Origin of the sequence: Streptomyces pyxinicus (assembly GCF_024753135.1) — a bacterium.
Lineage (GTDB): Bacteria > Actinomycetota > Actinomycetes > Streptomycetales > Streptomycetaceae > Streptomyces > Streptomyces pyxinicus.
In genome coordinates this window covers 454,187-569,222 of sequence record NZ_JANUGP010000001.1, presented here as the reverse complement: position 1 = coordinate 569,222, position 115,036 = coordinate 454,187, and the positions used below count along the sequence as shown (strand labels likewise).

Below are 115,036 nucleotides of genomic sequence, written 5' to 3'. Positions count from 1 at the left end.
GTGGCCGCCGGCATGCCCGTACGGGACAGCAGGGCCCGTACCTCGTCGTCCGGCACGCCCGCCAGCAGCGCCTTGCCCACCCCGGTGGAGTGCGGCAGCACCCGGCGGCCCACCTCCGTGAACATCCGCATCGAGTGCTTGGACGGCACCTGCGCCACATAGACGATCTCGTCGCCGTCCAGCAGTGCCATGTTCGCCGTCTCGCCGGTCTCCTCCACCAGCCGGGCGAGATACGGCCGCGCCCAGGTGCCGAGCAGCCGGGCCGCGGACTCGCCGAGCCGGATCAGCCGGGGGCCGAGCGCGTAGCGCCGGTTCGGCTGCTGCCGTACGTACCCGCAGGCGACCAGCGTGCGCATCAGCCGGTGGATGGTGGGCAGCGGCAGCCCGCTGGTCGCGGACAGCTCGCTCAGGCCGACCTCGCCGCCCGCGTCCGCCATCCGTTCGAGCAGGTCGAAGGCGCGCTCCAGGGACTGGACCCCGCCGCCGGCGGAGGGTTTGGCGGAGTCGGTGGTGCTGGCGCTGGACGTCGGCACGGCACGTTCCTTTCGGGGCTGGCGGGAGAGCAGAAGCCTACCCGGCAGTCGGTTGACTCCCCGCTTGGACGTAGCTACGTTCTGCTTGCCGGAATAGTAATTCCGCCTTGTGGAAACGTCCAGAGTGCTCACTGTCGGGCCACCCCCTCGAAGTGTGCCTCTTGACGAGGGGAGGGTGGGAGTGAAGACTCCTTCAACAGAACGTTGAAATCCGTTACGTGACGGTAAATCCCGTTAAGTGGGCACAAAACGGCGGTACAGAGAGGGGTCCGGGTGTCCGACGCTGAACTGGTGCTGCGCTCGACGCGCGTCATCACTCCCGAGGGGACGCGGCCCGCCACGGTCACCGTGTCCGCCGGGAAGATCACGGCCGTACTGCCCCACGATGCGGAGGTCCCGGCCACCGCCCGCCTGGAGGACCTCGGCGATGACGTCCTGCTGCCCGGCCTCGTCGACACCCACGTACACGTGAACGACCCGGGCCGCACCGAGTGGGAGGGCTTCTGGACCGCCACCCGCGCCGCGGCGGCCGGCGGCATCACCACCCTGGTCGACATGCCGCTCAACTCCCTGCCGCCGACCACGACGGCCGAGCACCTGCGGACCAAGCGGGACGTGGCCCGGGACAAGGCGCACATCGACGTCGGCTTCTGGGGCGGCGCCCTGCCCGACAACGTCAAGGACCTGCGCCCGCTGCACGACGCCGGAGTCTTCGGCTTCAAGGCCTTCCTGTCCCCGTCCGGCGTGGACGAGTTCCCGCACCTCGACCAGGACCAACTGGCCCAGTCCCTCGCGGAGATCGCCGGGTTCGACGGGCTGCTCATCGTGCACGCCGAGGACCCGCACCACCTGGCCGCCGCCCCGCAGCACGGCGGCCCCCGGTACGCCGACTTCCTCGCCTCCCGCCCGCGCGACGCCGAGGACACGGCCATCGCCGGCCTCATCGCCCAGGCCCGCCGGCTCGACGCCCGCGTGCACGTCCTGCACCTGTCCTCCAGCGACGCGCTGCCGCTCATCCGGGCCGCCCGTGCCGAGGGCGTCCGCGTCACCGTGGAGACCTGCCCGCACTACCTCACCCTGACCGCCGAGGAAGTCCCGGACGGCGCCAGCGAGTTCAAGTGCTGCCCGCCCATCCGGGAGGCCGCCAACCAGGACCTGCTCTGGGAGGCGCTGGCCGACGGCACCATCGATTGCGTCGTCACCGACCACTCGCCTTCCACCGCCGACCTCAAGACCGACGACTTCGCGACCGCCTGGGGCGGCATATCCGGCCTCCAGCTGAGCCTCGCCGCGGTGTGGACCGAGGCCCGCCGGCGCGGCCACACCCTGGAGGACGTCGTCCGCTGGATGTCCGCCCGCACCGCCGAACTGGTCGGCCTGCACCAGAAGGGCGCCATCGCCCCCGGCCGCGACGCCGACTTCGCCGTCCTCGACCCCGAAGCGGCCTTCACCGTCGACCCGGCCGGCCTCCAGCACCGCAACCGCGTCACCGCCTACGCCGGCAGGACCCTGCACGGCGTCGTGAAGTCCACCTGGCTGCGTGGCCGACGCATCGTCGCCGACGGCGAGTTCACCGACCCGAAGGGCACGCTGCTCACCCGCCCCCACTGACCCACCCCCCGCACCCGGCCGACTCCAGGAAAGGAACCCCTGATCACCGTGACGGCGATACCGAGCTTCACCGGCGACGCGAACCCCTACGGAGGCGGCGACCCCTACGCGGACTACCGCACCGCCGACCTCCCCTTCACCCAGTACGCCAACCTCGCCGACCGGCAGCTCGGCGCCGGTGTCATCGCCGCCAACGACGAGTTCTTCGCCCAGCGGGAGAACCTGCTGCTGCCCGAGCCGGCCGAGTTCGACCCCGAGCACTTCGGCCACAAGGGCAAGGTCATGGACGGCTGGGAGACCCGCCGCCGACGCGGTGCCTCCGCCGAACACCCCTGGCCGACCGCCGAGGACCACGACTGGGCCCTGATCCGGCTCGGCGCGCCGGGCGTGATCCGCGGGATCGTCGTCGACACCGCCCACTTCCGCGGCAACTACCCGCAGGCCGTGTCGGTCGAGGCCACGTCCGTACCCGGCTCGCCCGCCCCCGAGGACCTGCTCGGCGACGACGTGAAGTGGACGACCCTCGTCCCGCGCACCCCCGTAGGCGGCCACGCGGCCAACGGCTTCGCCGTCCTGGCCGAGCAGCGCTTCACCCACCTGCGCCTGGTCCAGCACCCGGACGGTGGCATAGCCCGCCTGCGGGTCTACGGCGAGGTCGTCCCGGACCCGGCGTGGCTCGCGGTGCTCGGCGCCTTCGACGTCGTCGCCCTGGAGAACGGCGGCCAGGTCGAGGACGCCTCCAACCGCTTCTACTCGCCGGCCTCCAACACCATCCAGCCGGGCCGCTCCCGCAAGATGGACGACGGCTGGGAGACCCGCCGCCGGCGCGACCAGGGCAACGACTGGATCCGCTACCGCCTGGCCGCCCAGGCGCGGATCCGCGCGATCGAGATCGACACCGCCTACCTGAAGGGCAACAGCGCCGGCTGGGCCGCCGTCTCAGTCCGGGACGGCGAGGACGGCGACTGGACCGAGATCCTGCCGCGCACCCGCCTCCAGCCCGACACCAACCACCGCTTCGTGCTGCCCGAGCCGGCCGTCGGCAGCCACGCGCGCGTGGACATCTTCCCCGACGGAGGCATCTCCCGCCTGCGCCTGTTCGGCTCGCTCACGGACCAGGGCGCCGCCGCCCTGTCCGCCCGCCACCAGGAGCTGGGCGGCTGAACCACCGGGCAACCGGGCAGAGGGGGGCGGGCACCGCGCGCCGGTCGCGGTGCCCGCCCCCCTCTCCCTCCGCCAGGGCCGAACGGCCCCCCTGACCAGGGCCGGACGGCGCCGGCACGCCGGTGCCATACTGACGCGTCGTCAGACGAGCTGCCGGGCGGCACGGTTCACACCGCCGCCCGAAAGCCCCGCTGACGACCGCCGGGCACGGACGGACGGCAGGGAGTTGAGCCACGCCTTGGACACCAGCAGGAACGACGCACAGGACGAGTACCACGCACTCCTCGCCCGCCGGGACGCGATGCGGCTGCGCCGGCAACTCCTGTCCCCGGGACGGACATCCCCCCTCGGCCACACCGCCGTACCGGGCGGTGTACCGGGCGGATCACCAGGTGGCGTACCGGCCGGCGCCGGGCAGCCACCCCCGGACCCGGACGCGTACGACGGCGCCGCCGACCGGGAGACCATCACCCGGTACCTGCCGTTCGTCACGCCCTTCGACGCCCTCATCGAGCACCTCTACGCGGCGATGTTCGAACGGCACCCCTACCTGCGCGGGCTCTTCCCCGACTCGATGGACTTCCAACGGGCCCATCTGGAACAGGCCTTCTGGTACCTGATCGAGCACCTGGACCGGCCCCGCGAAGTGGCCGACTTCTGCGCCCGCTTGGGCCGCGACCACCGCAAACTCGGCGTACAGCCCGTGCATTACGAGGTCTTCGAGCAGGCGCTCACCGAGGCCCTGCGGCGCGCCGCGGGCCCGCACTGGGCCCCGGAACCGGAACGCGCCTGGCTGCGCATGCTCCGCTTCGCGGTCGCGTCCATGGTGGCCGGCGCCGCCGAGGCCCTCGCCGAACCGCCGTACTGGAACGGCACGGTGACCGCCCACGAACTGCGCCGTCCCGACCTCGCCGTGCTCCGCGTCCGCACCGCCGAACCGTTCCCCTACCGGGCCGGGCAGTACACCCGGCTCCAGTCCCCGCTGCTGCCGCTCACCTGGCGGCCGTACTCGATCGCCCGCGCGCCCCGGCCGGACGGGGAGCTGGAGTTCCACGTCCGCCGCACCGGTCCCGGGGGCGTGAGCGACGCGCTGGTGACCGGCACCCGGGCCGGCGACACCCTGCGGCTGGGCCCCGCGCAGGGGACGACGACACTGGACGACGACCCCGCGCGGGAGGTGCTGATCGTGGCCGGCGGCACCGGCTGGGCCACCGCTCGGGCCCTGCTGGAGGAGCTGGCCAAGCGCCCCCTCGGCCGCACCGCGCACGTGTTCGTCGGCGCCCGCGCCCTGGACGACCTCTACGACACCACCGCGCTGTCCAAGCTGGAGGACACCTGCCCCTGGCTGCGTGTCGTCCCGGTGCTCGGCGAGGGCCCCGGCGGGACGGCGGACGGATCGGTGGCCGACGCCGTGGCCCGGCACACCGACTGGTCCGGGCACCTGGCCTACGTCAGCGGTCCGCCCCGGATGATCACGGCGACGGTACGCGCCCTGACCGCCCGGCACCTGCCGCCCGACCGCGTCCGCCACGACCCGGTGGCCGACGCGGCGCCCGCCCCGCTGCCCCGGGCGCTCACGCGCGGCTGAGTAAGCAGTCGCGCAGGCACGCGCGCGTGCGGGCGAACGGGTGCCCGGCGGTGCCGAAGGAGGGTGAATTCGGGCGGAACCGGAACTCTCGCCCACGCCTCCCGCGTTCTCCCGGACGTGACCCTTCAGCATGAGATCGCCGGAAACGCCATGCAGATGGCGGTCGTCAGCCTGCGCCCCGGCCGGACCGTGTACTGCGAGGCCGGGAAGTTCCTGTTCAAGACCACGAACGTGACCATGGACACCCGCCTGTCCGGGCCCTCGGGCGGTGGGGGACAGCAGGCCGGGGCGGGCGGCGGCATGGGCGGCCTGCTGCGGCAGGCGATGGGCACGGCCATGCAAGCGGGCCAGCGCTCGCGGGCGAGTCCCTGGCCTTCCAGTACTTCACCGCCCAGGGCGGCGAGGGCACCGTCGGCTTCGCGGGCGTGCTCCTCGGCGAGATGCGCGCCCTGGAGCTGGACGGCACGCGCGCGTGGTTCGCGGAGAAGGACGCCTTCGTGGCCGCCGAGTCCACCGTCGACTTCGGCATCGCCTTCGCCGGCGGCCGGACCGGCATGAGCGGCGGCGAGGGCTTCGTCCTGGAGAAGTTCACCGGGCACGGCACCGTGATCATCGCCGGCGCGGGCAACTTCATCGACCTGGACCCGGCGGACTTCGGCGGCCGTATCGAGGTCGACACCGGCTGCGTGGTCGCCTTCGAGGAGGGCATCAGGTACGGCGTCCAGCGGGTCGGCGGCCTGAACCGGCAGGGTCTGATGAACACCGTGTTCGGCGGCGAAGGCCTGTCCCTGGCCACCTTGGAGGGCTCCGGCCGGGTGATCCTCCAGTCCCTCACCATCGAGAGCCTCGCCAACGCGCTGAAGAAGGCCCAGGGCGGCGACAGGCAGGGCCCGACGGGAGGGCTGTTCTCCACCCACGCGGGCTGAACCGATGAGTTCCGGGCGCGCGCGGGGTCCGAAGTGACGACACGAGACAACACGCGACGACCAGCGAAGACACAGCGGAACCCGCACCCGGAAGAAGGCACCCGACATGGGCACACTCGTCTCCACCCTCTTCGTCACGCTCGACGGCGTGTACCAGGCACCCGGCGGCCCCCAGGAGGACACCAGCGGCGGCTTCGACCAGGGCGGCTGGAGCTTCCCGTACGCCGACGACGCCTTCGGCGGGTTCGCCGTCGAGTCCTTCAGCCGTGCGGCCGGCTTCCTCCTCGGCCGCCGGACCTACGACATCTTCGCCGCGTACTGGCCGAAGGCGACCGACCCCGCCGACCCGATCGCCTCCCGGCTCAACGGACTTCCCAAGTACGTCGTCTCCGCCACCCTCCGAAACCCCGGCTGGTCCGGCACCACGGTCGTCTCGGGCGACCTCGCCGAGGAGGTGGCGGCGCTGAAGGACCGTACCGACGGCGAACTCCAGGTGCACGGCTCCGGCGCCCTGGTCCGCTCCCTGCTGGACCTGCGCCTGCTCGACACCCTGCACCTGGTGACCGTCCCGGTGGTTCTCGGCGCGGGCCGACGCCTGTTCACGGACGGCATGGTCCCCGCCCGCTTCACCCACCGGACCGGCCTGATCAGCGGTTCCGGCGTCTCGATCCAGACCTACGACCTGGCGGGCAGCCCTGAGTACGGCTCGTTCTGACCCCCGCCGCCACCCGGTTCGCGAAGAATCCGTGGGGAGGCCGGTCCGCAGGTTAACTTCCCGAAAACTCATCGGACTTCAACGGAAAATCCGCAACTTTGTCGTTGACATGCCAACGTCTACGCGCGTCATCATGGAGCCATGCGATTCCCCCCACACCTCACCCGTGTCGGCGCCGCCGCCGCCCTCCTGTCCGCGCTCCTCGTCGGCGGTGCCTCCGCCACCGCGGCGGACGCCGCCACCGCCTCGGTCGGCAACGTCTGCTACGGCGACCTGCCCTCCCAGGCCCACGACACCCTGGACCTCATCGACCAGGGCGGCCCCTTCCCGTACGACCAGGACGGCGTCGTCTTCCAGAACCGCGAGGGCGTCCTGCCCCAGCAGTCCAACGGCTACTACCACGAGTACACGGTCAAGACCCCCGGCTCCTCCACCCGCGGCGCGCGGCGCGTCGTCACCGGCGAGCGCAGCGAGGAGGACTACTACACCGGCGACCACTACGCCACGTTCGACCTGATCGACTTCGGCTGCTGACCCGACCTCACGAGCGCCCCGCACGACTCTCGCCCCGCGGCCTCCCCCCACATACCGGCCGCGGGGCGAGCCCGTGCCGCCCGAAGTCCACACCGGTGCGACTTTGGTCGGTGATCCCGGGCGGGGCGCGGCCCCGGGCACGGACCTTGCGTAGATTGGTCGGCCGTGAGTACTGACGACGCGGCACGGATACCCCTGGGGTTCGCCGGCCGCCGGTGGCTGTTCCCCTCCGCGCTGATCCACGAACTGGACCCGGACGCCCGCGCCGCCGGCCGCCGGCCCCGGCGCACCGCGCGCGACTGGGCCGTGGACGTCTCCTGCTTCCTGCTGGCCGTCGTCCTCTGGGCCATGGAGGCGGCCTCGCTGTCCGACGACCCGGGCCTGCCGCACTGGCTGTCCGTCCTCGACCAGGTGATCGGCGGGCTGTGCTGCCTCGCGGTCTGGCTGCGCCGCCGCCGGCCGGTGGCTCTCGCCGTCGTGATGTTCCCGCTCGGCCTGCTGTCCAGCAGCTCGGGCGGCGCGGCCATGGTCGTCCTGTTCACCCTCGCCGTGCACCGGCCGTTCCGCTTCGCCGGCTGGATCGGCGGCGCCTACCTCGCCTCGCTCCCGTTCTACTTCTGGCTGCGGCCCGACCCCGGCCTGTCCTGGGCCGGGAACGTCGTGTTCACCGCGCTGCTCACCGTGTCGATCATCGGCTGGGGCATGTTCGTGCGCTCCAAGCGCATCCTGATGCTGAGCCTCAGGGACCGCGCGCACCGGGCGGAGACCGAGGCGCGGCTGCGCGCCGAACAGGCCCAGCGGCTCGCCCGGGAGGCCATAGCCCGGGAGATGCACGACGTGCTCGCGCACCGGCTCACCCTGCTCAGCGTGCACGCCGGCGCCCTGGAGTTCCGGCCGGACGCGTCCCGCGAGGAGATCGCCCGGGCCGCCGGGGTCATCCGGGAGAGCGCCCACGAGGCACTCCAGGATCTCCGGGAGATCATCGGAGTGCTGCGGACCGGCGAGTCCGAGGACGCGGCGGGCGGCCGGCCGCAGCCGACGCTCGCCGCGCTGGACGCCCTGGTCGCCGAGTGCCGGGAAGCGGGCATGAAGGTCATCCTCGACCACCGCGTCACCGACCCGGCCGCCGTACCCGCCTCCGTCGGCCGCACCGCCTACCGCGTCGCCCAGGAAACCCTGACCAACGCCCGCAAACACGCCCCCGGCACCGAGGTCGCGGTCCGCCTCGCCGGCACCCCCGGCGACGGCCTCACCCTCACCGTCACCAACCCGGCGCCACCGGCCGACGTCCCCCCGGTGCCCGGCTCCGGACAGGGCCTGATCGGCCTCACCGAACGCGCGACCCTCACCGGCGGCCGCCTCACCCACGGCCCGACCCCCGACGGCGGCTTCGAGGTGCGGGCCTGGCTGCCCTGGAGCGAGCACTGAAGGCCACCGAGCGCTCTCTGTATCTCCCGACCCGTGATGACGTGACCCCATGACCGCGACCCCGATCAGACTCCTCCTCGTCGACGACGACCCTCTCGTCCGGGCCGGCCTCGCGCTGATGATCGGCGGGGCCGAGGGCATCGAGATCGTCGGAGAGGCCGCCGACGGCGCGGCGGCCGAGCTGCTCGTCCAGCGCACCCGCCCGGACGTCGTCCTGATGGACATCCGCATGCCGACGGTGGACGGGCTCACCGCCACCGAGCGGCTGCGCGCGCGGGCGGACGCACCGCAGGTCGTGGTGCTCACCACCTTCCACGCGGACGAACAGGTGCTGCGCGCCCTGCGCGCGGGCGCCGCCGGCTTCGTCCTCAAGGACACCCCGCCCGCCGAGATCGTGAACGCCGTACGCAGGGTCGCGGCCGGTGATCCCGTCCTGTCGCCCGCCGTCACCCGGCAGTTGATGCGGCACGCGGCCGGCAGCGCGGCCGACGCCCGGCAGGCCCGCGCCCGCGACCGGCTCACGGTCCTCAACGACCGGGAGCGCGAGGTCGCCGTGGCGGTTGGACGCGGACTCGCCAACGCGCGGATCGCCGCCGAACTCTTCATGAGCGTGCCCACCGTCAAGACCCACGTCTCCCGCATCCTCGCCAAGCTCGGCCTCGGCAACCGCGTGCAGATCGCCCTGCTCGCCTACGACGCGGGCCTGTTGGAGAACGACGTGGAGAACGACACGGAGGACGGGCACTAGCCGGGCACCTCGCGCGCTGTCCGGGCGTCCGGGTGGTGGTACCACGGGGGCGCGGCTCAGGTCGACGTGGTCCAACGGGGCGCGGTCCCGGCCCACTCGGCGTCCCAGGCAGCGAGGTTGCGGCGGCGCAGGAGCAGGGCGGCGGCGCCGTGGACGGCGGCACCGGCGAGGGCCACGGCCAGGAAGACGAGGATCGCCCAGCCCACACCGCGGCTGCGTACCTCCTCGTCCGTCATGGGCGGTTCGGTGACCGCCCCGTCCGCACCGACCCAGACACGGACGGCGCTGCCCGCCGTCAGCCCGGGCGGTACCTCCGCCGTCGCGGTACGGGTCCTCCCGTGCTGCGGGTCGGTGAGGCGCACGGTGACCGGATAGCGGGTCGCCAGGGCCTCCGCCGACCCGGGCTCGGGGTGCCGCGGCGCGTCGCCGACGAGTACGGCCGTGCTGGACTGCCGGGTCTGCCGCTGGTGTTCGGCGCTCGCCCGGTAGTGCCGGCGCGCGGTGTCCTCGACCGCGACCGCGGCGAGCGAACCCAGGAGCGGCACGAGCAGGAGCAGTACGACGGCGATCCGGCCCTGGACCCGGTCGGTGCGCCGGCACAGCGGGCTCCGTCGCCGCCGCCACAGGAGCAGAGCACCGCCGCCCGGGTACGGACGAGGGCGGCCGGGGGGTACCGGACCGGACACGGGGATTCTCCTTCCGGGGTGGCGGGTGACGGACGGGACTCAGCGGGCCCCGCGGTGCGGCCCGGCCGGTTCCGCGCCACCGGTCGAGGGGTGGGCGTGCGCGGCCCGCAGGATCTTGGCGGCGCCCCGGACCGCGGCGGTGTGCGGTGCGGGGACGGTGCGCAGCGGCGCTTGCAGGCCGCCGACGATCGGGCGGACGAGGCCGGGGTGCAGGGCGCCGCCACCGGCCAGCAGGATGCCCCGGGCAAGGGCGTCGGCGGTGCGCGGGCTCCGGTCCTCCCTGAGCATGGCGGCGACCATGGCGGTGACGCCCGCGCCGACCTCGGCCGAGGCGTCCGCACCGCCGCCGATGGACAGCTCGGCGGTGCCGAGGTCGCTGCGGCGGGCGTCGAGGACGGCGCCGTCCAGGAGCAGCACCACCTCGGTGCCGTGCGCGCCGATGTCCGCTGCCAGGGCTATCGCGCGGGCGGTGGGCACGGTCAGCACCGCACGCGGGCGCAGCACCGCCACGGCCGTACGAGCGCGCTCCCGGTAGGCGACGCCGTCCAGCACCGGCGCGGTGACCGCCACCAGGGGACGGAGCGGGCGGGGCATCCGGTGACCGAGCAGCCGGTCCAGCATCCGCGCCGTCCCCGGTGGCGGGCACTCCTTCCCGGCACCGGGGACGGCGACCGTGGGCACGTCGAGGAGAGTCCCGCGCCCGGCGATCCAGGCGCGGGTGCGGGCGCTGCCGAGGTCGAGGGCGAGGCCGTAGCACCGCCGGCACCGGGGCCAGGGCCGGTGCCGGCGGCCGGTGGTCATCGCCCCGCCTCCCGCACCTGCCGGCACCGTCCGCAGTAGCGGGCCTGCGGCACGATCAGCAGACGGTCCCGTTCGACGGGACGCCGGCACAGCCCGCAGCTGCCGTAGCGGCCCTCGGCCAGGCGCCACAGCGCCGCCTCCACGTCGGCGAGGACCATGCGGGCGGAAGCGGCGAGCTTGACCTGCACCTCGGTCCGGGCGGGGCTACGGCGCTGCCCCGGGGCCGCCTCCTCGTCGGGCGCCGCGGCGATCTGCCGTAGCTGCTCCCGGCGGAACAGGCGCTGCTCGTGCAGACTCTCCCGCAGCGCGGCCAGATCCTCGGGCGACAGGTGCGCGGCACGGTCGCCGGCGGTCTGCTGGTTCATCACTTCACCCCTTGGCGTCGTGAACGTCCGGTCAGACGGCGGCGCGGCGCTGGCACGCGACGCAGTACCGCGTGTACGGGAGGATCTCCAGGCGCTCCACCGGCACGGGCGTGGCGCAGTCCAGGCAGGTGCCGTAGGAGCCGTCCTCGACGCGGGCGAACGCCGCGTCGATCTCGGCGAGCACTCCCCGGATCGCCTCGGCCTGGACGGACATCAGCTGGTCGTCCGTGCTCCGGCCGGCCTCTTCGAGCGCCCGCAACTGGGCCAGGCGGCTGGTACGGGCGTGTTCGAGACGCTGACGAGCCTCATAGGCGGTTCCCGGACGGGAGCCGGTCCGGACGGTGTCGAGGTGCACGACGAGTTCCTTCCTCAGAGCGCGGCACGCGCGGCGGCGGCCACCCACCACGACCGGCCCCGGCGCCCCTCTCGACCCCGGCCACCGGCCGCCCCGGGCAGCTCGGTCACCCTCGACCCTGCCCGACCCGGCACCGGGATCCCATCGGGCACGAGACCCATTCGACGGGGGGCGGGGTGCCCATGCGGCGAGGGCTTCGGGCGCTCGTATGGGTACCGCGACCTGCCGCATATGGGCGCCGGACCCCATCGACCGCCGGCACGGGCGCCAGGCAGGCTGGGTCACAATCGATCAAGGCTGGTCGCCGCAGGGCACGACCGGTCGCCGTAGGAGATGGAGGAGACCCACCGGTGTCGCTGTTCTGGCGGATCTTCGGGCTGAACGCCCTGGTGCTCGGTGCCGCCACGGCGATGTTGCTGTGGGCGCCGGTGACCGTGTCGGTGCCGGTGCTGCTGACCGAGGCGGTGGTGCTGGTCGGCGGGCTCGCCGTCATGGTGGTCGCCAACGGCACGTTGCTGCGCTGGGGGCTGGCACCCCTGGGCCGGCTCGGCAGGCTGATGGCCACCGTCGACCTGCTGCGCCCCGGCCAGCGGCTGCCCGTGCCCGGCGCCGGCAGCGAGGTGTCCGAACTGGTCCGCGCCTTCAACGCCATGCTCGACCGGCTGGAGCACGAACGCGCCACCTCCAGCGCCCGCGCCCTGCTGGCCCAGGAGGCCGAACGCCGCCGGATCGCCCAGGAACTGCACGACGAGGTCGGGCAGAGCATGACCGCGATCCTGCTGGTCCTGGGGCGTGCCGCCGACGACGCCCCCGAGCCGTTGCGCGCGGACCTCCGGCAGGCCCAGGAGATCACCCGGGACAGCCTGGACGAGGTCCGCCGCCTGGTCCGCCGGCTGCGGCCCGGCGTTCTGGACGACCTGGGCCTGGTGAGCGCCCTGACCTCGCTCGCGCAGGACTTCGCCACGCACAGCGGGCTGCGCGTCGTACGCCGTCTCGAACCCGGCCTGCCCGCCCTCGACCGGGAGCGCGAGCTGGTCCTGTACCGGGTGGCCCAGGAGAGCCTGACCAACGCGGCCCGGCACGCGGACGCGCGGCGGGTCGAGGTGAGCCTGCGCCGTGCCGGTGACGCGGTGGTGCTGGAGGTCGCCGACGACGGCCGGGGCATCGAGGCCGCCTGCGAGGGCGCCGGCATCCGCGGTATGCGTGAACGGGCCCTGCTCGCCGGGGCCGCCCTGGACATCTCCTCGACACCCGGCACCGGCACCCGGGTCCGCCTCACCACCCCCCTCCCCATTTCCAGGAAGCAGCCCTGACCATGCCCGCCAGCCCGACGACGCCGATCCGCATCCTGCTCGCCGACGACCACGCGCTCGTACGGCGCGGTGTGCGGCTGATCCTCGACCGGGAGCCGGACCTCCGGGTCGTCGCCGAGGCCGGGGACGGCGCCGAGGCCGTGGCGGCGGTCCGCGAGCACGAGGTCGACCTCGCCGTCCTCGACATCGCCATGCCCCGGATGACCGGACTCCAGGCCGCCCGCGAACTCTCCGCGCTCCGGCCGGGCCTGCGCGTCCTGATGCTGACCATGCACGACAACGAGCAGTACCTGTTCCAGGCACTCAAGGCCGGGGCCTGCGGTTATGTGCTGAAGTCCGTCGCCGACCGCGACCTGGTCGCCGCCTGCCGGGCCGCCATGCGCGGCGAGCCGTTCCTCTACCCCGGCGCGGTCACCGCCCTGATCCGCAGCTACCTGGACCGGGTCCGCGACGGCGAGGAGGACGCCGAGCACCTGCTGACGCCCCGGGAGGAGGAGGTCCTCAAGCTCGTCGCCGAGGGGCACTCCTCCAAGGAGATCGCCGAGCTGCTGTTCATCAGCGTCAAGACCGTGCACCGGCACCGGGCCAACCTCCTCCAGAAGCTCGGCCTGCACGACCGCCTGGAGCTGACCCGGTACGCCATCCGCGCCGGCCTCGTCGAACCCTGACGCCCACCGGTCCCGAGCCATGCCACCGTCCCGAACCCGCCCGGCGGCAACGCTCGCCACGCTCCTCGCAATCCTGCTGGCACTGGCCCCCACGGCCATCGTCCCCACGGCGCCCACGGCCACCGCCCGTCCCCGAGCCGAGGCGATCCACCCCGCCGTCGTCACCCACGCCACGCCCCCACGGCCGGGAGACGCGTCGCCCGACCGCCACGCCATGGCCCCGCACCCGGCCACCGCCGCCGTCCCGTCCGCCGTCGGCCGTGCCGACGCACCACCCGCCGCCACACCCCTCCCGACCGGCCGCCCTGCGCAGCACCACCGTTGCCGGGCCCCTCCCACGCCTCCCGGAACCCGAGCACCCCTCACCCCTCCCGGAGGCCCTGTTGAAACGCCGGAAACACCCCATGCGCACGCGTGCGCTGCTCGCCCTCGCCATGATCGTCGGATCGCTGGCCATCGCCCTCACCGTGCCGGTCCGCCTCGGGCTCGACCTGCGCGGCGGCACCCAGATCACGCTGGAGACCCGCTCCACCCCCACCACCGAGGCCGACCGGAAGGCCACCGACCGCACCCTGGAGGTGCTGCGGGGCCGTGTCGACGCGCTCGGCGTCGCCGAACCGAGCCTCGTGCGCTCCGGGGAGAACCGCATCCTCGTGGAGCTGCCGGGCGTCAGGGACCCGGAGCAGGCGGCCGAGGTGCTGGGCCGTACCGCGCAGCTCACCGTGCACCCCGTCCTCGGCCCCGCCGACAACCGGGATGCCGCGCCGCCCGCCGACGCCCCCGAGGCCGCGCCGCCCGCCGACCCGGCGGCGGAGCGCGTCCTGCCGGACGAGGCCGGGCAACCCCTGCGGCTGAAGGCCGCCGCGCTGACCGGGCAGGACGTCAAGGGCGCCGAGGCCCGCTTCGACCCGCAGGGCGGCACCGGCTGGCACGTCACCGTCGATTTCACCGGCCCCGGGCGCGACCGCTGGGCGGGCCTCACCGCGCGGGCCGCCTGCCACCCCGACGGCGACGCGCGGCGCCGGGTCGCCATCGTCCTCGACGGCAAGGTCATCTCCTCGCCGCAGGTCGATCCCTCGGTGGCCTGCGGGACCGGCATCCCGGGCGGCAGCACCCAGATCACCGGGTCCTTCGACGACTCCGAGGCCCGTGAGCTCGCGCTGCTCGTCTCCGGAGGCGCCCTGCCCGTACCGGTCGAGACGGTCGAACAGCGCACCGTCGGCGCCACCCTCGGTGACGCGGCGATCGAGGCGGCGGCCCGGGCCGCCGTCATCGGCACCTGCCTGACCGCGCTGTTCGTCATCGCCGTCTACCGGCTGCTCGGCCTGCTCGCCACCCTGGCCCTCGCCTGCTACGGCCTCATCTCCTACGCCGCCCTGGCCGCCCTCGGCGCCACGCTGACCCTGCCCGGCCTCGCCGGATTCGTCCTCGCCATCGGCATGGCCGTGGACGCGAACGTGCTGGTCTTCGAACGTGCCCGGGAGGAGCACGCGGCCCGTGGCCGGCCGAGCCCCCGATCGGCGCTGACGGCCGGGTTCCGCGGCGCGTTCAGCGCGATCGCCGACTCCAACATCACCACGCTGATCGCCGCCGCCCTGCTGTTCGCCTTCGCCTCCGGTCCGGTCCGGGGTTTCGGGGTCACGCTCGGCATCGGCGTCTTCGCCTCCATGGTCAGCGCCCTGCTGATCGCCCGGGTGCTCGCCGAGTACGCGGCCGGCCGCCCCGCCGTGCTGCGCCGGCCCGGGATCACCGGCATCGCGCGCACCGGCTGGGTCCGCGACCGGCTGCTGCGCCGCGACCGGTACCTGATGCGCCGACCGCGCCGCTGGCTGGCCGTCTCCGCCGTCCTCCTCGTCACCGCCGGCGCCGGCATCCTGGTGCGCGGCCTGCACCTCGGCGTCGAGTTCACCGGCGGCCGGCTCGTCGAGTACGCCACCAGTTCCCCGGTCGACCCCGGCCGGGCCCGCGAGGCCCTCGCCGACGCCGGATTCCCGCGCGCGGTCGTCCAGTCCTCCGGCGACACCGGCCTCACCGTGCGCGCCCAGCACCTGAGCGCCGCCGAGGAGGCCAGGATCACCGAGACCGTCAGCGGCCTCGGCGGCGACACGGAGAAGGTCCGTGACGAACTGATCGGGCCCAGCATGGGCGGCGAACTGCGCCGGGGCGCCCTCCTCGCCCTCGGCCTCGCCCTCACCGCCCAACTCCTCTATCTCGCGGCCCGGTTCCGCTGGGTGTTCGGCACGGCGGCCGTCGGCGCGCTCGCCCACGACGTGGTCGTCCTCGTCGGGGTGTTCGCCTGGCTGGGCAAGCCCCTCGACGGCGTCTTCCTGGCCGCCCTGCTGACCGTCATCGGCTACTCGGTCAACGACTCCGTCGTCCTCTTCGACCGGGTCCGCGAACTCCTCGCCCGCGACCGCGCCACACCGCTGCCCCGCCTGGCCGACCGGGCGATCCTCCAGACCCTGCCGCGCACCCTGAACACCGGCATGGGCGCGGCGCTCATCCTCGGCGCGCTCGCCCTCCTCGCCGACGACGCCCTCACCGACTTCGCCCTCGCCCTGCTCATCGGCCTGGCGGTCGGCACGTACTCCTCCGTCTTCACCGCCGTACCCCTGGCCCTCGAAGCCTGCGGAACGCGCGAGCGCCGACGGATGCGTGCCGCGTGACGTCGTACGGCGGCTCTACGACGGCCGGGCGCGCCGCGTCACGTCGTACGGCGGCCCTACGACGGCCGCGCCCCGTCCGGGATTTCCGCCAGCGGCACCGGGCGCCGCTCCCGTCGGGAGATCTCGCAGGCCTCGGCGATGCGCAGGGACTGGAGCGCCTCGTGGCCGTCGCACGGGTTGGCCCGCTCGCCGCGGACCACCCCGACGAAGGCGGCCAGCTCGGCCTCGTAGGCGGGCCCGAACCGTTCCACGAAGCCCGGCCAGGGCTTGTCGGCGGGCGGTGGCCCGGTCGGCTCGGTGGACGCGACCGGCGTACGGTCGTCCAGGCCCACCACCACCGTGTCCCGCTCGCCGGCCAGCTCCATGCGCACGTCGTACCCGGCGCCGTTCAGCCGGGTCGCCGTCGCGACGGCGAGCGTGCCGTCGTCCAGGGTGAGCAGTGCCGCGCCGGTGCCGACGTCACCGGCCGCCGCGAACAGGGGCGGCCCGGCGTCGGAGCCGGTGGCGTACACGTCGGTCACCTCGCGGCCGGTCACCCAGCGCAGCACGTCGAAGTCGTGGATCAGCGTGTCCCGGAACAGCCCGCCGGACAGCGGCAGCCACGCGGCCGGGGGAGGGGACTGGTCGCAGGTCATGGCCCGTACGGTGTGCAGCCGGCCGAGCCGTCCCGAGCGGACCGCCTCCCGGGCACCGGCGTAGCCCGCGTCGAAGCGCCGCTGGAAGCCGAGCTGGAGGACGGTCCCGGCGGTCTCGACCTCGGCCAGCGCGGTCAGCGTGGCCGGCAGGTCCAGGGCGATCGGCTTCTCGCAGAACACCGGCAGACCCGAGCGGGCCGCCCGCCCGATCAGCTCCGCGTGGGCCGCCGTCGCCGCGGTGATCACGACCGCGTCCACGCCCCACCGGAAGACCTCGTCGACGCCGGGCGCCGCCGTCTCGCCCAGCCGGTGCGCCAGTTCCCGCGCCCGCGCCGGGTCCGCGTCCGTGAGGATCAGGGACCCGACCTCGCGGTGACGGCTGAGCGTCCGCGCGTGAAGGGCGCCGATCCGGCCCGTACCGATGACCCCGATGCGCATGGAAACAAAGTGAGGGGCGATCCCGCGCCCTGTCAATGCGTATGTCCGGACAATCGGACTACACGACTTCCCGTCAACCGATCACGGGACTACGCTCGGGCGCGTGCCGAAACCTGATGTGACCGCGCCGCTCGACCTCCACGTGGACCGCGGCTCGCCCGTGCCGCTGTACTTCCAGCTCTCTCAGCAGCTGGAGGCGGCCATCGAGCACGGCGGGCTCACCCCGGGCAGCCTGCTCGGCAACGAGATCGAGCTGGCCGCGCGGCTCGGCCTGTCCCGGCCGACCGTCCGCCAGGCCATCCAGTCGCTGGTCGACAAGGGTCTCCTGGTCCGCCGCCGGGGTGTCGGCACCCAGGTCGTGCACAGCCGCGTCAAGCGGCCCCTGGAGCTGAGCAGCCTCTACGACGATCTGGAGGCGGCCGGCCAGCGTCCCGCCACCAAGGTCCTGGTCAACACCGTGGTGCCGGCCTCCGCCGAGGTCGCCGCCGCGCTCGGGGTCACCGAGGGCGGCGACGTGCACCGGGTGGAGCGGCTGCGCCTCGCGCACGGCGAGCCGATGGCGTACCTGACCAACCATCTGCCGCCCGGCCTGCTCGACCTCGACACCGACCAGCTGGAGGCCACCGGCCTGTACCGGCTGATGCGCTCCGCCGGGATCACCCTGCACAGCGCCCGCCAGTCCATCGGCGCCCGGGGCGCCACACCCGCCGAGGCCGAGCGGCTCGCCGAGCCGGCCGGCGCCCCGCTGCTGACCATGCAGCGCACCACCTTCGACGACACCGGCCGCGCGGTCGAATACGGCGACCACACCTACCGCCCGACCCGCTACTCCTTCGAGTTCCAGCTCCTCGTGCGGCCCTGACCGCCGGGCCTCGCTCACCCCCGTACTTCGTCGCGATGTCCGGACAATCCGGCGGCGAGGCGGGCCCGGCCGCGTCACGAGCGTCGCGCGTGTTCGATACTGGAGTATTTGGGGCCGCCGAGCAGCACGCCGGGGCCCCTCTCGTACGCAGCGAACACGGCAAGAAGGGCACGGCCTCGTGGCACGGTTTCGGACCTGGGTAGGCATAGCGCTGGCAGGGACACTCTCCGTGTCCCTGGCGGCCTGCAGCAGCACCGGCGGCAAGCGGGCCGAGGACGCCCGTGACGCCGCCGCGGCCCAGGGCAGGTCGGCGGTGAACACGCCCCGCTGGACCATCGCGATGATCACGCACTCGGGAGACGGCGACACCTTCTGGGACATCGTGCAGAGCGGCGCCAAGCAGGCCGCCGTCAAGGACAACATCAACTTCCTGTACTCGCACGACGACGAGGCCCAGCAGCAGGCGCAGCTCGTCGACGCGGCCGTGGACAAGAAGGTCGACGGCATCATCGTCACGCTCGCCAAGCCGGACGCCATGAAGGCCGCCGTGGCCCGCGCCGAGAAGGCCGGCATCCCGGTGATCACCGTCAACTCCGGCTCCGCGGAGTCCAAGGCCTTCGGTGCCCTCACCCACATCGGCCAGGACGAGACCATCGCCGGCCAGGCCGTGGGCGAGGAGCTGAACAAGCGCGGCAAGAAGAAGGCCCTGTGCGTCCTGCACGAGCAGGGCAACGTCGGCCATGAGCAGCGCTGCGACGGCGTCGCCAAGTCCTTCCACGGGAGCCTGCGCAAGCTCTACGTCAACGGCACCAACATGCCGGACGTGCAGTCCGCGATCGAGGCCAAGCTCCAGGCCGACAAGTCCGTCGACTCGGTCGTCACCCTCGGCGCCCCCTACGCCGACACCGCCATCAAGGCCAGGGACGACGCGGGCAGCAAGGCCGAGATCGACACCTTCGACCTCAACGCCAAGGTGGCCGCCGAGCTGAAGGACGGCACCCTCGGCTTCGCCGTGGACCAGCAGCCGTACCTCCAGGGCTACCAGGCGGTCGACCTGCTGTGGCTGTACAAGTACAACGGCGACGTCCTCGGCGGCGGCCGGCCGGTGCTGACCGGCCCGCAGATCATCACCAAGGACCAGGCGTCCGCGCTGGCCGGGTACACCGAGCGGGGCACCCGATGAGCGCGGCCACGGACGAGGCGCGCACCCCCTCGGACCACGTGGATGAAAGGATTCTGCGGGGCTCGCCGCTGAGAAAGCTGCTCGCCCGGCCCGAACTCGGCTCGGTCGTCGGCGCCCTCGCGGTCCTCGTCTTCTTCGCCTTCGCCGCCGACGGTTTCCTGCGCGCCGCCAGCCTCAGCACGGTCCTGTACGCCTCCTCCACCATCGGGATCATGGCCGTACCGGTCGCCCTGCTGATGATCGGCGGTGAGTTCGACCTGTCGGCGGGCGTCATGGTGACGTCCTCGGCGCTGATCTCCTCGATGTTCAGCTACCAGATGACCGCGAACACCTGGGTCGGCGTGGGCGTGTCCCTGCTGGTCACGCTCGCCATCGGCGCCTTCAACGGCTTCATGCTGACCCGCACCAAGCTGCCCAGCTTCATCATCACGCTGGGCACCTTCCTGATGCTGACCGGCATGAACCTCGGCTTCACCAAGCTGATCGACGGCACCGTCTCCACCAAGACCATCGCCGACATGGAGGGCTTCCCGAGCGCCCACGCCGTCTTCGCCTCCACCCTCACCGTCGGCGGCGTCGACTTCAAGGTCACCATCCTGTGGTGGCTCGGCCTGGTCGCCCTCGCCTCCTGGATCCTGCTGCGCACCCGCGCCGGCAACTGGATCTTCGCCGTCGGCGGCAACCAGGACGCGGCCCGCGCGGTCGGCGTCCCGGTCGCCCGGACCAAGATCGGCCTCTATATGGGCGTCGCGTTCGGCGCCTGGATCTCCGGCCAGCACCTGCTGTTCTCTTTCGACGCCGTCCAGTCCGGCGAGGGCGTCGGCAACGAGCTGATCTACATCATCGCGGCCGTCATCGGCGGCTGCCTCATCACCGGCGGCTACGGCAGCGCCGTCGGCTCGGCGGTCGGCGCCCTGCTGTTCGGCATGACGAGCAAGGGCATCGTCTTCGCCGAGTGGAACCCCGACTGGTTCAAGTTCTTCCTCGGAGCGATGCTGCTCCTCGCGACCCTGCTCAACGCCTGGGTCCGCAAGCGCGCGGAGGCCACCCCATGACCGAGACCGAGACCCCCGCGCCCCTGGTCGAGCTGACCGGCGTCGGCAAGCGCTACGGCAACGTCCGCGCCCTGGAGGGCGTCTCCCTGGAGGTGCGCGCCGGGGACATCACCTGCGTCCTCGGCGACAACGGCGCGGGCAAGTCCACCCTGATCAAGATCATCGCGGGTCTGCACCAGCACGACGCCGGCACCCTGCGCGTCGAGGGCGCGGAGACCCGCCTCGGCTCCCCGCGCGAGGCCTTGGACCGCGGTATCGCCACCGTCTACCAGGACCTGGCCGTCGTCCCGCTCATGCCGGTCTGGCGCAACTTCTTCCTCGGCTCCGAGCCCCGCAAGGGCGCCGGCCCCTTCAAACGCCTCGACACCGACCTCATGCGCCGCACCACCCGCGAGGCGCTGCTGCGCATGGGCATCGACCTGCGCGACGTCGACCAGCCCATCGGCACCCTCTCGGGCGGCGAACGCCAGTGCGTGGCCATCGCCCGCGCCGTGCACTTCGGCGCCAAGGTCCTCGTCCTGGACGAGCCGACGGCCGCCCTCGGCGTCAAGCAGTCCGGCGTGGTCCTCAAGTACGTCGCCGCGGCCCGTGACGAGGGCCTCGGTGTCGTCCTGATCACGCACAACCCGCACCACGCCTACCTGGTCGGGGACCGTTTCGTCCTGCTGCGCCGGGGCACCATGGTGGGCCGTCACGCCCGCGACGAGATCACCCTCGACGAGCTGACCCGGCAGATGGCGGGCGGCTCCGACCTGGACGCCCTGCGCCACGAGCTGCGCCGCGGCTAGGAGACCGGGGGCGAGGGGCACCGTGAGCGGGGCCCCGCGCCCCCGGCCCGTACGGCACCCCCACCGGCGGTGAGGCACAATCGACCAACGATGAGCACCTACCGCGACCTCACCGCCCCCATCGGCTCCCGCCGGGCCCCCGTGCTCCGTACGGTCGGGACAAGGGAACGCCGATCCCACCTGACCGCACCCCGGGTGCCCACGGTCGGCATCGACATCGGCGGCACCAAGGTCATGGCGGGCGTCGTGGACGCGGACGGCAACATCCTGGAGAAGCTCCGCACCGAGACCCCGGACAAGTCCAAGAGCCCCAAGGTCGTCGAGGACACCATCGCCGAGCTGGTCCTGGACCTCTCCGACCGGCACGACGTGCACGCCGTCGGCATCGGCGCGGCCGGCTGGGTCGACGCCGACCGCAACCGCGTCCTGTTCGCCCCGCACCTGTCCTGGCGCAACGAACCCCTGCGCGACCGCCTCAGCGGCCGGCTCTCGGTGCCGGTCCTGGTGGACAACGACGCCAACACCGCCGCCTGGGCCGAGTGGCGCTTCGGCGCCGGCCGGGGCGAGGACCACCTGGTCATGATCACCCTCGGTACCGGCATCGGCGGCGCCATCCTGGAGGACGGCCAGGTCAAGCGCGGCAAGTTCGGCGTCGCCGGCGAGTTCGGCCATATGCAGGTCGTGCCCGGCGGACACCGCTGCCCGTGCGGCAACCGGGGCTGCTGGGAGCAGTACAGCTCCGGCAACGCCCTGGTCCGCGAGGCCCGCGAGCTGGCCGCCGCCGACTCCCCGGTGGCCTACGGCATCATCGAACGCGTCAAGGGCAGCGTCGGCGACATCACCGGGCCGCTGATCACCGAGCTGGCCCGCGAGGGCGACGCGATGTGCGTGGAACTGCTCCAGGACATCGGCCAGTGGCTCGGCGTCGGCATCGCCAACCTCGCCGCCGCCCTCGACCCGTCCTGCTTCGTCATCGGCGGGGGCGTCTCGGCCGCCGACGACCTGCTCATCGGACCCGCCCGGGACGCCTTCAAACGCCACCTCACCGGCCGCGGCTACCGCCCCGAGGCCCGCATCACCCGCGCCCAGCTCGGCCCCGAGGCCGGCATGGTGGGCGCCGCCGACCTGGCCCGCCTGGTCGCCCGCCGGTTCCGCCGCGCCAAGCGGCGCCGCGTGGAACGGCACGAGCGCTACGAGCGGTACGCCCAGGCCCGCCGCGACCAGGACACCGCATGACCCCCTCGGCCACCCCGTCCCTGCCCCACCAGGGCGGCCCCCCGGACGAACCGCGCCGGCCCGCGGAGAACCCGCGCCACAAGGCCAGGCGCCGCGCCCTCACCCTGCTGATCATCGGCCTGCTCATCGGCGTACCGGCCGGCTATCTGGTGATCTCCGCGAACCAGAGCCGCAACAGCGGCAAGGACAAGGAGTCCAAGTACTCCGCGACCGGTCTCACCCCCGGCTGGCCCTCGAAGGTGCAGCGCCGCCTCTACCAGGTGAGCGTCCCGCACCCCGCCGACCGGATCGCCTACTACGAGACGAACAACTGGAAGACCAGCCGCCTCTACGTGCAGTTCCGCACCAACGACGCCGGTCTGGACAGCTTCCTCGGCGCCATCGGCGCCCGCCGCGACCAGCTCAAGAAGGGCCGCATCACCATCGGGGAGCGCGACCGGGAGGTCTCCGGCTGGGAGTTCACCGGCCCCGGCCCCTGGTCGGGTCTCACGCACACGCAGAAGAACCCGGCACCCACCCAGGACGTGGTGGTGAACACGTCCGACCCGGAGTTCCCGATGGTGTACGTCGTCTCCCGCACGGTGCCGTAGCCTCCACCAGGTCTCCGGAGCCGATTGTCAGACCCCGCCCGTAGAGTCGAAGACATCTGATCCGGCACACGGGCGGGAGGTGGCAGAACGTATGAGCGGTTCCCCGGACACGGGCGAGGTCCCGGCGCGCCTGGCGTGCGTCTATCTGCCCGCGCCCCTTCCGCGCGAGGGCCGCGTCGCCTTCTGGGACCCCGAGGGCGCGCCCCTGCCCACCACGGGCGGCGACCCGGCCGAGCTGACGGTCGTACGACGGCACGGTGCCGGGGCCCGCCGCCGGCAGGTCCCCGCGCTGACCCTGCCGCTCGCCGACGCCCTGCCCCTGCTCGTCCGGGCCCGCCGCGACCCGGCCGCCCACCCCGCCACCGCCTGCTGGGGCGCCGCCGCCCTGCACGCCCTGCGCCTGACCGCCCGGGGCCGCCTGCTGCCCGGACTGACCCCGAGCGGGTACGACGCCTGGCGGGCCGGCCCGCTGGAACCCGCCGACATCGCCCACCTGCGCGCGATCGCCGCCGCCCTGCCCCCGGAGGGCCACGCCGTACCGCTCCCGGACCCCGGCCCGCTGCGCCTGCCCGAGCCGGAGGCGCTGGTCCGCTCCTTCCTCGACGCGGTCGCCGACACCCTGCCCCGCACCCCGGCCGCCGCCCACACCTGCGGCCGGCCCTTCGCCGCCCGCGAGCCCCAGGCGCTGCCCGCCGCCCACGAGTGGGCCGCCGAGGTCGCCGCCGGGATGGACGCGGGCGTGCGCGTCTCGCTGCGCCTCGACCTGTCCGCGTACGACGTCTTCGACGCCGGGGAGAGCGCCGGCGCCCGGGCCGCGGGCGCCGCGATCGTGCAGGTCCACAGCCTCGCCGATCCCACCCTGGTGGCCGACGCGGCGGCCCTGTGGGCGGGCGCGGCCGACCCGGCGTTCGGGCCCCGCGCGCGGGTCGACGCCGCCCTCGCCGTCCGGCGCGCGGCCCGCGTGTGGCCGCCCCTGGACCGGCTCGCCGAACAGGACGTGCCCGACGTCCTCGCCCTGTCCGAACCGGAGGTCACCGAACTGCTCGGCGTCGCCGCGAGCCGGCTCGCCGCCGCCGGGGTCGCCGTGCACTGGCCCCGCGACCTCGCCCGCGACCTCGCCGCCACCGCCGTGCTCCGCCCGGCACCCGGCTCCGCCACCGACGGCACCGGCTTCTTCGAGAGCGAGGACCTGCTCCAGTTCCGCTGGCAGCTCGCGCTCGGCGGCGATCCGCTCAGCGAGGCCGAGATGGACACCCTCGCCGAGGCCCACCGGCCCGTCGTACGGCTCCGGGACCGCTGGGTGCTGGTCGACCCGGCCCTCGTCCGCAAGGCCCGCAAACGCGAACTCGGCCTGCTCGACCCGGTCGACGCCCTGTCCGTGGCGCTCACCGGCACCGCCGAGGTCGACGGCGAGACCGTCCCGGCCGTCCCCGTCGGCGCCCTCGCCACCCTCCGGGACCGCCTCACGGCCGGCCTGCGCCCCGCCGACCCGCCCACCGGCCTCGACGCCACCCTCCGCGACTACCAACTGCGCGGCCTGGCCTGGCTCGACCTGATGACCTCCCTCGGGCTCGGCGGCTGCCTCGCCGACGACATGGGCCTCGGCAAGACCGTCACCCTGATCGCCCTGCACCTGAAGCGGGCCCACCCCGAGCCCACCCTCGTCGTCTGCCCCGCCTCCCTGCTCGGCAACTGGCAGCGGGAGATCACCCGGTTCGCACCCGGCGTCCCGGTCCGCCGCTTCCACGGCCCCGACCGTACGCTCGACCACCTGACCGGCGGCTTCGTCCTCACCACCTACGGCACCATGCGCTCCGCCGCCGCCCACCTCGCCGGCGAGCGCTGGGGCATGGTCGTCGCCGACGAGGCCCAGCACGTGAAGAACCCCTACTCCGCCACCGCCAAGGCCCTGCGCACCATCCCCGCCCCCACGCGCGTGGCCCTCACCGGCACCCCGGTCGAGAACAACCTCTCCGAGCTGTGGGCCCTGCTCGACTGGACCACCCCCGGCCTCCTCGGCCCCCTCAAGTCCTTCCGCGCCCGGCACGCCCGCGCGGTGGAGAACGGCGAGGACGCCGAGGCCGTGGACCGCCTGGCCCGGCTGGTACGGCCGTTCCTGCTGCGCCGCAAGAAGTCCGACCCCGGCATCGTCCCCGAACTGCCGCCCAAGACCGAGACCGACCACCCGGTGCCCCTCACCCGCGAACAGGCCGCGCTGTACGAGGCGGTGGTGCGCGAATCCATGCTGGCCATCGAGACGGCGCAGGGCATCGCCCGCAGGGGGCTGGTCCTGAAACTGCTGGGCGCCCTCAAGCAGATCTGCGACCACCCCGCGCTGTACCTCAAGGAGGAGACCCGCGCGGCCGGCGCTGTGCACCGCTCCGGAAAGCTCGCGCTGCTCGACGAACTGCTGGACACCCTGCTCGCCGAGGACGGCTCGGCGCTCGTCTTCACCCAGTACGTCGGCATGGCCCGCCTGATCACCGCCCACCTGTCCGCCCGCGCCGTCCCCGTGGATCTCCTGCACGGCGGCACCCCGGTCCCGGAGCGGGAGCGCATGGTGGACCGCTTCCAGTCCGGCGAGACCCCGGTCCTCGTCCTTTCCCTGAAGGCCGCCGGCACCGGCCTGAACCTCACCCGCGCCGGGCACGTCGTGCACTTCGACCGCTGGTGGAACCCGGCCGTCGAGGAACAGGCCACCGACCGCGCCTACCGCATCGGCCAGACCCAGCCCGTCCAGGTCCACCGCCTCGTCACCGAGGGCACGGTGGAGGACCGCATCGCCGAGATGCTCACCGCCAAGCGCGCCCTCGCCGACGCCGTCCTCGGCTCCGGCGAGTCCGCCCTCACCGAACTCACGGACCGCGAACTGTCCGACCTGGTCTCGCTCCGGAGAACCTCATGACGCCCCCCGACCACCACCCGGCCGACGCCGCCCGCAAAGCACTGCGGGAGGCCCGGGAGCGTCTGGCCGACCGCGGCGAGGAGGATCACGGGACCACCGGTTCCGAGCCTCTGGACTCCGGCGCGGCGGAGGGCGAGCCCGCGGTGCGTCCCGAGGAGGGCACCGCGGAGGGGCGAGGGGCGCCGCGCACGGGCGGCGGGGCTTCAGATGCCGAGGACGCCGGGGAAGCCGAGGAAGCCAGGGAATCCGACGCCGGTGACGGTGACGGTGACGGTGACGATTCCGGGTCCGGTGAGGGTCCCGGCAGCGCCTGGCCGAGGCCCGGCGACGTGGCGCGGGCGGCGCTTCGGGAGGCGAGGGCGACCCGCCGGGGTGGTGGCGAGGAGCCGCCGGCCGGCGTGGCGCCCCGGCCCGCCGAGAGTGCCGTACCGACGTCCTGTCCGGTCGTACCGACTGGCGACCCCGCCGTACCGACTCGCGACCCCGCCGTCCCGGTCCCCGCCCCCGCCCCGGTGTCCGAGACGCGGCCCGCACGGAAGGCCGTACCCGGTACCGCCCCGGACGGGCACCGCCCCGGTGATGCCGCTCGCGAGGCACTCCGGGAAGCCCGGCGCGAGGCGCTGCGTCCCGAGGCGGCGGACCCCCGGCCCCGGCGCCGGACTCCCGGTCAGCCGGCAGCCTCCGAGCCCGGCGAGGACCCTCATAGCCCCCGCCCCCAGGCCGTCCAGGACATGCGGCACTACCTGGCGTCCGCCTTCCGCATGCCCACCTGGACGGAGACCCCGGACGAGCAGTGGGAACCGGGCCCCGTTCCCGAGGACCCGGCACCGAACACCCCGGCACCGGCCGCCGGCGCCGACACCCCGCACACGGCGCCCGGCCAGCCCCCTCACCCCGCGCCCGCCACCATGGCCGCCCCCCACCGCGACAGCGAACTCCGCCGTACCTTCCCGGCGTTCGCGCCCCGGCAGGGTGAGTCGGATGGCGCGGCGTTCGCCGGGAGCTGGTGGGGCAACGCCTGGGTCGAGGCGCTGGAACAGGGGGCGCTCGACGCCAAGCGGCTGGTGCGGGGGCGGGCGTACGCCGAGCAGGGGCACGTGGACGCCATCACCGTGACGCCGGGCCTGGTACTGGCGTACGTGCGGGGGAGCCGCCCGCGCCCGTACCGCGTGCAGCTGCGGGTGCGCACGCTGGACGACGAGCAGTGGGCCCGGTTCCTGGACACCGCCGCCGACCGGCCCGCCGACATCGCCGCGCTGCTCGACAAGGAGTTGCCCCAGTCCCTGGCCGACCGGGGTGTCCCGCTGCTGCCCGGCCCCGACGACCTCGCCCCCCGGTGCAGCTGCCCCGACTCCGGGCATCCCTGCAAGCACGCCGCCGCCCTCTGCTACCGGACGGCACGCCTCCTCGACGCCGACCCGCTCGTGCTGCTCCTGCTGCGCGGCCGGGGCGAGAAGGACCTGCTGGACGCGCTGTCCCGCCGTAGCGCCGCCCGCGCGGCCCGCGCCGCTCAGGAACGGGGACCCGGGGCGCTCCCCGGCGTCCGGGCCACGGAGGCCCTCGCCGAGCGGCGACTCCCGCCGCTGCCGCCCCCGTTGCCCGTACCGCCGCACCCCGAGCAGCCCCCGGCGTACCCGGCGGCCCCCGGCGGGCCCGACCCCTTCGCGCTGGACCAGCTGGCCACCGACGCCGCCGCCCGCGCCCACGCGCTGCTCACCACCGGACGCGACCCGGTCGGCGGCCTGACCCTGTGGCAGGACGCGGTCCGCCTCGCCGCCGCCCGCCCCGGATCCGGCCTGACCGCCGCCACCCGCGCGCTCTACGCCACGCTCGCCACCGCCACCGGCCGGAGCCCCGCCGACCTCGCGCGGGCGGTCGCCGCCTGGCGGCAGGGCGGCGCGGAGGGCCTCGCCGTGCTGGAGGAGCCGTGGGACCCGCCGGCCGGCCGCTTCGACCGGGCCCGCCCGCTGCTGCTCGCCGCCGACCTGCCGGCGTTCCGCCCCTGGCGCAACCGCCTCACCCACCCGCGCGTCCACATCCAGCTCCGCCTCGGCCGCGACGGCCTGTGGTACGCCTACGAGTCGGAGCCGGACGCCGACGACTGGTGGCCCAGGGGCACCCCCGACCTGGACCCGGTGGGCGCCCTGACCGGCCTCGGCACCTTCGACGAGGCGTGAGCGGACCGCCCCGCCGCCCGCGTGCGAGCCATGGCTGCGCGACGGTCCGTGCGCTAGCTTGAGACGCAGGTCACAGGTGAACAGGTCACAGGTGAAGAGGCATCCGTGCCGAGCACAGGAGGTTCCGGTTGACCCCGGCACAGCTGCGGGCGTTCTCGGCGACCGTCCGACTCGGTTCCGTCAAGGCGGCGGCGGCCGATCTGGCCGTGTCCGAGGCGGCCGTCTCGATGCACATCGCCCACCTGCGCAGGGAACTGGGCGACAAGCTGTTCACACGCACCGCCCACGGGCTGGCGTTCACACCGGGCGGCCTGCGGCTCGCCAGCCGGGCGGCCGAGCTGCTGGGTCTCCAGGACCAGACCGTGCTTGAGGTGCGGCAGGCCGGCTCCGGGCGGCGGCTGCTGCGGGTCGCCGCGTCGAGCTTGTTCGCCGAGTACGCCGCGCCGGGCCTCATCGAGCTGTTCGCGGGCCGCGCCGACGACCTGGACGTCGAGCTGAGCGTCCACGACCCGCAGCGCTTCCCGTTGCTGCTGGCCGAGCGGGCCGTCGACGTGGCCCTCGGGCCCCGGCCCGCCACCGTGGACGACTCGATGACCTGCGCCCACTTCCTGAACTACCAGGTGACCGCGGTCGTCGGCCCCGACCACCCGCTCGCCGACCGGTCCGGCGCCCCCGGCCTCGCCGAGTTGCGGGAGCAGACCTGGCTGCTGGGCCCGTCCGCGGTGGGCCGGGTCGGCATCGTGCCGTCCGTGCTGCGCCGGCTCGGCGTGCCCGAGAACCACCAGCGGATCTTCCAGAGCCACACCGCCGCCGTGGACGAGGCCAAGCACGGGCAGGGTGTCGCGCTCGCGGTGGCGTTCGCGATCACCAAGGACCTCGCCGACGGGGACCTGCGCCAGCTCAGCGGCCCCCATCTGCCCGCCCGCGGCTCCTGGAACCTGCTCTCCCTCGGCGACCGCGAGGCCCCGCCCGCCGCCGCGGAACTGCGCCGTTTCGTCGCCACGCCCCGCGCCATCCAGGCGATGCTGCGCGGCGCCGGTGTCACGGCGGGCCGGTTCCGCCCGGCCATCCACGTGACGCTCTGGAGCTGACGGCCGTACCGCCGCGCGGCCCCCGCCCGCTCAGGCGCGCCACCTCGGGCGCCACCCGCAGCAGCGAGGCGAAGGTGTCGGCGGGCAGCAGCAGGTCGACGTGGGGGAGTGCGGCGGTCATGGTCGTGGTGCGCGGGGAGTAACCCGGGGCGCCCGCGCGGGGGTTGAGCCAGACCACGGTGTGCGCGCGGCGGCGCAGCCGGGCCATGGCCGCCGCCAGCCGTTCGGGCGGGTCGCCGTCCCAGCCGTCCGAGGCGATCAGCACGACCGCGCCGCGCAGCGCGCCCCCGTGGTGCGAGGCGAGCAGCGTCTCCAGACAGTGCGCGATCCGGGTGCCGCCGAACCGGTCCGCGACCCGCTCCGACGCCTCCTCGAACGCGGTCTCCGCCGAGCGGTGCGCGAGCACGTGGGTCAGCCGGGTCAGCGAGGTGGCGAAGGCGAACACCTCCGCGTGCGTGGTCAGCGCCAGCGCCCGCATCAGATGCAGGTACGCCACCGCCTGCGCCTGCATCGACCGGCTCACGTCGCACAGCACCACGACCCGCCGCGGCCGGTCCAGCGGGCCGGTGCGCACCAGCCGTACCGGTTCCCAGCCGGTGCGCCGGGAACGCGCGACCGTCTGCCGGATGGCCACCCGGTGCCCGCCCGGACGGACCGCGTACGTGCGTGAACGGCGCGTCGGCCACTGCCGCAGCCCGGTCTCCAGCCACCGGCCGAGCAACGCGGCCTCCTGTTCGCCGAGCCGCTCGAACGGCGTGTCCACGGCACCGGCCAGCTCGGTCGGCAGCCGCTGCGGCACGGTGAGGACGTGCTCCGCACTGCGCTCGGCGGCTCCGACGACCGCCGGCCGGGTCACCCAGGGCAGCCCCGCGTCCGGCACCGGGTCACCGGAGGCGCCGGCCGGTGGCGGGGCGTGCGTGTCGTCCTCGGCCGGGGGAGCCGCGCCGGGGCCGGTGCGGCGGGCGTGCGGGTCCATGGCGAGCACGGCGTCGCCGAACACCGCGTCGAAGACCTCGTCGAAACGGGCCAGATACGGCTGGTCGCGGACCAGGGTGACCCGTGCCGTCCAGTACAGCGCCGCCCGGCCGGCCGGCCGGGACACCGCCAGCGCGGACACGAAGTCCCGCGTGGCCGTCATGCCCACGGGCACGCCCCCGTGCCGCAGCCGGTCGGCGAGCGCCACGGCGAACGCGGCCCGGTCGACGGCGGGCAGGAAGGGGCCGGCGGCCGACGTCATCGCACCGGCTCCCGGATCAGCGCAGCCGCCAGTAGATCACCGCGCCGACGACGACCGCGACGGCGGCCACCGGGACCAGCCGCTTGTACACCGACGTGCCGGCGTACCGCATGAGGTCCAGCGGCTCGTCGTCCGGCGGGGGCGGCACCTGGCGGACGGGCGGCGGCGCCGGGACGGCCGGTGCGGCGGCCGGAGGGGGCTCCGGTACGGCGACCGGCACGGGCTCCGGAGCCTCGGCCGCCCCCGGCTCGTGCAGCAACTGCTCCTCCACGTTCGCCACGAACTGCGCGAACAGCTTCTCCGAGATCTCCTTGATCATGCCGCTGCCGAACTGGGCCAGCTTCCCGCTGATGTTGAGGTCGGTGCTGACGCTCACGGCCGTACCCGCACCGTCGGGGCGCAGCCGGGCCCGGACCGTCGCCGAGGCGTTGCCCTGGCCTCGGGTGTCCTTGCCGGCCGCGCTGATCACGGCACTGTGGTCCGCCGCGTCCCGCTCCACGAACCGGGCCGTGCCCTGGAACTGGCTGACCACCGGCCCCACCTTGACGCGCACCTTGCCCCGGTAGACGTCCCCCTCGACGCCGGTGAGCTGCGCGCCCGGCATGCACGGGGCGAGGTCCTCCAGATCGGTGAGCGCCTCCCACGCGCGCTCGACGGGTACGTCGACCCGGAACTCGTTGTCGATCTTCATGGCTTACGGTCTCCTCGCTTCTTCGGGGTAGCCGAGTTCTCCGAGGGCCCCGGTGACGGCCGTACGGTCGTCGGGGCTCTTCGCGACCGCGCTCAGGGTGCGCACGAGGTCCGGGCGGGTCAGCCGGGAGACGCGCAGCGCGGCCAGCGCGGAGACCCAGTCGATGGCCTCCGCCATGCCGGGCGCCTTGTCCAGGTCCAGGGCGCGGACCCGGCCGATGAACTCCGTGGCGGACGCGATCAGCGGCTCGCCGGCGGCCGGCACCGAACGGCGCAGGATCTCCGCCGCGCGTTCGGGGGTGGGGAAGTCGATCCAGTGGTACAGGCAGCGGCGGCGCAGCGCGTCGTGCAGCTCGCGGCTGCGGTTGGAGGTGAGGACCACGACCGGGGGCCGTACGGCGGCGAAGGTGCCCAGCTCCGGGATGGTGATCGTCCACTCGCCGAGGAACTCGAAGAGCAGCGCCTCGAACTCGTCGTCGGCCCGGTCGATCTCGTCGATCAGCAGCACCGGCGGCTGCGGCCCCGCGTACCGGACCGCCCGCAGCAGCGGCCGGTCCAGCAGGAACTCCTCGGTGAACAGGTCGGCGTCGGCCAGGTGCTCCCCGCGTGCCTCGGTGAGCCGGACGGCGAGCAGCTGGCGCTGGTAGTTCCACTCGTACAGCGCCTCGCCGGCCGTCAGGCCCTCGTAGCACTGCAACCGGATCAGCGGCGTGTCCAGGGCCTCGGCCAGCGCCTTGGCCGCGCTGGTCTTGCCGACGCCGGGCTCGCCCTCCAGCAGCAGCGGCCGGTCCAGGACGGAGGCCAGGTACAGGGCGGTGGCCGTGCCCTCGTCCACCAGGTGGCCGACCCCGGCGAGCCGTCGCCGTACGTCCTCGGCGTCCGCGAACAGCGCGCCCACGCCCTAGCCCACCAGTCCGGCCGCGTACCGGTCCCGGCAGCCGGTGCCGCAGAACCAGAACTCCTCGTCCCCGGCGGCCAGATGCGGGGTGCCGGCGGTCACGGTGACCGTCATCCCGCACACCGGGTCGACCCGCTCCGGCGGCCGCTCCGGGACGGGCGCCCTCTCCGGCATCGGGGCGGGCCGGGCGCGCACCGCCTCGACCACCTCGGCCAGGATCGACAGCGCGACCTCCGGTGCCGTCCGGGCGCCGATGTCGAGACCGGCCGGGGTGTGCACCCGGATCCGCTCCTCGTCGGTCAGGCCCAGTTCGTCGAGCAGGGCCGCGCCCCGGCGGCGGCTGGCCACCAGGGCGATGTGCCCGACCCCCGCGTCCAGTGCGGTCCGCAGCGCCTCCGCGTCACCGCGACCCTGCCCGGCCACGATCACCGCGCCGGTGTGTTCGGCGGGCGGCGCGTCCGGGAGCGAGCGGGTGGTGGCGTAGCCGAGCACGTCGGCGAGCGCGACGAACGCCTCCGCGATCGGAGTGGTGCCGACGACCTCGATGAGCGGCGGCGGCAGCACCGGTTCCAGGAAGATCTCCAACGCCCCGCCGGACAGGCAGGGGTTGACCACCACCCGGGCGCCCGGGGTGTCCGGGAAGACCGCCTCGCCTGCCGGGAGCACCCGCAGCAGGAGCGGTCCGCCGCCGTTCAGCGCGCCCAGCGCCGCCGTACGCACCGAACCCTCCGCGCACAGACCGCCGACGAACCCGTCGATCGTGCCGTCGCCGTACACGATTGCCTCGTCACCCGGCCGCGCGGACGCCGGCGCCTGCGCGCGCACCACCCGGGCGTGCACGAACGGCACGCGCCGCTGGGCCAGTTCGAGCGCTCGCGCGCTCACCGTCCTCGGCACCCCTGCCACCTCCTCGGCCCCCGTACGCGTTCACCCCGCTGCCGCCACCGGTCAGATCGGCGGGGTCGGCCGGCCCCGCATCGCCTCCCACACCCGCGAGGGCGTCAGCGGCATGTCCGCGTGCCGGATCCCGAACGGGGACAGCGCGTCCACCACCGCGTTGACGATCGCCGGCGGGGAGCCGACCGTCGCCGACTCGCCCACGCCCTTGGCGCCGATCGGGTGGTGCGGCGAGGGCGTGACCGTGAACCCGGTCTCCCAGTCCGGCACTTCGAGAGCGGTCGGGATGAGGTAGTCCATCAGCGAGCCGCTCAGGCAGTTGCCGTCCTCGTCGAAGGCGATCATCTCCATCAGCGCCATGCCGACGCCGTCGGTCAGCCCGCCGTGCACCTGCCCCTCGATGATCATCGGGTTGATCCGGGTGCCGCAGTCGTCCACGGCCACGAACCGCCGTACCGTCACCTTCGCGGTCCCCGGGTCGATGTCGACCACGCAGATGTAGGCGCCGTGCGGATAGGTCAGGTTCTCCGGGTTGTAGCAGATCTGCGCCTCCAGGCCGCCCTCGACGCCCTCGGGCAGGTCGCCGGCGCCGTGCGCCTTCATCGCGATGTCCTGGATGGTCACCGAGGCGTCCGGGTCGCCCGCCACCCGGAAGGCACCCTTCTCCCACTCCAGGTCGGCGACCGACACCTCCAGCATCCCGGAGGCGATCAGCCGCGCCTTGTCCCGCACCTTGCGCGCGACCAGCGCCGCCGCCGCGCCCGACACGGGGGTGGAGCGGCTGCCGTACGTGCCGAGGCCGAACGGCGTCTGGTCGGTGTCGCCGTGCACGACCTCGATGTCCTGCGGCGGGATGCCCAGTTCCTCGGCGACGATCTGCGCGAACGTCGTCTCGTGCCCCTGCCCCTGCGTCTGCACCGACAGCCGCACCACCGCCTTGCCGGTGGGATGCACCCGCAGTTCGCAGCCGTCGGCCATGCCGAGACCGAGGATGTCCATGTCCTTGCGGGGCCCGGCGCCGACCGCCTCCGTGAAGAAGGACACGCCCACCCCCATGATCTCGCCGCGCGCCCGCCGCTCCTTCTGCTCGGCGCGCAACGCGTCGTACCCGGCGATCTCCTTGGCCAGCTCCATCGTCGGCGCGTAGTTCCCGGAGTCGTACACCCAGCCGGTCCTGGTGCGGTACGGGAACTGCTCGGGCCGGATGAAGTTCCGCATCCGCAACTCCACCGGATCCATGTCGAGTTCCCGCGCCAGGCAGTCCACGATCCGCTCGACCAGGTACACCGCCTCGGTGATGCGGAAGGAGCAGGCGTACGCCACCCCGCCCGGCGCCTTGTTGGTGTAGACGGCCGTCATCTCGCAGTAGGCGGCTTCGAGGTCGTAGCTGCCGGTGAACACGCCGAAGAAACCGGCCGGGTACTTCACGGGCGCCGCGACGCCGTTGAACGCGCCGTGGTCGGCGAGGACATGGGTGCGGACGGCGAGGATCCGCCCGTCGCGGGTCGCCGCGATCTCCCCGCGCATGACGTAGTCGCGGGCGAAACCGGTGCTGATCAGGTTCTCGGCGCGGTCCTCCATCCACTTCACCGGCTTGCCGGTGAGCAGCGAGCCGACGATCGCGCACACGTAACCGGGGTAGATCGGCACCTTGTTGCCGAACCCGCCGCCGATGTCCGGGGAGACCACCCGGATCTTGTGCTCGGGCAGCCCGGCGACGATCGCGTACAGCGTGCGGTGCGCGTGCGGCGCCTGGGTGGTGGACCACAGGGTGAGCTTGCCGTCCACCGCGTCGAAGTCGGCCACCGCGCCGCACGTCTCCATCGGCGCCGGATGCACCCGCGGATAGACGATGTCCTGCGAGACCACCACGTCGGCCCGCGCGAACACCGCCTCGGTCGCCGCCGCGTCGCCGGTCTCCCAGTCGAAGACGTGGTTGTCGGCCTTGCCCTCCAGGTCGTCGCGGATGACCGGCGCGTCGGGGGAGAGGGCGGTGCGTACGTCGATCACCGGGTCCAGCGGCTCGTACTCGACGTCGATCAGCTCCAGCGCGTCCCGGGCCGCGTACCGGTCCTCGGCGACGACGAACGCCACCTCCTGGCCCTGGAAGCGGACCTTGTCGGTGGCGAGCACCGCCTGTACGTCGTTGGAGAGGGTCGGCATCCAGGCCAGGCCCTTCTCGGCGAGCATCGCGCCGGTCACCACCAGGCGGACCTTCGGGTGGGCCTCGGCCAGGGTGGTGTCCACCGAGACGACGCGGGCGTGCGCGAACGGGGAGCGCAGGATCGCCAGGTGCAGCATGCCCGGCAGCTGGAGGTCGTCCACGTAGCGGCCCCGGCCGCGGACGAAGCGCGGGTCCTCCTTGCGCAGCATCCGCCCGTGGCCGTTGGGCTTCGTGTCGTTGTCGACGAAGGCGGTGCGGTGGCCGCCCGCCGCGTACGTCGTCATGAGGCACTCCCCGAGGTCGACGCGACGGTCCGCCCGGGCTCCTCGGCCGTGGTGCGGGTGCCGGCCTGTTCGGCGGCGGCCCAGCGGATCGAGCGGACGATGGTCGCGTAGCCGGTGCAGCGGCAGATCTGGCCCGAGATCGCCTCCCGGATCTCCTCGTCGGAGGGGTCCGGGTTCGCGTCCAGCAGGGCGCGGGCGGTCATCATCATGCCGGGTGTGCAGAACCCGCACTGCAAGCCGTGGCACTCGATGAACCCGCGCTGCACCGGGTCCAGTTCGCCGTTCTGCTCCAGCCCCTCGACGGTGCGCACCTCGTGGCCGCCGGCCATCGCGGCCAGCACCGTACAGGACTTGACGGGCTCGCCGTCCAACCACACCACGCAGGTACCGCAGTTGCTGGTGTCACAGCCCCAGTGCGTGCCGGTCAGCTGGAGGTGGTCGCGCAGGAAGTGCACCAGCAGCAGCCGGCCCTCGATGTCCCGGGTGACCTCCTCGCCGTTCACGGTCATGGTGACCTGCATGGTCACACCTCCTGTCCGTCGATGTGTCCGCCGATGTGCGCGTCGATCCGGGCCACGGACCGGCGCAGGACGCGCATGGTCAGCTCGCGGGCCAGATGCCGCTTGTACGCGGCGCTGCCGCGCCGGTCGGTCACCGGGTCGCACGCCTCGGCCGCGATGTCCCCGGCCCGTGCCCACAGCTCCTCGGCGGGCCGCTGCCCGCGCAGCGCCTCCGCGATCCCGGGGATGCCGGCCGTGTGCGGGCCGACGGCGGCGAGGCCGACCCGGGCGTCCGCGATCAGCCCGGCCTCGTCCAGCCAGACCGCCGCGCCCGCCGAGACGACCGCCCAGTCCCCGGCGCGCCGCTCGACCGTCTCGTACGCGCTCGACCCGCGCGGGCGGACCGGGAAGCGGACCTCGGTGAGAATCTCCGCGTCGCCGACGGCCGTCTCGTACGGTCCCCGGTGGAAGTCCTCCATCGACACCACCCGCTCGCCGTCCATGCCGTGGATCACGCAGGAGGCGTCCAGTGTGGTGCACACCGCCGACAGATCCTCGGAGGGGTCTGCCTGGCACAGGGAGCCGCCCAGGGTGCCCCGGTTGCGGACGAGGGGGTCGGCGATGACGCGCTCGGCGTCCCCGAAGACCGGGAAGGCGGCGGCCAGCTCGGCGGACTCCCGCAGCTCGCGGTGCCGGGTCATGGCGCCGATGCGGATCAGACCGGGCTCGGCGCGGACGTAGCCCAGCTCGTCGTGCAGCTCGTTGATGTCGATCAGGTACTCGAAGTTGGCCAGCCGCAGCTTCATCATCGGCAGAAGGCTGTGCCCGCCGGCCACCAGACGGGCGGTGTCGCCGAGCCGGTACAGGAGCGCGACCGCCTCGTCCACCGTGCTCACCCGCCGGTATTCGAACGGAGCGGGAACCTGCATGTCGCACTCCCTGTCCCGCCCGGCGCGCGGAGCGCGCGGCCGGACGCCTCGGGCGCCGTTGTCCAGAGATCAGTGGGCCTCCGCCCGAGCGGGGGTGTCAACGCCTGCTTAACCGATCGCTTAAGTCACCCCGCGGCGCGTCGCGGCCAGACCTAAGCGAACCCTTAATCCGCCGTTGACACGCGACGGAGGCCATCCGCATGATCCGGGCGGCGGACGGGGTACAGGGGAAGGCGGGCCGACCGGGGACTGGGCGCCGCCGAAGGAGGCACACGCATGCGGGACATCGTGGAGGGCCTCACCTCCTGGGAGGCGGCGGGCCGGCGCTTCGCCGTGGCGACCGTCGTACGGACCTGGAAGTCGGCCCCGCGCCGCCCCGGCTCCTCGCTCGCGGTCGCCGAGGACGGCGAGGTGATCGGCAGCGTCTCGGGCGGCTGCGTCGAGGGCGCGGTGTACGAGCTGGCCCGCGAGGTCCTGGCGAGCGGCGAGAGCGCGCTCGTCACCTACGGCGTGAGCGACGACGACGCCCTCGCGGTGGGCCTGACCTGCGGCGGCATCATCGAGATCCTGGTACGGCCGGCGGGCGCGGGCCGCTTCCCCGGGCTCGCGGGGGTGCTGGACGCGATCCGCGCGGGCCGCCCGGTAGCCGTGGCCTCACTGCTGCCCGCCGAGGGCGGCGGCGCGGAACCGGAGCCGACGGCCGCGCCCTCCGGCCGGCTGATCGTCACCCCGTCCGGCACCGAGGGCACACTCGGCGACGCCGGCCTGGACACGGCCGTCACCGAGCGCGCCCAGGGACTGCTCGCGCAGGGCGGCACCGACGTGGTCCGGGTCGGCCGGGCGGGGGAGGAGCGGCGCGACGACGTCTCCGTGTTCGTGGAGTCCTTCGCGCCGCCGCCCCGGATGCTGGTGTTCGGGGCCATCGACTTCGCCGCCGCGGTCGCCCGGACCGGCAAGTTCCTCGGCTACCACGTCACCGTCTGCGACGCCCGCCCCGTCTTCGCCACCCGCCGCCGCTTCCCGGACGCCGACGAACTGGTCGTGGACTGGCCGCACCGCTACCTCGAAGGGACCGAGGTGGACGCCAACACCGTCATCTGCGTCCTCACCCACGACCCCAAGTTCGACGTGCCCCTCCTCCAGCGGGCCCTGCGCACCCCCGCCCGCTACATCGGCGCGATGGGCAGCCGCCGCACCCACGAGGACCGCCTGCGCCGCCTCCGCGAAGCCGGCCTCACCGCCCCCGAACTCTCCCGCCTCTCCTCCCCCATCGGCCTCGACCTCGGCGCCCGCACCCCCGAGGAGACGGCGGTCGCCATCATGGCGGAGATCATCGCGCTGCGGTGGGGCGGGACGGGGCGGCGGTTGACGGAGATGACGGCGTTGCCGATTCATCGGTGAGGGGGTCTACTGTCGAACGGCACGAGAGCCCCGCCGATTTCACATCGCGGGGCTCTCACGCTGACTTCAGCGAGCGCCCAGGAAGGTCCTACACTGAGAAAATCGAAAGCGAATTCTGTTCGCCACCAATCATTGTTCTGCATTCCCGTGCCGATCGCCTGCTTCCTGACTCCAGGATCGCTCTAGACTTGACTTTGCCGCCCGCGACGCCATTCGCACCTCTTCCCATGCAGCGGCCCCTTCGAGGGCGTCCTCGGTCCAGATGGCCTCAGGCCTCGCACTTACGGAATCGACACTCTCATTAACCGCCTGAAGCAGGAGGTAGTCCTCGTTATTCAGTGAACCGTCAGCTAGTCTGGCGCGAGCCGCGTGCAGCACATCGTCCAATTGAAGCAATACTTCATCTGGTCCCACGCCTGACGTCCGCAAGTACTCCACTTGCCTTCCGGGATCCGAGCCGAGCAGCCTCAGCACGGCGAGGGTCCACTGCCGGAAATCTGACAACTTCCGATTTTCGGTCATCGAATGGTTCCTCATAGGGTATCGAAGATGTCATCTGCCGAAGAATCTCAGAATGCGGCCGTGGTCGTCGTCTGCGACGACGGTGGAGGCGACGATGGCCATGCTTTCCGGCTTGGCGGCGTTCGGCTCCTCGTAGTACTCGGTGCGGGCCACGGCCAGCCTTCCTCTCGTATGGGCGTCGCGGTCGCCACCGAGCCCGACGGCGACCCGCCACTCTGTGCAGCACCCGTCCGCTGATATTACCGTCAACTGCTGCCGCCAAGACAAAAAGATGCCCCACCAGGAACCATCCGGCGGGGCATCATCACGCTGGCCGTCAACGGCCTGTTGGTGCTCACTGAGCGTTGAAGTTCCGCCCTGACTGTAATTCAGCCAAGGGAATCAATCAATGATCTTGAATTTCACGGTCGCCCCATCCGGGAGGTCTCGGAGCTGCACCGCCAAATCTCCCCGAAGGCGCATTGCCTTCATGGAATCGAGCGCGTAAAGATTTCTGGTGGAGAATTCTCCACCCAACACGAATGGGCGCTTCGGGATGAGTCGAGTCCCATCCTTGATCGCACCGTTCAGGCTTTGCCACTCATGCGCTACGGGAAATCCAGTCAGAAACTCGTAGTCGCCGAGAACTGCATCTGACCAACCCTCCAAGCTCTCCGCAACGGGCGAGCTCTCTCCAGTTTCCGGGTCGAATGAGTAAATCACTTCTTCCTTGATGGCGAACTGACCACCGAAGATATCTTCAGCGAAGAATAGGTACCCCTCCGCCATGTCGTCATAAGCGTCCCGCCAGAACCCCGAAGCGTTCCAGATCTGCAGGTCGGTGCTGTTTTCCGTCGAACTCGCAGGGAACACATGCAGTGCCGACTCAAAGGCGTAGAAGCCGTTAACGCGCCCCAGTAGAGAGTTGAGCTCGCTCCCGATGCGACCTTCAGCCTTGAATGGCTCGTTCGCGTCTTGAGCTGCGAGTGCTGGCCCCGCAAGCGAGATCAGCTTGTCCAATCGACTACCCATCAATCACACACCACTATTCGCACCTTGGTCCCGTCAGGGAGGCCACTGCACTGGTTTCCTATTGCGGAGCCTGCGCCTCGATTATCCCCAGGAGTGATGGGCCGCACGCTGGCGCCGTTTCCACCTTCTTGGAACATCGCTGGCGGGTACTCATCCCGGTCCTTGCCGGGCACCCGCGGGTTGCCGCGCATCGCGACTCACGTTGATATTGCAAACGGGCGACGTGTTGTGCACCAGGATCTGTGTGACACCTGCCAGCACATAATACGTGTGCAGTTTACGAACCGTCAGGTCGTGCACCGTCGCCGATGATGCCGTCCAGCGGTGGACCGCCGTGATCTGTACCCGGGTGCCGGCGCTGGTGCGCAGCCAGTTGCCCGGCTGGAGGTCTGTCGCCCGGAGCCAGGCGTGCAGGGCGGGGACCCAGAACGGGTGGCCGTCGGTCGCGGTGACCACCTGGCGGGCCACGGGTACCTGCACCGCGTGGAGACGCGAAGTGTCAGCACCGAACTGATCATGCGGGACCGCGACAGCGGCGTCGAACACCGTCTGCCGGTCACGCACACAGCCACCCCCGGCCTCGGTACCGACGACGATCAGGGACGCTTCTCGTACGAGCTGGCCGGGTTCGAGGCAGCCGTGGACATCGCCACCGCTGCCGACGGCCGCCCCCTCGGCGACGGGCTCTGGGACATCTCGCTCGCGATCGGCGCCCAGGGACTCTCGAAGGAGGTCCGGATCGGCAGCAGGCGGACGGACGACGTCTCGGGGAAGGCGAGCACCCGAGTCGTCGCCGAAGGACCGGCGCTCCGGGCAGTCACCCTCTACACCACCAAACCGCACGGCAACTTCACCCTCGACCTGGGTGAGGTCAAGCACGAGGTCCAGCCCCACCTGGGCCTCGACATCACCGCCCGATGGGCCGCGGACGCGCCGACCGAGCTGGAGGTCGCCGGCCGGTGCGCGCTGGCCGACCACCCTGACGGCGAGCTGAAGGTCGTCCTCACGGACGACGAGGGCACGGCCGTTGCCTTCCCCGCCCGCCAAGTGGCCGGTGACGCCGGGAGTTTCGCCGTACGCGTGCCCGTGACCGAGCTGGCGGCGGGGACGTGGCGTGGTGAACTCCGGCTCGGACACTGGCACCTGCCTCTCCCCGAGCTGCCCACGAGCCTGCCCCCGGCGAAGTGGCGCCGTCGTGCGCTGCCCTGGTACGCCGAACCGGCACCCCGCTCCGACCGGCACTTCGCGCTTCGGGTCGCGCGTCGCCGGCTGATGGAGGCGGCTGCCGGTCGCGTCAAGTGACGTCGTCGGCCACGCCGGGGGAACAGACACCGCCACGTTCCCCAGCGATGTCGGACCGCGCGAGGCACGGGGCCATCGCCGTTCTCATGGTCCACTGCTCAGCCATGGCGAAATGGGCAGGATGACGGACGCCGGCCGGCCCGGACCCGAGCGCGGACGTCGACGGGAGCAATCGGCCGAAGTCCGCTGTCAGAAGCCCTGCCGCAGGTACTGCGCCCCGCAACCGCGGCAGAAGGGCTCGGCTTCAGGGGTGCCCCACGCCTCGGCAGGCCGGGTCTCGGAGGCGGGGTCGAGCTCACGGCCGCACAGCGCCCGGGCTTCGCCCGCTCTCGTCATGTGCCAGGCCTCGACGCGCGTACGGTCCGGATGCGGTGAGGCATCCTCCGTGTACTCGGCACGCACTGCGTATTCCATGGCCGTCCCTTCACTCGCTTCAGCGACCGCGCACGGGGAGCGGTGTGGCCAGGCGACCGCGGACTCGGCCGGGCGCGGGCCGGCCTGCCCGACCCCTGCCCAGGCTACCCAGGACGCGTGCTTCCCTCCCGGCACGAGCACTCCTCGGCGGCCACCTACGACCCGCACGAGGCCGTACGCACGGTGACCGCGGCCGTTGCGGACCCGGGCGTACTATGAGCGCCGCGCTCAGGGACGGGGCCCGCCGGTCACCCGTTGCCGGGCCGCCGGTGAGAGATGAGAGGGTCTGACGGGTGAGCGAGACACCACCGAACACCCTGCAATACCGCTTTGACGGGCCGGAAGACGCCCCTGTCCTGATCCTGGGGCCGTCCCTCGGCACCACCTGGCACATGTGGGACCGCCAAGTCCCCGAGCTGGCCGAACAGTGGCGGGTCTTCCGGTTCGACTGGCCCGGGCACGGCGGCGCCCCCGCCCATCCGGCCGGTTCGGTCGCCGAGGTGACCGCCCGCCTGCTGGCCACCCTGGACGCGCTCGGCGTCCAGCGCTTCGGGTACGCGGGCTGCGCCCTGGGCGGCGCGGTCGGTATCGAGCTGGCGCTGCGCCACCCGGCCCGGCTCGCCTCCCTCGCGCTGGTCGCTGCCTCGCCCCGGTTCGGCACCGCCGACGAGTTCCGCCAGCGCGGGGTGATCGTCCGCAGCAACGGCCTGGAGCCGATCGCCCGCAGCGCGCCCGAACGCTGGTTCACCGGCGGGTTCGCCGCCTCGCAGCCGGCGATCACCGAGTGGGCCGTACAGATGGTGCGCACCACGGACCCCGGCTGCTACATCGCCTCCTGCGAGGCTCTCGCCGCCTTCGACGTCCGGCCCGAGCTGGGCCGGGTCGGGGTGCCGACCCTGGTGCTGGTCGGTTCCGACGACCAGATCACCGGCCCCGCCGAGGCCCGCACCCTGGTCGCGGGTATCCCGGACGCCCGGCTCGCCGTCGTCCCCGGCGCCTCCCACCTGGTGCCGGTCGAGCAGCCCGCCGCCGTCACCGACCTGCTCGTGCACCACTTCGCCACCGCCTGGCAGCCGTCCTACGACACCGGCCAGACCGTGCTGCCCGGCGCCCCGGCCGCCCCGGCCGCGCTCGTGCCGCCGGGGGCCGCGCCGCTCGCCGAGATCGACCCCGCCGCCGTACCCGAGGAGCGGGCGGCGCGGCCCGACCCGTACCAGACCGGGCTGAAGATCCGCCGGGAGGTGCTGGGGGACGCGCACGTCGACCAGGCGCTGGCCGGCGCGGACGAGTTCTCCGGCGACTTCCAGGAACTCGTCACCCGGTACGCCTGGGGCGAGGTCTGGGGCCGGCCGGGTCTGGACCGCCGTACCCGCAGCTGCGTCACCCTGACCGCGCTGGTCGCGGGCGGCCACCTGGAGGAACTGGCCTTCCACACCCGGGCGGCGCTGCGCAACGGCCTCACCCCCGAGGAGATCCGCGAGGTGCTGCTCCAGACGGCCGTGTACTGCGGGGTGCCGGCGGCGAACCGGGCGTTCCGGGTGGCCCAGCAGGTGATCCGCGCGGAGACCACGCCGGCCGAGTGATCCCCGTCGACCCCGGCGGGGCACCATGGGAGGCATGAAGCTCACCAAGAAGTCCCACGCCTGCGTCCGCCTGGAGAAGGACGGGCGCACACTCGTCATCGATCCCGGCGGCTTCAGCGAGCGGGACGCGGCCGTCGGCGCGGACGCGGTCCTCGTCACCCACGAGCACCCGGACCACTTCGACGAGGGCCGGCTGCGGACCGCCCTGGAGGCGAACCCGGCCGCCGAGCTGTGGACCCTGCGGTCGGTCGCCGAGCAGGTCTCGGCGGCCTTCCCGGGCCGGGTGCACACCGTCGGCCACGGCGACACCTTCACGGCGGCCGGCTTCGACGTACAGGTCCACGGCGAACTGCACGCGGTGATCCACCCGGACCTCCCGCGCGTCACCAACGTCGGCTACCTGCTCGACGGCGGCCGGGTCTTCCACCCCGGTGACGCCCTCACCCTCCCGGACCGGCCGGTGGAGACCCTGCTGCTGCCGGTGATGGCCCCGTGGAACAAGCTCGCCGAGGTGATCGAGTACGTGCGGGAGGTGCGGCCGCAGCGCGCCTACGACGTCCACGACGCCCTGCTCACCGACCTCGCCCGGCCGATCTACGACGGTCACGTCGGCCGGCTGGGCGGCACCGACCACCAGCGGCTCGACCCCGGCGCCTCCGCCGAGGTCTGAGGCCCGTCCCTCCCGGGAGGCAGGCGGTCCGCGGCCCGCTGTCACAGGCGCCGGGTAGGTTGTGAGGCATGCGCATCGCCACCTGGAACGTGAACTCGATCACCGCCCGCCTGCCCCGACTGCTGGCCTGGCTGGAGAGCAGCGGTACCGACGTGCTCTGTCTCCAGGAGGCCAAGGTCGCCGAGGAGCAGTTCCCCGTCGAGCCGCTGCGCGAGCTGGGCTACGAGGCCGCAGTCCACGCCACCGGCAGGTGGAACGGCGTGGCGGTACTCTCCCGGGTCGGCATCGAGGACGTGGTCAAGGGCCTGCCCGGCGACCCCGGCTACGACGGTCTGAGCGAGCCGCGCGCCCTCTCGGCGACCTGCGGCCCGGTCCGGGTCTGGTCGGTGTACGTGCCCAACGGCCGCGAGGTCGGCCACCCGCACTACGCCTACAAGCTCCAGTGGTTCGAGGCGCTGCGGGCGGCCGTGCTGGGGGACGCGCAGGGCAGCCGCCCCTTCGCCGTCCTCGGTGACTACAACGTGGCGCCGACCGACGACGACGTCTTCGACGCGGCCGCCTTCGAGGGCGCCACCCATGTCACCCCGGCCGAGCGCGCCGCCCTCGCCGCGCTGCGCGAGACCGGGCTGAGCGACGTGGTGCCCCGCCCCCTCAAGTACGAGCACCCCTACACCTACTGGGACTACCGCCAGCTGGCCTTCCCCAAGAACCGGGGCATGCGCATCGACCTGGTGTACGGCAACGCGCCGTTCGCCTCGTCCGTCAAGGACGCCTACGTGGACCGCGAGGAGCGCAAGGGCAAGGGCGCCTCCGATCACGCGCCGGTGGTGGTCGACCTCGACGTGTGATGCCACGCTGGGCCCATGAACATTCCGTTCCTGGGCCACCGGCAGAAGAAGACCGGCCGTCCGGCGCTTCCGGCCGACCCCGAGGGGGTCGCCGCGCTGCTGTCGGAGTGCGAACTGCTGCGCTCCCAGGCGGCCGGTGCGGGCGTCCGGCTCGACGACACCCCGGCCTCCCTGGAGGCCCTGGACCAGCTGGTGCCGCGCTGGCGCGACGACGCCGAGACGCTGCCCTGGCTGGGCAACGACGCGGGGCTCTACCTGGGCACGGTGGTGGTGCGCACGGTGCCCGGCGCCGCCTGGCGGATCCGTTCCGACGGCGAACCCGTCGTCCTGCTGGCCTCGGGCCGGGAGGTCGAGGTGGTGCCGTCCGGGCGGGAGTGGGCCGTCAGCGGAGTGCCCGAACTCTCCCAGCTGTACGCGGAGATCGCCGAGGACTGACCGCGCGGGATCACTCCTGCCCCGCGCTCGGTGTAAATACGGCTTATGCCCGGAAGGTGCGTGTCGCCCGTCAACTCCGCTGGTGTCTGGATAGGTTGCGGCGACCACGACACGGCTGAGAGCGAGTAGGGCTGCGGATGGCCGTCGATCCGTTGATCGAACTGCGCAACGTCAACAAGTACCACGGGGCACCGCACGTCCTCCGGGACGTCGACCTCACCGTCGGCAAGGGGGAGATGGTCGTGGTCATCGGGCCGTCCGGCCCGGGCACGTCGGCGCTGTGCGGGACGGTCAACCGGCTGGAGACCATCGACTCCGGCACCATCGCCCCCGACGGGCAGCCGCTGCCCCAGGAGGGCAGGGCGCTGCCCCAGGAAGGCAGGGCACCGGCCCAGGAGGGCAGGGCGCCGGCCCGCCTCCAGAACGTCTCCCTCGCCCAGATCAAGCTCCGCCGCCGGAGGACGGACGAGGCCGACCGCCGCTCCCGGGAACTCCTCGACCGCGTCGGCCTCGCGCCGCAGGCGGACAAGGACCCGGCTCGGCTCTCCGGCGGCCGGCAGCTGCGGGTACCTCCCAGGCCCTCAAGGCACTGGGGGAGGGCCGCCATCACCCGGGCCCTGGCCAGGGAACCCAAGGTGATGCTCTTCGACCATCCCCGCAGCGACCGCGCCAAGGACTCTCTCTCCAAGATCCTCCAGCACTGACGGGGGAGTGCGTCCCGTGTTCCGTACCACTCGTACGCCCGCGTCCTCGCGGTTCTGGCCGCCCTGCTCGCCGCCGCCTGCGGCCGGGAGGGCAGGCCGCCCACCAAGGGCCCGGCGGCCGACAGGCTGCCCGTCTACCAGGTCGCCCAGGACTACCGCCTGCCCGGCTCGCCGACCTGGGCCCGCGCGAAGCGACGCGGCCACCTCACGGCCGGCGTCAAGGAGGACCAGCCCTACCTCGGCGAACGCGACCCGGCCACCGGCACCTTCGCGGGCTTCGACATCGAGATCGCCCGGATGATGTCCGCCTCCCTCGGCTTCCCGCCGAAGACGATCCGCTTCCGCACCATCGCCTCCGCCACCCGCGAGACCGCCCTCGTGGAGTTCTTCCGCGCGATGCCGGTCCTGGTGATGATCTTCTTCGTCTTCGTGGCGCTGAAGGTGCAGCCGCTGCCCGCGCTGGTCGCCGGGCTCACCCTCTACAACGGCTCGGTGCTCGCCGTGGTCTTCCGCTCCGGCGTCGACGCCGTCGAACGCGGCCAGCGCGAGGCCGCGTTCGCGCTCGGCATGCGCAAGACGCAGGTCATGGCGCACGTCCTCGTCCCGCAGGCGGTGCGGGCCATGCTGCCCGCGATCATCAGCCAGTTGGTGGTCGCGCTGAAGGACACGTCCCTGGGCTTCCTCATCACCTATGAGGAGTTCCCGCACGCGGGGAAGCTCATCGCCTCCAACCTCGACTACGATTTGCCGTTCATCCCCGTGGTGATGGTGATCTCGCCGATCTACATCGGGATGTGCATGCTGCTCTCGTGGTTCGCCGGCCGGGTGTCCCGCCGTGAGCAGCGCAGTCCCAGGACCGAGGCCGTGGTCGTCGCCGCGGCCGGTCCCGGGGCGCTGCTGCCGGGTGGGGAGCCCCCCACGGCCCCGAGACCGTAGGGGGGCGGCAGTTCACACGGGCCAGGCTCGTCCGGCGGCAGCCGGAGATCACTGCTCGCGCACGGGGACCGACACGTACGACGGGTCGTCCGGGGGCGAGGAGAAGGTCAGCTGCGCGCCGGACGGGTTGTGCTCGGTGTACAACGGGTCGACCGTGTCGACCACCACCGCGAGGCGGTGCCCGGCGGGGACGTCGTAGGCCGTGGAGAACAGGTCCAGGTCGACGCCGAACGCCTCGCCGGGCGTCCGCCCGTGCCAGGTCAGCGGGGCGTGCGTGACCAGCTTGCCGATGCCGAGCGGCCCGACGTCGTACAGGTAGGCGATCAGGGTGCCGCTCTCGGCGGTCGGGGTGAGCGTGGTGTGCAGCCGGGCCGTGCCGCGCACCCGCTGGGCGGCGCCGTAGCGCTCGGACTGCCACACCGCAGCCCAGCGGCGCGGCAGCAGCGGGACGGCGGCCACCGGGGGCAGGTGGGCGACCTGGTCGAGGATGCTGGAGAGGAAGACGACCCCGCCGTCCGCCCCGGAGTCGACGTTGGCGTGGAGGGTGTCGGTGCCCGCGAGGGCGATCTCGCGGCGGGTGGCGCCGACCGACTTCCAGTCCGGGTAGCCCTCGTACTCCCCGGTGCCGCGGGACTTCAGCCGGACCGGCTGCTCGCGGTCCACGCCGTTGTCGGCGCCCCCGAGGTAGTGGTCGAACCAGCGCGCGGTGTCCGTCCAGACGTCGTTGGGCAGCCCGAACAGGCCGGTCAGCTCGGGCGTCGCGTGGTCGCCGGGGCGCAGCTCCAGGCGCTTGGGCACGGTCAGCTTCTGGTAGAAGTCGGCGTACTGGTTGGCCGGGAACACGGTGTCGCCCCAGGCGTTGGCCAGCATGACGGCGGCGCCGTTGCGGTTCAGCTGGTCGACATAGGTCGAGGCGGAACGTTTCCGCCCCCAGTCGATCATCTCCTGCTCCTTGGACAGGTCCGAGGTGTACAGGTTCTTGAAGATGGCCCGGAGTTCGGTGCTCTCGCGGCCGGTGAGGGTGGCCGCGCCGTCCAGCACGGCGGCGGCCTGGAGGTGCTGGGTGCGGCCCGAGTAGATCGAGTCGATGAGGTCCGCCCAGCCGCTGAGCGCGGCCACGGCCCGGACCCGCTTGTCGTGCGCGGCGGTGAGCAGGCTGATCCCCGCGCCGTACGACACCCCGGCCATGCCGATGTGCTCCGGGTCGGCCGGGGTGTGCGCGAGGGCCCAGTCGATGACCTTGGAGGCGTCCGCGGTGTCGGGCGGACCGGCCACTTCTATGTGACCGCCGGACTGCCAGAACCCGCGCACGTTGTAACCGACCACCACATAGCCGGAGTCGGCGAGCTTTCGCGCCTGCGCCAGGTACTCCACCTGGGGCAGGCCCCAGCTCGTGGGCAGCACGATCAGCGGGTAGCGGCGGTCGGCCGCGCCGGCGGGCGTGAGGACGTTGGCCTTCAGTACGGTGCCGCCGTCGCCGGTGATGTCGACGAAGCGGAGGGCCGGGGCCGCCGCGGCGGCCGGTGCCAGGCCGGTGACGGTGCCGGCGAGCAGCGCGGCGGTCAGGGCCGCTGCGGCGGAGGCGCGCGGGGCGGTGCGACCTCGTCCCATGGGTCACTCCTTCACGGGGATCCGAGCAAAGTGACCCGACGGTAACCGCGTCCGCTTACCGCAAGTAACCTGTCGGTAAGTTACGTGCGAGTAACGATTGTTGAGTGCCGTGACAGTTGAACCGTCAGTCGGCGGCCGCCGGTTCCGGCGACGGGGTCCGCGCCGGCCCCGTGACGTCCGCCACCAACTCGACCACATCGGGTCCGTACGCCTGCGAGTTGACCACCTTCAGCAGCAGCACGAAGGACCCGTCGCCGTACTTGCGGGCCAGCCGCTCGTGGTTGCGGGCGAGATAGCGGGTCGCCGCCTGGTTGGTGATGGCCCGCTGGCCGCAGAAGAGGAACACCGGGCGGCTGTCCCGCCGGGCGCCCGCGGTGAGCCGGGCCAGCAGTACGTACTCGCTGCGCCCGCCGTCCATCAAGTAGTCGTGGCCGTCGATGTGGAAGGCACCCTGGTGCGGCCCCGGTTCGGTGTCGACGTTCACCCGCACCCCGGGCAGCAGCGAGGAGAGGTGGGCGGCCATCCGGTAGTTGGAGTAGGGGCCGCCGAGACAGAACTCGGCGCGCTCGCCGAAGCCCTGGTGCGCCGCGTCGTGCGCCACCACCCGGGCGTGGGCGCGGCAGTCCTTGATGAGCGCGGCCAGCTCCAGCAGCGCGAACACGTCGTGCCGCATCACCGACAACTCGGGGCCGCCCGCATTGCGGTTGACCACGAGCAGCGACTCGGAGTTGTCCGGCAGCCCGAAGAACGCCTGCTTGCGGCGCATCCGACGGCGCCACAGGTAGGTGCGGGCCAGCCAGCCGAGCGCGGCGGAGACACCGGCCGCTATCACGCCCAGGACGATGTTGCGCACGTCGTCGTTCATGGCCGGGCATGCTAGCCGCCCGCGGGCCCGTACACGTACCCGTGTTCGATGTGTGACGGTCGTGTGGCGGGGGTGCCAGGCGTACTGTCGGTACGGAGGCGATCTGGTTACGCTGCGCGGATTGTCCCCACGGGAGGTACGGATGGGTCGCCCTGGTACGAGAAGACTGGCGGTGCTGACGGTGTCGGCCGCCCTGGTGTCGGTGGGGGCCGCTGCCCCGCCCGCCGCGGAGGCGAGCCCCGCGACCGCCAAGGTCCCGGTGGCCGTCGGCTACGGCGGCGCCGTCGCCAGCGTCGACGCGGACGCCTCGGCCGCCGGCATCGAGGTGCTGCGCAAGGGCGGCAACGCGGTCGACGCCGCCGTCGCCACCGCCGCCGCGCTCGGGGTCACCGAGCCCTACTCGGCCGGTGTCGGCGGAGGCGGCTACTTCGTCTACTACGACGCCCGCACCCGCAGTGTCCACACCATCGACGGCCGCGAGACCGCGCCGCTGTCCGCCGACGAGGACCTGTTCAAGGAGAACGGCAAGGCCCTCTCCTTCAACGACGCCGTCAGCAGCGGTCTGAGCGTCGGCACCCCGGGCACCCCCGCGACCTGGCAGAAGGCCCTGGACGAGTGGGGCAGCAGGCGGCTCGGCACCGTCCTGAAGCCCGCCGAGCGGCTCGCCCGCGACGGCTTCACCGTGGACGACACCTTCCGCTCGCAGACCGCGTCCAACGAGACCCGGTTCCGCTACTTCCCGGACACCGCGAAGCTGTTCCTGCCGCACGGGAAGCTCCCCGTCGTCGGCTCCCGCTTCAAGAACCCGGGACTGGCCCGCACCTACCGGGAGCTGGGCCGCGAGGGGGTCGGCGCGATCTACCGCGGTGACATCGGCGACGACATCGTCAAGACCGTCGAACGCCCGCCCGTGGACCCCGCCGCCGGCTGGAACGCCCGCCCGGGCAAGCTCGCCGAGAAGGACCTCGCGGTCTACCGCGCCAAGCTCCAGGCGCCCACCAGGACGTCGTACCGGGGCCTGAACGTGTACTCCATCGCGCCCTCCTCCTCGGGCGGCACGACGGTCGGCGAGGCCCTCAACATCCTGGAGCGGACCGACCTCTCCAAGGCGAGCCAGACGCAGTACCTGCACCACTACATCGAGGCCAGCCGCATCGCCTTCGCCGACCGGGGCCGCTGGGTCGGCGACCCCGCCGCCGAGAACGTCCCCACCAAGCAGCTGCTCTCGCAGCGGTTCGCCGACTCGCGCGCCTGCCTGATCAAGGACGACGCCGTCCTCACCAGCCCCCTCGCGCCCGGCGACCCGCGCCACCCCGCCGCCTGCGGCAAGGGCGGCACGGCGGCCCCGACCACCTACGAGGGCGAGAACACCACCCATCTGACCGTGGCCGACAAGTGGGGCAACGTCGTCTCCTACACGCTCACCATCGAGCAGACCGGCGGCAGCGGCATCACCGTGCCCGGCCGCGGCTTCCTGCTCAACAACGAGCTGACCGACTTCTCCTTCACCCCGGCCAACCCGGCCGTCCACGATCCGAACCTGCCCGGGCCCGGCAAGCGGCCCCGCTCGTCCATCTCGCCGACGATCGTCCTGGACCGCAACGACAAGCCGGTGGTGGCGCTCGGTTCACCCGGCGGCGCGACCATCATCACCACGGTGCTCCAGACCCTCACCGGCTTCCTGGACCGGCACCTGCCGCTCGTCGACGCCATCGCCGCACCCCGCGCCAGCCAGCGCAACGCGGCCAAGACCGAACTCGAACCCGGCCTGTACGACAGCGCCGTACGCTCCAGACTGGAAGCCCTCGGGCACTCCTTCACACGGAACCCGGAGATCGGCGCGGCGACCGGCGTCCAGCGCCTGCCGAACGGCAAGTGGCTCGCCGCGGCCGAGAAGGTACGGCGTGGAGGCGGCTCCGCGATGGTGGTCGACCCGGCGCCCTGACGTCCGCCGGTTACAACTCCGGTGCGGGCGGGCGCTCCTGTCCGTCCGCACCGGCCGGCTGCGCCTCCGTCTCCGCTTCCGCCTCGGCGGTGCGGAAGTCCAGCCGGCCGTCCCGTACGTCCACCGTGACCCGGCCGCCCTCGGAGACCGCGCCGTTCAGCAGCAGCCGGGACAACTGGTTGTCCACCTCCCGCTGGATGGTGCGGCGCAGCGGCCGGGCGCCGTACTCCGGCTGGTAGCCGCGCTCGGCGAGCCAGTCGACGGCCGCCGGTGTGAACGCGACGCCGATGCCCTGCCCGTCCAGCAGCCGCCGGGTGCCCTCCAGCAACAGGTCGGTGATCCGCCGCAGTTGGTCGCTCGTGAGCTGCCGGAAGACCACGATCTCGTCGATGCGGTTGAGGAACTCCGGCCGGAAGTGCTCGCGCAGCGGACGCAGGATCTGCTCGCGCCGCGCCTCCTCGTCGGCCTCCGCGCCGCCCGGCCCGAACCCGATCCCGGCACCGCGCCGGGTGATCGCCTCCGAGCCCAGGTTGCTGGTCATCACGATCACCGTGTTGGTGAAGTCCACGGTCCGGCCCTGCGAGTCGGTCAGCCGGCCGTCGTCCAGCACCTGGAGCAGGATGTTGAAGACGTCGGGGTGCGCCTTCTCCACCTCGTCCAGGAGCAGCAGCGAGTACGGGTGTCTGCGCACCACCTCGGTGAGCTGCCCGGCCTCCTCGTGCCCGACGTACCCGGGCGGGGCGCCGACCAGCCGGGAGACCGTGTGCCGCTCCTGGTACTCGCTCATGTCCAGGCGGACCATCCGGTCCTCGCTGCCGAACAGCGCCTCGGCCAGCGCCCGCGCCAGCTCCGTCTTGCCGACGCCGGTCGGACCGAGGAACAGGAAGCTGCCGATCGGCCGGTTCGGGCTCGCGAGCCCGGCACGCGAGCGCAGCACCGCCTCGGCGACCACGGCGACCGCCTCCTCCTGGCCCACCACCCGCTCGTGCAGATGCTCCTCCAGGCCGAGCAGCCGCTCCTTCTCCTCCTGGGTGAGCCGGCTGACCGGGATGCCGGTCTGCCGGGACACCACCTCGGCGATGGCCTCCGCGGTCACCTCCAGCTGTCCTTCGTCGGCCCGGCCGTCGTCGCTGACCTCGGTGATCCGCCGCTTCAGCTCGCCGATCCGGTCGCGCAGCTGCTTGGCCTTGTCGTAGTCCTCGTCCGCGACCGCCTGGTCCTTGTCCCGGACCAGCTGCTCGACCTCGCGCTCCATCGCGCGCACGTCCGTGCCCTTGGTGCGGGCACCGAGCCGTACCCGGGCGCCCGCCTGGTCGATCAGGTCGATCGCCTTGTCCGGCAGCCGCCGGTCGGTGAGATACCGGTCCGACAGCTCCACGGCGGCCACCAGCGCCTCGTCGGTGTAGCGGACCTGGTGGTGCGCCTCGTACCGGTCGCGCAGGCCGCGCAGGATCCCGATGGTGTCCTCGGCGGTCGGCTCCGGCACCAGGACCGGCTGGAACCGGCGGGCCAGCGCCGCGTCCTTCTCGATCCGGCGGAACTCCTCCAGCGTGGTGGCGCCCACGATGTGCAGCTCGCCCCGGGCCAGGGCGGGCTTGAGGATGTTCCCGGCGTCCAGCGCACCGCCCTCACCCCCGGAACCGGCGCCGACGACCGTGTGCAGCTCGTCGATGAACACGATCAACCGGTCGGAGTGGGCGCGGATCTCCTCCACGATGGTGTTCAGACGCTCCTCGAAGTCGCCCCGGTAGCGGGTGCCGGCCACCACCCCCGTGAGGTCCAGCGCGACGACCCGGCGCCCGGCCAGCACGTCCGGTACGTCGCCGTCGGCGATCCGCTGGGCCAGCCCCTCGACGATCGCCGTCTTGCCGACGCCCGCGTCCCCGATCAGCACCGGGTTGTTCTTGCCACGCCGGGACAGCACCTCGATGGTCTGCTCGATTTCCGTGTCCCGGCCGATCACCGGGTCGACCCGGCCCTGTCCGGCCAGGTCGGTCAGATCACGGCCGTACTTGTCCAGGGTGGGCGTGCCGGTGGCCGCCCGCTGCCGCTCCGGGCGGGTCTGCGCGCTCTCCGGGGCCTCCGGCGGCAGGCCGGACGCCGCGAACCGGGCCGCGTGCAGGATGTGCCCGGCCGCCGAGTCCGGGTTCGAGGCGAGCGCGCCCAGCACGTGCTCGGGGCCGATGTACCCGGCACCGCTCGCCCGCGCCATGTCGTGCGCGTCCAGCAGGGCGCGCTTGACGGCCGGGGTCAGCGACAGCGAGGTGGGCGGCGGGGTCTCACCCGGCGGGTGCTGGATGGGGCCCGCACGGTCGTCGATCTCCGTCGCGAGCGAGTCCGGGTCCGCGCCCGCCCGGCTCAGCAGGCTCCGGGTGGGCTCCTTGGACAGCGCCGCGCGCAGCAGGTGCTGGGTGTCCAGATCCCGGCTGCCGTGCTCGGCGGCGTACTGCGCGGCTCCCCTGACCAGCTCCCGGGCCGGCTGGCTGAGCAGCCGGCCGATGTCGATGTGGCGGGGGCCGGGGGCTCCGCCGTTTCCACCGGGTCCGCCGAAGAAGCGGCCGAGGAAATCACCGAAGGGGTCAGGAGGGTAGCCGTTGGTCATGGCACTGTTCCTTCGCCGACGACATGCGGGGCGGCCGGGTGACCGCGGGGCGGCCGGGTAACCAGGGGGAGGGGTGCCCATGCCCACCTTGTCACGATCCGTGGGGGTGGGCATGTCCGCGTCCCGGCACCTCGCGGGGGTCTCCCGGGCGGGTCGGGACGCACGGTCCGGGCACCGCCCCGGGGCGGTATAGAAATGGGGGAGGGGTACGGGCACAATGGACGCATGGTGCGTACCCCCCTCACCCCCGAAGAGCGCGAACGCGGCGAGCGGCTCGGCCGGCTGCTGCGCGAGGCGCGCGGCGCCCGGAGCATGACCGAGGTCGCCGCCGACGCCGGGGTCTCGGCCGAGACGCTGCGCAAGATCGAGACCGGGCGGGCGCCGACCCCGGCGTTCTTCACGGTGGCCGCGCTGGCCGGGGTGCTCGGGCTGTCCATGGACGAGCTGGCCGCCCTGTGCTCGCCGGTGCCGGTCTGAGGCCGTAGGGGCGGGATCGCGCCACACTGACCCCGCGTCCTGCCGGAAAACCCCGCGTAGCAGCGTCGTAACACGGTTGGTGTTGCCTACCGACCGGAGTGCTGGCGGTCGGGCGGGAGCTGGGCATGGCTGTGGATCAACTCCCCGGCAGAATGCGGGAGTTCGCGAGCTACCTGGACGGCCTGCTGGCGCGCCTGGAACAGGGTGCGGGCTGGTGCGGGGTCTTCTGGCGGCGCGACCCCGAGGGCATGCGGGCCTGCCTGGAGGGGCGCGAGGTGCCGCCGTGGGACGTCGTGGACTCCCTGCTGCGGGACTTCGCCGAGACGTACGGCCCCGCCGCCGCGGCCATCGAGCGCCGGCGCGCCCGCGCACTCCTCGCCGCCGCACTGTCGGCGTACGACACCCTCCCCGGCGCCCGCGACGCCCTGGCCGACCGCCTCGACGTCCTGCTCCGCGAGCAGCGCTACGCCGCCGACCGCCGCACAGAACTCACCCGCCTGTTGTCCGCGCCGGCCGGCCCCGAGGACACCGAAGCGCTCCGCCTCGACCTCGCCTGGGCGGAGGACGATCATGAGCGCGCTACGGCGCGGTGTGCTGAACTCCGTTCGCGGCTGGAGGAGTTGGAACTCCGGTCGGCGGCAGGGGCCCCTCGGGTGCCGGGCAGGGGCAGGAAGGGTGAGGCGAGGGAGGCTCGGCCCGGCGCCGGAGTCGCACCCGCGCGCCGCGGCGACGGGGGGCCGGACGCCGGTGCGGCGGGCGGCGACCTGTTCTCCGGGCGGCTTTCCGGCGAACGCGACGGTGCTCCAGGGGCCGGGCGGCTTCCCGACGAGCGCGACGGTGCTACAGGCGCCGGGTGGTCGGTCGGGTACGGCGATCCGTATCCGGGGCCCCACCTCGCTCCGTCCGGCGACCTCGGCGGCGGCCCGGCGGCCGAGGCCGCGTTCGCCGAACCCTCCCGCGCCGGGGTCGGCGGCCTCGACGGCGCACCGGAGACCCGGTCCGCGCCGCGTGGCGGCCCTGACGCGGGAACGACCACCCCGGGCACTGGTCCCGAGGCCGGCGCACCGGCCGATGCCGTCTTCCGCCATGACCTCCGGCATGACGAGCCCCGCGCCCCCGCCCGCGAAGGCGGCTCAGCTCCCGCCCGTGACGGCGACACCGTCCCTGCCCGTGATGGCAGTACCGCCCCCACCCGTGACGGCGGCAGCACTCCCGCCCGCCCCCCGGCACCGGCATCCGACCCCGTCACCACCGGCGACCCCGCACCTCACCCCACCTCCGCCAAGCCCCGTAAACGCCGCCGTGGCAGTGCCCGGTTCGCCGGGATGGCCGAGGGTGACGCTCCCTCGGCCGCGCCGCAGGCGACTGTGGCCGCAGCGGGCCGTACGCCGCGGGGAGCCCGGTTCGCCGGGGGTGCCGCGCTGGACGAACCCGTGGCCGTTCCCGACGAGGCCGTGGGCGCCGAGGTGCGGGCCGCGGTGGACGGTGCCGTGGCGCTGTTGGCGCGGCTGCGGGCCGAGGGGCGCAGCGGGGAGGCGCACGTGCTGCTGGTGGAGGCCGCCGGGTGGCCCGCCGCCCGGCTGCCGGTGCTGGCCGGCGCCCTGCACCGCGCCGGTCTCGGCGCCGACTGGGTCACGCTGCTCTGGGAGGCCGCGTCCCTGCCCGCCGGGCACCTGGTCGCCGCCGCCGACGCGCTGGCCGCGGCCGGGCGCGAGGCCGACGCCCGGCAACTGCTGCGGCAGGGGGTCGCCCGGCCCGCCGAGCAGATCGGCGCCGCCGTACTGCGGCTGGCGGGGGAGGGCCGCGACCGCGAGGCACGGGCCCTGCTCGACGCCTGTGTGCGCGTCCGCACCCCGGAGGAGGCCGCCCGGAGCGCCACCGCCGACCCCGAGCGCCTCGTACCCCTGCTGCTGGAGGCCGCCCACGCCGTCTCCGAGGAGCGGCACTGGGACCTCGTGCACGCGCTGCGGGTCGCCGGCCTTACCCGGTGAGCGGCACCCGGTCCGGCGTCCCGGTCCGCCCCGCGCGCTCACCCACCGGGGTGCGAAACGTGATCGACTCCGCGGGTTGGCGGCGATGGTCTTGGCAAGGGCCGCCCGGAGGCTTACCTTCGTGCCTCTACGGCCTGCTCTACGGGCGTAGAGGCTCTGAGATCGCGTCGAAGGGGCAGCTCATGGCCAACGTCGTCCGCGCCGCTCTGGTCCAGGCCGCCTGGACCGGCGACAGCGAGTCCATGGTGGCGAAGCACGAGGAGCACGCCCGCGAGGCGGCCCGCCGGGGCGCGAAGATCATCGGGTTCCAGGAAGTCTTCAACGCCCCCTACTTCTGCCAGGTGCAGGACTCCGAGCACTACCGCTGGGCGGAGCCGGTGCCGGACGGCCCGACCGTCCGCCGGATGCGGGACCTCGCGCGTGAGACCGGCATGGTGGTCGTCGTCCCGGTCTTCGAGGTCGAGCAGTCCGGCTTCTACTACAACACCGCCGCCGTGATCGACGCCGACGGCAGCTACCTCGGCAAGTACCGCAAGCACCACATCCCGCAGGTGAAGGGCTTCTGGGAGAAGTACTACTTCAAACCGGGCAACCTCGGCTGGCCCGTCTTCGACACGGCCGTCGGCAAGGTCGGCGTCTACATCTGCTACGACCGGCACTTCCCGGAGGGCTGGCGGCAACTGGGCCTCAACGGGGCCCAGTTGGTCTACAACCCTTCCGCCACCCACCGGGGTCTGTCCGCCCACCTCTGGCAGCTGGAGCAGCCCGCGGCGGCCATCGCCAACGAGTACTTCGTCGCCGCCATCAACCGCGTCGGCCAGGAGGAGTACGGCGACAACGACTTCTACGGCACCAGCTACTTCGTCGACCCGCGCGGGCAGTTCGTCGGCGAGGCCGCGAGCGACAAGGGTGAGGAACTCCTCGTCCGCGACCTCGACTTCGACCTCATCGAGCAGGTGCGGCAGCAGTGGGCCTTCTACCGCGACCGCCGCCCCGACGCCTACGAAGGGCTGGTACAGCCGTGAACGACCTCTTCTCCCGCCACCGCGCCGTCCTGCCCGACTGGCTCGCCCTCTACTACGACGAGCCGCTGGAGATCAGCCACGGCGAGGGCCGGTACGTCTGGGACTCCGCCGGCAACAGGTACCTGGACTTCTTCGGCGGCATCCTCACCACGATGACCGCGCACGCGCTGCCCGAGGTGACCAAGGCGGTCAGCGAGCAGGCCGGCCGCATCCTCCACTCCTCGACCCTCTACCTCAACCGCCCGATGGTCGAACTGGCCGAGCGTATCGCCCAGTTGAGCGGCATCCCGGACGCCCGGGTGTTCTTCACCACCTCCGGCACCGAGGCCAACGACACCGCCCTGCTGCTCGCCACCACGTACCGGCGCGGCAACACCGTCCTGGCCATGCGCAACAGCTACCACGGCCGCTCCTTCAGCACGGTCGGCATCACCGGCAACCGCGGCTGGTCCCCGACCTCGCTCTCCCCGCTCCAGACGCTGTACGTCCACGGCGGCGTCCGCACCCGGGGGCCGTACGCCGGCCTGGACGACCGCGCGTTCACCGCCGCCTGCGTCGCCGACCTCCGCGACATCCTCGGCCACACCCGCCCGCCCGCCGCGCTGATCGCCGAACCCGTCCAGGGCGTCGGCGGGTTCACCTCCCCGCCCGACGGCCTCTACGCCGCCTTCCGCGAAGTCCTCGACGAGCACGGCGTGCTGTGGATCGCCGACGAGGTGCAGACCGGCTGGGGCCGCACCGGCGACCACTTCTGGGGCTGGCAGGCGCACGCCGAGAACGGCCCGCCCGACCTCGTCACCTTCGCCAAGGGCATCGGCAACGGCATGTCCGTCGGCGGGGTGATCGCCCGCGCCGAGATCATGAACTGCCTGGACGCCAACAGCATCTCCACCTTCGGCGGCACCCAGGTCACCATGGCCGCGGGACTCGCCAACCTCACCCACCTCCTCGAACACGACCTCCAGGGCAACGCCCGCCGGGTCGGCGGCCTGCTCATCGAGCGGCTGCGCGCCGTCGCCGCCCAACTGCCCGGCGTGCGCGAGGTGCGCGGGCGCGGACTGATGATCGGCGTCGAGCTGGTCAGGCCCGGCACCGACGAGGCCGACCCGCGAGCGGCCGCCGCCGTGCTGGAGGCGGCCCGCGAGGGCGGCCTGCTCATCGGCAAGGGGGGTGGGCACGACACCAGCGCCCTGCGCATCGCCCCGCCGCTCTCGCTGACCGTCGCGGAGGCGGAGGAGGGCGCGGCGATCCTCGAACACGCGCTGAGGAGCACGTCCTAGCACCTGGGGGTTCGGCCATGACCACCATCCCGGAGTCCCGGTCCACCGCCTCCACCGTGTCCTTCACGTCCTCCGCGTCCTTCGCGTCGTCGGAGCCCGCCCTCTCGGTCCGCCAGGTGCTCACCCTGGAACGGGTGCTGGCCGGGGAGCCCGAGGTGGTGGCCGGCGCCGGGCAGCTGGACCGGCCGGTGCGCTGGGTGCACGTCGCCGAGGCCGCCGACGTCGGCGTGATGCTCACCGGCGGCGAGATGGTGCTCACCACCGGCGTGCTGCTCGCCGGCGACGAGGCCAAGCAGGCCGAGTACATCCAGTCCCTGCACCGGGCCGAGGCCGCCGCCGTGGTCCTCGGCCTCGGGCGGGCCTTCCCCGCGCCGCCCGAGGCGATGCGCCGGGCCGCCGAGCGGTGCGGGCTGCCCATGATCGTCCTGCACCGGCCGTTCCCCTTCGCCGAGCTGACCGAGGAGGTGCAGAGCCGCCTGGTACGGCGCAAGTTCGCCGCCGTCAGCCTCTCGGAGACCGTCCGCACCGCCCTCACCGCGCTGATCACCGCCGGGGCCCCGCTGCACCGGCTGCTCGACGAGATCGCCCAGCACAGCGGCTGCCCGGTGGTCGTCACCAACCTCGCCCACCGGGTCCTCGCCACCGCCGGTGAACGGCCCGCGGTGGACGACGTGCTGCGCGACTGGGAACGCGTCGCCCGGCAGGCCGGCGCCGGCGCGGAAGACGGCTGGATCCACGCCGAACTGGGCGGACGCGGGGAGCGCTGGGGCGGCCTGCTGCTGTGCGGCTACCGGGGCGACACCGCCACCGGACGGCTGCTCGCCGACCGGGCCGCCGAGGCGCTGGTCCTGCACCGCATGCTCGGCGGCGCCGCGCCCACCTGGGAGGAGCAGTCCGCGCAGAGCCTGCTGACCGACCTGGTCTCCGGTGTCGTACCGGCCCGGCAACTGCTGCCCCGGGCGCGGGCGGCCGGGCTGCCGGTCAACCGGCGCACCTTCGTCCCGCTCGTCGTACCGGGCGCGGACCCGGCACCGCTCGGCCGGGTGCTGCGGCTCTTGGGACTGCCGGGCCTGGTCGCGGAACTCGCCGGCGACGCGACCGCCGTCCTGCTCAGCCTGCCCCGCGACCAGCACGCCGCGCAGCTCACCGCGCACTTCGCGGCCCGGCTGCGCACCGAGACCGGCGCGCCCGCCACGGTCGTCGCCGCCGCCGACCCGCGCACCGCCTGGGACGACGTGCCCGCCGGACTGCGCGAGGCCCGGCATGTCGCCGACGCCGTGGCCGACTCCGCCACCGCCCTCGACCTGCCGGCCGTCGTCCGTCTCAAGGACGTCCATCTGCGCGGTTTGGTACGGCTGTTGCGGGACGACCCGCATGTGCAGTCCTTCGCCGAACGGGAGCTGGACGGGCTGCTGTGCGACGCCGACCCGGAGCTGCTGGGCGTGCTGCGCACCTACCTCGCGACCGGCCGCAACAAGTCCCGCACCGCCCAGCTCCACCATGTCTCCCGGCCCGCCCTCTACCGTCGCCTGGAGGCCATACAGGGCCGCCTCGGCGTGGACCTGGACGACTTCGAACAGGCGGCCTCCGTACACATCGCCCTGCTCGCGCACGACGCGCAACAGCGGTGAAACAAGCGACGACCTGGGAAAACGGCGGTGAAACATGGGCCCACGCACACGTGACACGGTGGCACGCCGACCGCCCGGGGACGTGACACACTGCCACTCAAAGGCGCTCTCCCGGCTTCCTAGGCTCACGGCACACCGAGCTACCGGAGGTCCCGATGAGCCGAGTGATCCGTGCCGCCCTCTTCCAGACCGCCTGGACCGGCGACAAGGAATCGATGATCCAGGTCCACGAGCAGGCGGCCCGCGACGCCGCCGCCCAGGGCGCCCAAGTCCTCTGCTTCCAGGAGCTGTTCTACGGCCCCTACTTCTGCCAGGTCCAGGACAAGGCCTTCTACGAGTACGCCGAGCGGATCCCCGACGGCCCGACCGTCCGGCGTTTCCAGTCCCTCGCCCGCGAACTGGGCATCGTCCTCGTCCTGCCGATGTACGAGGAGGAGCAGCCGGGCGTGCTGTACAACACCGCCGCGGTGATCGACGCGGACGGCAGCTACCTCGGCAAGTACCGCAAGACCCACATCCCCCAAGTTCGGGGATTCTGGGAGAAGTTCTACTTCCGCCCCGGCAACAGCGGCTGGCCCGTCTTCGACACCGCCGTCGGCCGGATCGGCGTCTACATCTGCTACGACCGCCACTTCCCGGAGGGCTGGCGGGCGTTGGGCCTCGCCGGCGCCGAGATCGTCTTCAACCCCTCGGCCACCTCCCGGGGCCTCTCCCGCTACCTGTGGCAGCTGGAGCAGCCCGCGGCGGCCGCCGCCAACGAGTACTTCGTCGGCGCGATCAACCGGGTCGGCGTCGAGGACCTGGGCGACAACGACTTCTACGGCACCACCTACTTCGTGGACCCCGAGGCCCAGTTCGTCGGCGAGGTCGCGAGCGACAAGGAGGCCGAACTCGTCGTACGCGACCTGGACCTGGCCAAACTCCGCGAGGTCCGCGACCGCTGGCAGTTCTACCGCGACCGCGCCCCGGGCGCCTACGGCCCCCTGACCGCGCCGTAGCCCAGGGCCGCTGCCGGCCCCCGGCACCACCCGCCGCCGAGCACGAAGGAGAGCGACCATGAGCCGCCGTACCGTCATCCGCGGCGGTCTCGTCATCACCGCAGCCGACGAGATCCACGCCGACGTCCTGATCGAGGACGGCCGTATCGCCGCCCTCGCCGCCTCCGGCACCCCCGCCGCCGAGGCCTTCACCGCCGAGCGGACCATCGACGCCACCGGGAAGTACGTCATCCCGGGCGGGGTCGACGGCCACACCCACATGGAGATGCCGTTCGGCGGCACCTACGCCTCCGACACCTTCGAGACCGGCACCCGCGCCGCCGCCTGGGGCGGTACGACCACCATCGTGGACTTCGCCATCCAGACCGTCGGCGGTTCCCTGCGCCAGGGCCTGGACGCCTGGCACGCCAAGGCCGAGGGCAACTGCGCCGTCGACTACGGCTTCCACATGATCGTCTCCGACGTGAACCCGGAGACGCTGAAGGAGATGGACCTGCTGGTCGAGGAGGGCGTCACCTCCTTCAAGCAGTTCATGGCCTACCCGGGCGTCTTCTACTCCGACGACGGCCAGATCCTGCGGGCCATGCAGCGCGCCGCCGAGAACGGCGGCCTGATCATGATGCACGCCGAGAACGGCATCGCCATCGACGTGCTCGTGGAACAGGCCCTCGCCCGCGGCGAGACCGCCCCGCGCTACCACGGCGAGGTGCGCAAGGCCCTGCTGGAGGCCGAGGCGACCCACCGCGCCATCCGGCTCGCCCAGGTCGCCGGGGCTCCGCTGTACGTGGTGCACGTCTCGGCGACGGAGGCGGTGGCCGAGCTGGCCCGGGCCCGCGACGACGGGCTGAACGTGTTCGGGGAGACCTGCCCGCAGTACCTGTTCCTGTCCACCGACAACCTTGCCGAACCGGACTTCGAGGGCGCCAAGTACGTGTGCAGCACCCCGCTGCGGCCCAAGGACCACCAGGCCAGGCTGTGGCAGGGCCTGCGCACCAACGATCTCCAGGTGGTGTCCACCGACCACTGCCCGTTCTGCTTCAGCGGCCAGAAGGAGCTGGGCCGGGGCGACTTCTCCAAGATCCCCAACGGGCTGCCCGGGGTGGAGAACCGCATGGACCTGCTCCACCAGGCCGTCGTCGAGGGCCGTATCTCGCGCCGCCGCTGGATCGAGATCGCCTGCGCCACCCCGGCCCGGATGTTCGGCCTGTACCCGAAGAAGGGCACCATCGCGCCCGGCGCGGACGCGGACGTCGTCGTCTACGACCCGCGTGCCGAGCAGGTCATCTCCGCCGAGACCCACCACATGAACGTCGACTACTCCGCCTACGAGGGCAAGCGGGTCACCGGCCGGGTCGAGACGGTCCTCTCGCGCGGCGTACCCGTCATCACCGAGCGGGAGTACACCGGCCACGCCGGGCACGGCGTCTTCACCCCGCGCTCCACCTGTCAGTACCTCATCTAGGAGTGGCGCCCATGGACTTCGGACTCGTCCTGCAGACCGACCCGCCCGCCTCCCGCGTCGTCAGCCTGATGCGGCGGGCCGAGCGCAACGGCTTCCACTACGGCTGGACCTTCGACTCCGCCGTGCTCTGGCAGGAACCGTTCGTGATCTACAGCCAGATCCTCGCCCGGACCGAGCGGCTGAAGGTCGGCCCCATGGTCACCAACCCGGGCACCCGCACCTGGGAGGTGACCGCCTCCACCTTCGCCACCCTCAACGACATGTTCGGCAACCGCACCGTCTGCGGCATCGGCCGCGGCGACTCCGCGATGCGCGTCGCCGGCCGGGCACCCAACACCCTCGCCCGGATCAGCGAGGCCATGAAGGTCATCCGCGCCCTCGGTCGCGGCGACGAGGCCGACCTCGGCGGGACCAAGATCCGCTTCCCCTGGGTCGGAGAAGGCGCCGAGGTGCCCGTGTGGATGGCCGCCTACGGCCCGAAGGCGCTGAAGATGACCGGCGAGGAGGCCGACGGCTTCATCCTCCAACTCGCCGACCTCTACCTCACCGAGTACATGGTGAAGGCCGTCAAGGAGGCCGCCGTCGCCGCCGGCCGCGACCCCGCCGAGGTCGCCGTCTGCGTCGCCGCCCCCGCCTACGTCACCGAGGACGACTCGCCCGAGGCCCTCGCCCACGCCCGCGAGCAGTGCCGCTGGTTCGGCGGCATGGTCGGCAACCACGTCGCCGACCTGGTCGCCAAGTACGGCGAGCACTCCGCCCAGGTCCCCGAGGAACTCACCGACTACATCAAGGCCCGGCAGGGCTACGACTACGCCCACCACGGCCGCAGCGGCAACCCGGACACCGCGTTCGTGCCCGACGAGATCGTGGACCGGTTCTGCCTGATCGGCCCGCCCGAACGGCACATCGAGAAACTGAACGCGCTCCGCGCCCTGGGCGTCGACCAGTTCGCGCTGTACGACATGCACGACGCGCAGGAGGCCACCATCGACGCCTACGGCAGCGAGGTGATCCCCGCCGTCAACTCCTGACCGCAACTCCCGGAGCCAGCAGCCCGGTTCGCGCCCCCCACGCCCCTCCTGGTCACCCCTCCCCGCCGTCCCCGGGGAGGGGCCGGCGCCCGCGACGGCCATTCCCGTACCCGCTCTCCCCGATTGGCCAGCCCATGACCGACACCACTCCCGCGGCCATACCGATCTCCCGCCAGGTCACCCTGCCCGACGGGCGCGTGGAACTCGCCCCCGGCACACCTCCGCCCAGCGGCCCCTACGCCAACGAGGATCTCCTCCCGGTCCCCGCGGCGGGGCGCACCTGGACGACGTACAACTTCTCCGCCCTGTGGGTCGGCATGGCCCACAACACCGCCTCCTGGACCCTCGCCTCCGGGCTGATCGCGGTGGGCATGGACTGGAAACAGGCCGTGCTCACCATCGCGCTCGCCAACCTGGTCGTCCTCGTCCCGATGCTGCTCACCGGGCACGCCGGACCCAAGTACGGCATCCCCTTCCCGGTGTTCGCCCGCGCCTCCTTCGGTGTGCGCGGCGCCAACCTGCCCGCTGTCGTACGGGCGTTGGTGGCCTGCGGCTGGTTCGGCATCCAGACCTGGATCGGCGGCGAGGCGATCTTCTTCCTCGCCGGCAAGCTGATCGGCGACGGCTGGGCGAACGCCTCGCACATCGGCGGCCACGCCTGGACCATGTGGCTGTCCTTCGCCGTCTTCTGGGCGATCCAGGTCGCGATCATCTACCGGGGCATGGAGACCATCCGCCGCTTCGAGAACTGGGCGGCGCCCTTCGTGATCGTCGGCGCGCTGGTCATGCTGTGGTGGATGAGCGACAAGGCCGGCGGTGTCGGCCCGCTCTTCGACCAGCCGTCCAAGCTGGGCTGGCGCGGCGACTTCTGGAAGCTGTTCTGGCCCTCCCTGATGGGCATGATCGGCTTCTGGTCCACACTGTCCCTGAACATCCCCGACTTCACCCGCTACGGCCGCAGCCAGAAGGCCCAGACCCGGGGCCAGGCCCTCGGCCTGCCGACCACGATGACCCTCTTCGCGTTCCTGTCCGTCCTCGTCACCTCCGGCTCCCAGGCGGTGTACGGCGCGCCGATCTGGGACCCGGTCCAGCTCGCCGCCAAGACGGACAACGTGGCCGGACTGCTCTACGCCCTCGTCACGGTCCTGGTGGCCACCCTGTCCGTGAACATCGCGGCCAACCTGGTCTCCCCGGCCTTCGACTTCTCCAACGTCGCGCCGCGCAAGGTGAGTTTCCGCACCGGCGCGCTGATCACCGCCGTCCTCGCGGTGCTCATCTTCCCGTGGAAGCTCTACTCCGACCCGCAGGGCTACATCTTCACCTGGCTCGGCCTGGTCGGCGGTCTGCTCGGCACGGTCGCGGGCATCCTGATCGCCGACTACTGGCTGCTGCGCCGCACCCGCCTCGACCTCGCCGACCTCTACCGCGCAGGGGGCCGCTACTGGTACACGGCCGGCTGGAACTGGCGGGCGGTGCTGGCCTTCCTGGCGGGCGGTGTCCTCGCCGTCGGCGGCGCCAGCTTCAAGCCCCTGCTGGACGGGCGGCCCATCCCGGCCCTGTCCCCACTGGCCGACTACGGCTGGGCGGTCGGCCTCGGCACCTCCCTGATGCTGTACCTGGCCCTGACCGCGCTGACGGGCCGCACCCGGCAGGCGGACTGAACGACCGCCAGCGGGTGGGGCGGCGGGGTTCAGTCCTGCCCGCCGCCCTGCCCGCCGCCCAGCGCGCCGACCGCGCTCCGGGCCGCCTTGATGGCGCCCTTGTTGATCTCGTCCGTGTCCGGCGCCTTCTTGGACTCGAAGTCGCTGCCGCTGTAGGTGACGACCACCAGGGCGTTGGAGACCTGGGCCATGACCAGGCCCTCGCGGGTCTGCTGCTTGTCCTCGGTGGTGAGGTTCACGACCGAGTAGGCGGCGTCCCCGAGCCCCGGGACGTCCCCGCCGCCCTTCTTCTCGCCGACCCGCGTCTCGAACTGTTGCTTGGCGTCCTGCGCGGAGTCGGCGACCTCGAAGGAGATGTCGAGCCAGCGGTAGTCGTAGCCGTGCAGCGCGTTCCAGGAGCAGGTGCGGCGCAGGTCGGTGTCCGTGGAGGGGATCTCCTTGCCGGCCGTCTTCGCGCCGGGCACCAGCGCCTCGACGGTGGCCACGGGCACGCTGGAGCAGGGCGAGGGCGCGCTGCCGTACTTCTTCGCCGTGGCCGAGGCCGTGGCCGACGGGGCCCCGGAGGGCGCGGTCGACGCCCCCCGCTCGGAGGGGCGCTGCGCGGCGGCGGGCGGCGCCGCCGGACCGGAGGACATGGCCCAGCCGGCGCAGGCGAGCACCACGACCGGCGTCAGACGCGCGGTCAGGGCGAGCGGCAGAGGAAGAGAACGCACGGCGCACTTCTCGTGGGGGAGGAGGTGCGGAAGAGGTCCGCAGGGTGGACGGGGGACGACAGTCTCACACGACAACCTGTGGGCGGAAGGGCGAACTCGCTGCGTACCCGGGCGGTCACGAGAGCGCGATCACGACGTACGGATCTGCCCCTTCTGACGGGTCTCCCGGCCGCCGCCTCTCCTCCCCCTCACGGCACTCTCGCCGTCCACTCCGGAGAGGCGAACTTGGCTCCGGCCAGTTCTTCCGCGCGGGCCAGCTCCTCCGCCGTGACCTTGCCGGGCACCAGGCCGTACCGCGCCCGGAAGGAGTCGATCATCCGGTCGATGACGGTCTCGCGCGGCAGCCCCGTCTGCCGGCGCAGCGGATCCACCCGCTTCTTCGCGCTCCGGGTGCCCTTGTCGGAGAGCTTCTCCCGGCCGATCCGCAGCACCTCGACCATCTTGTCGGCGTCGATGTCGTACGACATCGTCACGTGGTGCAGCACCGCGCCCGGGCCGCCACCGGGGCCGACGACCCGCTTCTGGGCCGCGCCCGCGATCTTGCCCTGGTCGGTGGTGATGTCGTTCAACGGCTGGTACCAGGCCCGGATGCCCATGTCGCCGAGCGCGCCGAGCACCCAGTCGTCCAGGTACGCGTAGCTGTCCTGGAACGACAGGCCGTGCACCAGCGCCTCGGGCACGGACAGCGAGTAGGTGATGGTGTTGCCGGGCTCCACGAACATCGCGCCGCCGCCGGAGATCCGCCGCACCACCTCGATGCCGTGCCGGGCGACGCCCTCGGGGTCGACCTCGTTGCGCAGCGACTGGAAGCTGCCGATGATCACCGACGGGGCCGCCCACTCCCACACCCGCAGCGTCGGCGGGCGCCGGCCCGCGGCCACCTCGGCGGTCAGCACCTCGTCAAGCGCCATGTGCAGGGCCGGGGGCTGCGGGCCCTCGTGGACGAGCTGCCAGGCGTAGTCCGTCCAGTCCGTCGCGTGGGCGAGCGCCCGCCGCACCGCGACGCCCACGCCCTCCGAGGTCAGCCCGTACATCACCGTCCCCGGCGGCAGCGCCGCGTCGATCCGCGCGGCCAGCCCCGCCGCGTCCGTGTCCGCCGGGGCGCCCTCCAGCGCGCCGTTCACCGCGTCCAGCGCCTCGTCCGGTTCCAGGAAGAAGTCACCCGCCACCCGCACACCGCTCAGCACGCCGTCCGCGACGTCCACATCCACGACGACGAGCTTGCCACCGGGCACCTTGTACTCACCGTGCACAGCCTGGGCCTCCGTTCTTCCCCTTCTGCGTGATCAACGCGAGGGGCGGCGGCCGAGTTCCCGCGGCGCCGTGACGTCCTCCGGCCGGCCGGCTCGCACTGTTCGCTGAGAGTCAACAAGCGGGACGCTGTCAGCATGATCGGGCCCGCGTCCGGCACCTACCTTTCGGGTCAGTTGGTGTCGACCGAAGGGAACCGGAATGAAGCGCAGAGCGATGGCATGGACGCTGCCCGCGTTACTGGTGGCGCTGAGCGTGCTCGGAGCCGGGGCGCCGTCCTCCGCCGAGGGCGAGGCGGCCGAGGCGACGGCGCCGACGACCGCCGTCGGCCCTCAGTACGACACCACCCACGTCTATGTCACCCCCGGCGCCGTGGACGCGTTCGTCGCCAGTTGGGGGGCGACGTTCGGCGGCACGCACACGGCCAAGGTCGTCACGAACGTCACACCGACGCCCAGTGAGACCGAGTCGGAACTGGTCCTCTCACCCGTGGGCACCCTGTCCGTCTTCGACTTCCGGACGCCCGCGCCGTACCCGTTCGGCGCGGAGCGCACGGGCTGGCTCATGAGCGACTTCGACAAGGGCGTCCGGCAGGCGCGGCGCAGCGGGGCGCACCTCCTCGTCGCGCCCTTCGACGACCCCATCGGGAAGGACGCGATCGTCCAGTTCCCGGGTGGCGTCAACGCGCAGTTGTACTGGCACACCAAGACACCGTCGTACGCACCCCTGGAGACCGTGCCGGACAACCGCGTCTATCTGACGCCCGACTCGGCGGACGGATTCCTCCGTTCCTACCTGCGGTTCACCGGGGGCCGGATCGTCTCCGACGACCGGACCGCGAACGGTGCGGACATCGGTCTGCCCGAGGGCACCTACCGGCGCGTCGCCCTCCGCTCACCGTTCGGCAACACGGTCGTCAGCGTCACCGACGGCCACCTGCCCTACCCGTTCGGCCGGGAGACCACCGGTTACGCGGTGACGGACCTCGCGGCGACGCTGCGCAAGGCCGAGGCGGCCGGAGCGCGGGTGCTGTGGGGACCCTACGCCGCCCACGGCCGCTCCCACGCCATGGTGCGGTTCCCCGGCGGATACGTGGCCGAGCTGCACCAGCGCGACGACCGCTGATCCGACCGCTTCCGGCGCGGCGATCCGGCACTGCCCGAGCCCTCGCCGGGGCCCACCCCTGTACGTAACCGAAGGAAGGAACACCGCAATGCCCAGAACCAAGGCAAGGGCACAGATCAGCCTGTTGGCCGCGGCCACCGCGGCGGCCCTCGCCGTCACCGTCTCGGGCCCGGCGGCCGCCGCCTCCGGCCCGGTGTCGGACGTGCGCTTCGTGGCGCACCTGGACGCCGGCGCCGGGCAGCGACCGGAGAACGTCACCCTGGAGCCCGGCGGCGCCGCGGACGTCACCTTCGCCTTCTCCCGCCAGGTCGCCCGTATCACCCCCGACGGCCGGACCCATGTCCTCGCCACCCTGCCGGCGCCCCCGGCCGGGTCCGCCACCCCCGTCCTGACCTCACCGTTCCTCGGCGGCATCGTCCGGGCCGAGGACGGCACCCTGTACTTCCTCTACGCCACCGGAACCGCTGATCTGACCGGGGTGTGGCGCCTGCGGCCCGGTGGCACGCCACAGCGCGTCGCCGCGCTCCCGGCCGAGGGCGTGCCCAACGGCCTCGCCCTCGACCAGCGGAGCGGTCTGCTGTACGTCGCCGACTCGGTCCTGGGCACCGTCTGGCGGGTGCCGGCCACGGGGGGCACGCCCACGCGCTGGGCCACCGCACCCGAGCTGGAGCCCGCGGGGTTCCTGGGAGCCAACGGCCTCAAGATCCACCACGGCGCGGTCTGGGTCTCCAACCTCGACAAGGGCACCGTGCTGCGTATCCCCGTCACATGCCGTGGCGGCGCCGGGCCGGTGGCGACCCGGGCCACCGGGCTGGCCGGCATCGACGACTTCGACTTCACCGGCACCGGCGACACCCTGCTCGCGGCCGTCAACAAGGACAACGAGGTCGCCCTGGTCGGGGCCGACGGCGGCCACACGACCGTGCTCACCGCCGCCGACGGCCTGGACAACCCGACGTCCATCGCCGTACGGGGCGGCACGGCCTACATCGCCAGCGGCGCCTACTTCACCGGCGACGACCCCAACCTCCTCGCCGCCCGCGTCAAGCGGGGCGAGCGGTGACCCACTCGGCGGACCCGGCCGGCTTCGACCCGGACACGTTCCTCGTCGTACCGGCCAGGACGTTCGAGGACCTGCGCGTCGGTGAGGTCTTCCGCGCCCCCAGCCGGACCCTGACGGACGCCCACGCCGCCGCGTTCCAGACGGTCTCCGCGGACAACCACCCGGTGCACTACGACGTCGAATGGGCCCGCAAGCGGGGACACTCGGCACCCGTGGTGCACGGTCTCCAGGTGCTGGCCTTCACCGCCCCCGGGGCCACACTCTTCCCGCACCTCATCGGTGACGTGTTCATCAGCTTCCTGGAGGTGTCCTGCACCTTCCTGGCGGAAGTGCACTCCGGGGACACCCTGTACCCGGCCCTCACCATCACCGGGCTGGAACCCGACGGGGACACCGGTGTCGTGGTCACGGCGGCCACCATCCACAACCAGCGCGGCGAACTCGTGCTGTCGGGACAGCACAAGTACCTGCTGCGTCGCTAGCCCCGCTCAAGGGACAGCGGCCCGGACAGGGGCCTAGTCGAGTGCCCCGTCGGTGATCCCGGCGGTGACATGGCGCTGAGCGGCGACGAGCAGCGCGGCCGCCGGGACCGCCGCCAGTACGGCGGTGGCCATGATGGCGTTCCACTGGTTCGAGTGGGCGCCCACGTAGTCGTAGAGGCCCAGGGTGATGGGCCGCACCGTCTCCGTGGTGTTCAGGGTGAGGGCGAAGAGGAAGTCGCTCCAGGCGAACAGGAAGGCGAAGAGGCCGGAGGTGATCAACGCGTTCCGGCTCACCGGGAGCACGATGGAAGCGAAGACACGCAGTTGTCCGGCGCCGTCCACGCGCGCGGCCTCGATGACCTCCCGGGGGATGCTCGCCATGGCCGCGCGCAGAACGATGATCGCGAACGGCACCCCGGCGGTGGAGTCGGCGAGGATCAGACCGCCGTAGGAGTTCAGGAGTCCCAGGTCGCTGTAGGCGCCGTAGAGCGCGTTGGCCACCACGATGCCCGGTACCGTCTGCGAGACCAGGACGCCGAACATCACGGGAGCGCCGCCCCTGAGCGGGAGCAGGGCCAGGGCGTAGGCCGCCGGGGCGGCGAGGACGAGACTCAGCACCGCGCTGCCCAGGGCCACGACGAGGCTGGTGACGAGAGCGCGGCCCTGATCGCGCAGCGCGGTGGCGTAGCCGCTGAGGTCCGGGTGGCGGGGGAACCAGTCACCCCGCAGGACGCCGCCCGCCGGTTGCAGGGACGCGTTCACCATCCAGTACACCGGGAACAGCATCAGCGCGAGCAGGACGATCCCCGCGATCGTGGAGAGCCGGCCACGCGCGGGCGCGCGCCGCGCGGTCCGTCCCTCAGCCATGGAGAGCGCGGCGGCCGGCGCGCAGGTGCACGACGGCGAAGACGAGCGAGACGAGGACGAGCACGTTGCCCAGGGCGGCACCGCGCCCGAACTCGAACTGCTGGAAGGACAGGTCGTAGGCCCGGGTGGCGAGGGTCTGGGTGGCGTCGGCCGGGCCGCCGCCCGTCATGACGAGGATGATGTCCAGCACCCTGACGGTGTAGATCGCGCCCAGCAGCAGCACGACGCCGGCCACCGGGCGCAGCAGCGGCCAGGTGATGTGGCGGAACGTCGTCAGCGGCCCGGCGCCGTCCAGCTCGGCGGCCTCGTACAGCTGTGTCGGGATGTCCCGCAGACCGCCGTGGAGGATCACGGTGTTGAAGGGGATCCCCACCCAGATATTGACGAGGATCACCGAGGTGAGGGCCCCTGAGGTGTCGGTCAGCCAGGGGACGCCGGACGGCACGAGGTGGAGTGCGCGCAGCGCGTGGTTGACGACGCCGGTGTCCGTGTCGAGCATCCACCGCCAGGTCGTCGCGGAGACGACCATCGGCAGCAGCCACGGCAGCAGCAGGAGCGAGCGCAGGACGCCGCCGAGCGGGAACGCGCGGGCGAAGAACAGGGCGAGGGCCAGGCCGAGCGTGAACTGCCCGGCCAGGGAGCCGACGATGAACACGACCGTGGTCAGCAGCGCCTGCGGGAACTGGTCCGACGACAGGGTCTCGAAGTAGTTCCGGGGCCCCACGAACGGCGCGTCACCGGTGTAGAACGTCGTGGCCGTGTAGTCGCGCAGGCTCATCACGACGTTCTCGGCGACCGGGAGGCCGAAGAACAGCAACAGGTAGCCGACGGCGGGCGTGACGAACAGCCACCGGGCGACCGGCTCCCACCTGCCCTCGTTCCTCACCGGTCAGGGTCCCGTCGTGCTCTGCTGCGCGCGCCTGAGTGCCTCTTCCGGCGTCCGCTCGCCCGTCAGCGCGGCCTGGACGGCGGTGTAGATGCCGGTGGCCGCCCGGGGCCACCGGACACCGAGTTCGGCGGTGCGCGCCCGGGCCCGCTCGACGCTGCGGACGAAGGCGCGCATCGTGGGAACCTGCTCGGTGTACCGCGACGCGACCGCGGTACGGGAGGGCACGGTGAAGTACTGCTTCGCCGTCGCGAGCATGTGCGTGGAGTCGGTCAGGCAGGCGAGGACCCGGGCGGCCTTCTGCCGCCGGGCCTCGGAGGAGCTCCGCGGTACCGTCCACACCTCACCGCCGAGCGGTGTGACCAGAGTCTGCCCCGGTGCGCGGACGGGTATGGGGGCCACGCCCCAGTGCAGGTTCCTGGTCCTTTCCATCGCGGATATCCGCCAGGGGCCGTTGAGCATCATCGCCGTCCTGCCCGCGACGAACTGGTCGTGGACGTCCGCCTGCGTCCAGTTCAGCACCGACTTGGACATGGACCCGCTGCCGACCAGGTCCACCCAGAGCCGGAGTGCCTGCGCGGCCTGGGGGGTGTCCAGCTTCCTCTCGTCCCCGCCGTTGGACCACAGGAAGGGCAGGAACTGCCAAGTGCCCTCGAACGTGGCGTTCGCGTCCACCGCCATGCCGTAGCGGCCGGGCCGGGTCAGCCTGGCCGCGGCCGCCTTCAGCTCGTCCCACGTCCTCGGCACGCCGACACCGGCCTCGGCCAGCATGTCCTTGTTGTAGAAGAGGGCGATCGTGCTGACCGTGGGCGCCAGACCGTACACCTTCCCGTGGTAGGTGCCCGCCGCGAGGATGCTCTTGGTGAAGCCGCCGGTGTCGACGCCGTACCGGTCCAGCGGCGTCAGCGCGCCGGTCCGGGCGATCTGCTGCACATCCGGGTTGTCCAGCATGAGCAGATCGGGCAGCGTCCGTGACGACGCCTGCCGCAGGACCCTCGGGACGAGCGACGCCCCGGGAACGCTCCGGTGCTCGATCCGCACGCCGGCCGTCCTGCCGCAGGCGGTGAGCCGCTCGCTCCACTGGGCGTGTTCGGAGGCGTCGGTGTAGTAGTCCAGAGCGGTGAGGGACGTCACCCTGCCGGAGACCGATCCGGAGCCGGCCCCGCCGCCGCAGCCGGCGGCGGCCAGGACGAGGGCGACGGATCCGAGGAGCGCGGTGATCCGCCGCGCCTGCGGTCTGACCGCTGGGGGCATGGCGGTGCCTTTCGCGTGGTGCCTGTCGGTGGGGTGCTGATCGAGGAAGGTGCGGGCGAGACGGTTCGTACCGGCACCTTCCGGAGCGGGGATGCTACCTCACTCCTCCGATCAGAAGATCATCCGCTCGGCGCGCCCGGACGCCGCCGAGGGCCGTGCCGGCATCGGCTCAGTCGTCGGGCAAGGCCATGACCAGGTTGGCGAGCTGTACCCGGGAGTTGACGGACAGCTTGCGGAAGGCCGAGGTCAGATGGGTGTTGACGGTGTGCGGGGAGACGGCGAGCAGGTCCGCCGCCGCACGGTTGGAGTGGCCCTGGGAGACGAGACGCGCGACCCTCTTCTCCGAGGTCGTGAGCGCCTCCCAGCCCTGGACGGGGCGCTGCCGGCTCGCCGTCCGGCGGTCGGCCGCCCCCGCGCTCCGCAGATCGCGCCGCACGCGGGCCGCGGCGGCGTGCGCGCCCGACGCGGTGAACGCGGCGTGCGCCTCGGTCAGAGCGGCCACCGCCTGAGGTGTCCGGTCCGCCGCCAGGAGCGCCCGCCCCAGGTCGGCCCGTGCCGCCGCCCGGACCAACGGGCGCGGGCTCGCCTCCAGCAGCGCCACGGCGCTCTCCAGCAGAGCGAGATCGTCGCGCACGAGCCCGAGGGCCCGCGCCGCGACACCCGCGGCGGTGGGAACGGACGGATTGCGCTCGGCGTGGGCCACCGCCTGTGCCGCCAGGTCCTCGGCGAGCGCGCGGTCCGCGCCCTTGAGTGCCATGCGTGTCGCGGAACCGACCCAGGTGCGCAACAGCCGCCAGCGCAGGAAGGGGCCCTGTTCCCGCACCCGGTGAATCCGGTCGACGGCGAGCCCGGCGTCGCCGTCGGCATCGGCGTGGACCGCCTCAAGGAAGCGCACCGCGGCCGTGTTGCCCGGGTTCGGTTTGACGGCCAGCCGCACCCGCGCGGCGTCCAGGTGCCGTCGCGCGGTCTCCCGGTCGCCCCGCAGCAGGGCGATCCGGGACCGGATGACGCGGGCGTTCACCTGCTGGACGGGTACCCGGACGTCGTCCTCCAGCCGTTCCATCGTCACGAAGTCGGTCTCGGCGTCGTCGAGCCTGCCCAGTTCGAGATGCTGCTGCCCCTGTGCCCACAGCAGCATCGCCTCCCGCAGCCCCCGGGCATCGCCCACCGCCTTCAGCAGCAGCCGCTCGCTGGTCCGGAAGTCGTCCACGTGCTGGTACGCGACGATCTCCTCCGGGAGGAAGGCGGGTTCGACAGCGCTGAGCGCGGCGAATCGCTCCAGCGCGACGGCGTTCTCACCCGCGTTGAGCGCGATCTCACCGAGTGCGAACAGCGCCTGGACGTGCGCCGGGCCGTCACCGGCCGCGAGGGCGGCACGCAGCGCGTTCTCGCCGGCCGCGCGCGCCGGGACGAGGTCGGGCGACCGGGACAGCGCCAGCGCGCGCAGGGCTGCCAGCCGCGCCTCGACCTCCGGGGCGGCACCGCCGAGCGCGAGGGCCGCTTCCGTCCGGCGGCGCAACTCGTCGGCGAGATCCATGTTCCACAGCGTCGCGCCGAGGGCGGCCTGGAGCCGGCCGAGGGTCTCCACGGGCGGCCGGCACTCCAGCAGCCGTGCACCGGTCGCCAGCGCCTCCCGGTTCCTGCCGACCCGGGTCAGGCAGACGATCGCCTGCTCACCCACGGCGAACCACAACGGCCGTGCGGTCGGTACGAGTTCCAGGGCGTGCGTCACGAGGTCGGCCGCGGTGCCCGGCGTGAACGGCAGTACGTCGTCGGCGGCCCGCCTCAGCAGTTCCACCGCTTCCTCGTCTCCGGGCAGGGCCCCGCGCAGGATGTGTGACACCGCTTCGACCGGCTGGTGCCCCTCGGAGACGAGGTGACGGGCCGCCGCCCGGTGCAGGGCCTTCCGGGCCGAGGGCGGGATGTCCGCGTACACGGCCTGGCGCAACAGGTCGTGCCGGAAGACCAGCCGGGTGCCGTCGTCGTCCAGGAGGCCCGCGTGCACCGCCTCTTCGAGTGCCTCGATCAACGTGGCGGGTGCCCGGCCGCACAGCGCTGCCGCGTGCGGGAAGCGGAAATCGCGGCCCAGCACCGCTCCCATCTGGAGGAAGCGCAGGGTGTCGGGCCGCAGGGATCTGAGCCTGCCGCGCACCCCCGCCACGAGCCCGGAAGGCAACGGCTCGCCCGACGCGGCGGCGGTCCCCAGCCCGGCGAGCATCTCGACGGCGAGGAACGGGTTTCCGCCGGCTCCTTCGAGCAGGCCGTGCACCTGCTCGTCGACGGCTGTTCCCAGGGTGTCGCCGGCCAGCTGACCGATGGCCCGGTCGGACAGGGGCCCCAGCGCGACGACGGAAGCGGGGAGCTCGTCGGCCGCGGCCGCGACGATGTCCTCCGCCGGACCCGCGGCGCCACGCCGTCCGGTCAGCAGCCACAGGACCGGTGAGGTCCGCAGGCGTCTCGGAAGCTGTGTCAGGGCGAACCGGCTCAGCGAGTCGGTCCACTGCACGTCGTCCAGGGCGATCAGCACCGGCCCTCGGGCGGCTCTCGCCTCGATCGCCTCCGCCAACCGCTCCACCAGCCAGATCCGTCGGTCGTGACGGCGGGCGAGATCGACCAGCGCCTCGCCGGCCAGGAGGGGCCGGTCACCGTGCAGACAGGTCGCCAGCGACGACAGGGGTACGACGTGGTGCAACTCGTCGGCCTTGCCGACACCGGCCCAGTACCCCGCGGCCCGGGCTCTGACGACGGCTTCGGTGAGCAGTGTGGTCTTGCCGATTCCCGGTTCCCCGCGGATCAGGGTCAGCGCACCGCTTCCGGTGCGGGCCACAGCGGCGATCAGCGCCGCTATCTGTCCGATTTCGTCCTCCCGGCCGCGCAGACCGCTGTGAGAAAGCGATCCGCCTGCCGCCGCCACCTGGGCCCTCCCTGTCCACACGCGCCGGCGACACCGGCGGGCCTGGCGCCCACTATGGCAAGAACAGCAGCTCAGCGCATAAGTGAGAGGGGGTGCGCGTGACCCAGGTCATGTCGTGCCGGGAGCCGGGAGCCGGGAGCCGGGAGCCGGGAGCAGCGGGCCGACGTCGGCGGCGGTACTCAGCCGCACCGCTACCCGACCGGTATGTGGGGTTCTCGTACGGCGGTATCGCGCCACTCGGCGGGGGAGACGTCGTAGGTGGCCCGGAACACGCGGCTGAAATGGGAGGCGCTGGTGAAGCCCCAGCGGTGGGCCACCGCGGCGATGGTTCGTTCCGCCGCGTTCCGGGAGGCCAGTTCGTGCCGGCACTGTTCCAGCCTGCGCCGCTGGATCCACCGGCTGACCGTGGTGTCCTCCAGCTGGAACAGCTTGTGCAGGTAGCGCACGGAGATGTGGTGGGCCCGCGCGATGGCGTCCGGGGCCAGCTCCGGATCGGCGAGGTTCGCGTCGATGTACGCCCGGATCCGCAGCAGGGACACCCGCGCGCCGCTCGGCGTGTCGGCGGTGGCCCTGCCGAGCCTCTCGTCGGCCAGTGTCTGGAGCAGGTCCACGACGTTGCGTGCGATCAGGTCGGCCGTGCGCCGCGGATACGTCGCCCCGGCGTCCACCAGCCGGGACAGGAACGGCGACAGCAGCCCGCCCAGCGGTGTCTCGCGGGCGAGGGGGGACGCCGTGATCTGCCGCAGGTCGCACTCGCGCAGGCCCAGCACGTCGCGGGGCAGCACGAGCGACTTCGTCTGGAACCGCTCGGGAAGGGTCAGACGGATGGGGCGCGCCATGTCGTAGACGAACAGCTGTCCCGGCTGTACGCACGCGTCACGGCGGTCCTGCTCGACCCGGGCGACCCCTTTGCTCAGCAGCTTCACGACCACGTATCCGTCGTTGTCGCTGCCCGAGATGAGCCGTTGGGTGCGCAGGGCCCGCAGCGGGTCGCCGTCCACCGTGACGACCTGCATCGGTCCCAGCAGCGAGGTGCGGATCGTGCCGCGGTCGACCTCGTCGGGGACGCTCATGTCCACGGCTCCGAAGGTGCGGGACAGCGCCTCGCGCCAGTACGCCCGTCTTCGGTGCGTGGGCACCGCTTCGGTGGCGTAGAGGGTGTCCTCGGGTCCGGGCTCCGGCAGGGACGAGTGTGGCGACATGATGTCCGCCCTTCTTACAGGTAGCGCTTTTCGGACTCACCGTGCCAGCGCGGGCTCGGCCACCACATCGCGTGAATTCGTGAGATCACGGGTAAGGGGCCTGAAGAGGGTGTGACCGTGCGCACGGCCTCGAACGGCGCACGGCGGGCGCGGGGCGCCGGAGTGCTCCTTCACGAGCGATGGCCGCCATCGCGCTGGAGGCCGAGGAGGCCGGCCCGGACGCCTTCGCGACCCGTGAGCACCACAAGCCGCCGGTCGCGCCGTCGTCCGCTCGCGGACCGGATCGGCGAACCCGTCCAGGGCGAACTCACGGCCCGGAGGCGCGACACCGAGGCCCGGCCCGGCGAACCGCCGTCGCCGTCGCCCACCGTCTCGCGACCGGACTCCCGCCGCCTCCGCCGGCCACCGCGCCCGCCGGTCTCCTGCCTTTGGCGGCGACCGGTGCGTGGACGACCCGCGCGCATACGGCGGGCGGGTGCCGAAAGGGCCACCCGCCCGCGCCGGGCCGGTCGCCCGGCCCTCCTCATGACGGTGTCGTCGTCCCGTCACGCGGTCCCGGGCCCGCGCGTCCCGTCACCGTGACCACGGCGACCAGGGCCGCCAGCAGCAGACCGGAGACGAGGGCCGGGGCCGGGGACCAGGTGGCCGCCAGTACCGCGGCGGCGGCGGTGGGGAACGGAAGCTGCTCCACCCCGCCGTGCTGGTGCGGGCGGACGTGGACGGCCCACACGGTGATCAGGAAGACCGCCACCGGGACGGTGACCGCGGCACCGGCCGCCGCGGCGGGGATGGCCGCGCCCCGCGTGACCAGCTTGGCGTTCGCCGCGAGACCGGCCCCCTCGGCGGCGGCCGACGCGAAGACGAGGTAGTGGCCGTAGGCCCAGGTGAACCTCCGGCGGTGCGCCTGATGCGTCGTGGCGAGCAGGAGGTGTGCCGGTCGGTCGAAGTACAGCCACCACATGGCGAAGACCATGAGGAGGCCGCCGGCGGCGAGCCGGTACAGGGCGCCGGCGTCATGGTGCTGGTCGAACGCGCCGCGGACGGCCACGGTGGCGGCGGCGACCGATTCGCCGAGCACGATGAGGGTGAACAGCTCGTAGCGTTCGCCGATGTGGTGCGGGTGCCACGGTGTCATCCCGGCGGCCTGCGCCCACACCGGGACGGCGACCTCGGCCGTGACGAGCACCAGTATCCCGGGCAGGTGTGCCGCGGCCGGAAGGAACAGCAGCGTGACCCAGCCGAACTGGCAGAGCGTCACGCCGAGGGCGAAGCGCAGGGCCGTCCGCCGCCGGGCCTGATCGGAGCGTGCGGCCCGTATCCAGAGCGCGGTCAGTGCCGTACGCAGCACAACGTACCCGAGCGTGATGAGCCGTAGATCGCCGTCCCGGAACGCCCGGCCGACACCCGCGGCGAGCACGAGGGACCCTGTGATCTGGACGAGTACCGTCAACCGGTACGGAACGTCGTCCGGGTCGTAGGCGGAGGCGAACCACGTGAAGTTCATCCACGCCCACCAGATCGTGAAGAAGACCAGCAGGAAGCGCAGGCAGCCGGTGGCGTAGTGGCCGCCGGTCACCGCGGTGGCGAGGCCTCCGGACGCCTGGGACACCGCGATGACGAAGCACAGGTCGGAGAGGAGTTCCAGCGACGTGGCGGTCCGGTGCGGTTCACCGGGGTCGCGGCCGGGCATGGTGACGTGACGCAGTGCAGGGCTCCTGGGACGGCTCCCACGGTCCGGTGGGAGGCGGGACGGACGGAGATCCGGAACGGTGCCGGCGCGGAGCCCGGCACCGGGGGAGTGCGGAGCCGGGCAGGCGGCTGGATCAGCCCACCGAGCGGGCCGCGCGCAGGATCAGCTCGGTGACGGGCGCCGGGTCACTCACCGAGACCGCGTGGGGTGCGCGCACGCTGACCGTGTGCGCGCCCGCGCGCCTGGCCATCCACCGCTCGGCGGCCGGCGGGATGTTGCGGTCCTCGGTGGCCACCAGGTACCAGCTGGGGATCTTCTTCCACGCTGCCGCGGTGGCCTTCTCCTGAAGCGCGGCCAGCGCGATCGGACGCTGACCCGCGGCCATCACCTGCGCGGTCGTGACGGGTACACCCGCCGCGAACTGCTGCCGGAACAGCTTCTTCTGGATGACCAGTTCCGCACCCGTGCCGCCTCCGGGCAGCGGGTAGTGCTGGGTGGACGTGGCCTGCGCGAGGGTGCTGCCGGGGTACTTGCCGGTGAGTTCCAGCGCGCTTTCGCCGATCTCGGGCACGAAGGCGGCGATGTAGACCAGCGCCTTCACCCCTCGGGCGCCGGCCGCGGCGGTGCTGATGACCGAGCCGCCGTAGGAGTGCCCCACCAGCACGACCGGGCCCGGGATGCCGTCCAGCACACTGCGGATGTAGGCGGCGTCGCTCGCCAGCCCGCGCAGCGGCAGCGCCGGTGCCACAACCGGGTGGCCCTGGCGCAGGAGCCGCTCCACGACGCCCTTCCAGCTGGAGGCGTCGGCGAAGGCGCCGTGGATCAGGACGATGGTCGGTCTGCTCGCGCGCGGGTGCGAGCCGCGGAGCCGTTCCTCCGTCGTCGAAGTGGCGGTCGAGGCGAGGGCCGAGGCGGCGGGGGTGCCCAGGACGGCGGCGCCGGCCAGGAGGGATGTCGTGACGGCGCGGCGGGATATCGGTGCGTTCATCGGTCGCTTTCTGCGGTGGTGTCGGACGGGCGTGGGGTCGGCCGGCGGTTACTGGGCGGTGGCCCGGACCGCCTCGTGGATCAGTTCGGCCACCGCCACGGGGTGGGAGAGCATCACCAGGTGCGAGGAGTCGACCTCGACGGTGGTCATGCCGGCGCGCCGGTAGCCGAAACGCTCCACCTCGGGGTTGATGGCGCGGTCGGAGGAGGCGACCAGACCCCAGGACGGCTTGGTCTTCCACGCCGCGGCGGTGGCCTTCTCGGTGAACGCCCGCGCGGCCAGCGGCCGCTGGGAGACCGCGAGGACGGAGGCCAGATGCGGGTCGACGTCCGCGGCGACGACGGACGGGAACCTGTCGACCCGGACCGACACGTCCGTGCCCGGCGTGGTCGAGCCCTCGACCGGGAACGGGGTGTAGACGAGTGCGCCGGGGAGGTCGGAGTCCGGAAAGCCGCCCTGCAGCTCGCCCAGGCTCTCCCCCTCCTCCAGCGCGTATCCGGTCAGGAAGACCAACGCCTTGACGTTGTCCTCGACGCCCGCGACGGTGATGACGGCACCGCCGTAGGAGTGGCCGACCAGGACCACCGGGCCGGGTATCTGGCGCACGACCGCGGCGACGTAGGCGGCGTCACCGAGCAGGCTGCGGTTGGGTACCGCCGGGGCCACCACGTCCAGGCCGCAGGCGATCAGTTCGGGGATGACACGGGCGTAGCTGGAGGCGTCGGCGAAAGCGCCGTGGACCAGGACGACGGTCGGGTTGTCCTTGAGGGACATGTACTACTCCTCGGTGAAGGCCCCCAGGGGGCCGTGGATGTGCCGGGCGGCGCGCGAAGGGGAGCTGGGCGCGCCGCCCCGGCGGCGGTGGTCAGGCGCGGACGAGCGGGGTGTCGACCAGGTGTTCGGCCAGGAACCAGGCCTGGAGCTCACCGGTGCGGATGACCTGTGAGACCAGCAGGTCGTTGGTGCCGTCGTCGCCGAGTTCACCGGTGCGGGCGGCCGCGTCGTGGGCCTGGGTCAGGATGCTCTCGTGGGCCTCCAGCAGGCGCGAGAGCATGGCGGGGACCTCTTCCACACCGTCCGGAGGGCGCGGAATCGACGTGATCTCGGCCGCGTGCCGGGGATCGCCCACCGCGACCCCGCCCAGCGTCTGGACCCGCTCGGCGAGGGTGTCCACGAGTTCCAGCTGGGCTGCCGCGTGCTTGTCCAGGATCAGGTGCAGCTGGTAGAAGGTCGCACCCCGCATGATCCAGTGGTGCTTCTTGTAGAGGCCGTAGAGCATCTGGGTGTCCGCCAGGACCTGGTTCAGGCGCTGGCAGGAGTACATGCGCGCTTCGTAGGACAATGCGATGGGGAACTGCTTGACCGTCCCGAACTCCTGGATGACGGGACCCTTCTGATGCAGCCACGGCTGACTGCTGGTGGGCTTGGCATCGGTGGTCATGACGCGCCTCCTGTACGACGTGCGGTGAGTACGCGGCCGACGTTAGGAGGCCGAACCGCGGCCGCGTTGCCCCGGAGCGCCCGCCCAGGTGCCTGTCAGCGCACCGAGCGTCCCCACCGGTCGGCAGGGCCGGGTCAGTCCAGGCCGGCCGTGAGCTGTTCCGCGACGTAGTCCAGGTCGATGTGGTCGTGCTCGGTGCCCGGCGGGACCAACGCGTCGGCGAGTTCCAGAAGGGTCGTGACCGAGGCGGTCGCGACATCGAGGGCCGCCGTCCCCTTCGGGCGTATGAGCAGAATGCGCACGGCGTCCGGCCGGCCCGGGCTCCGCGGGAACACGACCACGTCCCCGGTCCCCGAGGTCCGGCGCAGTCCGTCGGCGAGAAGTGAGCGCGCGAAGGCCCACTCCACCGGGGGAGCCAGGGGGGTGCCCAGCGACAGGCGTACGGCGTACGGATCCGCCATGGTGTACCGGAACTCGGCAGGCAGCGGTACGGGCCGTTCGTCGGCCCCGGTGACACAGACCGTCGTTCTCACGACGATCGAGCCTGTGCTCGCGTCATCGGAAGGAAGGTGTTTCATGCCGCCTCCGTCTGCGACTGCGGTTACTACTGCTGACGTGGGCCCGGGTGTCGACCTCCGGGCCGCTGATGACCGTACGGCGGGCCCCGGGGAGCCGATTGCCGACCAGCGCACCAGGCGTGGTCCGCCGAAGAACACCCGGGCCGCCCGGTCCACCGACGCCGCGGGGACGAATCCCGTGGGCCCAGGTCCGCCACGAGGAGGCCGTGGCGTTCGCCGCCGCACCGGTCTCCGCGCCCCGCCGGACGGCACCCGGACTCACCATGCCCACGGGCCTGGTGGCCGCCGTCGAACCCGGCACGGGGTTCCGCGGCCGGGACGTCGCCGGTGCCCGGTACGACGACCCCGTACGATGTCGGTATGCCCGGGTTGCCAGGCTGCGGAGCCGCCGACGAAGCCATGCGCGAGTGCGACCTGCTGTACCCCGGCATGGACTTCCCGTCCACCGACGTCCTGCCCCGCCAGGGGCACAGGGGCGGGACGCCGACGTCTCCCGGCGCACCGGACCGCCGACGCCGCGTCCCCGTGTCGTTCGTCCACGGCCCGACGGCCGTCCCCCTGCCCGCGCACGGCACCGCTCACCCGCACACCGACCCCGCCGCGCCGGCCGTGCCGCCGGAGATCACCGCCGAGCGGACCGGTGGCATCGCGCTGTCCCGGTCCGAGCCGCGCGACGTCCCGCGCCCCTGAGCCGGCTCATGGATCGGGAAGTGGCGGAGGAGGGCGTGCGGTTCGCGGTGCTCGGGCCCGTACGCGTCTGGCGCGGAGGGCAGGAGCTGGACCTCGGAGGTCCGCAGAACAGGGCGTTCCTGGCCGTGCTGCTGTTGCGGGCGGGGCAGCCGGTCGCCGTGAGCGAGATCGTCGACGCGCTGTGGGGACCACACCCACCACGCAGCGCGGTCAACGTGGTCCGCCGCCAGGTCGGAGCCCTTCGCCGCCTGCTGGAGCCCGGCCTGCCCCCGCGCGCGGCCGGCCGCTGGCTGACCCGCGACGCCGGCGGCTACCGGTTGCGGGCCGATGACGACAGCCTGGACCTGCTCCGGTTCCGCGGGCTGCGCGAGCGGGCCGCGGGGGTCGTCGAGGAGTCCCCGGCCCGTGCCCTGGAACTCCTGACGCGAGCGCTGTCCCTGTGGGCGGGACCCGTCGCCTCCGGGACCGCACCGGACGTACGCGCGCGCCTGGTCCCCGGTGCCCTGCGGCGCGAGCACCTCGCGGCGTTGCAGGAGGCGGCGGACGCGGCGCTGCGCGCGGGCGTGCCGCACGCGGTCGTGCCCGGGCTCCAGCAGGCCGCCGCCGACCATCCCCTGGACGAACCCCTCCTGGCCCGGCTGATGCTGGCCCTCGCGGCCGCCGGCCGTCGCTCGGAGGCGCTGGCCACCTACGAGGCGGCCCGTCGGCGCCTCGCCGACGAGTTGGGCATGGACCCGGGGAGGGAACTGCGGGAGGCGCACCGCGAGGCACTGCTCGACGCGGCACCGGCGCCGGCGGGGGAGGCTGCCGGCGTGCCGCTCCGGGAGGCGTCCGGTCCGTATCCGCTCACCGTCCCCGCCCAACTGCCCCATGATCTGGGCACGTTCACCGGCAGGCGCGCCGAACTCGCGGAGGCGCTGGGCCTCTCCGGTGGCGACGGGCAGCACACCGGCACCGTGGTGATCAACGCGATCGGCGGGATGGCCGGCGTCGGCAAGACCACGCTCGCGGTGCACTGGGCCCACCAGGTCGCCGACCGCTACCCGGACGGACAGCTCTACGTCAACCTGCGCGGCTTCGACCCGTCGGGCGTGGTCACGGACCCGGGCGAGGCCGTCCGCGGCTTCCTCGACGCGCTCGGGGTACCGCCGGAGCAGATCCCGCCCGGCCTCGACGCCCAGGCCGCGCTGTACCGCGGCGTCCTGTCCGGACGACGGGTCCTGGTCCTGCTGGACAACGCGCGGGACGCCGACCAGGTGCGGCCGCTGCTTGCCGGGGCGCCGGGCTGTCTCACCATCGTCACGAGCCGCAGCGAACTGACCGGGCTGGTGGCCGCGCACGGCGCCCGGTCCCTGACACTGCGCCCGTTCGACGCGGACCAGGCGCGGGAACTCCTCGCCGGACGGCTGGGCGCCGAACGGATCGCGGCCGAGCCCCGGGCGGCGGACGAGATCGCCACGCTGTGCGCCGGGCTGCCGCTCGCGCTCGCCTGCGTCGCCGCACGTGCCGCCATCCACCCCCACTTCCCGCTCCAGGCCGTGGCCGGGGAACTGCGCGAGGCCCACGGCAGTCTCGACGCGTTCACCAGGTCCGACACCTCCGTGGACGTGGGCACGGTGTTCTCCTGGTCCTCGCGAGCCGTGTCACCCGACGCCAACCGGCTCTTCCGGCTGCTCGCCCTGCACCCGGGCCCCGACTTCTCGGTACCCGCGGCGGCCGCCCTCGCCGGACTCCCGCCCCGCCAGGCGCGGCACGCGCTGGCCGAGCTGTCCGGTGTCCACCTCGTCAACGAGAACCCGCCCGGCCGCTACGGCCTCCACGACCTGCTCCGGGCCCATGCCGCGGAACTGCTCGACGCCCGGGAGACGGAGGCGGAGCGGCAGGCGGCCGTCGACCGGTTGTTCGCGTACTACCTGTACGGCGTGTACGCCGGTGCCGCCGTGCTCGCGCCGAACGACGACCCGGTGCCGATCCCGCCGCCGGCGGCGGGCACGCCTGCCGAGACGTTCGCCGACGACCACCGCGCCCTGGCCTGGGTCACGGCCGAGCACCCGGTCCTGCTCGCCGTCATCGACGCGGCGGCGGCTTCGGGCCGTGACCGGCTCGCCTGCCTGCTGGCGTGGTCCCTGGAGCCGTACTTCGACCGGCGCGGCCACTGGCACGACGGGGTGACCGCCCAGCGCACCGCCTTCGACGCCGCCCTACGGCTCGGTGATCCCGTCTGGGAGGCCCGCGGACTGCGGGGGCTGGCGCGGGCGGAGGCCAGGTTGGGCCTGCTCGGCCGAGCGGGCCCACGCCTCGACCGCGCGCTCGAACTCTTCGCCGAGGCCGGTGACGACATCGGCCGGGCGGAGACCCATCGAAGCCTGGGCTGGATGAGCGAGCAACAGGGCGACCTCGCCGGTGCCCTCCGGCACAACCAGCTGGCTCTCGACCTGTTCCGTGCCGCCGGCCACCGGGCCGCGCAGGGCAGCGTCCTCAATTCCGTCGGCTGGTACCACGCCCTGCTCGGGGAGTACCGGCAGGCGCTCACGCACTGCTTCGAGGCCCTGACCGTGCTCCAGGAGCAGGGCGACCGCTACGGCCAGGCCGCCACCTGGGACAGCATCGCCTACGCCTACCACCAGCTGGGCCGGCATCCGCACGCCCTGCTCGGCTACCGCAACGCCCTCGCCCTCTACCGCGATCTCGGCGTGCCCTACCTGGAGGCCGAGAGTCTCCTCCGCATCGGTGACACCCACCTCGCCACCGGCGATCACGAAGGCGCCCGAGCCGCCTGGCGACAGGCCCACGCCCTCCTCGTCGGGCTCGGCCACCCGGACGCCGACCGGGTCGCCGACCGCATCCGGACGGGCACACCCGTGCGCGGAGCGGTATGAGCGCTATCCGGAGATCCCGGAGCCGGAGCCGGAGCCGAGGCTGGGGTCGGTGTCGGTGTCGGTGTCGGTGTCGCCGGAGCCCGGTACCCGAGGGTCCGGCCCGTCCGGTACCACGGGCCCCGACGCGGTGTCGAAGGCATGGGTCACCTCGGGCAGGGTGCCCGGGACGAGCAGTTCGCGGGCCCGCTCCTCGTGGCGGCGGTCGGTGGCCGTGAGCCGGACCCGGTGCTGGGCGCGGTGTTCCGCCCAGGTGGCGACCAGGTAGGTCTCGACGAAGCGTTCCGGGTCGTCGCCGTCCTGGTAGAGGCCCCAGTCGACGGCGCCCGTGCGGCGCCTGGAGCGGGCGACACGGCGCATCCGGTCCGTGAACTCGGCGCGGTCGTCGGCGGGGACGCGGTAGACGACCGAGACCAGGACCGGGCCGTCGGCCTCGCCCGGCTCGAACACCAGGGGAGGAGTGGGCCAGTGGTCGGCCGGCGCGGGGTCGATCCCCTCGGCGTCGTGCAGCGGCCACCGGCGTACGCTCGCGGCGCCGAGCAGCGACACGGCGCAGGCGGCCAGCAGGCAGGCGCGGAGCCCCGCCCGGTCGGCCAGCGCACCCCACAAGGGTGCCGCCAGCGCCTGACCGCCCTGGAAGACCATGAGGTAGACGGCCAGGCCACGGGCCCTGACCCAGCCGGGAAGGCGCGTCTGCACGGCCGCGTTGAGCGTGGCCAGCACCGCGATCCAGGCGAGGCCCGCCGGCAGCAGAGCGACCGCCGCCAGCCACGGCACCCGCACCGTGGCCAGCACCGCCGGCACTCCGGCGAACACCAGCGCACCGGCGACGAGGGTGCCGTTGGCCCCCAGTACCCGGCGGACGCGGGGCAGCACGAAGGCCCCCGCCACCGCCCCCAGGCCCACCGCTCCCAGCAGCAGCCCGTACCCGCCCGAGCCCAGCCCCAGAGTGCGGCTCGCGCTCAACGGCAGCAGCGCCCACAGGGCGGCGCCGCCCGGGACGAACAGGAGGGTGCGCAGCAGGACCCGTCGCACTCCGGGCGCGTTCCACACGTAGCGGCGGCCGGCGTACAGGGCCGCCACCAGCCGTTCCCGGCCCGCGGCGGGGCCGGCCGCCGGCGGGCGCCGCCAGAGCACGAGCACGGCGGCGATGCCCAGGTACGAGGCGGCGTTGAAGGCGAAGACCCACCCCGCGCCCGTCGCGGCCACCACCGCCCCGCCGAGTGCCGGGCCGACGGCACGGGCCAGGTTCATGTTCACGGCGCCCAGAGCCGCGGCCTGGCCGAGCCGGCGGCGCTCCACCAGTTCGGGCTGGATCGCCTGCCAGGCCGGCCCCATCAGCGCGGTGCCGCAGCCCAGCGCGAAGGTGAGCACGAGGAGCAGCGTCGGCGTCAGGGCGTCCGCGAACGCCAGTGCGGCCAGCACGCCGGACACCGCGAGCATCGCGAACTGCGCGGCCAGCAGCACCGAGCGCCGGTCGAAGCGGTCGGCCGCCACCCCGGAGGGCAGGGCCAGCAGGACGACGGGAAGACTCGCGGCGGTCTGCACGAGCGTCACCACCGCGGCGCCGTGCCCGACCAGCAGCCACTGGGCGCCCACCGTCTGCATCCAGCTCCCGGTGTTGGAGACCAACTGGGCGATCCACAGCGCCCGGAAGACACGCCCCGCGAGCGGCGCCCACGGCGAGTCGGTCTCCGCGGGCCCTGGCGACGACGGTGCGATGCTCATACTCGTCCAGACCGGTGCGGGGCGGATGGGTGTGGTCGTCTGTGACCCTAGGGGCCGCGGAGGGCGCACTCTTGACCGAGAGCGCACGGGGTGTGGTCCGGCAGCGCCGTCGCCCGGGCCGGTGGGCGCGCCCCGGGTCCGTACGCTGTCGCCATGGATCGGCCCACCCGGGCACGAGGCAAGACGGAGTTCGGCGAAGTGACGCGGTTCGAAGTGCTGGGACCCCTGCGGGTGTGGCGCGGGGAGGACGAACTGGATCTCGGCTTCCCCCAGCAGCGGGCCCTGCTCGCTCTGCTCCTGGTGCAGGCGGGGCGGCCGGTGCCGACGAGCGAGATCGTCGAGACGCTGTGGGCCGGCCGGCCCCCGGCCAGTGCCGTCAACGTCGTGCGCCGCTACGCCGGCACGCTGCGGAGGCTGTTCGAGCCCGGCCTGCCGCCGCGAGCGACCGGCCGGTGGCTGCTCCGCCGCGCGGGCGGCTATGTGCTGGAAGCGGCCACCGACGACATCGACCTCCTGCGCTTCCGCGACCTCACCGAGCGGGGCGGGCGCGCCGCCGTCGCGGACCCGGAAGCGGCCGTACGGCATTTCGTCGCGGCGCTGGGTCTGTGGCGTGGCCCGGTGGCGGCGGGCATACCCGCCGCCGTGCGTGAGCACGTCCGGTTCGCGGCCGTGGAGCGGGAACTCGTACGGACCACCCAACTGGCCGCCGACGCCGCTCTGCTGTGCGGCCAGGCACGGCAGGTACTGCCGCTCCTGCGCCGGGCCGCCCGGCGCGAACCGCTGAACGAGCCGGTGCACGCCAGGCTCGTCCTGACGCTGGCGGCCTGCGGTCTGCAGGCGGAAGCCCTGGCGGCCTACGGCGACGTCCGGCGCGACCTGGCCGCGGAGCTGGGCACCTCGCCCGGCCCCGAACTGATCGCGGCCCACACCCGGGTGGTGCGCCAGCAGGTGTGGCCCGTCCGGGAGAACAGGCAGGTGTGGCCCGTCCAGGAGAACAGGGACGTGCGGCAGCGGGAGCCGGGGACACGCGTCGCCCGTCCCGCCCAGTTGCCGTCCGATCTCACCGTCTTCTCCGGCCGGGGGACGGAACTCGACCGCCTGACCACGCTGGCCGACTCCGCCGCCGGTACCCGGACGCCCGCGATCGTGCTGGTCAGCGGAATGCCGGGGGTCGGGAAGACGACGCTCGCCGTGCACTGGGCGCACCGGTTCGCCCACCGGTTCCCGGACGGCCACCTGCACATGGAGCTGGGAGGCGCCGATCCGGCGGGGGCCGCCGAACCGCTCACCGAGGTGCTCCGCCGAGCGCTGTCCGCCCTGGGAGTGGCTCCCCGGCGCATGCCCGACGGCGTGGACGCGCTGGCGGGCCTGTACCGCGGCCTGATCGCCGGCCGGCGCGTCCTCGTCCTCCTGGACGACGCCGCCGGCACGGAGCGGGTACGCCCGTTGCTGCCCGCCTCACCGGGCTGTCTGGCGGTGGTCACGAGTCGTAGCGCGCTGTCCGGCCTGATCGCCTCGGGCGCCCGTCCGCTGCGTCTGGAACCGCTGTCCCCGGCGGACGCGCACACCGCGCTGGCCCGGCGGATCGGCGCGGCACGGCTGGCGGCCGAGCCCGACGCCGCCGAGGAGATCATCGCCCGGTGCGGTGGCCTGCCGCTGGCACTGGCCGTCGTCGCCGCCCGCGCCGACAGCCGCCGGGACGTTCCGCTGTCCGCCGTCGCCGCCGATCTCCGTGCCGCCGGCGGGGTCCTCGACGCCTTCTCCGCGCCCGGCGGCACGTCCGACGCCCGGGCCGCCTTCCGGTGCTCGTACCGCTCGCTGTCGCCCGACGGCTCCCGCCTCTTCCGGCTGCTGTCCCTGCGTCCCGGCGCCGACGGCACGTTGGGCGAGGCCGCCGCGCTCGCCGGCCTGCCGGTTCGCCGAACCCGCGTGCTCCTGGGCGAACTCACCGACGCCCACCTCGTCTCCGAACCCGCTCCGGGCCGCTACGCGCTCCACGACCTGCTGCGCGTCTTCGCCGCCGAACTCACCGAGGCGCATGAGAGCCCGGCCGAACGCGAGGCCGCCCGGAACCGCCTGGCGGGCCGGGCCGGGGGCGGCGCGGCACCCTCACTCTCCTGTCACTCTTTTTGAACTTTCACCTGTCTACGCTCCGGGCGAAGTGGACGACGGCCCGTCAGGGCCACCGGAGCGCGCGGCCCCGGTAGGGACCGCCGCAGCGTTCGTCGCTGTCGCCGCTTCGTGTGACGACAGTTCGGAGGCAAGCGGTGAGCACGTCCACTACCAGTACGAAGGCTGTGGGCAGCCGGAGCGGTTCGGCGTACGGGTCCTCGCGGCGGCACATCGTCCGGCGGATGCCCATGGGGTCCGACCTCGTCATCATGGACGGCGCCGCCCCGGCACGGCTGCCCTGGGAGAAGCGGCCGCACGGCGAGCCGGGCACCGTCGGACAGCCCCTGCGGCTGATCGCCCGGGACAGCGGCGAGTACCTCTTCGTGGGCCTGCGAGGCGGCGGCGGAGCGCCGTGCGCGCAAGAAAGCGCCGCTGACGTACTCCTGGGCCCGGGAGACATCTGCTTCTACGACTTACACCGGCCGTCCGTACTCGACTTTCCCGAGCGCTTCCGTCTCAAGGTCTTCCTGCTCCCTCGCGAACTCCTCGGGCTCGCCCGGTCCGACGTGCCCCGTCTCACGAACGCCCCGGTCACCGCGGCGTCCCGGCTGGGCACCCTGCTCTCGCCGTTCCTGTCCGACCTCGCCGACACGGCGGCGGTGTCCCGCTCCACGGTCGGTGAGATGCTCGTCTGGAACGCCGTGAGCCTGCTGTCCACTCTGGCCACCGAGCACCTGGCCGAACAAGCGCGGAGTGAGCCCGGAGCCCGGGTGCCGTTGGTGTCGGAGATCGTGGAGTTCATCGACCGGCATCTCAGGGATGCGGAGTTGTCGCCCGAGATGATCGCCAGGGCCCACCACATCTCCGTGCGCTACCTGCACAAGCTCTTCAAGGACGAGGGGACGACGGTCGGGCGGCTCATCCAGCGCCGGCGGCTTGAGGAATGCCGGCGCGCTCTCACCCTGGGGTCCTGGGATCACATGACCATCGCGGCGGTCGCCCGTCGCTGGGGCTTCCGGAGCCCCACCCACTTCAGCCGCGTGTTCCGGGCCGCCTACGGGATGTCCCCGAGCGAGTGGCGGGGTGACGCCCAGCGGTGCGGCCGTCCGGTCCGCGGCTGAACCGGACGGCCGAGACCCCCCGGCACGGCCAGAGATCCCGGCCGCCGGCGGACACGTGCCGCCGGCAGCCGGGATCCACGGCTCAGGACGCCGACCGGACCCAGGCCGCGTCGGTGGCGGACAGCCGGTGGGTGACCACGGAGGTGAGCGCCAGGAGCAGCAGGGCCAGACCCAGCGCGAGCACCAGATGCCCGCGCAGGACGAGTTCGCCTCCGACGAGGGCGCCGAGCAGCATGGCCAGCACGGACAGGATCCGGCGGCCGGCCCTCGGCGCCGCCCCGCCGGCCGGACCCGAATCCGCGGCCAGCCCGGTCAGGGTCAGGGTCAGTACGGTCGTGGTGAGGTCCGGGACCCCGACGCGCCGGGCGACCGCGTTCTGCAGGCCCATGCCGAGTCCGAGGCACACGATCAGCGTGTACTGGACACCGGTGGTGACCCGGCCGTCGGTGGCCGCCGTGACGGCGACGGTGACGGCCACCAGGACCGTCTCCGCGGCGGTGGCCCTCTTCAGCAGGTGCCCGCGGTGCGCGGCGAAGCGGCTGCCGAGACCGCCGCCGGCCAGCGCGCCGAGGAGGAACGCCGCCAGTGCCACGACCGAGGCGACCACGGACAGGTTCGGGGCGCCGGCAAGGGAGAAGCCGAGGAACACCACGTTGCCGGTCATGTTGGCGACGAAGACGTGTCCCAGGGCCAGGTAGCTCACCGCGTCGACCAGACCGGTGACCACGGTCAGGGCCAGCATCAGGGGAGGCAGCGGGCCGTGGCGGTCGTCCCTGGGCGGGACCAGCGTGCGGACCGCGTCAGTCAGCAGTCCGCGCACGGGGCTTCCCTCCCGCCGGGGCCGGCTCGCGGTCGCGGTGCAGTACCGCGCGGGTGAGCAGCCCGCTGGCCGGACCGGCGACGATCACGGCCCAGGCGACCCACGCCGGCCAGGGGGTGATGCCCAGCGCGTGGTCGAGGGACCACCGGCCGGGCCCCGTGAGGGCCAGTGCCGCCGAGACGAGGACGAGGACCATCGGATACTCGTAGCCGTCGTTCTGCACCCAGAGGCCCTTGCCCCACTTGACGGTGCCCGCGACCGTCATCACGCCCATGGCGGCCATCGCGGCCAGGGGCGTGAGGAGTCCCGCGGCCAGGAACAGGCCGGCCCCGATCTGACTGGCCCCCGCGACCACGGCGGTCAGACGGCCGCCGCGGAAACCGTCGTGACGGAACTCCTCGGTGCCGCCCGCCAGGCCGTGGCCCCCGAGCCGGAAACTCACCTTCTGCACTCCGTGGCCGGCGACCAGCAGTCCCGCGACCAACCGGAGGACCAGCAGTCCAGCATCCATCTCTTCCCGCCTGTTCCTGACTCGTTGCTCGGTACGTCGCTTCCCCGCGTGGAATGCGGCTCAGCCGGCGGCGTGGGCGCCGATGACGGCCTGCGCGTAGACCACACCGAGGCCGTAGGCGCCGGCGTGCTCCTTCGCCACCTCGGTGACCGGGACGTACGTCTCGGTACGGCCCCAGTCCCGCTGCAGCTCCAGGAGCACCTGGAGCCAGGTGACCGGGACGGCACCGGCCTGGATCATGCGCTGGACGGCGTGCTCGTGGGCCGCCGGGCTGACGCCGCCGGACGCGTCGGTGACCACGTAGACCTCGTAGCCCTGGGCGATGGCCGAGAGCGTGGGCAGGACCACGCAGACCTCCGTCCACAGACCGGCGATGACGAGCTTCTTGCGGCCGGTCGCCTTGACGGCTTCGACGAACGCGGTGTCCTCCCAGGCGTTCATCGACGTGCGGTCGATGATCTCCTGCTCGGGGAACACCTCCGCGAGCTGCGGCATGATCGGACCGGAGAAGGACTCCGCGGCCACGGTGCTCAGCACGACGGGGACGTCGAAGACCTTGGCCGCCTTGGCCAGGCCCTGCGCCGCGTTGATGATCGCGGTGCGGTCGCCGCTGCCGGCGGCGAAGAACATCTGCGGCTGGTGGTCCACGAACAGGACCGCGCAGTTGTCCGGCGTCAGCAGGTCGGGGCTGGGGGACGCGGTGACCTCGGCGATGTCGACCATGAACGTGCCTTTCCATGAGAGGGATATCTGTGGTGTCCCGGGAGGGGCGGCTCGTGGCCCGGCCCCACCCGGAAGTCGTGAAGGAGAAACAGGGCTAGAACGTGAAGGGGAAATAGGGCTAGAAGGAGAAGCAGGGGTCGAAGGGCGCGTCGAAGCCCTCGGGGAAGAGCCCGCGTTCGACCCGCCAGGTGCGGTGCAGCTCCGCCTCCGCGACGGCCTCGGCGAGCGACTCGGCCTGCCGCGCGCCCGCGCACCGGGGCGCCTGGTAGCCGCCGAACCGCGCGACCGGGCTCCAGTCGGGGTTGACGGGCGGCAGTTCCTCGTCGAGCCCCGCGAACTCGCCGGCCGAGTAGACGATCCGGCCGCCGGTGACCGTGAGCAGCGACTCGATGTGCGCGATCTCGGGCTCGGGCACGGTGAAGTAGTCGTCGGAGAGCACCGCGAGGTCCGCGTAGCAGCCCGGACGCAGGACGCCCTTGACCTCCTCCTCGCCGGTCAGCCGGGCGCCGGCGAGGGTGAACATGCGCAGCGCGGTGTCCCGGTCGACCTGGTTGGCCGGCGGCCGGAGCGCCAGACCGGCGACGTTGCGGCCGCTGACCAGCCAGTGCAGGGCGACCCAGGGGTTGTAGGTGGAGACCCGGGTGGCGTCCGTGCCGGCGGCCACGGTCAGCCCGCGCTCCAGCATGGCCCGGACCGGCGGGGCGTCCGCCGCTCTGCCGGGGCCGTAGCGGCGCAGGAACGCCTCCCCCTGGAAGGACAGCCGGTTCTGCACGGACATCGCCCCGCCGAGCGCGGCGACGCGGTCGAGGCTTTCCCCGGACGCGGTCTCCGCATGGTCGAACAGCCACCGGTTCCCGGCCGGGAAGAGGCCCTCCGCGGCCAGCTTCTCGAAGACCGCGAGATCCCGGCGGATGGTCTCGTCGTACGTGGCGTGCAGCCGGAACCCCCAGCCGTTCTCCATGAGGAGACGTACGGCCCTCTCGAACTCGGCTTCGTAATCGCCGAGTTCCGGGCGCGGCTGGTTGAAGTTCTCGAAGTCCGCCGCCGCCCAGGTGAGGTTCTCGCCCGCGCCGTTCAGGCGCAGCCACTCGTCCCCGTCCTCGGGACGCGTCGTCTCTGTCCAACGGGTGAGGTCCGCTGTCTCCTGGCCCGGAACCTGCGGAAACAGGTGATAGGCGATGCGCAGCGACAACTGACCGGCCTCGGCCAGTTCGATGACGGTGCCGTAGTTGTCGGGGAAGTTCTGGAACCCGCCGGCGGCGTCGATCGCCGAGGTCAGACCGAACCGGTTCAGTTCACGCAGGAAGTGACGGGTCGAGACCTTCTTGTCCTCCCCTTCCAGAACCGGGGCCTTGGCCAGGGTCGAGTAGAGGATGAGCGCGCTCGGCGCGGCCAGCAGCAGACCCGTCGGTTCCCCGTCCCGGCCCCGCACGATCTGTCCGCCCTTGGGGTCGGGCGTGTCCCTGCCGAAGCCGGCGGCCCGCAGCGCCGCCCGGTTGAGCACGGCCGACTGGTACAGGTGCAGGACGAACACCGGGGTGTCGGGGGCGGCTTCGTTCAGTTCGGCGACGGTCGGCAGCCGCCGTTCGGCGAACTGCTCGACCGACCAGCCCCCCACCACCCGCACCCACTGGCCCTTGGGGGTGCGCGCGGCCTGTTCCCGGAGCATCGCCAGAGCCTGGCGCAGGGTGCGCACCCCGTCCCAGCGCAGTTCGAGTACGTAGTTGAGGCCGCCGCGAATCACGTGCAGGTGGGCGTCGTTGAGCCCGGGGACCATCCGCCGGCCGAGCACGTCCACCACTTTCGTGGCCGTACCGATGTGCGGGGCCACGTCCTTGTCGTCGCCGACGACCGTGATGACACCGCCCCGCACGGCGATCGCCTCGGCCTGGGGGCGGCCGGGATCTCCCGTGTGAATTCTGGCGTTGCGGACGACGAGCTCTGCGGCATCGTCGGTGGCCTGGGGAACCAGTCCGCCGACCGGCATGGGAGACACGTGTGCGGGACCCCTCCGGGATGAGTGTCTGATGACGCCCGCCGCGTCCGGACTCGGCGGACGGCAGCGGGCGGGGAGATGCGGTGGTACGCGAGGGTTCGCCATCGAGCCGATGTGCTGATGTGCTGATGTGTCGATGTGCTCACGGGCGAACCGCGACCGCCGAGCCATCACGCTAGGCCCGCCGGACACCGACGTGTGTTCCGTCCGCGCACTGGCGCGTTCCTCCCAGCGCACTGGACACGGACCGGCACGGCACCGGTGCGCTGCGGGGACATCGGACGTGCGCTTGCGGACAACTCGCCCGCACACGGCCGACCTACGGTGACGACCACCGGCGCCGGAGTGCCCAGCACGACGATCCGGGCGATCGCCGGAACGACCGGCGTATCCGACGACTCTCCAGGAGTTCCCCATGTCCGCATCCCCCCAGCCGGCGCAGCCGGTGCTGGAACCCGAGGCAGCCGCGTTCGCGGAGGCGACCGCCAACCCGCCCTACCTGTTCGACCTGCCGCCGGCGGAGGGCCGCAAGGCCGTCGAGGAGGTGCAGTCCGGGGAGATCGAGAAGCCGGCGGTCGACGAGGAGTGGATCACCGTCTCGGGCGGCCCCACGGGCAGCGTCCGGGCGCGCGTCGTCAAGCCCGCCGGCGCCGAGGGCACGCTGCCGGTGATCCTCTACATCCACGGCGCGGGCTGGGTCTTCGGCAGTGCCCACACCCACGACCGCCTGGTGCGCGAGCTGGCCGTCGGGGCGGACGCGGCGGTCGTCTTCCCCGAGTACGACCTGTCGCCCGAGGCGCGCTACCCGGTCGCCATCGAGCAGAACTTCGCCGTCGCGCGGTGGATCGTGGAGCAGGGCGCCACCAAGGGCCTGGACGGGACGCGCCTGGCCGTGGCGGGCGACTCGGTCGGCGGCAACATGACGGCCGCGCTGACCCTCATGGCCAAGGAGCGCGGCGGCGTCCCGCTGGCGCAGCAGGTCCTGTTCTACCCGGTCACCGACGCGAACTTCGACACGGCGTCCTACCACCAGTTCGCCACCGGCTACTTCCTGCGCCGCGACGGCATGCAGTGGTTCTGGGATCAGTACACCACCGACGAGGCCGACCGCGCCCGGATCACCGCCTCCCCGCTGCGCGCCACCACCGAGCAGCTGAAGGACCTGCCCCCGGCGCTGGTCATCACCGGTGAGGCGGACGTGCTGCGCGACGAGGGCGAGGCCTACGCCAACAAGCTGCGGGAGGCCGGGGTGCCGGTCACCGCGGTCCGCTTCCAGGGCGTCATCCACGACTTCGTGATGCTCAACGCCCTGCGCGGCACCCACGCGGCCGAGGCCGCCATCACGATGGCCGCCCGCACGCTGCACGCGGCCCTGCACACCGCCTGACAACAGAGGAGACAGCACAGACATGACCACTTCCACGCCCACGGTGCTTCTCGTGCACGGCGCGTTCGCCGACGCGGCCAGCTGGTCCGGTGTCATCACGGAACTCCAGGGCCACGGCATCCCCGTCGTCGCGCCCCCGAACCCGCTCCGGGGCCTCGCGAGCGACGCCGCGTACGTCGCCTCCGTGGCGGCCCAGATCGACGGGCCGGTCGTGCTGGTCGGCCACTCGTACGGCGGTGCGCTGATCACCGTGGCCGGTGTCACGGAGAACGTCGTCGGCCTCGTCTACGTGGCCGCCTACGTCCTGGAGGAGGGGGAGAGCCTCGGCGAGCTGCAGGGCCGCTTCCCCGCCTCCCCGCTGGTGAGCAGCCTCAAGCAGTGGACGTACCCCGTCGCGGGCGGTGACCCCGCCGTCGAGGTCACCATCGCCGAGGACGCCTTCCCGTCGGTCTTCGCCGCCGACGTGCCCGCCGAGGTCACCAAGGTCCTCGCGGCGGCGCAGCGACCGCTCGCCGCCGGGGCCTTCGAGGAGCCCGCCTCCGCCGCCGCGTGGCGGACCAAGCCGTCCTGGGCCCTGGTGGCCGGCGCGGACAACGCGATCAACCCGGAGGTGGAGCGCTTCGCCGCGAAGCGGGCGGGGGCGACCGTCGTCGAGGCCGAGGGCGCGTCGCACGCGGTCGCCGTCTCCCGGCCGAAGGAGGTCGCCGACCTGATCCGCGAAGCGGTACGCGCGACGAGCTGACCCGGCGGCACGGCCGGGCCGCGCGGACGCACTCCCGCATCGCGCCCGCGCGGCCCGGCCGCTCCCCACAGCCCCCGACCGGTGACACTGGCCCGCATCAGCCCCAGCGGCCTGACGCTGCCTTCACACAGCACATGCCCGTCCTGAAGCGGACTCAGTAACCTTTGCGCACGGCCGCCGGACAGGTGTGCCGTCGTAGCGAGGTGAGAGGTCCCATGTTCACCACCCGCCCCACCCTCCAGGGCACCTTCGGCATGGTCTCCGCCACCCACTGGCTCGCCTCGCAGTCGGCGATGGCCGTGCTGGAGCGGGGCGGGAACGCCTTCGACGCGGCGGTGGCCGGGGCGTTCGTGCTGCATGTGGTCGAGCCGCATCTGAACGGGCCCGCCGGCGAGGTGCCGATCCTGCTCGCCCCCGCCGGCGGCGCGGTACGGGTGCTGTGCGGACAAGGGGTGGCCCCGGCGGGTGCCACGGCCGCGCGCTACCGGTCCCTCGGGCTCGACCTCGTGCCCGGCACCGGGCCGCTCGCCGCCGCCGTGCCCGGTGCCTTCGACGCCTGGCTGCTGCTCCTGCGCGATCACGGCACCACGTCCCTGGAGGACGTGCTGTCGTACGCCATCGGCTACGCCGAGCACGGGCACCCGCCCGTCGAGAAGCTCGGCGCGACCGTGGAGACGGTACGGGAGTTGTTCGAGACGGAGTGGAGCTCGTCGGCGCGGGTGTACCTGCCCGGCGGCCGGTCGCCCCGTCCCGGGGAACCGCTGCGCAACCCCGCCCTCGCCGCCACCTGGAAGCGGCTGCTCGCCGAGACCGCCCGCGCGGGCGGCCGGGAGGCCCGGATCGACGCCGCGCGCGAGGTGTGGCGCTCCGGGTTCATCGCCGAGGCCCTGGTACGGCAGTCCCGCCGGCCCACGTTGGACACCAGCGGCGAACGGCACACCGGCACCCTCACCGAGGACGACCTCGCCGGCTGGTCGGCGACGTACGAGGACCCGGTGACGTACGACTGGAAGGGGTGGACCGTGTGCAAGGCCGGGCCCTGGAGCCAGGGGCCCGCCTTCCTCCAGCAGCTCGCCCTCCTCCCGCCCGAACTGCCCGCCAACGGCTCCGCCGACTACGTCCACCTGCTGGTCGAGGGCTGCAAGCTCGCCATGGCCGACCGCGAGGCCTGGTACGGGGACGCCGCCGACGTGCCGCTCGCCGACCTGCTGTCGGACGACTACACCACCGCCCGGCGGGCCCTCGTCGGCGCCGAGGCCTCCTTCGAGCTGCGTCCCGGAAGCCCCGGTGGACGCGCCCCGCGCCTGCCCGCACAGGCGCACGCGCGCGTGGCCGACGACGGCGCCCCCGGCTTCGACGCGCTGGGCGCCGGGGAGCCCACCGCCGCCGAGGTCCCAGGGGAGCCGCACGTCGCCGTCGACGGCACCACGCGCGGGGACACCTGCCACCTCGACGTGGTCGACCGCTGGGGCAACATGGTCGCCGCCACGCCCAGCGGCGGCTGGCTCCAGTCCAACCCGGTCGTCCCGGAACTGGGCTTCCCGCTCGGCACCCGCCTGCAGATGACCTGGCTGGAGGAGGGCCTGCCGAACACCCTCACCCCGGGCCGTCGGCCGCGCACCACCCTCACCCCGTCCCTCGCGCTGCGCGACGGCGTGCCGGTCCTGGCCTTCGGCACCCCCGGCGGCGACCAGCAGGACCAGTGGCAGCTGCACTTCTTCCTCGCCGCCGCCCTGCGCGCCCCGATCCGCGGCGGCCTCGACCTGCAGGGCGCTATCGACGCCCCGAACTGGCACACCGACAGCTTCCCCAGCTCCTTCTACCCGCGCGGCCGGCGCCCGGGAAGCCTGACCGTGGAGTCCCGCACCGACCCGGCGGTGATCGCGGAACTGCGGCGGCGCGGCCATGACGTCACGGTCGGCCCTGCCTGGTCCGAGGGCCGGCTGTGCGCGGTCGCCCGCGACCCGGAGACCGGCGTGCTGTCGGCCGCGGCCAACCCGCGCGGGATGCAGGGCTACGCCGTGGGCCGCTGATCCGGGTACGGCGGCGGCCGGCGACCCCTGTTCTTCATCCCGATTCCATCCGGTGTGCACCGCCCGGGCGCGGGCGTTGTCAGTGGGTCGTGCTCTCATGGAGGCATGATCGACAACACGGAAACCATCGACGAGTTTCTCGCCCGCTGCTCCGACGACGTGGAGGAGGCGGTCCGCAAGGCCGCCGCCGCCGAGATCCTGCCCCGCTTCCGCCGCCTCACGGCCGACGAGGTCGACCAGAAGAGCGGACCGCACGACCTGGTGACGGACGCCGACCGCCTCGCCGAGCTGCGGCTCACCGAGGACCTCGGCGCCCTGCTGCCCGGCTCCGTGGTGGTCGGCGAGGAGGCCGTGCACGCCAACCCTGCGGTCTACGAGGCGCTCCGGGGCGACGCCCCGGTGTGGATCGTGGACCCGGTCGACGGCACCCGCCAGTTCGTGCACGGCGACGACGGCTTCTGCACGCTGGTGGCACTCGCCCACCGGGGCGTCGTCGTCGCCTCCTGGACCTATGCGGCGGCCCGCGACCAGTTCGCCCGCGCCGTGCGCGGCCAGGGCGCCTTCCTCGACGGCGAGCGGCTGTTCGCGGGCCCGCCCGCACCCGGCCGGGACCTCGTCGTCGCCACCTCCCACCCGGACTTCACCACCGACGAACAGAAGCGGGCGCTGCGCGCCCTGTGGACCGACGGCATCGCCCCGCGCCCGTGCGGCTCGGCCGGCCTCGAATACCTCGCCGTCGCGCGGGGCGAGCTGGACGCCGTGGCGTTCTCCTGGGAGGCCGCCTGGGACCACGCGGCCGGTCTGCTGCTGGTCGAGGAGGCGGGCGGCGCGCACCTCACGCTCACCGGCGAACCGTTCCGGGTGACCGGCGGCAACACCCTGCCGTTCACCGCCGCGCGCGACACCGCCACCGCCCGGCGGCTGGCCGCCGTACTGGGCGCGGCGGTCTGACGGCGGCACCGGCCCCCGGGCGCCACCCGGGGCCCGGGTATGTCGGTGCACCGGCATATCCTGATCGGAAGTGGCCATCGGCTGACGAAGGGGTCCGAAGGTGCCGTCGATGCTCGATGCGGTCGTGGTGGGTGCGGGGCCGAACGGACTGACCGCGGCCGTGGAGCTGGCCCGGCGCGGCTTCTCCGTCGCCGTGTTCGAGGCGCGGCCCACCATAGGCGGCGGTGCCCGCACCGAGGAGCTGACCCTCCCCGGTTTCCGGCACGACCCCTGCTCGGCCGCCCACCCCCTCGGCATCAACTCGCCCGCGTTCCGCGCCCTGCCCCTGGACCGCTACGGCCTGGAGTGGCTGCACGCCGAGCTGCCCATGGCCCACCCCTTCCCGGACGGCAGCGCGGCCGTGCTGTCCCGCTCGGTCGCCGAGACCGCCGCCTCCTTCGGACCGCGCGACGCGGGCGCCTACCGCAGGATGGTCGAGCCGCTGCTCGCCCACTGGGACACCCTCGTCAAGGACTTCATGTCCCTGCCGCTGACCGCGCTGCCCCGCGACCCGGTCACCCTGGCCCGCTTCGGCCTGGCCGGACTGCCCCCGTCGACCTGGCTCATGCGCCGCTTCCGGGACGAGCGGTTCAAGGCCCTGTTCGCCGGTCTGGTCGGCCATGTGATCGCGCCGCTCGGCGGACTCGCCACCGGCGCCGTCGGCCTCGTCTTCGCGCTGGCCGCCCACGCGCGCGGCTGGCCCCTCCCACGCGGCGGCTCCCAGGCCATCTCCGACGCCCTCGCCGGCTATCTGAAGGACCTCGGCGGCGCCGTGCACACCGACTACGAGGTCAAGCGCCTGGACGACCTGCCACCCGCCCGCGCCTACGTCTTCGACACCTCGCCCACCGCCCTCGCCCGGATCGCCGGACTCGGCGACTACTACGCCGACTACCGGTACGGCGCCAGTGTCTTCAAGATCGACTACGCGCTGGACGGCCCGGTGCCCTGGACCGCGCCCGAAGCCCGCACCGCCGGAACCGTCCAGATCGGCGCGAGCCGTGGAGAGATCGGCGCCGCGCTCCGGGCCGCCTCCCGTGAGGGCCGGGCCCCCGAGAAGCCCTTCCTGATCACCGTGCAGCCGAGCGTCGTCGACCCCGGCCGCGCCCCCGAGGGCAAGCACGTCTTCTGGGCCTACGGCCATGTGCCCAACGGCTGGTCGGGCGACCTCACCGACGCCATGGAACGCCAGCTGGAGCGCTTCGCACCCGGCTTCCGCGACCGCGTCCTCGCCCGCGCCGTCGCCGGTCCGGCCGAGCTGGCCGCCCACAACGCCAACTACGTCGGCGGCGACATCGCCTGCGGCGCGGCCTCCGGACTCCAGCTCCTGCTGCGCCCCCGGCTGTCCCTGTTCCCGTACCACACCCCCCACCCGGCGGTGTTCATCTGCTCCTCGGCGACCCCGCCGGGACCGGGCGTGCACGGCATGTCCGGGCACAACGCCGCCCGGGCCGTCTGGCGGAGGCTGCGACAGACATGACCGGCACCCGTGTCGTCTTCGTCCAGGGCGACATCACCCGGCAGAGCGTCGACGCGATCGTCAACGCGGCCAACTCCTCGCTGCTCGGCGGCGGGGGAGTCGACGGCGCCATCCACCGCCGCGGCGGCCCCGCCATCCTCGCCGAGTGCCGCGCCCTGCGCGCCTCCCGGTACGGCAAGGGCCTGCCCACCGGCCAGGCCGTCGCCACCACGGCGGGCGAGCTGGACGCCCGTTGGGTGATCCACACGGTGGGCCCCGTCTGGTCCGCCGCCGAGGACCGCACCGCCCTCCTCACCTCCTGCTACCGCGAGTCCCTGCGCGTGGCCGACGAACTCGGCGCCCGCACGCTCGCGTTCCCGGCCGTCTCCGCCGGCGTCTACCGCTGGCCGATGGACGACGCGGCCCGCGTCGCCGTCGAGACGGTACGCAACACGCCGACCGCCGTCGAAGAGGTGAGGTTCGTGCTCTTCGACGACCGGGCGTACGGGGCGTTCGCCCGGGAAGCGGGCCGGTGAGCACCCGCGCGTAGGCGTTCCGGCACCTCCCGCGCCGCCCGGCAGGGCCTCGGGCCTTCCTGACCCCGGCCCCGTACCCGTGGCCCCCGCGTGGCATCATCGGCCGACATCACGACCGCAGCCGCCCGAGGAGCACGATGGAGCCCGCTCTCACCGCCCCGCCCGACGGCGGCGCCCCCGCCCCGGACGGAGCCGAGAGCCCCGGGGAGGCCGTCCCGCGTCCCTCCCTGCTCGACGACTTCTCCCTGGAGATGACCGGCAAGGACGTGCCCCGGCTCGAAGAGGCCCGTGCCCTCGTCCCGGACGGTACGCGGGTCAACATCACCTTCCTCGCCGGCGAGGATCTCACCACCCGGCTGGCCGCCGCCCGCGCGGTCAGGCGGCTCGGACTCGTCCCCGTACCGCACATTTCCGCGCGCCGGCTGCCCTCCCGCTCGGCCCTGGAGGAGTTCCTCGCCGGGCTGGCGGCGGACGGCACCGCCGAGAACGTCTTCCTGGTCGGCGGCGACCCCGCCCGCCCCGAGGGCCCCTACCCGGACGCGCTCGCCCTGCTGCGCACCGGCCTGCTGCCCGGATACGGGGTGCGCCACGTCGGGATCAGCGGCTACCCGGAGGGCCACCCGGCGATAGCCGGCCCCGCCCTGTGGTCCGCGCTCACCGGCAAGGCCGCCGCCATCGACGCCGGCGGGTTCGGCGGTGACGTCATCACGCAGTTCGGCTTCGACGTCGACCCGGTGCTGAGCTGGCTGGAAGCCGTCCGGGCCCGGGGCGTGCGGCTGCCGGTGCGCGTCGGCGTCCCCGGCCCGGCGGGCGTGCGCCGGCTGCTCGGCTACGCCGGCCGGTTCGGCGTGGCCACCAGCGCCTCCGTCGCCCGCAAGTACGGCTTCTCGCTCACGAACCTGATGGGTACGACCGGACCGGACCGCTTCCTGCGCGAGCTGGCCGACCGCTACGACCCCGCGCGGCACGGCCGGGTGAAGGTGCACTTCTACACCTTCGGCGGCCTGCGCGCCACCGCCGACTGGGTCACCCGCTTCCGGGAGTACGGCCACGCCTGACCCGCTGCTCACGCCCACCGCCAGGTCGGATTCCTGCCAGCGAGCGGGTGCGGACGTGGCCGATGCTGGACGCATGCAGACAGGGATGCACCTCGACCGGGAGCACTGCGTGCGCGCCGTGCAGTCCAAGGACGCGCGGTTCGACGGCTGGTTCTTCACGGCCGTACTGACCACGCGGATCTACTGCCGGCCCAGCTGCCCCGTGGTGCCGCCCAAGGCGCGGAACATGACGTTCTACCCGAGCGCCGCCGCGTGCCAGCAGGCCGGCTTCCGGGCCTGCAAGCGGTGCCGCCCCGACGTCAGCCCCGGTTCCCCGGAGTGGGACCGGCGCGCCGACCTGGTGGCCCGCGCCATGCGGCTCATCGCCGACGGTGTCGTGGACCGCGAGGGCGTGCCCGGACTCGCCGCGCGGCTCGGCTACAGCGCCCGGCAGGTGGAGCGGCAACTGCTCATGGAGGTGGGCGCCGGACCGCTCGCGATCGCCCGCGCCCAGCGCGCCCGGACGGCCCGCCTGCTCATCGAGACCACCCCGCTGCCCATGGCCGAGATCGCCTTCGCGGCCGGCTTCTCCTCCATCCGCGCCTTCAACGACACCGTCCGCCAGGTCTTCGCCCTCACCCCGACCGAGCTGCGCGCCCGGGTCCCCGGCAGCGGCAGGGCGGGCGCCCTCGGCACGCTCGCGCTGCGGCTGCCGTTCCGGGCGCCGCTCAACCCCGACAACCTCTTCGGCCACCTCGCCGCCACCGCCGTACCCGGCGTCGAGGAGTGGCGCGACGGCGCCTACCGGCGCACGCTCGACCTGCCCCACGGCCACGGCATCGTCGCCCTCACCCCGCGCCCCGACCACATCGCCTGCCGGCTCACCCTCGGCGACCCGCGCGACCTGACCGTGGCGATCAACCGCTGCCGCCGGCTGCTCGACCTGGACGCCGACCCGGTCGCCGTGGACGACCGGCTGCGCGCCGACCCGCTGCTCGCGCCACTGGTCGACCGGGCCCCGGGGCGCCGGGTGCCGCGCACGGTCGACGAGGCCGAGTTCGCCGCCCGGGCCGTCCTCGGACAGCAGGTCTCCACGGCCGCCGCCCGCACCCACGCGGCCCGCCTGGTCACCGCCCACGGCAAACCCCTGGACGACCCCGAGGGCGGCCTCACGCACCTCTTCCCGTCCCCGGCGGCACTGGCCGAGGCGGACCCCGGAACCCTCGCCATGCCACGCACCCGGCGCACCACCTTCACCACCCTCGTCCGGCACCTCGCCGACGGCACCGTGCGCCTGGGCGCCGAGTCGGACCGGGCCGAGACCCGCGCCCGGCTGCTCGCCCTGCCCGGCATCGGTCCCTGGACGGCCGATGTCATCGCCATGCGCGCCCTGGGCGACCCCGACGCCTTCCTCCCCACCGACCTCGGCATCCGCAAGGCGGCCGGCGAAGTGGGACTGCCGACGACCCCCGCCGCGCTCACCGCCCACGCGGAGGCCTGGCGCCCCTGGCGGGCCTACGCGGTGCAGTACCTGTGGGCGACCGGCGACCACCCCGTCAACTTTCTCCCGGTATAGGACAGTTCACCCATGACACGGCACACCGTGATCGACAGCCCCTACGGCCCGCTCACCCTCGTGGCCGACGCCGACGGCGCCCTGTGCGGCCTGTACATGGCCGGGCAGCGGCACCGGCCGCCCGAGGAGAGCTTCGGCCCGCCCGACCGCGGCCCACGCTGCTTCGGCGAGGCCGAGGAGCAGCTCACGGCGTACTTCGCGGGCGAGCTGACCGAGTTCACCGTCCAACTCGCCCTCTGCGGAACCCCTTTCCAACGCAGCGTATGGACCCAGCTCAGCCGCATCCCCTACGGCGAGACCCGCACCTACGGCCAACTCGCCCACACCCTCGGCAACACCGGCGCCTCCCGAGCGGTCGGCCTCGCCAACGGCCGCAACCCCGTCGGCATCATCGTCCCCTGCCACCGCGTCCTCGGCACCGGCGGCGCCCTCACGGGTTACGGCGGCGGCCTGGACCGCAAGCGCCGGCTTCTGGACTTCGAACGGGGAGCGGCGCTGTTCTAACGGGCCGCCAGGCTTGCCGGTGAGGAGTCAGTGCGCGGGATGGCCGTTCTCCAGTTCCGCCGTGCCACTGCCGGAGGCCAGGGTGTCCAGGGCGGCCAGGACGCGGCGGCCGAGGGCGCCCGGGAGGTGGGCGGTGAGGTCCTCGCGGGGGACCAGGCGCCAGGAGAGGAGTTCCTCCTCCTGGAGCTTGATGGCGGCGAGGTCGGCGTCGGTGAGGACGCCGCCGTCGTACAGGTAGGCCACCAGCGGCGGGCGGCCGTCGCCCCGGACCCAGTCCACGGCGAGCAGGCGGCCCGGTTCGCGGTCGAGGCCGATCTCCTCCAGCGTCTCGCGGCGGGCCCCCTGCCGCGGGGTCTCGCCGTCGTCCGACTCGATCGTCCCGCCCGGAAGCGCCCAGCCCTCGCGGTAGTTCGGCTCCACCAGCAGCACCCGGCCCTCGGTGTCCCGGAAGAGCGCGGCGGCGCCGGCGATGATGCGGGGCAGGCCCGCGATGTACGTGGCGAAGTCAGGAGTCGTGGTCATCCAGGAAGGGTAACCAGGCGCGGGGTGCGTTCGGCCGGCGCGCTGATCCGGACGCCGTCGAAGCCGAACACCGCGCTGCGGACCGTGTCCTGAAGCGGTCCTTCCACCGGTCCGGGATCGCGGCGGCGCCGTTCAGGACGCCGGCCACCGAACCGGCCGGCGCGCCGCCCGAGTCGGTGTCCGGACCGCCGCGCACGGTCAGGGCGATGGCGCGGGTGAAGCCGCCGTCGCCGTACAGCAGTCCGGCGGTGAGGACGGCCGCGTCCGGGACGGTGCGGATCCAGCCGAGGCCCGCCGTCTGCGCCGACACCGTGGCCGGCGTCTCCTCCCACGGCAGCACGGTCGGCGAGGTGAAGGCCGCCGAGAGCAGCGCGGCGGCGACCATCGCGCCGTACACGCCGTTCCCGGTGTGCGAGAGCACCGCGTCCCGGCGGCGACCGGGACGAGCGGGGGCAGGGTCCGCGGGTGGTCGGGGCATGACGGGGAGGCGGCCTTGCGGTTATGGTCGCAGCGGCGCGACTGGCCCTGACGTGCGCGGGGCCCGGAGAGCGAGGGGAATGCAAGGTGGCGGAAGCTGCTGTGGACGAGGACCGTCGGGTACTGGTCGCCGCGGACAAGTTCAAGGGCTCGCTGACGGCCGTGGAGGTCGCCGAGCGGGTCACGGCCGGGCTGCGCCGGGTGGTGCCGGACCTCCGGGTGGAGGCGCTGCCGGTCGCCGACGGCGGTGACGGCACGGTGGACGCGGCGGTCGCGGCCGGTTTCGAGCGTCGTACGGTCCGCGTCGCCGGGCCGCTCGGCGCGGAGGTCACCGCCGCGTTCGCGCTGCGCGGCGACACCGCCGTGGTGGAGATGGCCGAGGCGAGCGGGCTCCAGCGGCTCCCGGCCGGCGTCTTCGCGCCGCTGACGGCCTCCACGTACGGCTCCGGGCAACTGCTGCGGGCCGCGCTGGACGCCGGCGCCCGGACGATCGTGTTCGGCGTGGGCGGCAGCGCCACGACGGACGGCGGCGCGGGCATGCTGTCCGCGCTCGGGGCGCGGTTCCTCGACGCAGAGGGCGAGAGCGTGCCGCCGGGCGGCGGGGGCCTCGCCGCGCTGCGCCGGGCCGACCTGTCCGGGCTCGACCCGCGGCTGTCGGCGGTGGAGCTGGTGCTCGCCAGCGACGTCGACAACCCGCTGACCGGCCCGAAGGGCGCCCCGGCGGTGTACGGCCCGCAGAAGGGCGCCTCCCCCGAGGACGTGGCGACCCTGGACGCGGCCCTCGCGCACTACGCCGAGGTGCTGGAGGCGGCGGTCGGCGCGCGGGCGGCCCGGTACGCGGACTCCCCGGGTGCCGGCGCGGCCGGTGGCATCGGGTACGGCGCGCTGCTGCTCGGCGCCCGGTTCCGGCCCGGTATCGAGGTCATGCTCGACGTGCTCGGCTTCGCGCCGGCCCTGGAGCGGGCGTCCCTGGTCGTCACCGGCGAGGGCTCGCTGGACGAGCAGACGCTGCACGGCAAGGCACCGGCCGGGGTCGCGGCGGCGGCCCGGGCCGCGGGCCGGCCCGTGGTGGCCGTGTGCGGGCGGCTGGCCCTGTCGGAGGCGGCGCTGCGCGGCGCCGGCATCGAGCGGGCCTATCCGCTGACGTCGGTGGAGCCGGACGTCGCCCGGTGCATCGCTGAGGCCGGCCCGATCCTGGAGCGCGTCGCCGCCCGGATCGCCGAGGACCGCCTGAGCTGACCCGGGAGCGGCCGGCGGCATGGCGAAGGGCCCCGAACCGGATGGTTCGGGGCCCTTCGCCATGCCTTGCGGGAATGCCTTACGGCAGCTGCGCCGCCCGTGCCTCGCGGCGGTTGTCGCGGAAGTTGTTGACCCGGCGCGCCGTGGCGAACAGCGGGATCACCGCGCCCATCACCAACTGGAGCGCGCAGCCCGTCTGGAGCAGGAGCTGACCGCTCGGGGCGTCGAACGCCCAGGCCGCCAGCAGGCCCATCGAGAGCACGATCCAGGAGAGCATCGCGCCCGCGAGACGGCCCCGCGGCTTCGGGTACTCCACCCGGCTCACCATCAGCCACGCGGTGCCCAGGATCGCCAGCAGCGTCGCCACGAAGGGCAGCTCCAGCAGCACGATCGAGACGACCGTCAGCGCGCCGAACGGCGAGGGCATGCCCTGGAAGACGCCGTCCTTCATCGTGACGCAGGAGAAGCGCGCCAGCCGCAGTACGACCGCCAGCAGGACCACGATCGCGCCCAACGCCGCGACTCTCTGGTGCGCGTCGTCGGCGACCATGCCGTAGACGAGCACGAAGTAGGCGGGCGCGAGGCCGAAGCTGATCAGGTCGGACAGGTTGTCCAGCTCGGCGCCCATGGGGGAGGAGCGCAGCTTGCGCGCCACCAGGCCGTCGAACAGGTCGAACACCGCCGCGCAGAGCATCAGGATGACGGCCGTGGCGGCGCTGTGCCGCGCCATGCCCGCGGACTCGTCGTTCCCGGTCAGGTGCGGGATCAGGATGCCGGTGGTGGTGAAGTACACCGCCATGAAGCCGCACGTGGCGTTGCCCAGGGTGAGGGTGTCCGCTATCGACAGGCGCAGAGAGAGGGGCATCTCCTCTTCGTCGTCCACGTCGTCGGCCTCGGGCACCCAGCCCGCCTGGGTCTCCGGATCAATCACGGTCAATGCGAGTCACCCCAGCCACGGTCTTCTGACCGACCTCGACCGCGACCTCCACGCCCTCCGGCAGGTAGAGGTCGACACGCGAGCCGAAGCGGATCAGACCGATGCGGTCGCCCTGCTCGACCTTCGTGCCCTCCGGGAGGTAGGGGACGATGCGGCGGGCCACCGCGCCGGCGATCTGGATCATCTCGATGTCGCCGAGTTCGGTGTCGAAATGCCAGACTACGCGCTCGTTGTTCTCGCTCTCCTTGTTGAAAGCCGGAACAAAGCCGCCGGGGATGTGCTCGACCGACGTCACCGTGCCGGACAGCGGCGCGCGGTTGACGTGGACGTTGAGCGGGCTCATGAAGATCGCGACGCGGGTGCGGCCGTCCTTCCACGGCATGATGCTCTGCACCACACCGTCGGCGGGCGAGATGACCCGGCCCGTGGCGATCTCGCGCTCGGGGTCGCGGAAGAACCACAGCATGCCCGCCGCGAGCGCGGTGGCGGGCACGGCGACGGCCCTGGCCGCGGTCGAGCGACGGGCGCGGACCAGGCTGAGGGCTGCGGTGGCGACGGTCGGGAGAAGCCACGGCGATGCTCCGCGCGCGAGGCGTACGCCGGCTCGGCTGTCGCGAGGTGCAGAGGTTTGGCTGTGGGGCATGGATGACCTTCGTAGCGGATGATGCCGCACAAGACGGGGGACGGCGGCTTTCCGGGGATCGTACCGGGCGCGGGCTGCAACTGGGTAAGCCAGGCAGCCGAGTCGGCGGCCGAGAGGCGTCTACGGGGTGTGATCTTCTTCTCGAAGAAAACACCCCGTATCCGGACAATCAGCCCTGGAATCGATACTCTTCGAGCAACCTGCGCCCGATGATCATTTTCTGGATCTCGGCGGTACCTTCACCGATGAGCAGCATCGGGGCCTCCCGGTAGAGGCGCTCGATCTCGTACTCCTTGGAGAAGCCGTAGCCGCCGTGGATCCGGAAGGCGTCCTCCACGACCTCCTTGCAGTACTCGGAGGCGAGGTACTTCGCCATCCCCGCTTCGAGGTCGTTTCGCTCCCCGGAATCCTTTTTGCGTGCCGCGTTCACCATCATGGCATGCGCGGCCTCGACCTTGGTGGCCATCTCGGCCAGTTTGAACTGGATCGCCTGGTGCTGGGCGATGGCCTTGCCGAAGGTGTGCCGCTGCTGGGCGTAGCGGACGCCCAGCTCGAAGGCGCGCTGGGCGACGCCGCAGCCGCGGGCGGCCACGTTGACGCGGCCGACCTCCACTCCGTCCATCATTTGGTAAAAACCTCGGCCGGTGACGCCGCCGAGCACCCGATCGGCCGGTACCCGCAGCCCGTCCATGATCAGCTCGGTGGTGTCGACGCCCTTGTAGCCCATCTTGTCGATCTTGCCGGGGATGGTCAGGCCCGGGCGGACCTCACCGAAGCCCGGCTCCTTCTCGACCAGGAAGGTGGTCATCGACTTGTGCGGGGCCGTGCCCTCGGGGTGTCCTTCGTCACTTCGCACCAGCACGGCCACGAGCGAGGACGTACCGCCGTTCGTCAGCCACATCTTCTGGCCGTTCAGGACGTACGCGTCGCCGTCCTTGACCGCCTTGGAGGTGATGGCCGACACATCCGAGCCGAGAGCCGGCTCCGACATCGAGAAGGCGCCGCGGATGTCGCCGGCCGCCATGCGCGGCAGGAAGTGGTCCTTCTGCTCCTCGGTGCCGTGCTGCTTGAGCATGTAGGCCACGATGAAGTGGGTGTTGATGATGCCGGACACCGACATCCAGCCGCGGGCGATCTCCTCCACGCACAGCGCGTAGGTGAGCAGCGACTCGCCCAGACCCCCGTACTCCTCGGGGATCATCAGACCGAACAGGCCCAGTTCCCTCAGGCCGTCGACGATCGCTTGCGGGTACTCGTCGCGGTGCTCCAGTTCGGTGGCGACCGGGATGATCTCCTTGTCCACGAAGTCGCGGACGGTGGAGAGGATCTCCCGCTGGATGTCGGTCAGACCGGCGGTCTGGGCGAGGCGCGCCATGGCTACTTCTCCTGCTGCTTCAGTTCGGGACGGCCCGGCTGCTCGCCGCCGCGCTCCTTGGTGTACGTCTCGGTCGGCACCATGACCTTGCGGCGGAACACGCAGACCAGCGTGCCGTCCTGCTTGTAGCCCTTGGTCTCGACGTGGACGATCCCGCGGTCGTTCTTCGACTTCGACGGCCACTTGTCCAGCACGGTCGTCTGGCCGTAGATCGTGTCGCCGTGGAAGGTCGGCGCCACGTGCTTGAGCGACTCGATCTCCAGGTTGGCGATCGCCTTGCCGGAGACGTCCGGCACGGACATGCCGAGCAGCAGCGAGTAGACGTAGTTGCCCACCACGACGTTCCTGCCGAAGTCGGTCGTCTTCTCGGCGTAGTTGGCGTCCAGGTGGAGCGGGTGGTGGTTCATGGTGAGGAGACAGAACAGGTGGTCGTCGTACTCCGTGACCGTCTTGCCCGGCCAGTGCTTGTACGTCGCCCCGACCTCGAACTCCTCGTAGGTGCGTCCGAACTGCATCGCGCTCAGGCCTCCGGGATCTCGAACTTCGACGTGCGCTCCATGCCGGCGGCCCGGCCCTTGCCGGAGATGACGAGGGCCATCTTGCGGCTGGCCTCGTCGATCATCTCGTCGCCGAGCATCGCGGAGCCCTTCTTGCCGCCGGCCTCGGACGTGTAGTAGTCGTACGCGTCCAGGATCAGCTCGGCGTGGTCGTAGTCCTCCTGTGAGGGCGAGAAGATCTCGTTGGACGCCTCGACCTGGCCCGGGTGCAGCACCCACTTGCCGTCGAAGCCGAGCGCGGCGGCGCGCCCCGCGACCTCGCGGTAGCCCTCGACGTTGCGGATCTGGAGGTAGGGTCCGTCGATCGCCTGGAGGTTGTTCGCGCGGGCGGCCATCAGGATCTTCATCAGGATGTAGTGGTAGGCGTCCGCCGGGTAGCCGGGCGGTTGCTCGCCCACGACCAGCGACTTCATGTTGATGGACGCCATGAAGTCGGCCGGTCCGAAGATGATCGTCTCGACGCGCGGGGAGGCCTGCGCGATCTCGTTGACGTTGTTGAGGCCCTGCGCGTTCTCGATCTGCGCCTCGATGCCGATCTTGCCGACCTCGAAGCCCATGGTCTTCTCGATCTGGGTCAGCAGCAGGTCGAGGGCGACGACCTGCTGGGCCGTCTGCACCTTCGGCAGCATGACGCAGTCGAGGTTCTGGCCGGCGCCCTCGACCACGGTCACGACGTCGCGGTACGTCCACTCGGTCGTCCAGTCGTTGACGCGCACCACCCGCGTCTTGCCCGTCCAGTCGCCCTCGTTGAGGAACTTGACGATGGTGTGCCGCGCCTCGGGCTTGGCCAGCGGCGCGCACGCGTCCTCCAGGTCCAGGAAGACCTGGTCCGCCGGCAGACCCTGCGCCTTCTCCAGGAAGCGCGGGTTCGAGCCCGGTACGGCCAGGCAGGAACGCCGGGGGCGGAGACGGTTGACCGTAGTCATGCGGGGACCTCCAGGGGGTCGAGCTTGTTCGCTTTCCGGATCTCGTCGACGATGCGGCCGATGATCCCGGTGATGTCGAAGTCCTTCGGGGTGAAGACGGCGGCGACCCCGGCGTCCTTGAGCTGCTCGGCGTCACCGTTCGGGATGATGCCACCCGCGATCACCGGGATGTCTGTGGCGCCGGCCACACGCAGCCGTTGGAGTACGTCCGGGACCAGCTGGGCGTGCGAGCCCGACAGGATGGACAGGCCGACCGCGTGCACGTCCTCCGCGAGGGCCGCGTCCACGATCTGCTCCGGGGTCAGCCGGATGCCCTGGTAGACCACCTCGAACCCGGCGTCGCGGGCCCGGACGGCGATCTGCTCGGCGCCGTTGGAGTGCCCGTCCAGGCCCGGCTTGCCGACCAGGAAGCGCAGCTTGCCGACGCCCAGGTCGCGGGCGGTGTCCTGCACCCTGGCGCGCACCTCGGCGAGCGCCGAGCCGGCCTCGGCGGGGACGGCCACCGGCGCCGAGGAGACCCCGGTCGGCGCCCGGAACTCGCCGAACACCTCGCGCAGCGCCCCCGCCCACTCGCCGGTGGTGACCCCGGCGCGGGCGCACTCCAGGGTGGCCTCCATCAGGTTGTCGGTGCCCTTGGCGGCCTCCTTCAGCCGCTCCAGCGCCTTGCAGGGCCGCGGGTGGTTGAAGGGCGGCTGGTAGCGGGTGTCGCGCCAGGTGCCCAGCGAGGCGACCACCCGGGCCTCGACCGCCGGGTCGACCGTCATGATCGCGGTGTCCAGGTCGGCCGTCAGCGGGTTGGGCTCGGTCGTCTCGAAGATGTTGACGCCGACGATCTTCTCCTGCCCGGACTCGATCCGGCCCCGGCGCTCGGCGTGCGAGGAGACCAGCTGCGACTTCAGATAGCCGGACTCCACGGCGGCCATCGCGCCGCCCATCTCCTCGATGCGGTCCATCTCCGCGAGGGCGTCGGCGACCAGCTCGTCCACCTTCGCCTCGATCACCTTCGAGCCCTCGAAGATGTCCTCGTACTCCAGCAGGTCGCTCTCATGCGCCAGCACCTGCTGGATGCGCAGCGACCACTGCTGGTCCCAGGGCCGCGGCAGCCCCAGGGCCTCGTTCCAGGCCGGCAGCTGTACGGCACGCGCGCGGGCGTCCTTCGACAGCGTCACCGCGAGCATCTCCAGCACGATCCGCTGGACGTTGTTCTCCGGCTGCGCCTCGGTCAGCCCGAGGGAGTTGACCTGGACGCCGTACCGGAAGCGGCGCTGCTTGGGGTTCTCGATGCCGTACCGCTCCCGGGTGACGCGGTCCCAGATGCGCCCGAAGGCGCGCATCTTGCACATCTCCTCGACGAAGCGGACGCCCGCGTTCACGAAGAAGGAGATCCGCGCCACCACGTCGCCCATCCGCTCCCGCGGCACCTGGCCGGAGTCGCGCACGGCGTCCAGCACGGCGACGGCGGTGGACATCGCGTACGCGATCTCCTGCACCGGCGTGGCCCCGGCCTCCTGCAGGTGGTAGCTGCAGATGTTGATCGGGTTCCACTTGGGGAGGTGGGAGACCGTGTACGCGATCATGTCCGTCGTCAGCCGGAGCGAGGGCCCCGGCGGGAACACGTGGGTGCCCCGGGACAGGTACTCCTTGACGATGTCGTTCTGGGTCGTGCCCTGGAGCCTGGTGATGTCCGCGCCCTGCTCCTCGGCGACGACCTGGTAGAGCGCCAGCAGCCACATGGCGGTGGCGTTGATCGTCATCGAGGTGTTCATCTGCTCCAGGGGGATGTCCTGGAACAGCCGGCGCATGTCACCGAGGTGCGCCACCGGCACCCCGACCCGGCCGACCTCGCCGCGGGCGAGGATGTGGTCGGAGTCGTAGCCGGTCTGGGTCGGCAGGTCGAACGCGACCGACAGACCCGTCTGCCCCTTGGCGAGGTTGCGCCGGTACAGCTCGTTGGACGCCTCGGCCGTGGAGTGACCGGCATAGGTGCGCATGAGCCACGGCCGGTCCTTCTCCCGCTTGCCTTCGGCGGGCTGACGCTCAGTCATCTATGACCTCGGGTGTCCTCAGATGTTGCGGAAGCGGTTGATGGCGTCGAGGTGCTTGGCGCGCATCTCCTCGTCACGCACGCCCAGGCCTTCCTCCGGCGCCAGGCACAGGACGCCGACCTTGCCCTGGTGCAGGTTGCGGTGGACGTCGTAGGCGGCCTGCCCGGTCTCTTCCAGGGAGTAGGTCTTCGAGAGGGTCGGGTGGATCTTGCCCTTGGCGATGAGGCGGTTGGCCTCCCAGGCCTCGCGGTAGTTGGCGAAGTGGGAGCCGATGATCCGCTTCAGCGACATCCAGAGGTAACGGTTGTCGTACTCGTGCATGTAGCCCGAGGTGGAGGCGCAGGTGGTGATGGTGCCGCCCTTGCGGGTGACGAAGACGCTCGCGCCGAAGGTCTCGCGGCCGGGGTGCTCGAAGACGATGTCGATGTCCTCGCCGCCGGTGAGTTCGCGGATGCGCTTGCCGAAGCGCTTCCACTCCTTGGGGTCCTGGGTGTTCTCGTCCTTCCAGAACCTGTAGCCCTCGGCGCTGCGGTCGATGATCGCATCGGCGCCCATGGCGCGGCAGATGTCCGCCTTCTGCTCGCTGGAGACGACACAGATCGGGTTGGCGCCGCCGGCCAGCGCGAACTGCGTGGCGTACGAGCCGAGTCCGCCGCTCGCGCCCCAGATGAGGACGTTGTCGCCCTGCTTCATGCCGGCGCCGTTGCGGGAGACGAGCTGCCGGTAGGCGGTGGAGTTGACCAGGCCCGGCGCTGCGGCCTCCTCCCAGCTGAGGTGGTCCGGCTTCGGCATCAGCTGGTTGGACTTGACGAGCGCGACCTCGGCGAGGCCGCCGAAGTTGGTCTCGAAGCCCCAGATGCGCTGCTCGGGGTCGAGCATCGTGTCGTTGTGGCCGTCGGAGGACTCCAGCTCGACCGAGAGGCAGTGCGCGACGACCTCGTCGCCGGGCTTCCAGGCGTTGACGCCGGGGCCGGTGCGCAGGACGACGCCCGCGAGGTCGGAGCCGATGATGTGGTACGGCAGGTCGTGCCGCTTGGCCAGCTCGTTGGTGCGGCCGTAGCGCTCCAGGAACCCGAAGGTGGACAGCGGCTCGAAGATCGAGGTCCACACCGAGTTGTAGTTCACCGAGGAGGCCATGACGGCCACCAGAGCCTCGCCCGGGCCCAGTTCGGGCACCGGCACCTCGTCCAGGTGGATCGACTTGCGGGGGTCCTTGTCGCGGGTCTGAAGACCCGCGAACATCTCCGTCTCGTCCTTGTGCACGGTGATCGCGCGGTACGAGTCGGGAAGCGGCAGGGCGGCGAAGTCGGCGGACGTGGCGTCCTTCGACTGGATCGCGTCCAGGATGTCCTTCACGGTCACGGTGTTGCCTCCGGCGGTGAGCGCCCTGAGGGAGGGGCGCTGGGGGTTCGTCGGTGCTGCGATGAGTGCTGCTGAGGGTGTGGGAGGTGCCGTCGGTTCGGCTCGGTGGTGCTGCGGCAGCGCGTGGTGGCGCGGGAGGTTGCCTGTGACGCAGGCGTCCGGGCGCGCAGGCCGCGTGGCTTGCGGGGACAGCCGGCGAGCGAGGGATCCGGCTCGCCGGCCGCCCGGACCTCTTCAACGTATGACACCGCGTGTCAGGTGGCAAGGCACTGAGTGCCAATACCGGCTCTCAGATGAAATCTTTACGTAACAAATGAGCGATGATCGATCGAACGGCTCCCGGAATTCGCTGGAAAACGGCGCCTGACATGGCAAAACGGCCACCCCGAGAGGTGGCCGTCCGTACCGCGTCCCCGCCTGTCAGCGCGCCTTGAGCGCCTCTTCGATGGTCCGCATGACCTCGTCCAGCGGCGCGTCGGTCCGCGCGACCGTCACCAGCACCTCGCCGTGCGGCGAGACCGTGGCCGGCGCGGTCGTGGCGGCCGGCTGCGCGGCGGCCGGGCCGCGGCCGGCCCCGATGCCGGTGCCGAACG

99 protein-coding genes and 4 pseudogenes (2 of these 103 cut by a window edge) are annotated in these 115,036 nt (G+C 73.0%); 55 read left to right on the top strand and 48 right to left on the bottom strand.

Going from position 1 to position 115,036, the window contains the following annotated elements:
• Positions 1-533 carry the 5' portion of an IclR family transcriptional regulator gene (locus NX794_RS02470; protein WP_258776360.1) on the bottom strand. The gene continues 262 nt to the left of window position 1, outside the view, so the window shows 533 of its 795 coding nt (coding positions 1-533); its start codon is at positions 531-533; the stop codon falls past the left edge of the window.
• 273 nt (positions 534-806) lie between these two features.
• On the opposite strand from NX794_RS02470, the gene allB reads away from it, so the two are divergent.
• The 8 genes and pseudogenes from allB to NX794_RS02430 all read left to right on the top strand — a co-directional run bounded on the left by allB (position 807) and on the right by NX794_RS02430 (position 9,247).
• The gene (allB, locus tag NX794_RS02465) at positions 807-2,144 is read left to right on the top strand and encodes an allantoinase AllB (protein ID WP_258776359.1); all 1,338 of its coding nucleotides are present in this window, start codon (positions 807-809) and stop codon (positions 2,142-2,144) included.
• Between the two features lie 48 nt (positions 2,145-2,192).
• Positions 2,193-3,308 (top strand): allantoicase, encoded by a 1,116-nt coding sequence (alc, locus tag NX794_RS02460; RefSeq protein WP_258776358.1) that lies wholly within the window; start codon positions 2,193-2,195, stop codon positions 3,306-3,308.
• 301 nt (positions 3,309-3,609) lie between these two features.
• The gene (locus tag NX794_RS02455; protein WP_428985836.1) at positions 3,610-4,896 is read left to right on the top strand and encodes a globin domain-containing protein; all 1,287 of its coding nucleotides are present in this window, start codon (positions 3,610-3,612) and stop codon (positions 4,894-4,896) included.
• A gap of 117 nt (positions 4,897-5,013) precedes the next feature.
• Positions 5,014-5,822, top strand: a pseudogene (locus NX794_RS02450) (AIM24 family protein).
• Between the two features lie 106 nt (positions 5,823-5,928).
• Positions 5,929-6,537 (top strand): dihydrofolate reductase family protein, encoded by a 609-nt coding sequence (locus tag NX794_RS02445; RefSeq protein ID WP_258776356.1) that lies wholly within the window; start codon positions 5,929-5,931, stop codon positions 6,535-6,537.
• Between the two features lie 141 nt (positions 6,538-6,678).
• Positions 6,679-7,071 (top strand): ribonuclease, encoded by a 393-nt coding sequence (locus tag NX794_RS02440; RefSeq protein ID WP_258776355.1) that lies wholly within the window; start codon positions 6,679-6,681, stop codon positions 7,069-7,071.
• Positions 7,072-7,236: 165 nt separating this feature from the next.
• Positions 7,237-8,499: a sensor histidine kinase gene (locus tag NX794_RS02435; protein WP_258776354.1), complete on the top strand. Its 1,263-nt coding sequence runs from the start codon at positions 7,237-7,239 to the stop codon at positions 8,497-8,499.
• Between the two features lie 49 nt (positions 8,500-8,548).
• Positions 8,549-9,247, top strand: a complete 699-nt coding sequence (locus NX794_RS02430) for a response regulator transcription factor (RefSeq protein WP_258776353.1) — start codon at positions 8,549-8,551, stop codon at positions 9,245-9,247.
• 56 nt (positions 9,248-9,303) lie between these two features.
• On the opposite strand, the gene NX794_RS02425 is transcribed toward NX794_RS02430, so the two are convergent.
• The 4 genes from NX794_RS02425 to NX794_RS02410 are packed head-to-tail and all read right to left on the bottom strand — an operon-like array spanning position 9,304 to position 11,454.
• A complete protein-coding gene (locus tag NX794_RS02425) occupies positions 9,304-9,933 on the bottom strand; it encodes an Rv1733c family protein (RefSeq protein ID WP_258776352.1) in 630 nt (209 codons plus the stop codon).
• A gap of 39 nt (positions 9,934-9,972) precedes the next feature.
• On the bottom strand, positions 9,973-10,734 hold the full coding sequence (locus NX794_RS02420; RefSeq protein WP_258776351.1) for an acetate and sugar kinases/Hsc70/actin family protein: 762 nt from the start codon (positions 10,732-10,734) through the stop codon (positions 9,973-9,975).
• Positions 10,731-11,099 carry a TraR/DksA family transcriptional regulator gene (locus NX794_RS02415; protein WP_258776350.1) on the bottom strand — a complete coding sequence of 123 codons (369 nt, stop codon included), beginning with the start codon at positions 11,097-11,099 and terminating at the stop codon, positions 10,731-10,733. Before NX794_RS02415 ends, NX794_RS02420 begins: the two co-directional genes overlap by 4 nt.
• Before the next feature lie 31 nt (positions 11,100-11,130).
• Complete coding sequence (locus NX794_RS02410; protein ID WP_258776349.1) at positions 11,131-11,454, bottom strand: TraR/DksA family transcriptional regulator; 324 nt, start codon at positions 11,452-11,454, stop codon at positions 11,131-11,133.
• A gap of 350 nt (positions 11,455-11,804) precedes the next feature.
• Between NX794_RS02410 and NX794_RS02405 the strand changes: the two genes are divergently transcribed.
• From NX794_RS02405 to secD, 3 genes are all read left to right on the top strand, one after another.
• Complete coding sequence (locus NX794_RS02405; protein WP_258776348.1) at positions 11,805-12,767, top strand: HAMP domain-containing sensor histidine kinase; 963 nt, start codon at positions 11,805-11,807, stop codon at positions 12,765-12,767.
• A 2-nt stretch (positions 12,768-12,769) separates the two neighbouring features.
• Complete coding sequence (locus tag NX794_RS02400) at positions 12,770-13,435, top strand: response regulator (protein WP_258776347.1); 666 nt, start codon at positions 12,770-12,772, stop codon at positions 13,433-13,435.
• Between the two features lie 404 nt (positions 13,436-13,839).
• Positions 13,840-16,101 carry a protein translocase subunit SecD gene (gene secD / locus NX794_RS02395; protein WP_258776346.1) on the top strand — a complete coding sequence of 754 codons (2,262 nt, stop codon included), beginning with the start codon at positions 13,840-13,842 and terminating at the stop codon, positions 16,099-16,101.
• A gap of 56 nt (positions 16,102-16,157) precedes the next feature.
• On the opposite strand, the gene NX794_RS02390 is transcribed toward secD, so the two are convergent.
• Positions 16,158-17,174 carry a Gfo/Idh/MocA family protein gene (locus NX794_RS02390; protein ID WP_258776345.1) on the bottom strand — a complete coding sequence of 339 codons (1,017 nt, stop codon included), beginning with the start codon at positions 17,172-17,174 and terminating at the stop codon, positions 16,158-16,160.
• A gap of 103 nt (positions 17,175-17,277) precedes the next feature.
• On the opposite strand from NX794_RS02390, the gene NX794_RS02385 reads away from it, so the two are divergent.
• From NX794_RS02385 to NX794_RS02345, 9 genes are all read left to right on the top strand, one after another.
• Positions 17,278-18,036 (top strand): GntR family transcriptional regulator, encoded by a 759-nt coding sequence (locus tag NX794_RS02385; protein WP_428985832.1) that lies wholly within the window; start codon positions 17,278-17,280, stop codon positions 18,034-18,036.
• A 178-nt stretch (positions 18,037-18,214) separates the two neighbouring features.
• Entirely contained in the window at positions 18,215-19,219 is a 1,005-nt protein-coding gene (locus NX794_RS02380; protein ID WP_258776344.1) for a sugar ABC transporter substrate-binding protein, read from the top strand.
• Complete coding sequence (locus NX794_RS02375; protein ID WP_258776343.1) at positions 19,216-20,274, top strand: ABC transporter permease; 1,059 nt, start codon at positions 19,216-19,218, stop codon at positions 20,272-20,274. The genes NX794_RS02380 and NX794_RS02375 overlap by 4 nt, the downstream gene beginning before the upstream one ends.
• Entirely contained in the window at positions 20,271-21,062 is a 792-nt protein-coding gene (locus NX794_RS02370; protein ID WP_258776342.1) for an ATP-binding cassette domain-containing protein, read from the top strand. Before NX794_RS02375 ends, NX794_RS02370 begins: the two co-directional genes overlap by 4 nt.
• Positions 21,063-21,152: 90 nt before the next feature.
• Complete coding sequence (locus tag NX794_RS02365; protein WP_258776341.1) at positions 21,153-22,298, top strand: ROK family glucokinase; 1,146 nt, start codon at positions 21,153-21,155, stop codon at positions 22,296-22,298.
• Positions 22,295-22,888, top strand: a complete 594-nt coding sequence (locus tag NX794_RS02360) for a sugar kinase (protein ID WP_258776340.1) — start codon at positions 22,295-22,297, stop codon at positions 22,886-22,888. Before NX794_RS02365 ends, NX794_RS02360 begins: the two co-directional genes overlap by 4 nt.
• A 91-nt stretch (positions 22,889-22,979) precedes the next feature.
• Positions 22,980-25,793, top strand: a complete 2,814-nt coding sequence (locus NX794_RS02355; protein WP_258776339.1) for a DEAD/DEAH box helicase — start codon at positions 22,980-22,982, stop codon at positions 25,791-25,793.
• On the top strand, positions 25,790-27,970 hold the full coding sequence (locus NX794_RS02350) for an SWIM zinc finger family protein (RefSeq protein WP_258776337.1): 2,181 nt from the start codon (positions 25,790-25,792) through the stop codon (positions 27,968-27,970). The genes NX794_RS02355 and NX794_RS02350 overlap by 4 nt, the downstream gene beginning before the upstream one ends.
• A gap of 128 nt (positions 27,971-28,098) precedes the next feature.
• The gene (locus NX794_RS02345; protein ID WP_258776335.1) at positions 28,099-29,061 is read left to right on the top strand and encodes a LysR family transcriptional regulator; all 963 of its coding nucleotides are present in this window, start codon (positions 28,099-28,101) and stop codon (positions 29,059-29,061) included.
• Here NX794_RS02345 and NX794_RS02340 read toward each other — a convergent pair.
• The 7 genes from NX794_RS02340 to NX794_RS02310 form a co-directional block, all read right to left on the bottom strand.
• A complete protein-coding gene (locus NX794_RS02340; RefSeq protein WP_258776334.1) occupies positions 29,012-30,298 on the bottom strand; it encodes a vWA domain-containing protein in 1,287 nt (428 codons plus the stop codon). The genes NX794_RS02345 and NX794_RS02340 overlap by 50 nt on opposite strands.
• 16 nt (positions 30,299-30,314) lie before the next feature.
• The gene (locus NX794_RS02335; protein ID WP_258776332.1) at positions 30,315-30,989 is read right to left on the bottom strand and encodes an SRPBCC family protein; all 675 of its coding nucleotides are present in this window, start codon (positions 30,987-30,989) and stop codon (positions 30,315-30,317) included.
• 3 nt (positions 30,990-30,992) lie between these two features.
• On the bottom strand, positions 30,993-31,886 hold the full coding sequence (locus NX794_RS02330) for an AAA family ATPase (protein ID WP_258776331.1): 894 nt from the start codon (positions 31,884-31,886) through the stop codon (positions 30,993-30,995).
• Positions 31,887-31,889: 3 nt separating this feature from the next.
• Entirely contained in the window at positions 31,890-32,771 is an 882-nt protein-coding gene (locus tag NX794_RS02325) for an XdhC family protein (protein WP_258776329.1), read from the bottom strand.
• Between the two features lie 63 nt (positions 32,772-32,834).
• Positions 32,835-35,231 carry an aerobic carbon-monoxide dehydrogenase large subunit gene (locus NX794_RS02320; RefSeq protein WP_258776328.1) on the bottom strand — a complete coding sequence of 799 codons (2,397 nt, stop codon included), beginning with the start codon at positions 35,229-35,231 and terminating at the stop codon, positions 32,835-32,837.
• Positions 35,228-35,752 carry a (2Fe-2S)-binding protein gene (locus NX794_RS02315; protein WP_258776327.1) on the bottom strand — a complete coding sequence of 175 codons (525 nt, stop codon included), beginning with the start codon at positions 35,750-35,752 and terminating at the stop codon, positions 35,228-35,230. The genes NX794_RS02320 and NX794_RS02315 overlap by 4 nt, the downstream gene beginning before the upstream one ends.
• A gap of 2 nt (positions 35,753-35,754) precedes the next feature.
• Positions 35,755-36,660 carry an FAD binding domain-containing protein gene (locus NX794_RS02310; RefSeq protein ID WP_258776326.1) on the bottom strand — a complete coding sequence of 302 codons (906 nt, stop codon included), beginning with the start codon at positions 36,658-36,660 and terminating at the stop codon, positions 35,755-35,757.
• 276 nt (positions 36,661-36,936) lie between these two features.
• Here NX794_RS02310 and NX794_RS02305 point away from each other — a divergent pair, with 276 nt between their 5' ends.
• Entirely contained in the window at positions 36,937-38,061 is a 1,125-nt protein-coding gene (locus NX794_RS02305) for an XdhC family protein (protein WP_258776324.1), read from the top strand.
• A 552-nt stretch (positions 38,062-38,613) separates the two neighbouring features.
• On the opposite strand, the gene NX794_RS02300 is transcribed toward NX794_RS02305, so the two are convergent.
• The 4 genes and pseudogenes from NX794_RS02300 to NX794_RS02285 all read right to left on the bottom strand — a co-directional run.
• Positions 38,614-38,736 (bottom strand): hypothetical protein, encoded by a 123-nt coding sequence (locus NX794_RS02300; RefSeq protein WP_258776323.1) that lies wholly within the window; start codon positions 38,734-38,736, stop codon positions 38,614-38,616.
• A gap of 228 nt (positions 38,737-38,964) precedes the next feature.
• The gene (locus NX794_RS02295; protein ID WP_258776320.1) at positions 38,965-39,582 is read right to left on the bottom strand and encodes a hypothetical protein; all 618 of its coding nucleotides are present in this window, start codon (positions 39,580-39,582) and stop codon (positions 38,965-38,967) included.
• Positions 39,583-39,593: 11 nt separating this feature from the next.
• Positions 39,594-39,731 carry a hypothetical protein gene (locus tag NX794_RS02290; RefSeq protein WP_309505956.1) on the bottom strand — a complete coding sequence of 46 codons (138 nt, stop codon included), beginning with the start codon at positions 39,729-39,731 and terminating at the stop codon, positions 39,594-39,596.
• A gap of 88 nt (positions 39,732-39,819) precedes the next feature.
• A pseudogene (locus NX794_RS02285) lies at positions 39,820-40,053 on the bottom strand (polymorphic toxin-type HINT domain-containing protein); the annotation flags it as partial.
• 24 nt (positions 40,054-40,077) lie between these two features.
• On the opposite strand from NX794_RS02285, the gene NX794_RS02280 reads away from it, so the two are divergent.
• The gene (locus NX794_RS02280) at positions 40,078-40,896 is read left to right on the top strand and encodes a hypothetical protein (RefSeq protein ID WP_258776318.1); all 819 of its coding nucleotides are present in this window, start codon (positions 40,078-40,080) and stop codon (positions 40,894-40,896) included.
• 189 nt (positions 40,897-41,085) lie between these two features.
• Here the strand turns inward: NX794_RS02280 and NX794_RS02275 are convergent, their stop codons facing one another.
• A complete protein-coding gene (locus tag NX794_RS02275) occupies positions 41,086-41,310 on the bottom strand; it encodes a hypothetical protein (RefSeq protein ID WP_258776316.1) in 225 nt (74 codons plus the stop codon).
• Positions 41,311-41,603: 293 nt separating this feature from the next.
• Here NX794_RS02275 and pcaDC point away from each other — a divergent pair, with 293 nt between their 5' ends.
• The 6 genes and pseudogenes from pcaDC (at position 41,604) to NX794_RS02245 (ending at position 46,486) form a co-directional block, all read left to right on the top strand.
• Positions 41,604-42,893, top strand: coding sequence for a bifunctional 3-oxoadipate enol-lactonase/4-carboxymuconolactone decarboxylase PcaDC (pcaDC, locus tag NX794_RS02270; RefSeq protein ID WP_258776314.1), 1,290 nt, complete (start codon positions 41,604-41,606; stop codon positions 42,891-42,893).
• Positions 42,894-42,927: 34 nt separating this feature from the next.
• On the top strand, positions 42,928-43,563 hold the full coding sequence (locus NX794_RS02265) for an MBL fold metallo-hydrolase (protein WP_258776313.1): 636 nt from the start codon (positions 42,928-42,930) through the stop codon (positions 43,561-43,563).
• A gap of 68 nt (positions 43,564-43,631) precedes the next feature.
• On the top strand, positions 43,632-44,411 hold the full coding sequence (locus tag NX794_RS02260; protein WP_258776311.1) for an exodeoxyribonuclease III: 780 nt from the start codon (positions 43,632-43,634) through the stop codon (positions 44,409-44,411).
• Between the two features lie 15 nt (positions 44,412-44,426).
• Positions 44,427-44,846, top strand: a complete 420-nt coding sequence (locus NX794_RS02255) for a DUF6278 family protein (protein ID WP_258776310.1) — start codon at positions 44,427-44,429, stop codon at positions 44,844-44,846.
• A 137-nt stretch (positions 44,847-44,983) separates the two neighbouring features.
• Positions 44,984-45,544: pseudogene (locus NX794_RS02250) on the top strand (ATP-binding cassette domain-containing protein); the annotation flags it as partial.
• A 60-nt stretch (positions 45,545-45,604) separates the two neighbouring features.
• On the top strand, positions 45,605-46,486 hold the full coding sequence (locus tag NX794_RS02245) for an ABC transporter substrate-binding protein/permease (RefSeq protein WP_258776407.1): 882 nt from the start codon (positions 45,605-45,607) through the stop codon (positions 46,484-46,486).
• A 48-nt stretch (positions 46,487-46,534) separates the two neighbouring features.
• Here NX794_RS02245 and NX794_RS02240 read toward each other — a convergent pair whose 3' ends face one another.
• Positions 46,535-48,097, bottom strand: a complete 1,563-nt coding sequence (locus NX794_RS02240; protein ID WP_258776309.1) for a CocE/NonD family hydrolase — start codon at positions 48,095-48,097, stop codon at positions 46,535-46,537.
• Positions 48,098-48,221: 124 nt separating this feature from the next.
• The gene (locus NX794_RS02235) at positions 48,222-48,962 is read right to left on the bottom strand and encodes a hypothetical protein (RefSeq protein WP_258776308.1); all 741 of its coding nucleotides are present in this window, start codon (positions 48,960-48,962) and stop codon (positions 48,222-48,224) included.
• 142 nt (positions 48,963-49,104) lie between these two features.
• Here NX794_RS02235 and ggt point away from each other — a divergent pair, with 142 nt between their 5' ends.
• The gene (gene ggt, locus NX794_RS02230; protein ID WP_258776307.1) at positions 49,105-50,907 is read left to right on the top strand and encodes a gamma-glutamyltransferase; all 1,803 of its coding nucleotides are present in this window, start codon (positions 49,105-49,107) and stop codon (positions 50,905-50,907) included.
• A gap of 10 nt (positions 50,908-50,917) precedes the next feature.
• Here ggt and NX794_RS02225 read toward each other — a convergent pair whose 3' ends face one another.
• On the bottom strand, positions 50,918-53,509 hold the full coding sequence (locus NX794_RS02225) for an ATP-dependent Clp protease ATP-binding subunit (protein WP_258776304.1): 2,592 nt from the start codon (positions 53,507-53,509) through the stop codon (positions 50,918-50,920).
• Between the two features lie 225 nt (positions 53,510-53,734).
• Between NX794_RS02225 and NX794_RS02220 the strand changes: the two genes are divergently transcribed.
• The 9 genes from NX794_RS02220 to NX794_RS02180 all read left to right on the top strand — a co-directional run bounded on the left by NX794_RS02220 (position 53,735) and on the right by NX794_RS02180 (position 65,065).
• Positions 53,735-53,986 (top strand): helix-turn-helix domain-containing protein, encoded by a 252-nt coding sequence (locus tag NX794_RS02220; protein WP_258776303.1) that lies wholly within the window; start codon positions 53,735-53,737, stop codon positions 53,984-53,986.
• A gap of 125 nt (positions 53,987-54,111) precedes the next feature.
• Positions 54,112-55,977 (top strand): hypothetical protein, encoded by a 1,866-nt coding sequence (locus NX794_RS02215; protein ID WP_258776302.1) that lies wholly within the window; start codon positions 54,112-54,114, stop codon positions 55,975-55,977.
• Between the two features lie 182 nt (positions 55,978-56,159).
• Positions 56,160-57,002 (top strand): nitrilase-related carbon-nitrogen hydrolase, encoded by an 843-nt coding sequence (locus NX794_RS02210; protein WP_258776301.1) that lies wholly within the window; start codon positions 56,160-56,162, stop codon positions 57,000-57,002.
• Complete coding sequence (locus NX794_RS02205; RefSeq protein ID WP_258776300.1) at positions 56,999-58,282, top strand: aspartate aminotransferase family protein; 1,284 nt, start codon at positions 56,999-57,001, stop codon at positions 58,280-58,282. The genes NX794_RS02210 and NX794_RS02205 overlap by 4 nt, the downstream gene beginning before the upstream one ends.
• 17 nt (positions 58,283-58,299) lie before the next feature.
• Positions 58,300-59,913 carry a PucR family transcriptional regulator gene (locus tag NX794_RS02200; RefSeq protein ID WP_258776299.1) on the top strand — a complete coding sequence of 538 codons (1,614 nt, stop codon included), beginning with the start codon at positions 58,300-58,302 and terminating at the stop codon, positions 59,911-59,913.
• A 155-nt stretch (positions 59,914-60,068) separates the two neighbouring features.
• A complete protein-coding gene (locus tag NX794_RS02195; RefSeq protein ID WP_258776298.1) occupies positions 60,069-60,911 on the top strand; it encodes a nitrilase-related carbon-nitrogen hydrolase in 843 nt (280 codons plus the stop codon).
• Positions 60,912-60,969: 58 nt separating this feature from the next.
• Positions 60,970-62,373, top strand: coding sequence for a dihydropyrimidinase (gene hydA / locus NX794_RS02190; protein WP_258776297.1), 1,404 nt, complete (start codon positions 60,970-60,972; stop codon positions 62,371-62,373).
• 11 nt (positions 62,374-62,384) lie between these two features.
• On the top strand, positions 62,385-63,404 hold the full coding sequence (locus NX794_RS02185; protein ID WP_258776296.1) for a TIGR03842 family LLM class F420-dependent oxidoreductase: 1,020 nt from the start codon (positions 62,385-62,387) through the stop codon (positions 63,402-63,404).
• Positions 63,405-63,538: 134 nt separating this feature from the next.
• Positions 63,539-65,065 carry an NCS1 family nucleobase:cation symporter-1 gene (locus tag NX794_RS02180; RefSeq protein WP_258776295.1) on the top strand — a complete coding sequence of 509 codons (1,527 nt, stop codon included), beginning with the start codon at positions 63,539-63,541 and terminating at the stop codon, positions 65,063-65,065.
• A gap of 29 nt (positions 65,066-65,094) precedes the next feature.
• On the opposite strand, the gene NX794_RS02175 is transcribed toward NX794_RS02180, so the two are convergent.
• Complete coding sequence (locus tag NX794_RS02175) at positions 65,095-65,778, bottom strand: hypothetical protein (protein ID WP_258776294.1); 684 nt, start codon at positions 65,776-65,778, stop codon at positions 65,095-65,097.
• Between the two features lie 188 nt (positions 65,779-65,966).
• Positions 65,967-67,031, bottom strand: coding sequence for a lipoate-protein ligase LplAB (gene lplAB, locus NX794_RS02170; protein ID WP_258776293.1), 1,065 nt, complete (start codon positions 67,029-67,031; stop codon positions 65,967-65,969).
• Between the two features lie 199 nt (positions 67,032-67,230).
• On the opposite strand from lplAB, the gene NX794_RS02165 reads away from it, so the two are divergent.
• The 3 genes from NX794_RS02165 to NX794_RS02155 all read left to right on the top strand — a co-directional run bounded on the left by NX794_RS02165 (position 67,231) and on the right by NX794_RS02155 (position 69,699).
• Positions 67,231-68,154: a VOC family protein gene (locus NX794_RS02165; protein WP_258776292.1), complete on the top strand. Its 924-nt coding sequence runs from the start codon at positions 67,231-67,233 to the stop codon at positions 68,152-68,154.
• An 88-nt stretch (positions 68,155-68,242) separates the two neighbouring features.
• Complete coding sequence (locus tag NX794_RS02160; protein WP_258776291.1) at positions 68,243-69,217, top strand: hypothetical protein; 975 nt, start codon at positions 68,243-68,245, stop codon at positions 69,215-69,217.
• Positions 69,214-69,699, top strand: coding sequence for a MaoC family dehydratase (locus NX794_RS02155; protein ID WP_258776290.1), 486 nt, complete (start codon positions 69,214-69,216; stop codon positions 69,697-69,699). The genes NX794_RS02160 and NX794_RS02155 overlap by 4 nt, the downstream gene beginning before the upstream one ends.
• Before the next feature lie 33 nt (positions 69,700-69,732).
• On the opposite strand, the gene NX794_RS02150 is transcribed toward NX794_RS02155, so the two are convergent.
• The 10 genes from NX794_RS02150 to NX794_RS02105 all read right to left on the bottom strand — a co-directional run bounded on the left by NX794_RS02150 (position 69,733) and on the right by NX794_RS02105 (position 81,474).
• Positions 69,733-70,566 (bottom strand): carbohydrate ABC transporter permease, encoded by an 834-nt coding sequence (locus NX794_RS02150; protein ID WP_258776289.1) that lies wholly within the window; start codon positions 70,564-70,566, stop codon positions 69,733-69,735.
• The gene (locus NX794_RS02145) at positions 70,559-71,452 is read right to left on the bottom strand and encodes a carbohydrate ABC transporter permease (protein WP_258776288.1); all 894 of its coding nucleotides are present in this window, start codon (positions 71,450-71,452) and stop codon (positions 70,559-70,561) included. Before NX794_RS02145 ends, NX794_RS02150 begins: the two co-directional genes overlap by 8 nt.
• A gap of 3 nt (positions 71,453-71,455) precedes the next feature.
• Positions 71,456-72,706 (bottom strand): extracellular solute-binding protein, encoded by a 1,251-nt coding sequence (locus NX794_RS02140; protein ID WP_258776287.1) that lies wholly within the window; start codon positions 72,704-72,706, stop codon positions 71,456-71,458.
• Between the two features lie 169 nt (positions 72,707-72,875).
• Complete coding sequence (locus tag NX794_RS02135; protein WP_258776286.1) at positions 72,876-75,620, bottom strand: ATP-binding protein; 2,745 nt, start codon at positions 75,618-75,620, stop codon at positions 72,876-72,878.
• A gap of 191 nt (positions 75,621-75,811) precedes the next feature.
• Complete coding sequence (locus tag NX794_RS02130; protein WP_258776285.1) at positions 75,812-76,822, bottom strand: AraC-like ligand-binding domain-containing protein; 1,011 nt, start codon at positions 76,820-76,822, stop codon at positions 75,812-75,814.
• 523 nt (positions 76,823-77,345) lie between these two features.
• Positions 77,346-78,512: a low temperature requirement protein A gene (locus NX794_RS02125; protein ID WP_258776284.1), complete on the bottom strand. Its 1,167-nt coding sequence runs from the start codon at positions 78,510-78,512 to the stop codon at positions 77,346-77,348.
• Positions 78,513-78,645: 133 nt separating this feature from the next.
• Positions 78,646-79,500, bottom strand: coding sequence for an alpha/beta fold hydrolase (locus NX794_RS02120; RefSeq protein WP_258776283.1), 855 nt, complete (start codon positions 79,498-79,500; stop codon positions 78,646-78,648).
• A 48-nt stretch (positions 79,501-79,548) separates the two neighbouring features.
• Positions 79,549-80,274, bottom strand: a complete 726-nt coding sequence (locus NX794_RS02115; RefSeq protein ID WP_258776282.1) for an alpha/beta fold hydrolase — start codon at positions 80,272-80,274, stop codon at positions 79,549-79,551.
• 91 nt (positions 80,275-80,365) lie between these two features.
• The gene (locus NX794_RS02110) at positions 80,366-80,941 is read right to left on the bottom strand and encodes a Dps family protein (protein WP_258776281.1); all 576 of its coding nucleotides are present in this window, start codon (positions 80,939-80,941) and stop codon (positions 80,366-80,368) included.
• A gap of 134 nt (positions 80,942-81,075) precedes the next feature.
• A complete protein-coding gene (locus NX794_RS02105; protein WP_258776280.1) occupies positions 81,076-81,474 on the bottom strand; it encodes an SsgA family sporulation/cell division regulator in 399 nt (132 codons plus the stop codon).
• 405 nt (positions 81,475-81,879) lie between these two features.
• On the opposite strand from NX794_RS02105, the gene NX794_RS02100 reads away from it, so the two are divergent.
• Both NX794_RS02100 and NX794_RS02095 read left to right on the top strand, forming a co-directional pair.
• Positions 81,880-82,209 (top strand): hypothetical protein, encoded by a 330-nt coding sequence (locus tag NX794_RS02100; protein ID WP_258776279.1) that lies wholly within the window; start codon positions 81,880-81,882, stop codon positions 82,207-82,209.
• Positions 82,210-82,217: 8 nt separating this feature from the next.
• Positions 82,218-85,088: an AfsR/SARP family transcriptional regulator gene (locus tag NX794_RS02095; protein ID WP_258776278.1), complete on the top strand. Its 2,871-nt coding sequence runs from the start codon at positions 82,218-82,220 to the stop codon at positions 85,086-85,088.
• Positions 85,089-85,091: 3 nt separating this feature from the next.
• Here the strand turns inward: NX794_RS02095 and NX794_RS02090 are convergent, their stop codons facing one another.
• Positions 85,092-86,813 (bottom strand): MFS transporter, encoded by a 1,722-nt coding sequence (locus NX794_RS02090; RefSeq protein ID WP_258776277.1) that lies wholly within the window; start codon positions 86,811-86,813, stop codon positions 85,092-85,094.
• Positions 86,814-86,966: 153 nt separating this feature from the next.
• Here NX794_RS02090 and NX794_RS02085 point away from each other — a divergent pair, with 153 nt between their 5' ends.
• Together NX794_RS02085 and NX794_RS02080 are read left to right on the top strand one after the other, a co-directional pair.
• On the top strand, positions 86,967-88,946 hold the full coding sequence (locus NX794_RS02085) for an AfsR/SARP family transcriptional regulator (RefSeq protein ID WP_258776276.1): 1,980 nt from the start codon (positions 86,967-86,969) through the stop codon (positions 88,944-88,946).
• A gap of 221 nt (positions 88,947-89,167) precedes the next feature.
• Positions 89,168-90,046, top strand: a complete 879-nt coding sequence (locus NX794_RS02080) for a helix-turn-helix domain-containing protein (RefSeq protein WP_258776275.1) — start codon at positions 89,168-89,170, stop codon at positions 90,044-90,046.
• An 82-nt stretch (positions 90,047-90,128) separates the two neighbouring features.
• On the opposite strand, the gene NX794_RS02075 is transcribed toward NX794_RS02080, so the two are convergent.
• From NX794_RS02075 to NX794_RS02060, 4 genes are all read right to left on the bottom strand, one after another.
• A complete protein-coding gene (locus NX794_RS02075; RefSeq protein WP_258776274.1) occupies positions 90,129-90,866 on the bottom strand; it encodes a YoaK family protein in 738 nt (245 codons plus the stop codon).
• Positions 90,847-91,377: a DoxX family protein gene (locus NX794_RS02070; protein WP_258776273.1), complete on the bottom strand. Its 531-nt coding sequence runs from the start codon at positions 91,375-91,377 to the stop codon at positions 90,847-90,849. The genes NX794_RS02075 and NX794_RS02070 overlap by 20 nt, the downstream gene beginning before the upstream one ends.
• 60 nt (positions 91,378-91,437) lie before the next feature.
• Positions 91,438-92,100: a hydrolase gene (locus tag NX794_RS02065; protein WP_258776272.1), complete on the bottom strand. Its 663-nt coding sequence runs from the start codon at positions 92,098-92,100 to the stop codon at positions 91,438-91,440.
• A 118-nt stretch (positions 92,101-92,218) separates the two neighbouring features.
• On the bottom strand, positions 92,219-94,087 hold the full coding sequence (locus tag NX794_RS02060; RefSeq protein WP_258776406.1) for an amidohydrolase: 1,869 nt from the start codon (positions 94,085-94,087) through the stop codon (positions 92,219-92,221).
• A gap of 424 nt (positions 94,088-94,511) precedes the next feature.
• Here NX794_RS02060 and NX794_RS02055 point away from each other — a divergent pair, with 424 nt between their 5' ends.
• The 9 genes from NX794_RS02055 (at position 94,512) to NX794_RS02015 (ending at position 104,360) form a co-directional block, all read left to right on the top strand.
• Positions 94,512-95,483 (top strand): alpha/beta hydrolase, encoded by a 972-nt coding sequence (locus NX794_RS02055; RefSeq protein WP_258776271.1) that lies wholly within the window; start codon positions 94,512-94,514, stop codon positions 95,481-95,483.
• A 22-nt stretch (positions 95,484-95,505) separates the two neighbouring features.
• Positions 95,506-96,225, top strand: a complete 720-nt coding sequence (locus NX794_RS02050; protein WP_258776270.1) for an alpha/beta fold hydrolase — start codon at positions 95,506-95,508, stop codon at positions 96,223-96,225.
• 215 nt (positions 96,226-96,440) lie between these two features.
• Entirely contained in the window at positions 96,441-98,258 is a 1,818-nt protein-coding gene (locus tag NX794_RS02045; protein ID WP_258776269.1) for a gamma-glutamyltransferase family protein, read from the top strand.
• Positions 98,259-98,363: 105 nt separating this feature from the next.
• The gene (locus tag NX794_RS02040) at positions 98,364-99,209 is read left to right on the top strand and encodes an inositol monophosphatase family protein (RefSeq protein ID WP_258776268.1); all 846 of its coding nucleotides are present in this window, start codon (positions 98,364-98,366) and stop codon (positions 99,207-99,209) included.
• A 100-nt stretch (positions 99,210-99,309) separates the two neighbouring features.
• Complete coding sequence (locus NX794_RS02035) at positions 99,310-100,728, top strand: phytoene desaturase family protein (RefSeq protein ID WP_309505954.1); 1,419 nt, start codon at positions 99,310-99,312, stop codon at positions 100,726-100,728.
• Positions 100,725-101,243: an O-acetyl-ADP-ribose deacetylase gene (locus tag NX794_RS02030; RefSeq protein ID WP_258776266.1), complete on the top strand. Its 519-nt coding sequence runs from the start codon at positions 100,725-100,727 to the stop codon at positions 101,241-101,243. The genes NX794_RS02035 and NX794_RS02030 overlap by 4 nt, the downstream gene beginning before the upstream one ends.
• Before the next feature lie 251 nt (positions 101,244-101,494).
• Positions 101,495-102,301, top strand: coding sequence for a methylenetetrahydrofolate reductase (locus NX794_RS02025; RefSeq protein WP_258776405.1), 807 nt, complete (start codon positions 101,495-101,497; stop codon positions 102,299-102,301).
• A 73-nt stretch (positions 102,302-102,374) separates the two neighbouring features.
• On the top strand, positions 102,375-103,856 hold the full coding sequence (locus NX794_RS02020; protein WP_309505953.1) for an AlkA N-terminal domain-containing protein: 1,482 nt from the start codon (positions 102,375-102,377) through the stop codon (positions 103,854-103,856).
• A gap of 12 nt (positions 103,857-103,868) precedes the next feature.
• A complete protein-coding gene (locus NX794_RS02015; protein WP_258776265.1) occupies positions 103,869-104,360 on the top strand; it encodes a methylated-DNA--[protein]-cysteine S-methyltransferase in 492 nt (163 codons plus the stop codon).
• Positions 104,361-104,387: 27 nt separating this feature from the next.
• Here NX794_RS02015 and NX794_RS02010 read toward each other — a convergent pair whose 3' ends face one another.
• Both NX794_RS02010 and NX794_RS02005 read right to left on the bottom strand, forming a co-directional pair.
• Positions 104,388-104,882, bottom strand: a complete 495-nt coding sequence (locus NX794_RS02010; protein ID WP_258776264.1) for an NUDIX domain-containing protein — start codon at positions 104,880-104,882, stop codon at positions 104,388-104,390.
• Positions 104,879-105,348: pseudogene (locus NX794_RS02005) on the bottom strand (ADP-ribosylglycohydrolase family protein); the annotation flags it as partial. The gene NX794_RS02010 and the pseudogene NX794_RS02005, both read right to left, overlap by 4 nt.
• A 98-nt stretch (positions 105,349-105,446) precedes the next feature.
• Here NX794_RS02005 and NX794_RS02000 point away from each other — a divergent pair.
• Complete coding sequence (locus tag NX794_RS02000; RefSeq protein ID WP_258776263.1) at positions 105,447-106,598, top strand: glycerate kinase; 1,152 nt, start codon at positions 105,447-105,449, stop codon at positions 106,596-106,598.
• Between the two features lie 79 nt (positions 106,599-106,677).
• Here the strand turns inward: NX794_RS02000 and pssA are convergent, their stop codons facing one another.
• The 8 genes from pssA to NX794_RS01960 all read right to left on the bottom strand — a co-directional run.
• The gene (pssA, locus tag NX794_RS01995; protein WP_258776401.1) at positions 106,678-107,499 is read right to left on the bottom strand and encodes a CDP-diacylglycerol--serine O-phosphatidyltransferase; all 822 of its coding nucleotides are present in this window, start codon (positions 107,497-107,499) and stop codon (positions 106,678-106,680) included.
• A 22-nt stretch (positions 107,500-107,521) separates the two neighbouring features.
• Positions 107,522-108,178 carry a phosphatidylserine decarboxylase gene (locus NX794_RS01990; RefSeq protein WP_258776262.1) on the bottom strand — a complete coding sequence of 219 codons (657 nt, stop codon included), beginning with the start codon at positions 108,176-108,178 and terminating at the stop codon, positions 107,522-107,524.
• Positions 108,179-108,347: 169 nt separating this feature from the next.
• Positions 108,348-109,553, bottom strand: coding sequence for an acyl-CoA dehydrogenase family protein (locus tag NX794_RS01985; RefSeq protein WP_258776261.1), 1,206 nt, complete (start codon positions 109,551-109,553; stop codon positions 108,348-108,350).
• Positions 109,554-109,555: 2 nt separating this feature from the next.
• The gene (locus tag NX794_RS01980; RefSeq protein ID WP_258776260.1) at positions 109,556-110,068 is read right to left on the bottom strand and encodes a MaoC family dehydratase; all 513 of its coding nucleotides are present in this window, start codon (positions 110,066-110,068) and stop codon (positions 109,556-109,558) included.
• Between the two features lie 5 nt (positions 110,069-110,073).
• Positions 110,074-111,036: an HpcH/HpaI aldolase/citrate lyase family protein gene (locus tag NX794_RS01975; RefSeq protein ID WP_258776259.1), complete on the bottom strand. Its 963-nt coding sequence runs from the start codon at positions 111,034-111,036 to the stop codon at positions 110,074-110,076.
• Positions 111,033-113,081 (bottom strand): protein meaA, encoded by a 2,049-nt coding sequence (locus NX794_RS01970; RefSeq protein WP_258776258.1) that lies wholly within the window; start codon positions 113,079-113,081, stop codon positions 111,033-111,035. Before NX794_RS01970 ends, NX794_RS01975 begins: the two co-directional genes overlap by 4 nt.
• An 18-nt stretch (positions 113,082-113,099) precedes the next feature.
• On the bottom strand, positions 113,100-114,437 hold the full coding sequence (gene ccrA / locus NX794_RS01965) for a crotonyl-CoA carboxylase/reductase (protein WP_258776400.1): 1,338 nt from the start codon (positions 114,435-114,437) through the stop codon (positions 113,100-113,102).
• A gap of 426 nt (positions 114,438-114,863) precedes the next feature.
• On the bottom strand, positions 114,864-115,036 hold the 3' portion of the coding sequence (locus NX794_RS01960; protein WP_258776256.1) for a TetR family transcriptional regulator. Its footprint extends 652 nt past the window's final position; the window shows 173 of its 825 coding nt (coding positions 653-825); its start codon lies beyond the right edge, outside the window — the gene reads right to left on this strand; its stop codon occupies positions 114,864-114,866.

Excerpts from the sequence above, each read along its gene's own strand:
- hydA (WP_258776297.1), top strand. The coding sequence starts at position 60,970 with ATGAGCCGCCGTACCGTCATCCGCGGCGGTCTCGTCATCACCGCAGCC.
- NX794_RS02060 (WP_258776406.1), bottom strand. The coding sequence starts at position 94,087 with ATGCCGGTCGGCGGACTGGTTCCCCAGGCCACCGACGATGCCGCAGAG.
- NX794_RS02180 (WP_258776295.1), top strand. The coding sequence starts at position 63,539 with ATGACCGACACCACTCCCGCGGCCATACCGATCTCCCGCCAGGTCACC.
- NX794_RS02375 (WP_258776343.1), top strand. The coding sequence starts at position 19,216 with ATGAGCGCGGCCACGGACGAGGCGCGCACCCCCTCGGACCACGTGGAT.
- secD (WP_258776346.1), top strand. The coding sequence starts at position 13,840 with ATGCGCACGCGTGCGCTGCTCGCCCTCGCCATGATCGTCGGATCGCTG.
- NX794_RS02355 (WP_258776339.1), top strand. The coding sequence starts at position 22,980 with ATGAGCGGTTCCCCGGACACGGGCGAGGTCCCGGCGCGCCTGGCGTGC.
- NX794_RS02030 (WP_258776266.1), top strand. The coding sequence starts at position 100,725 with ATGACCGGCACCCGTGTCGTCTTCGTCCAGGGCGACATCACCCGGCAG.
- NX794_RS01980 (WP_258776260.1), bottom strand. The coding sequence starts at position 110,068 with ATGCAGTTCGGACGCACCTACGAGGAGTTCGAGGTCGGGGCGACGTAC.
- NX794_RS02070 (WP_258776273.1), bottom strand. The coding sequence starts at position 91,377 with ATGGATGCTGGACTGCTGGTCCTCCGGTTGGTCGCGGGACTGCTGGTC.
- NX794_RS02160 (WP_258776291.1), top strand. The coding sequence starts at position 68,243 with ATGCCCAGAACCAAGGCAAGGGCACAGATCAGCCTGTTGGCCGCGGCC.
- NX794_RS02110 (WP_258776281.1), bottom strand. The coding sequence starts at position 80,941 with ATGACCACCGATGCCAAGCCCACCAGCAGTCAGCCGTGGCTGCATCAG.
- NX794_RS01990 (WP_258776262.1), bottom strand. The coding sequence starts at position 108,178 with ATGCCCCACAGCCAAACCTCTGCACCTCGCGACAGCCGAGCCGGCGTA.
- NX794_RS02265 (WP_258776313.1), top strand. The coding sequence starts at position 42,928 with ATGAAGCTCACCAAGAAGTCCCACGCCTGCGTCCGCCTGGAGAAGGAC.
- NX794_RS02305 (WP_258776324.1), top strand. The coding sequence starts at position 36,937 with ATGCGGGACATCGTGGAGGGCCTCACCTCCTGGGAGGCGGCGGGCCGG.
- NX794_RS02315 (WP_258776327.1), bottom strand. The coding sequence starts at position 35,752 with ATGCAGGTCACCATGACCGTGAACGGCGAGGAGGTCACCCGGGACATC.
- NX794_RS02400 (WP_258776347.1), top strand. The coding sequence starts at position 12,770 with ATGCCCGCCAGCCCGACGACGCCGATCCGCATCCTGCTCGCCGACGAC.
- ggt (WP_258776307.1), top strand. The coding sequence starts at position 49,105 with ATGGGTCGCCCTGGTACGAGAAGACTGGCGGTGCTGACGGTGTCGGCC.
- NX794_RS02370 (WP_258776342.1), top strand. The coding sequence starts at position 20,271 with ATGACCGAGACCGAGACCCCCGCGCCCCTGGTCGAGCTGACCGGCGTC.
- NX794_RS02095 (WP_258776278.1), top strand. The coding sequence starts at position 82,218 with ATGGATCGGGAAGTGGCGGAGGAGGGCGTGCGGTTCGCGGTGCTCGGG.
- NX794_RS02365 (WP_258776341.1), top strand. The coding sequence starts at position 21,153 with ATGAGCACCTACCGCGACCTCACCGCCCCCATCGGCTCCCGCCGGGCC.
- NX794_RS02350 (WP_258776337.1), top strand. The coding sequence starts at position 25,790 with ATGACGCCCCCCGACCACCACCCGGCCGACGCCGCCCGCAAAGCACTG.
- NX794_RS02225 (WP_258776304.1), bottom strand. The coding sequence starts at position 53,509 with ATGACCAACGGCTACCCTCCTGACCCCTTCGGTGATTTCCTCGGCCGC.
- NX794_RS02065 (WP_258776272.1), bottom strand. The coding sequence starts at position 92,100 with ATGGTCGACATCGCCGAGGTCACCGCGTCCCCCAGCCCCGACCTGCTG.
- NX794_RS02445 (WP_258776356.1), top strand. The coding sequence starts at position 5,929 with ATGGGCACACTCGTCTCCACCCTCTTCGTCACGCTCGACGGCGTGTAC.
- NX794_RS02140 (WP_258776287.1), bottom strand. The coding sequence starts at position 72,706 with ATGCCCCCAGCGGTCAGACCGCAGGCGCGGCGGATCACCGCGCTCCTC.
- NX794_RS01975 (WP_258776259.1), bottom strand. The coding sequence starts at position 111,036 with ATGACTACGGTCAACCGTCTCCGCCCCCGGCGTTCCTGCCTGGCCGTA.
- NX794_RS02235 (WP_258776308.1), bottom strand. The coding sequence starts at position 48,962 with ATGAACGACGACGTGCGCAACATCGTCCTGGGCGTGATAGCGGCCGGT.
- NX794_RS02200 (WP_258776299.1), top strand. The coding sequence starts at position 58,300 with ATGACCACCATCCCGGAGTCCCGGTCCACCGCCTCCACCGTGTCCTTC.
- NX794_RS02440 (WP_258776355.1), top strand. The coding sequence starts at position 6,679 with ATGCGATTCCCCCCACACCTCACCCGTGTCGGCGCCGCCGCCGCCCTC.
- NX794_RS02125 (WP_258776284.1), bottom strand. The coding sequence starts at position 78,512 with ATGCCCGGCCGCGACCCCGGTGAACCGCACCGGACCGCCACGTCGCTG.
- NX794_RS02025 (WP_258776405.1), top strand. The coding sequence starts at position 101,495 with ATGACCGGCAAGGACGTGCCCCGGCTCGAAGAGGCCCGTGCCCTCGTC.
- NX794_RS02275 (WP_258776316.1), bottom strand. The coding sequence starts at position 41,310 with ATGGAATACGCAGTGCGTGCCGAGTACACGGAGGATGCCTCACCGCAT.
- NX794_RS02195 (WP_258776298.1), top strand. The coding sequence starts at position 60,069 with ATGAGCCGAGTGATCCGTGCCGCCCTCTTCCAGACCGCCTGGACCGGC.
- NX794_RS02260 (WP_258776311.1), top strand. The coding sequence starts at position 43,632 with ATGCGCATCGCCACCTGGAACGTGAACTCGATCACCGCCCGCCTGCCC.
- NX794_RS02090 (WP_258776277.1), bottom strand. The coding sequence starts at position 86,813 with ATGAGCATCGCACCGTCGTCGCCAGGGCCCGCGGAGACCGACTCGCCG.
- NX794_RS02055 (WP_258776271.1), top strand. The coding sequence starts at position 94,512 with ATGTCCGCATCCCCCCAGCCGGCGCAGCCGGTGCTGGAACCCGAGGCA.
- NX794_RS02080 (WP_258776275.1), top strand. The coding sequence starts at position 89,168 with ATGCCCATGGGGTCCGACCTCGTCATCATGGACGGCGCCGCCCCGGCA.
- NX794_RS02390 (WP_258776345.1), bottom strand. The coding sequence starts at position 17,174 with ATGCGCATCGGGGTCATCGGTACGGGCCGGATCGGCGCCCTTCACGCG.
- NX794_RS02340 (WP_258776334.1), bottom strand. The coding sequence starts at position 30,298 with ATGACGTCGGCCGCCGGCCCCTTCCTGCCCGCCGTCGACCGGGCCGCG.
- NX794_RS02040 (WP_258776268.1), top strand. The coding sequence starts at position 98,364 with ATGATCGACAACACGGAAACCATCGACGAGTTTCTCGCCCGCTGCTCC.
- NX794_RS02150 (WP_258776289.1), bottom strand. The coding sequence starts at position 70,566 with ATGGCTGAGGGACGGACCGCGCGGCGCGCGCCCGCGCGTGGCCGGCTC.
- NX794_RS02130 (WP_258776285.1), bottom strand. The coding sequence starts at position 76,822 with ATGTCGCCACACTCGTCCCTGCCGGAGCCCGGACCCGAGGACACCCTC.
- NX794_RS01970 (WP_258776258.1), bottom strand. The coding sequence starts at position 113,081 with ATGACTGAGCGTCAGCCCGCCGAAGGCAAGCGGGAGAAGGACCGGCCG.
- NX794_RS02430 (WP_258776353.1), top strand. The coding sequence starts at position 8,549 with ATGACCGCGACCCCGATCAGACTCCTCCTCGTCGACGACGACCCTCTC.
- NX794_RS01985 (WP_258776261.1), bottom strand. The coding sequence starts at position 109,553 with ATGGCGCGCCTCGCCCAGACCGCCGGTCTGACCGACATCCAGCGGGAG.
- NX794_RS02010 (WP_258776264.1), bottom strand. The coding sequence starts at position 104,882 with ATGACCACGACTCCTGACTTCGCCACGTACATCGCGGGCCTGCCCCGC.
- NX794_RS02320 (WP_258776328.1), bottom strand. The coding sequence starts at position 35,231 with ATGACGACGTACGCGGCGGGCGGCCACCGCACCGCCTTCGTCGACAAC.
- NX794_RS02420 (WP_258776351.1), bottom strand. The coding sequence starts at position 10,734 with ATGACCACCGGCCGCCGGCACCGGCCCTGGCCCCGGTGCCGGCGGTGC.
- NX794_RS02210 (WP_258776301.1), top strand. The coding sequence starts at position 56,160 with ATGGCCAACGTCGTCCGCGCCGCTCTGGTCCAGGCCGCCTGGACCGGC.
- NX794_RS02020 (WP_309505953.1), top strand. The coding sequence starts at position 102,375 with ATGCAGACAGGGATGCACCTCGACCGGGAGCACTGCGTGCGCGCCGTG.
- NX794_RS02220 (WP_258776303.1), top strand. The coding sequence starts at position 53,735 with ATGGTGCGTACCCCCCTCACCCCCGAAGAGCGCGAACGCGGCGAGCGG.
- NX794_RS02015 (WP_258776265.1), top strand. The coding sequence starts at position 103,869 with ATGACACGGCACACCGTGATCGACAGCCCCTACGGCCCGCTCACCCTC.
- NX794_RS02240 (WP_258776309.1), bottom strand. The coding sequence starts at position 48,097 with ATGGGACGAGGTCGCACCGCCCCGCGCGCCTCCGCCGCAGCGGCCCTG.
- NX794_RS02310 (WP_258776326.1), bottom strand. The coding sequence starts at position 36,660 with ATGCAGGTTCCCGCTCCGTTCGAATACCGGCGGGTGAGCACGGTGGAC.
- NX794_RS02455 (WP_428985836.1), top strand. The coding sequence starts at position 3,610 with ATGCGGCTGCGCCGGCAACTCCTGTCCCCGGGACGGACATCCCCCCTC.
- NX794_RS02045 (WP_258776269.1), top strand. The coding sequence starts at position 96,441 with ATGTTCACCACCCGCCCCACCCTCCAGGGCACCTTCGGCATGGTCTCC.
- NX794_RS02415 (WP_258776350.1), bottom strand. The coding sequence starts at position 11,099 with ATGAACCAGCAGACCGCCGGCGACCGTGCCGCGCACCTGTCGCCCGAG.
- NX794_RS02360 (WP_258776340.1), top strand. The coding sequence starts at position 22,295 with ATGACCCCCTCGGCCACCCCGTCCCTGCCCCACCAGGGCGGCCCCCCG.
- NX794_RS02165 (WP_258776292.1), top strand. The coding sequence starts at position 67,231 with ATGAAGCGCAGAGCGATGGCATGGACGCTGCCCGCGTTACTGGTGGCG.
- NX794_RS02085 (WP_258776276.1), top strand. The coding sequence starts at position 86,967 with ATGGATCGGCCCACCCGGGCACGAGGCAAGACGGAGTTCGGCGAAGTG.
- NX794_RS02120 (WP_258776283.1), bottom strand. The coding sequence starts at position 79,500 with ATGAACGCACCGATATCCCGCCGCGCCGTCACGACATCCCTCCTGGCC.
- NX794_RS02290 (WP_309505956.1), bottom strand. The coding sequence starts at position 39,731 with ATGTTCCAAGAAGGTGGAAACGGCGCCAGCGTGCGGCCCATCACTCCT.
- NX794_RS02100 (WP_258776279.1), top strand. The coding sequence starts at position 81,880 with ATGCCCGGGTTGCCAGGCTGCGGAGCCGCCGACGAAGCCATGCGCGAG.
- NX794_RS02255 (WP_258776310.1), top strand. The coding sequence starts at position 44,427 with ATGAACATTCCGTTCCTGGGCCACCGGCAGAAGAAGACCGGCCGTCCG.
- NX794_RS02185 (WP_258776296.1), top strand. The coding sequence starts at position 62,385 with ATGGACTTCGGACTCGTCCTGCAGACCGACCCGCCCGCCTCCCGCGTC.
- NX794_RS02050 (WP_258776270.1), top strand. The coding sequence starts at position 95,506 with ATGACCACTTCCACGCCCACGGTGCTTCTCGTGCACGGCGCGTTCGCC.
- NX794_RS02115 (WP_258776282.1), bottom strand. The coding sequence starts at position 80,274 with ATGTCCCTCAAGGACAACCCGACCGTCGTCCTGGTCCACGGCGCTTTC.
- NX794_RS02215 (WP_258776302.1), top strand. The coding sequence starts at position 54,112 with ATGGCTGTGGATCAACTCCCCGGCAGAATGCGGGAGTTCGCGAGCTAC.
- NX794_RS02335 (WP_258776332.1), bottom strand. The coding sequence starts at position 30,989 with ATGAAGATCGACAACGAGTTCCGGGTCGACGTACCCGTCGAGCGCGCG.